Here is a 112,549-nt window from a genome sequence, read left to right on the forward strand (position 1 = left end):
TCGGGGTGCCGACCACGTTGATATCCGGGCGCCTGGCCGCCGACCGCATCACCGGAACCTCATCCCGGTCGACGACCAACCTCGACCTGAAAGCCCGGCACTGATGATCCACACCGAACTGGCGGCCGCCGGAATCAACGACCCCACGCTGCGAGATGCCTATCGCCGCTGCCGACGCATCGCCGCCCGCAATGGGCGGACATACTTCCTGGCCACCCGGCTGCTCGCACCGGATCAACGTCCCGCAGTTCACGCTCTCTACGCCTTTGCGCGATACGCCGACGACATCCTCGACGAGTTCAACCCCGAGCTCGATGCCCGGGCACGCGGGGAACGGCTGCAACGCTTGTCGGACCAGTTCTTCGGCAACGAAGATCGATGCGACGAACCCGTTTTGGTCGCCGTCGACCACACCGTGGCTCGTTACCGGATACCCGGTGATCTGTTCAAGGACTTCCTGAGCTCCATGCGCATGGACCTCAACGTCACCGACTATCCGAATCGCGCAGCGCTCAACCACTACATGCGGGGCTCGGCGGAAGTGATTGGCTTACAGATGCTTCCGGTCCTGGGGACCGTCAACGACCCGCAAGAAGCCGAGCCCTACGCGGAGGCGTTGGGCCAGGCGTTCCAGCTGACGAACTTTCTGCGCGATGTCGATGAGGATCTGGTGCGTAATCGCGTGTACCTGCCCGCCGACGAACTCGCGGCGGACGGCGTGGACCGGGAGTTGCTGGCCTGGTGCCACGACAACCGCCGCACCGACCCACGGGTGCGCCGAGCACTCGCCGCCCAACACGACATCACCAGGACGATCTACCGGTTTGCCGCTCAAGGGATCGCCGCGCTGTCACCCCGATCGCGCCCTTGCGTCGCAACAGCATTCACTCTGTACCAGGAAATCCTGGACCGCATCGAAGAGTCCGACTTCGCCGTGTTCAGTCACCGCGCCACCGTGTCGAAGGCGCGACGGTTACAGGTCGCCGGGGGTGCCCTTGTCGAGTCCTGGCGGGCACGCAGGGCCGACTCCGGTGCGCGTTCCCGATACCAGGAGCCCGGTGCGTCATGAACGACCGCTGGCAATACCTCGTCCTGCTCGGCCTGTGCCTGCTCATCACCGCACCACTCGAACTCTTCGGATCGGGGGTTTATCGGCAGTTCCGGCGGACGGTCCGGGCTATCGTGCCGGTGGCGCTCGTGTTTCTGATATGGGACTCGATCGCGATCGCGACCGGGATGTGGACATACAACCCCGCCTACGTCACCGGCATCGAGATCCCGCCGAACCTTCCCGTCGAGGAGGTGCTGTTCTTCGTGGTGATCCCGCTGTGCAGCCTGCTGACCTACAACGCGGTCGGCACAATCCTGAAGGGACGCAAGCGATGAGCTGGGTCGGCTATACGATTCCGGCACTGCTTGCCGCGCTGACCGTCTGCCTGATCGAGCTGAAGGTGTTGCGTACCGGCCTGTTTCGCAAACGTGCCTACTGGCTGACGATGGCGATCGTGTTCGGATTTCAGGTGCTGGTCGACGGTTGGCTGACAAAGCTCACGGCACCGGTGGTCATCTACAACGAGGCACACAGCAGTGGACTACGGTTCCCGTGGGACATCCCCGTCGAGGACTTCGTGTTCGGATTCGCCTTGATCACGGCAGTGCTGTTGGTATGGGAGCGGGCATGACCGACCGCCGGCGGCAGAAGCATCGGGGACCGCAGGGATTGCCGGGTGCAAACGAACTGGTGACGCGGCCCCGCACGGTGATCGTGGGCGGCGGAATCGCCGGCCTGACCGCCGCGACGGCCCTGGCCGAGCGCGGCGTAGCCGTCGACGTGATCGAGAAGGAGAGTTACCTCGGCGGGCGGGTCGGCGGATGGACCGAACAACACGCGGGCAGCGACTTCGCGATGAATCGCGGATTTCATGCGTTCTTCCGCCAGTACTACAACCTTCGCGCCCTGCTGCAGCGAATCGATCCGGCGCTGCGAATGCTGACACCGGTCGACGATTACCCACTGATCGACGGCGCCGGCCGGCGCGATACCTTTCGCGGACTGCCCCGGACACCTCCGTGGAATGCGCTGATGTTCGCGCTCCGCAGCCCGACCTTCCGGCTGCGCGACCTGGTTCGCATGGATGCGCGGGCCGCGGCGCCGCTGGCTTCGGTGTCCGTACCCGAGACCTACGATCGACTCGATCACATCGACGCCGAAACGTTCTTGAAGAACATCAATTTCCCCGAGTCAGCGCGCCACCTTGCCTTCGAGGTGTTCTCCCGCAGCTTCTTTGCGCAGCCGTCAGCGCTCTCGGCGGGTGAGCTCGCGACGATGTTCCACATCTACTTCCTCGGCTCCAGCGAAGGTCTCATCTTCGACGTCGTCAACGCCAACTTCGATGTCGGTCTGTGGAATCCATTGCGCGAGTACCTCAGTGAGCGCGGCGTGCGGTTCCAGATGAGCACCGCGGTGCATCGCGTCGAAACCGTCGGGGCCGGCGGATTTCGGGTACACACCGATTCCGGCGATCCTGTCGATGCCGACGGAGTCGTCCTCGCCGCCGATGTGGCGGGACTGAAATCGATTGCGGCTCAGTCTACCAACACCGCAAACGCACCCTGGCACGAGCAAATCCGACAACTTCGCAACGCCCCTCCGTTCGCGGTGCATCGCCTGTGGCTCGACCGCCCGGTGGAACCGGATCGACCCGCGTTCATCGGAACCTCGGGCCACGAGCCGTTGGACAACATCAGCGTTCTCAATCGCTACGAAAGCCAAGCCGCGGCTTGGGCAACCCGGCACCACGGTTCGGTCGTCGAATTGCATTCCTACGCGCTGAGTTCGGCGCTGTCGCGCACGGAAGCCCTGCGACAGCTGCACCGGCTCTATCCGGAAACCGCTGCGGCGAACATCGTCTACGAACGTGTGCTGGAGAGAAGCGACTGCCCGCTGTTCACTCCGGGGACCTACGTGCGCCGGCCCCGCATCGTGACACCCCAGCCGGGATTGGTGTTGGCCGGCGACGGGATCCGGGTGGATCTCCCGGTCGCCCTGATGGAGCGGGCGGCGACCACCGGCTGGATCGCGGGCAATCACCTGCTGTCCCGCTGGGGGCTCGCCGGTCATGACCTGCATACCGTTCCGACCCAGGGCAGGTCGGCGGTGTTGCGGTCGCTGGCCCGGCGCGGGGAGGCATCCCGATGACCGCGGGTGACCGACTGCGCGGACGGTGGCCCAAGCACTGGCCGCTGCAGATGGTCCCGCGCATCGCGTGGGCCGAGCAACAACCCACCTACCCCCAGGCACAGCCTGCCCTCATCGACGCCACGCTCGATCGGGCCCGGCGGCGCACGACGGGCAACTGGTTCGCGTTCGCCTCCAGCACCGACGTGCGCAGAGACCGCCCCCTGCCGGCGCGAGTCGCCGGGGTGGAACTGGTCGCCTGGCGGGGCACAAGCGGTGACGTGGTGGTCGGCCCGGCCGGGTGCCCGCACATGGGCGCGGACCTCGCGACCGGGACTGTCTCCGATGGCACCTTGTTCTGCCCCTGGCACGGTCTGGCCATCGACGGCACGACATGCGCGCTGCGATGGGCGGCACTGCCCGCCTACGACGACGGCGTTCTCGCGTGGGTCCGGCTGGACTCGGTCGGCGGCGAGGCACCACTGGATCGACCGGTGATCGGCGCCCGGCCCGCGGGCGACACCCTCGCGGCGGTCACCCGAGTGGTCGGGGTGTGCGAGCCGAGTGACATCATCGCCAACCGACTCGACCCGTGGCACGGCGCCTGGTTCCATCCGCACTCGTTCGCCTTGCTCGACGTGCTGACCACTCCCACCGAAGACGATGATCGCTTCGTCGTCTCGGTGACGTTCCGAGTCGGCCGGTTGGGCGTGCCGACCATCGCCGAATTCGTGTGCCCGGATGCCCGGACCGTCACGATGCGAATCCTCGACGGAGAGGGCGTCGGCAGTGTCGTCGAAACACACGCCACGCCAATCGGTCCCGGGCCGGACGGTCGACCGACCGTGGCGGTACTCGAAGCCGTCATTGCGCAGTCACCGCGCCCGGGGTTTCGGGCGGCACGCGCCGCGGCACCGTTGGTGCGGGCACTGGTACGGCACGCCGGGCATCGGTTGTGGCGCGACGACCTGCAGTACGCCGAACGCAGATACCAGCTGCGCCAACGCTGATCGGGATAGCCTGAGCCGGCAATGAAGAAAGTCCACCTGGCGATCGTCGTCGCCTCGGTCGTCGCGCATTTCGCCTACCTGATCTACCTGCCGAGCGGGGGTTTCCTGGCGCTGCGCTGGCGGCGGACGGTCTGGTTGCATGTGCCGACGGTGTGCTGGGGCGCGGCGGTGGTGAGCCTGGATCTACCGTGCCCGCTGACCGCGCTCGAACAGCGGGCGCGGACTGCGGCCGCAATGGAGCCGCTGCCGGAAAGCGGGTTCGTCGGCCGCTACGTGGCGGGCGTCGTGTTCCCGGCGAACCGCACCGGAATCGCGCAATCACTCGCCTTCATCGCGGCCGCGGTGTCCTGGGTGGCGCTGGCGGTCCAACGTCGCCCGCGCTGACCCGTTGCGGACATTTCGGCGGTCGAGCCCGTACCCTTGAAAACCTGATGAAGGACGCGGGTAGGTGAACGACAAGCGCCGCACGGGTGAACCACAGCCCGAGCGGGCTGAGCTGGAACGGCAGCTTTCCGCTGACGTGCGAGCGATGACCGCCCGATCAGACCGGGTGGGCCGATATTTCGCTCGCGCGAATGACGTCAACAACAGCGATTTTCATGCTCTGTTGCACATCATGGTGGCCGAGACCGAAGGCGTACCGCTGAACCCCGCGCAGCTGCGCCAGCGCATGGACCTCTCGCCCCCGGCGATCACCTACCTGGTCGACCGCATGATCGAGTCGGGCCACATTCGACGCGAACCGGACCCCGGGGACAGGCGCAAGTGGCTGCTGCGCTACCAGGAGCGCGGGATGGCGTTGGCCCATCAATTCTTCAGGCCGCTCGGCTCTCGGATCAGCACGGCTCTGGTCGATCTCGACGACAGCGATCTGGTCGCCGCCCATCGGGTGTTCACGGCGATGATCGCCGCGATGGCGGCGTTCGAGGACGACCTGGGCCATGTCGAATCCCCATCACCCGATGTCGGGGGCAACGCCCCCACGCGCCGAGGGCGAGGAAAGGCCCGAAGCACCGCGCGAGCGGACTGAGAGCAGGCGATGCTCGATCAGATCCGCCCCGCGTCGCACACCTCCGGTGGCCGCGAAGCCGTCGGCAACCCGCCGCGCCCCCGCCGTCATGCTCGTTGCGCGCAACACGGCCTGGCGAAGGCGTCGTGAGGTGAGTCGTCGTGGCGGCAAGCGGGTTCCGCACGCGGCCATCTGGACCCTGCGCGCGACTTCGCTCTGATCGCGCGCGAACGGCACGACACACACCGGCACACCGTGGCTGAGCGCCTTGACGGTGGTACCCATCCCGCCATGTGTCACCACGCAGATCGCGCGCTCCAGCACCGCCTGGTGAGGTACGAAGCGGCACACTGTCGCGTTCGTTGTCCGCGGCAGGCCGACGGGGATGCCGGCCGGAAAGCTGGCGACGACGTGCACCGGCTGATCGGCGAGCGCCTGCAGCGCAACGTGACCGAGCCGTCCGTCGCCCTGGGCGATCGACGACGTCCCGACCAACACGATCGGGCGATCGACAGCGGCCAGCCACGGCGGCATTTCCGCGGGCTCCTGTTCGAATACGCACGCTCCGAGGAAGTGCACGGTGTCGGGCCAATCGGGGCGCGGGTACTCGAAGGGTTCACCACCGACTGCGAGCAGCAGCGGCGCCTTGCGCATCAGGGCGTCGACGGAATCGACCGGCGTTGCACCCAACCCCGCTCGAATTGCGTTGAGCCGGGGCAGGATCGGGCGGTCGAACAGCCACCTGACAACGGGTCGCATCACTGCGTCGCGCGCACTGCCGAGGATGCCCGGCAGTGGGCGCAAGCCAGGACCGAACGGTGGCGCATGCCGGGAGTGCAGGTAGGGCGTGAACGGCGAGAAGACTGACCAGGGATGGCTTCCGACCTCCGCGGCCGAGATGGCACCCCAACAATTCGCATCGACGATGGTCGCGTCGGGCCGGACCGCCGCCACCGCTTCGCGATAGTCGGCGACCTCGAGGGCTGCTCGACGACAGAGCACATCGGTCGAGCGTTTGAGCACTCCCAATGCATTGCGGGCCAACCAATCTTGCCCGTCGATGGCCTCGATTCGGGCGTCGACGGCGGCGGCGTTCAATCCCGCCGCCCGCATCGCCCCGACCTGATCGGCCATGGTGCGTAGATGCACCTGATGGCCACGCCGAGCCAGCTCCACGAGGAGTGCCGCCAACGGAAAGACATGTCCCAATGCCGGCGAGCCGTAAGCCAGAATCACTGCCATTTCTTCACCTAGCCGATGGGCACCGCACCAAGACCGCGCAAAGCCGCCAAATCGCTTGCGCCACAGCCGTGCAGACATACCCGAAGTTCGTCGATGAACCGCTGCAGCCACTCGGCGACCGCCTCGGCCGACTCGATGGCCGCGGGCAGCAGTGGGCGGGCGACCGCCACCACGTCGGCACCCAACGCCAGCGCCTTGGCTGCATCAGAACCGGTCCGGATTCCCCCGGACGCCACCAGAGGGATGCGCGGCAGCGCTGTACGTACCTCCACAAGTGCTTGGGCGGTGGGGATCCCCCAATCGGCCAAGTGCGGATACCTCAACTCGCCATAGCGGACGAATTGCTCGACGCGCGACCACGACGTGCCACCCGCGCCCGCCACATCGATCGCCGCGACGGGTGCCTCACCGGTGCGTCGCAACAGTTCCGACACCGCGTTGGCGCCGATACCGTGGCCGACCTCTTTGAGTAGCACCGGACGATCCAGCATCGGCACCAGCTCATGCAGACGGTCGATCGAGCCGGTGCAGTCGGTGTCGCCGTTGTCCTGCATCGCCTCTTGAAGTGGATTGGTATGCACTGCAAGGGCATTCGCGCCGACTCGATCCAGCGCCGACACGATGTCGGGTACTGCCTCCTCGGTGAATTGCGCGAGCCCGACGTTGCCGATCAACAACACGTCCGGCGCCACCTCACGCACAGCGAAGCTTCCGGCCGCCCGCTCGCCCATCGCGCTGTTGAACATCACCCGCTGCGAGCCGAGCATCATGCCGATACCGAGCCGATGGGCGGCGCCGGCCAGATTCCGGTTGATGACACCGGAGAGCTCGACCCCGCCGGTCATCGCACCGATCAAGACCGGCGCGCGCAGGTCGACCCCAAGAAATCTGGTCGTCAGGTCGACGTCCGCCAGCCGAGTCTGAGTGAGCGCGTTGTAGGGCAACCGATAGCGCTCCAGACCTGTCGTCACCCCGCGGTAGCCGACGTCTCCGTCCAGGCACACCTCGATATGTCGGCGTTTGCGTTGGTCGAGCAATGCCATTCCGCGTATCACCTACTCCCGGTCAGCACTGCTCTGGTCGACGGAACCAGCCTACCGAATTCATTAAGCTATTGAATAGTTAAGCTATTGAATATAGCGTTGCCTGGTGGAATGACGGACAGGGGGCGCTAGATGTTAGCGGCGATCGCCAGGGTGTCCGTGGCCGCGCCGCGACGCATCCTGACCGCTGCCGCGCTCCTCATGATCGGCATCGCGGTATTCGGAATTCCGGCGGCGGCCAGTCTCTCCGCCGGCGGATTCATCGACCCCAGCTCGGAGTCGGCCCGTGCGTCACAGATGCTCGCCGACACCTTCAACCAGGGCGATATGGACCTTGTCGTTCTGGTCGGCTCGCGTAACGGTGTCACGACCGGAGCTGCACGCGCGGTCGGCACCGACATCGTCCGAGAACTCGCGGCCTCCCCATACGTATCGCAGGTCATCTCACCCTGGGGCCAACCCCCGGTGCCGGGCGCCCTCACCGGCGACGGAACGTGGGGAATGGTCGTTGCCGCGATCAAGGGCGACGAGAACACCGCCCCCAAGCGCGCACAGGCACTCGCCGATCGGCTGCCACACAGCACCGATGAGGTCCACGTTCAGGCCGGGGGCTCGGCGTTGACCTATTCCGAGATCGGCAGACAGACCGAAGAAGACCTCATCCGCATGGAGGCCATCGCGATCCCCCTGAGTTTCGCCGCGCTGGTGTGGGTATTCGGCGGGTTGCTCGCAGCGGCTGTTCCGGTGGCGGTCGGCGGATTCGCCATTCTCGGCTCACTTGCGGTTCTGCGAGCCATGGCTTTTGTCACCGATGTGTCGATCTTCGCCCTCAACGTGGCGGTGGCATTGGGATTCGCGTTGGCGGTGGACTACACCCTGCTGATCATCAGCAGATTTCGAGAGGAATTGAGCCACAATCACTCCCGAGAAGAAGCTCTGGTCCGCACCATGACCACCGCGGGCCGAACGGTTGCGTTCTCGGCGTTGACCGTGGCGCTTTCGTTGGTGGGGATGGCGCTGTTCCCGATGTACTTCCTAAAATCGTTCGCCTACGCCGGCGTGGCGGTGGTGGCGTTCGCCGCGTTCGCGGCCGTGGCCATAAGCCCCGCCGCTATCGTCCTGGCGGGCGACCGGCTCGACGCGCTCAATGTCAGGCGGGGCCTGCGAAAGATGCTCGGCCGCGCCGAGCCGCAGACACTCCAGCCGGAACAGACCGCGTGGTATCGGATCGTGAAATTCGTTACGCGGCATGCAATTCCAGTCGGATTGGTGTTCACCGCGGTCCTGCTGGTGTTGGGGGCGCCGTTCCTCGGAGTCAATTGGGGCAACCCCGACGATCGCGTGCTGCCCGCTTCGTCGTCGGTGCGCGCTGTGAACGACCGGGTCCGAACGGATTTCGCGATGAATTCCACGACCGCGGTGAAGATCGTGCTGCCCGACACGTCGGGACTGATCAACCGCGATCTGGAGAGCTACGCATCTCAACTGTCTCGGGTACCCGACGTGACCTCCGTGTCGGCACCGACGGGCACGTTCGTCGGCGGCAACCTCACCGCGCCACCCTCAGCACCGGCCGGCACGTCTGGCCACAGCGCCTTTCTGACAGTCGAAACCAGCGCTCCGCTGTACACGCAGGCGTCCGAAACCCAGCTCGACCGACTGCGTGATGTGCCCCGCCCGGGTAATGCATCCGCACTCTTCACCGGTGCCGCGCAAACGAATCGTGATGGTGTACAGAGCATTACATCTCGCCTGCCGGTCGTACTCGCCTTCATCGCCGTCGTCACGGTGATATTGCTCTTCCTGCTCACCGGCAGCGTCACGTTGCCCATCAAAGCGGTGTTGTTGAACATACTTTCGCTCACCGCGGCTTTCGGTGCACTGGTGTGGATTTTTCAGGAGGGTCATCTGTGGGCGGCCGGCACGACGTCGACGGGGACGCTGGCCGTCAACATCCCGGTCCTGATGTTCTGCGTCGCGTTCGGATTGTCGATGGACTACGAGGTGTTCCTGATCTCTCGCATCCGGGAGTTCTGGTTGGCTTCGCCCCGAAGCAGTTTCGACAACGACGAGAGCATCGCGCTCGGCATCGAGCGCACCGGGCGGGTGGTGACCGCCGCCGCCCTGTTGATGACGATCTCGTTTGCGGCGCTGGCATTCGCCGGTGTGTCCTTCATGCGGATGTTCGCCATCGGACTGACCATCGCGATCCTGGCCGATGCGACCGTGGTGCGGATGCTGCTGGTGCCCGCCTTCATGCACGTGCTGGGCAGGCTGAACTGGTGGGCGCCGGCTCCGCTGGCTCGGTTTCACGAGCGGCTGCTCTCCCCGAAAGCCGCAGCTGAGCGCCCCGCAGAATCGGCGGCGCGATGATCACCGGCCGACGGTCAGGCCGACTTTCTGGAATTCCTTGAGATCGCAGTATCCGGCCTTGGCCATCGACCGGCGGAGGCCGCCGACCAGGTTCAAGGAACCGAACGGGTCATCGGACGGCCCATTGAGCACCCGGTCCAGGGACGGGCGCTCCCCCGCCGCGATCTGCAGCAGTGCGCCGCGGGGCAGTGACGGGTGTGCCGCGGCCACCGGCCAGAACCAGCCGTCGCCAAGCGCCTCGGCCGACTCGGCGAGCGGGGTGCCCAGCACCACCGCGTCGGCGCCGCAGGCGATGGCTTTGGCCAGGTCACCGGAGGTGTGAATGTCACCGTCGGCCAGCACGTGCACGTAACGTCCGCCGGTCTCGTCGAGGTACTCACGCCGAGCGGCGGCGGCATCGGCGATCGCGGTCGCCATCGGGACGCTGATGCCCAGCACCTCGTCGCTGGTGGTCACCCCGAGGGTGGAGCCGTAGCCGACGATCACGCCGGCCGCGCCGGTGCGCATCAGGTGCAGCGCGGTGCGGTGATCCAGCACGCCACCGGCGACCACCGGGATGTCCAGTTCGGAGATGAACGTCTTCAGGTTCAACGGTTCGCCGTGGGAGTCCACCCGCTCGGCGGAGATGATCGTGCCCTGGATGACCAGCAGGTCGACGCCAGCCTGCACCAGCGCCGGTGTGAGCGCCTGCGCGTTCTGCGGGCTGACCCGAACGGCGGTGGTGACCCCGGCGTCGCGGATGCGCGCCACCGCGGCCCCCAGCAGCTCGGGGTCCAGCGGCGCGGCGTGCAGCTGCTGCAGTAGCCGGATCGCGGCCGACGGTTCGGGTTCCTTGTCGGCGGCCTCGATGACTTCGATGATCTTGGCCTGGACGTCGGCGTGCCTGCCGATCAGTCCCTCGCCGTTGAGCACGCCGAGCCCGCCGAGGCGGCCCAGTTCGATCGCGAACTCCGGGGACACCAGGGCATCGGTCGGGTGCGCGACGACCGGGATCTCGAAGCGGTAGGCGTCGAGTTGCCAGGCCGTGGAGACATCCTGCGACGAACGGGTCCGCCGGGAGGGAACGATGTTGATGTCTTCGAGTTCGTAAGTGCGGCGGGCAGTTCTGCCCATGCCGATTTCAACCATGTCTCGCACGGAGGGACCCCTAGCGGGCGTAGTAGTTGGGGGCTTCGACAGTCATCGTGACGTCGTGCGGGTGGCTCTCCTTGAGGCCTGCGGAGGTGATCCGCACGAACTGCGCGTGCTGCAGCCCTTCGATGCTGGAGGCGCCGGTATAGCCCATCGCCGCCCGCAGACCGCCGGTGAGCTGGTGGATGACCGTGGACAGCGGACCGCGGAACGGCACCCGCCCCTCGATGCCCTCGGGCACCAGCTTGTCCTCGGAGAGCACGTCGTCCTGGAAGTAGCGGTCCTTGGAGTAGGACTTCGCGGCACCGCGACCCTGCATGGCACCCAGCGACCCCATGCCGCGGTAGCTCTTGAACTGCTTGCCGTTGACGAAGATCAGTTCGCCCGGCGCCTCCGCGGTGCCGGCCAGCAGCGAGCCGAGCATCGCGGTCGACGCGCCCGCGGCCAGCGCCTTGGCGATATCGCCGGAGTACTGCAGCCCACCGTCGGCGATCACCGGCACACCGGCTCGCGCGCACACCGCGGTGGCCTCCAGAATCGCCGTGATTTGTGGTGCGCCCACCCCTGCCACCACGCGAGTGGTGCAGATCGAGCCGGGCCCGACCCCGACCTTGACGGCGTCGGCACCGGCCTCGAGCAGTGCCAAGGCCCCGCTGCGGGTGGCGACGTTGCCGCCGACGACCTCGACCCGGTGCCCGACCTCGGCCTTGAGCTTGCCGACGGTGTCGAGGACCCGGCGGTTGTGAGCGTGGGCGGTGTCGACGATCAGGACGTCCACGCCGGCGTCTACGAGAGCCATGGCGCGCTCCCACGCGTCATCGCCGACACCGACGGCCGCACCGACCAGCAGCCGGCCGTCGCTGTCCTTGGTGGCCAGCGGGTGCTGCTCGGTCTTGACGAAGTCCTTGACGGTGATCAGACCGGTCAGCCGGCCGTGCCCGTCGACGATCGGGAGCTTCTCGATCTTGTTGCGCCGCAACAGGCCCAGTGCCGCGTCGGCGGTCACACCTTCCTGCGCGGTGATGAGCGGTGACTTGGTCATCACTTCGGCGACCGGCTTGCTCATGTCCACTTCGAAGCGCATATCGCGGTTGGTGATGATCCCGACCAGGGCGCCCTGCGCGTCGACGACCGGCAGGCCCGAGATGCGGAACCGAGCGCACATCGCGTCGACCTCGGCCAGGGTGTTCTCCGGCGAGCAGGTCACCGGATCGGTGACCATGCCGGCTTCGGACCGCTTGACCATCTCCACCTGGCCGGCCTGCTCGGCGATCGAGAGGTTGCGGTGCAGCACGCCCATGCCGCCCTGGCGGGCCATCGCGATGGCCATCCTGGCCTCGGTGACGGTGTCCATCGCGGAGCTGACCAGCGGCACCTTGAGCCGGATCTTCTTGGTCAGCTGGCTGGACGTGTCGGCGGTGGCGGGCACCACGTCGGAGGCTGCGGGCAGCAGCAGGACGTCGTCGAATGTCAGGCCGAGCATCGCGATCTTGTTCGGGTCGTCACCGCCGGTGGGAACCGAATCCCCCAGCAGGCCATTCAATTGCGCGGTCAGGCCGTCGATGCGGCCGGTGCTGCCTTCGGCAATGGTCATCGGTGGGCCCCCATCAGCTGGCGGAATGTGGACCCCATCCTATCGGCTCGCGATGACGTTCCCTGGCGCGATACCCGCTGCGTTACGTAGTGTGGACCCGTGCGCGACCACCTTCCACCAGGCCTGCCACCAGATCCGTTCGCCGACGACCCTGCCGACCCGTCGGCTGCGTTGGATGCGTTGGAACCGGGACAGCCGTTGGATCAGCAGGAGCGCGCCGCGGTCGAGGCCGATCTGGCCGACCTCGCGGTCTACGAGGCGCTGCTGGCGCACCGCGGCATCCGCGGCCTGGTGGTGTGCTGCGACGAATGCCAGCAGGACCACTACCACGACTGGGATATGTTGCGCGCCAACCTTCTTCAGCTGTTGGTCGACGGCACGGTCCGTCCGCACGAGCCCGCCTACGACCCCGAGCCCGACGCCTACGTCACGTGGGATTACTGCCGTGGGTACGCCGACGCCTCCCTCAACGAGGCAACGTCGGACTACGACGGCTTCCGCTGAACGCGGTCTGACTCAGCTCCCGCTGCCCCCGCTGCTGCTGTGACCGCTGCCGGAACTCGGCTGCTTCGGTAACTGCGGCATCGGCATCATCATCGTGGTGGTGATCACAGCCGCGGGCGGCTGTGTCTTCGGCGCCTGAATGATCGTCGACGGTATCGAGATGATCGGCTGCTGCGGCTGCGTCGCACTCGGGATTGACGCAGCCGTCGGAGCCGACGACTGCTGCACGATGGTCGACGTGGTCGCTGCGGCAGCCGGTGACTGAGCCGCCTGCTCGCTTGTCGTCGCAGCCGCCGCCGGCGACTGGGCCGCCGCGGACGCACTCGTGGTCGCCCCGCCCAGCGTGGTCGTCGTGGTCGTGGTCGTCGTGGGCAACGTCGTCGTCGTTGTCGTCGGCGCAACCGTCGTGGTCGTGGTGGGCAACGTCGTCGTGGTGGTCGACGGCACCGACGAGGTGGTCGGCGGCTGCGTCGTCGTGGTCGGCTCGACGGTCGTCGTGGTCGGCGTCTCGGTGTCTTCCACCTGCGAAGTCGGGGTGTCCGACGGCGACGGGCCGAAGGTTCCGGTGCCGTCCGGCGTCGTCGAGATCGTGATCGGCGCGCAACCGGCCGACCGGCACGCGGTCGTGGGCGGCACTTCCGGCCCGTCAGTCGGGGTGATCACGGCAGGCACCAGCTGGTCGGTAGCCGTCGCAGGCACCGTGTAGGTGATGCCGGGCGGCACAGTGGCCTGCGGGTCCTGCTGCACGACCTTCGCCGACAGCTCGTTCCACTGCTGGAGGACCTGTTGCTTCAGCGGCGCCGTGTCTTCGACTCCGGCCACGTTGTTGCTGACCTCGACCAGCTTGGCCTGGGCTGCCCGCCAGTCGCCCTGGTCGACCAACTTCTGCACCTGGGCGAGCTGCGCCTGAGCCGAGGCCAGGGTCACGTCATCCTGGCGGACCTGCTTGGACTCGCCGAACAACCACACCCGCAGCCCGTAGAGGGCGTCACCGGGGCCGGCACCGGCCACGACAGCTCCGAAACCGCCCAGCGCCAGCACACCGGCAGCCGCGGCGCCCACGATGCTCAGGCCACGCCGGCTCCGGCCACTGCTCTGCTTCTCGGCCAGGCCGGCGCGCAGGGCGGTGACGGCGTCACGCTCGGTGATCAGTCCGGTGGCCGGCGGCCAGCGCATCTCATCGCGCCACCCGCCGAGCAGCTCGGCCAGCATCGCGTCGCCCTGGTCCTGCGGGGTGGCCTGCTGGCCGGCGGCCAGCGCGTCGATGAAGCGGTCGCTGCTGACGATGGCGTCCAGCGAGGGATCGTCGCCACGGTTGCGTCCGAAGTCAGGCATAGCCGTGACCTCCCGCCGTGATCTCGCCCTTGAGCTTGGCCAGGGCCCGGTGCTGGGCAACGCGCACCGCGCCAGGCGTACTGCCGACCGCCTCGGCGGTCTCCTCCGCGGACATCCCGACCACGATGCGCAGAATCAGGATCTCGCGCTGCTTTTCGGGCAGGACCTCCAACAACTTGTTCATCCGCGCGGCGGAGTCAGACTGAACCGCCAGTGCCTCAGGACCCGCCTCCAGCGAGTACCGCTCCGGCACCACATCAGTGGGGTCGGATCGGTTCCGGCCGGCGGCGCGATGTGCGTCGGCGACCTTGTGGGCAGCGATGCCGTACACGAAGGCCAGGAAGGGGCGACCCTGATCCTGGTAGCGCGGCAGCGCCTGGATGGCGGCCAAGCAAACCTCCTGTGCGACGTCGTCGGCAGAGAGGCCAACCCGCTCCGTGGAACCCAGGCGAGCCCGGACATAACGGACCACGATGGGGCGGATGGTCTCTACAACTTCACGGAGGGCATCACGGCTGCCGGCCACCGCTTCAGCAACGGCCGCGTCGAGACGATCTCCTGGAACTGTCATCGACGGCGATATCTCCAACGTTACGAACGGGACGCTTCCCGGCAGCCACTGCGACTAGACAATATCGGCCCGAACTGGGTATCGGGCGTTAGCCGCGGCTCCATCGCCCGCCGCGCCGTGTGATAACGCCTGCACAGTCGTCCCGGATGGCCGAGACCTGCTGTGACGTAAGTGTTGCGCTATCGATATCGGCCAGCAGACACGCCAGGGCCCATCGCAGTGGAATCAGGCCGAAGGTGTCCGTGTCGCTCAGCGCGGCGTCGGCGACCTCCCGAGCGAGCTCGATGGAGCCCGCACAGCACAGTGCGGCCGCGAGCACCACGTCACTCTTGACGCGGTGACGCCGCAACGCCGGAAGCGCCTTCTCGGCAACCGCGACGCCGCGGCGCGCATGAGTCACGGCGTCCTCACCACGGCCGCCGGCCATCGCCAGTTCGGCGCTGACCCACGCCGACCGGATCACCTGCCGGGTGGGCGGCTCGGCGCGGTTCATCATCTCGTCGGCGCGCTCGAGGAGTCGCGCCGATACCGCGAGCCGGCCCACCCCCAAAGCGTCCGCCGCCAGCCCGACAAGGGCGTCGACAGCGGCTTCCAGGGCCATCGGGTCGTCGGCGGCACCTTGCGCCAGCGCCAGGGCACGGCCATCCCAGCCTGCGGCAACCCGGTGGCCGCCGAGCTGGCGCAGCAACGAGGCTTCGGTGCTCAACGAAAGCGACGCCAGCGCGCCCTTGGGTTGGCGACGGCGCAGGGCCGCGAGGTCGGTGCGGGCGCTGCTGTAGCGGCCCTGGCCTGCGGCGGCGACCGCGCGCAGCCATAATTGGCCGGGCGTGTTCGCGGCGGGCAGCGGCCAGCAGCCCGGGTTGTCGCCGAAGGCGGCGGCCAGTGCGGTGGAGTTCATCTGATCCGGCACGCTATCAACCGGCCGCAGGCCCGAAGTCAGTTAACAGTTCGTGGTCGTGGTGTTACAGCCATGTTTACTACCTATTGAGCGCTAGGAAATCGGGCGCCGATGCCGCAGTGGCCATCCTGCGCAAATCACGAAATCATCACGATCGACCCGGGTCAGATAGCACGTGGCCCGGCGACGGTGGGTCGCAATGATGAACGTGATGTAAATTCTCGAGCTGCGATTATGTGATTGCGCACATAAGTCGACTATTGACGCGCTTTGCGCGACCCCCCTAACTTTGTGAGCACGAGTAGTCATTGGCGACAGTGCTCAGATCGGTTCCACAACTCACGCACATGAAAGATGTGCGGAGAGAGGGGTTTTCCAATGCCACAGCCGCAGCAGCTACCCGGCCCGAACGCCGACATCTGGGATTGGCAGATGCAAGGCCTTTGCCGAGGTGTCGATTCGTCGATGTTCTTCCATCCCGATGGAGAGCGTGGCCGCGCCCGCGCCCAGCGTGAGATGCGCGCCAAGGAAATGTGCCGGAGTTGCCCGGTGATCGCTCATTGCCGTTCGCATGCATTGGCCGTCGGAGAGCCTTACGGCATCTGGGGCGGATTGAGCGAATCGGAGCGCGAGTTGTTGCTCAAGCGCGGAATTCGCCGTACCGCCTGACTCTCAGCAAACATCAAAAGAGGCCCATCCCGTTGTGGGGTGGGCCTCTTTTGGTCGTCAGAAGGGCGACCGCGTCATCGCGCGCCGGCCGCCAGCCATTGTTCGAACGTCGTCGGGGCGAGGCGGGCGCCGTCGCCAGGAAGCAACACATTGCCCGCGAATTCGACGCCCTGCGGACCCTCCCACGTCGGCACCAGCTTCACCGACCTGCCTTGCACGGCGTGCGTCCGCCGGGCCATATCGACCAGATCCTGGGTCTCCGGACCGGCCACGTCGACATACCTTCCCTGCGGCGGACCGACCGCGATTTCGGCGAGAACGTCGGCGATATCGTCCGGTGCGATCGGTTGCAGGAGCAGAGGTGGAACGAGCGCGACGCCGTCCTGTTCGGTCCAGCCGACGACCATGGCCGGGTAGTCATGGAACTGCGTGGCCGGGACGATCGTCCACGGCACCGAGCCCGCCTCGGTCAGGCGTTCCTGCGCGACTTTACCCAGGTGGTGCGCGGTTCTGGCGTCTTGCCGGTGGATGCCGACGATCGACAGCAGCACATGATGACGCACGCCGGCCCGTTGTTCGGCTTCGAGCAGGTTTGTCGTCGTCGTTGCGAAATACTCACGGGTCTCGTCGGCGCCCATCGGCGCCACGCTGATCGCGTCGACCACCGCGTCCACGCCAGCCAGTGCTGCATCCAGCCCATCGCCGCTGATCAGGTCGACGCCCAACGAGCGGCTGATGCGCACGACGTCGTGCCCGTCACGTTCAAGGGCGGCGGCGGTGCGGGCACCGATGTTGCCGGTTGCGCCGGCTACCGCGATTCGCATGGGTTACCTCCGAAGATCGTTGTGGGTATCTGATCCACCCAACGCCGACGCGACGACGTTCTCATCCGGGTATGACAGGGACGGTCAGCGCCGAGGCGCCCGGCCCCCAATGCACGACGGCACGGCCACGGCGGCTCGGCGCGTAGCGCGCGGGCAGGTGCCCGAACACCGGATTGAACGGCTCGAGGTAGCGCCCGGCGATGATCAACCGCAGCTCGTCGCCCGCGCGGAACAGCGTCGATGAGGCGCTGAGCTCGATGTCGGCAGCCACGATCTCCCCCGGTCGCAGCGGGTGCAGAGCATCCAGCGAGTCCCGCTGCGCCAGCCGCAGCCTGCCATCGGCGATCCGGTCCCGGCCATACCCGTAGGAGCCCTCGAACGGCACGTAACGCCCGCCGCTCCACTTCTCCACGCCGACGAACAGATTCGCGTCGTCGGCGCCATCCAGGGAGATGCGCAGCCGCAAACTCATCGGGCCGGTGAGCTCGGTGTCGCGATCGAAGCGGTGCGCGAACGCAATGGCTTGGCGGCGCAGCCCGAAGGCCGCCGCACCCGCCGTGCACGGTTCGGCGCCCGCCAGGGAGCCGTCGTCGCCCAGGTGCAGCGCCGTCCACTGGGTGCGGGCCAGCGGCCATTCCTGCTCGTCGCGGACGGCAACGACGGTGTCGTGGCTTTCGCGCACCTCCAGGCGAATCCGGGGCGGTGCCGGTGCGTCCACCCCGCGCAGGTGGCGGTCGAAGAAGGCGGTCTGCGCACGCTGTGCGTCGTCACCGTAGAAGACGGCCCACTTGCCGCCGCGGTGGGTGTAGGCGCTGCACTCGGGGGAGCCCGCCCGCTCGATCAGCCGCCAGGAGCCCTGGCTGTGCAGGTTGTGGTCAGAGAAGCTGGCGCAGGCCAGGATTGGGACCTCGATGCGGCCCAGGTCGGGGGTGATCGACTGCCACCAGGCGTCGTGCAGCGGATGGTGCCGGCGCTGCGCGCCGAGGTCGACGGACAGTCGGGCGTTGCGGCGGGTGATCGCAGTCCAGATCACCGAGAAGCCGCGCTCGGGGACACCGCCCGGTGTCATGAAGTCGCGATAGGCGTCGGTGAACCCTTCCCAGGGGCAGATCGCGGCGAGGTGCGGCGGACGCAATGCGGCCGTCTTGTATTGGGAGATCGCCAGATACGACACCCCGAGCATCCCCACCCGGCCGTTGGACCAGGACTGCGTCCCGGCCCACTCGATGAGGTCGTAGGCGTCGCGGGCCTCGTCGTCGGACAGCAGCGACCCGACACCGTCGGAGGTTCCCGCGCCGCGGGAGTCGGCGTTGACCACGACATAGCCGCGCGCCACCCACTCGACCGGATCGGGGGCCTCCCAGCCGGTCTCGCTCGAAATACGATAGGGCTCCGGTTGATTCATGATCCGGAACTGGAAGCTCAACCGCCAGCCCCGTCGAGTGCGCCGGGGCAACTTGTCCTTGCCGTAGGGATGCACCGACATGATTACCGGGAACGGGCCGTCGCCCGGCGGGCGATAGACGTTGACGCGCAACGTGACTCCGTCACGCATCGGCACCGCGACGTCGTGATCCTTGATCAGGTCGGCAGGCGCTGGGACGACGGTGATCGGCGGCCGCAGGAAGGCCCGGATCCTCCTGCGGGCATAGGCGGTAGCGCCGGGGCGCCGCCACGGCCGATCGTGACGAGTGGCCATCTAGCTGGGTACGACTTCGTCCTCGGCGGGAGGATCTGCCGGAGCCGGTGGAGCCGGCGGAGCCGGCGGGGTCGGCGCAGGCTTGCGGGCACTCACGACCCGGAACACGCCGTAGCCGATCACACCGAGGACGGCCAGCACCGCCAGCCAGGGAAGCAGCAGACCGAACAGGAGCACCAGGTTGCCGATCACGGAAACCAAGCCGTCCCAACCTCGTTCGATCTGGCCGACGAAGCCGCGATACTCGGTCGGCGCGGGGCCACCGATGGTCTGCGCGACGAACGTGACGTTGACGGTGCTGTAGTCGATGCGGTCACCGAGGGCCTCGCGTTGTGCGCGGAGGCTGTCGAGTTCGGCCTGGCGTTCCGACAGCGCACCCTCGGCCTTGATCAGCGCATCGGGGTCTTTGGCGTCGCGCATGATGCCGAGCAGCCGGTCGACCGATGTCTGGAGTGCCTTGATCCGGGCGTCGAGGTCGACGCGCTGCGCGGTGACGTCGTCGGAGGTGATCTCGACGTGTTCGACGGTGCCCAGGCCCTTCAATTCGCGCAGAACGTCGTCGAGCTTGGCGGCGGGAACCCGCAACACCACCGTCGCGCGGGCCCGTCCCGTGCCCGATCCCGCGTCCTCCGAGCGGTTGTCGACACGGCCGTTCGCGTTCGCGACGAGCACGGCGGCTTTGTCGGCGGCCTCCGCAGGCTGGGCCACCGAGATCGTCATCGCCGCGGTCTTGACCACATCGCGCGTGACCAAAGGTGGCGAGCCCGGCGCGTCCTGCGGCATGGGCGCTCCGGCGGCCTCTTTCGCACTCGAGTCCGAGCTGACCGGCGCGGTCGGCGGTCGAACGGAAGGACCACTACAACCGACCAGCGCGGCCACACCGACAACCATCAGAACCGCCAGGCGAGCACACGATGTCCGCAGCACGTGGCCCATGGTAGTTATGCCGGTTCCGAGCGCATCGATCCGAGAAAATAGGTTTCCCGCCCGGTCGGATATCCGCCGCCGTCGGTGGCGATGTGGACATGGTCGTAATGGTTCGCGGTCTCGTTGCCGTAGTCTGCGGTCCAGCTCGGCGCGCCGATGCCCGGATAGAAGCCCTGGCGCCAGATCACGTGCAGCACGCCCCACCGTTTCGCGTTGGCCAGGGCGAATCCGGCGATCTGATTGCCGAGTTCGATGCCCTCCGGAGTGTGGTAGTTCGGGATCATCACGTCGATGGCCAGACCGTTCGGATGCCACGGCAACGGGTCTTGGCGGTAGCCGCCGATGGTCTTGATCTCCAGGAACATCACGCTGATGGCTCGGGCCACCCAGATCGTGTGGGTCTGCAAACCTTGCTCGGGCGCGAGGCCGCGCGGCAGGGCAAGCTGGAAGTCGGCGGCGGAGACAGGTGCACTCGCGGCCAGCAGTTCGGCTTCCGTGGGCTGGGCGACGCGGGGCGCGTCGGGTACCGCCGATGCCTGGGCTGCAGGTGAAACAGCAGGTGCGGCAACGCCGGAATGCTTCTCGGTGCTCTGGGCATAGAACATGCCCCCGGCGACGACGACCGACGCCACCACCGCGAGCCAGCGACCTCGGGCACCGGCGAACACTCCAGCCACGAGCAGCACTTTACTGCTCTCACCGACCCGGTGTGGCAACCTTCGCGGGCTCGGTTACTGACGCATGTGCGAAGCCCCGCCGATGTACCAGGTCTGTCCGTTGATCCATTCCGCCTCGTCGGACAGCAGGAACGCCGTCACCGCCGCGAGATCGGAGGGCTTACCCAGCCGGGTCACCTTCGCCGCCATCAGGAACATCTGCTGCATCTGCTGGTCGTTCTGCCGTTCCTGGGTCTCCCCCATGACCAGACCGGGCATCAGCGCGTTGCTCCGAATTCCCTTCGCCCCGTAGTTGTTGGCGACGTGCCGGGTGATCTGGTTGATCCCGGCCTTCGCCGCGTTGTAGGCGACGTGCATGGGGTCGGTGCCCAGCGATCCCCCCGAGGAGGTGTTGACGATCGCACCGCCGCCCCGCTCCAGAAGATGGGGCAGCACCGCGCGGATCGTCCGGACGTAGCCGAGCAGGTTGACGTCCAGGGTGCGCTGCCAGACGTCGAACGGGGTGTCCAGGATCGTGGTGTCCCGGCCGAGGTTGGTCTCCGACAGGTCGGCGCCGACGTTGTCCAGGCCGTGGACTGCGCCGAACTCGGCGATGGTGGCGTCGACGAGGTTTCGGATCGAGTCGTCGTCGGCGAGGTCGAATTGCACCGCGATGGCGCTGCCGCCTGATTCGGTGATCTGCGCGACGGTGGTCTCGGCGCCGGCGATGTTGACGTCACCGACGGCCACGGACGCACCTTCTGCGGCAAGCCGTTTGGCGGTTCCGGCACCGATGCCGGTGGCTCCCCCGGCGACGATGAACGTCTTGCCTTCCAGTCCTCGCATCGTTGTCCCTCCTCCTGTCAGCAGAACGCGACGCCGAGATCGACCGAAACCGCCGTCGCTGTCACGAATTTCGATTCGTCGGAGGCCAGCCAGGCGACCGCGTCGGCGATGTCTTCCGGTTGCGCGATCCCCTCAGGCAGCAGCGGTTTGTGCATGCCCTGGAGATAGGGATAGCTTTCCGCGGCGCCCTGAAGCGCATCGCGCATGCGGCCGGTGCCCATCGGGCTCGCGACCGCGCCCGGGTGCAGGCTGTTGACCCGGATGTGGTGGCGGCCGAGTTCGGCGGCCAGTCCGCGAGCCATGCCGGTGATGGCGTGCTTGCTGGCAGTGTAGTGAACCATGAAGGCCTGCATCTTTACTCCCGCAGCCGATCCGACGAGGATGATCGAGCCACCGCGGCCGCCGTCGACGATGTGGCGAGTGCCGGCCGTCACCGTGTTCCAGGTCCCGACGACGTTGGTGTCGATCGTGTCGCGGAACGCCTCGTCGGTGATCCGGTCCCACGGTGACGGACAACAGATTCCGGCGTTCGCGACGATGATGTCGAGCCTGCCGAGGTGCGCGACTCCATCGTCCACCGCCGCACGCAGTGCCTCGGCGTCGCGAGTGTCGACCTTGGCCGCAGCCGCACGCTGCCCGTTGGCGTCGACCAACCGGGCGGTCTCGGCGAGATCTTCGGGGGTCGGGGAATCGTAGGGGACGCTGGCCGGTAGCGGTCCCGCCACATCCACGAGGATCACGTCGGCTCCCTCGGCGCTGAGCCGTTGGGCATGCGCCCTGCCCTGGCCGCGCGCCGCCCCGGTGACCAGTGCGACCTTGCCGGCGAGCCGAGCGGTCACTGCCCCAGGTCGATCTTCTCGATCGGGTTGGACCGTTCGAGCATGCCGTAGGTCTCCTCGCCGTCCCACCGGTAGCGAACGCCGGCCTGTTGCAGCGCAGGGAAATTCGGGTTCTCCTTCTTCATCTCCCGCACCGAGAAGGTGTTGTCGTTGTGGTGGATGTCGTGCGTGGAGAACACCGTCTCCCCTTCGATGTGCACAGTGCCGTCGGCTGTCTCCAGTACCACCGACACGTCCTCGCCGAGGTCCTGCAGCGTGGTCAGCCACGGTGCCTGCACGGCGCGGGCCGGGATCAGGCCACCCTCGCCGGTGAAGAGATAGCCCTCGTTGAAGGTCGGCTGACCGTCAGGGCGCGGCGGATACGCGATGTAGCCGAACGCCTTGCCGCTGGGGAACAGTGCGGATTGCCATGCGTGACCCCAGAATTCGGCAAGCTTGCGAACGCCTTGGCGGCGAATTCGCAATCCGCTGCCGGTGAAGTCCTGCGTCTGCCCGTCGATGGTCACCGACCCGCGGGCCCGGAACAGCTGCTCGTAGCGGGGCCCGCCCATCAGATCGCCTTCGACGGATTTCTTGATCTGTTCACCCGCGTCACGCTGCAGCGCGCCCTGAATCCACGGCGGAACCGCCATCGTCGCGTCGACGGAGAAGGCCACATCGACCAGTGGACCACCGGTCCGTCCCGCCACCAGATCGGCAGACGAGGTCTGAACAGCCTTGCCGTCGTACGTCATCGTCCAGTTGCCGAACGGCTCGACGCAGCGAAACGCCAGCCCGCCGGCGCCCAGCACGGTGGGCTTGCCGTCGGGCCCCTGCGGCGGGAGCGATGCTCCGCCGTCGCGCAGCCGGTACACCCGCCCGTCCGGAAAGGCGATGTTGATCTGCGTCTCGTGGTTGTCCCAGTTCGCGGCGACGGCCTCGATCCCGATGCGGGGCAACCCGATTCGGCCCTGATCGTCGACGGTCCAGAAACTGACCGAGTCCCGCATCTCCGGGTTGTCGGGGCGGTCGGCGAAGACGTATTCCCGAGACGGGTCGATCCCGCCGGTCAGATCGGTCGGCATGGCAACTCCTAGTGTTCTGTCCAGCGGTTGGCGTGATCGACGTACCGCGCGAAGCGAGGCCGAACCTGGTCGAAGTCGATGGCGAATGCTTTCAGGTCGGCATGTGAGCTGGGTTCGCGTTCGTTGGCGGCTTCCTCCCACCAGCTGCCCATCCGTTGCGCGAATTCGTCGGACACCGGCACGCCCAGCCAGGTATACAACCCGGTGACCTCACCGATGGGGTCGGCTTGCATCGCGCGAAAGTCGATGTCGTAGAAGCGGTCTTCGGCGCCGTCGGCCCGGAATTGCAGGGCCCGGTCCATGCCGAGTGACCAGTGTTCGACATTGAGCCTGCCGATATAGGGCCGGTCGATGTCATCGGTGAAGGTTCCGATGATGTCGGCATACAGGTCGGCCACCGACAGGATGACATCGGTCGGGTCGCGATGCGTCATCACGTATTTGGCGTCGGGGAAGGCCGCATCGACGGCATCGAGCCACAGCACGTGCGACGGGCACTTGAGGCGCCACGGCCGGGTGGGCTCGCCCCATTGCAGCAGCTTCATGACCCGTCGCTGATAGGCCATCGTCGTTGACAGATCAGCCTTTTCGATCAGCCATGACGCGTAGGCCGGAACCTGGGCGAAGGATTGAAAAAGGTGCGACGTGAAATCCAGTGCCATCAGTTCGTGGCATTCCATCGGTCCATGCGTGTCGGCGGGCACGTGGTAGCGGGTGCCGATCATCTCACCCTTGTCCGCCGGCACACGGGGATCGACACCGACCACGGTCGACGGTGGCGGGCAGGGCTGCGACGACTCCCACCGCCGCAGATACCGGACGTCGGGGTCTTGTGCCAAAAGCATTGACAGAGCGGTAGATCCGGTGCGGGGCAAGCCCAGTCCGATCAGCGGAGCGACGATGGGCGTCTCGTCGATCTCGGGATGGCGCCGGTACCAGTCCTCCACCTGCAGGCGCTGGGCGAGGTATCCGGTGATGCGGTGGTAGATGAAGGCCTCACCGCGGGCGTTCAGTCGGGCTTCGTCGTCCAGTGAGGCCAGCAGGATGCCCAGACCCTCTTCGAACGAGTCCGCACCGAAATCGACCAGTCCCGTTTGTTCTTCGGCCCTTGCCTTGAGCTCGGCGACGGAGGCCATCAGCCCATCCACTGCCCGCCGGCGACATCAATGGTCTGCCCGCACAGGTAGTCGGCCGCCTCGGAGGCCAGGAAAGCCACCATGTTCGCGGCTTCTTCGGGTAGCGATGCCCGGCCGAGTTGGACCTGAGTGGTGATCGCTTCGAGGATCGCCCCGCGGCCCGCCAGGTGCTGCTCGTTCTGCGGACGCAGGAGGTACTCCATCATCTCGGGCTTGATCATGATGCCGGGAGCTACGCCGAGAACGTTGACACCGCGCAGCGCGACCTCATGGGCCAGGTTGCGGGTGAACCCGATGACGCCGGCCTTGCACGAGTTGTAGACGACCAGGCCGCGCTGCTGGATGCGGCCGCCGACCGAGCCGATGTTGATGATCTTGCCGGAGCCTTGCGGCAGCAGGAATTCCAGCGCAGCGTGCGCGCCGTACATCATCATCGTCAGGCTGCCCAACACGGTGTGGTCGATATCGGCCTTGGTCTGCTTCTCGAACGGTCCGCCGACCACCATCACCGGATTGTTGATCATGATGTCCAGGCCGCCGAGTTCGCCATGCGCAACGCGGACCGCCTCGTGGACCTGATCCCAGTCCGACATGTCGGCCTTCACCGGGAAGGCGCTCACTCCCCAGCGCTGCTCGATCTCCTTGGCACGGCGCTCGACCTTTTCGAAGGTGCGCCCGATCAGGGCGACGTCCGCACCCAGACCGGCGAGTCGATTGGCGATGGCCTGCCCCAGTCCGTCCCCGCCGGCACCGGTCACGAATGCCTTCTTGCCGGTCAGGTCCATCAGCTCGGTGACCCGTTTGTCGATGATGTGGCGCGGCAGACTGTCGAGATTCAAGGCCGCGATGGCCGAAGCGTCGTCCTGAACCGTCATTGGTTCTCCTCTCACGTGCCTACGACTGCCGACGATAGGGGCCACTTCGATAGGAGAGGTAATACCGATTGCGGGGTTCAGTCATGCCGATTCTCGATGGCTGGTATACCTCTGATCACGATGGACACGCATCGGTTGAAGTACTTCCTGCGGATCGCAGAAGAGGGATCGATCACGCGAGCGGCCGGCGTGCTGGGTATCGCCCAGCCCGCGCTGAGCCGTCAACTCCAGCTGCTGGAAGACGATCTCGGCATTGCTCTGTTCCGGCGGACGCGGCGCGGAGTCGAGCTCACGGAGGCGGGCGAACGGCTGCGCGCATCGACGGCCGGCCCGCTACGGCAGCTGGAACTGGCCGTGCAGTACGCGGGGTCCCCGGTCGCGCGACTCAACCGCAACATGCTGCTCGGTCTGCTGGAGACATCGGTCGACGTGCTGGCCGCGCCGCTGCTCGGCAGTCTGACCGCCGTCTTCCCGGATGCGACGTTCTCGGTGGCCACCGGCAGCACCGAGCAGTTGGTCGAGGCCATGCTCAAGGGCGTGGTGGATGTGGCGGTGATCAATCCGGTGCCCGACGACCGGGTGTTCTACCGCGAGCTGCTGGCCGAGGATCTGGTGCTGGTGGGCGGGCCGGAGACGAATCTCGACCCGGCTCAGCCCCTCCGGTTCGTCGACGCCGTCGCCCTGCCGCTGGTGATTCCCCGATCGTCGGCCGGGATCGGTACGTTGCTGCAGAATGCGGCGCTGCGGGCGAAAGTCACTGTGGACCACCGCACCACGACCGATTCGGTATCGGCGATGAAAAGTCTGGTCGAGGCGGGGCTGGTGTATGCGATGCTGCCGCCGTCTGCGTGCCGTCGCGAAATCGACCAGGGCCGAATGCGATTCGCGCCCATCGTCGAACCAACCTTGACGCAGCGCCTCGGCGTGGCCGCGACCGCCCAGCTCGACCTGCCGCGCGAGGTCATGGTGAAGGTCGGGACCACGATTCGTGACGAGGTGGCCGCGCTGATCAAATCCGGGCGCTGGCAGGCCGAGTTCGTGTCAGCACCGAACTGGAATCCGACACTGAGCGAATAGGTTTCAGCGGCCGATCATCTCCATTTGCGCTTCGGTGTGGTGCTCCCCCGATGCCGGCGTGAGATTGTCGAGCTTGGCGACCTGCTCGGCGGTCAGCTCGACCGCATCGGCGCCGACGTTCTCCTCGAGTCTGGTGACGCGCTTGGTACCCGGGATCGGCGCGATGTCGTCGCCCTTGGTGAGCAGCCAGGCGATCGCGACCTGCGCCGACGTGGCACCGACCTCGGCGGCGATCGCCGCCACTTCGTCGGCGATGGCCAGGTTGGCTTGGAAGTTCTCGCCGGTGAACCGTGGGTTGGTGGCCCGGAAGTCGGTCTTGTCGAACTGGTCGGTCGAGCGGATGGCGCCGGTCAAAAAGCCCTTTCCGAGCGGCGAATACGGCACGAACCCGATGCCGAGTTCCCGCAGCAGCGGCAGAGTCTCGGGCTCGGGGTCGCGGGTCCACAACGAATATTCCGACTGCAATGCGGTGATGGGATGAACGGCGTTGGCGCGCCGGATCGTTGCGGTTCCAGCTTCGGAGAGCCCGATGTGGCGGATCTTGCCCTCGGCCACCAGATCGGCCAGGGCGCCGATGGTGTCCTCGATGGGAGTATCCGGATCGACCCGATGCTGGTAGTACAGATCGATCCGGTCGGTGTCGAGCCGCTTCAACGAACCTTCCACCGCCGTGCGGATATTGGCCGGGCTGCTGTCCAGCTGCCCCTGGCCTCGACCAGTGTGCGAGATCATGCCGAACTTGGTGGCCAGCACCACGTCGTCGCGGCGGCCCCTGAGTGCGCGCCCGACGAGCTCCTCGTTGAGGTAGGGGCCGTAGATCTCTGCGGTGTCGATCAGTGTCACGCCGAGGTCGATCGCGCGGTGAATGGTGCGGATCGATTCGTCGTCGTCGCTGCCGGCGCCGGTGAAAGCGAACGACATGCCCATCGCACCGAGGCCGATACGCGCAACGTCGAGGTCGCGTAGCTGAACGTGCTTCATGGCTGAGGTCTCCTGAATCTAGGGTTGGATAAGGACTTTCAGAGCTGCGCGATCGGCCATGGCGCGGTAGCCTTCAGGCGTCTCATCGAGGCCGATCGTGCGGTCGAAGACCCGGCCGGGTTCGATGGTGCCGTCGAGAATGTCGGGCATGAGTTCCTCGATATAGGCCCGTGCGGGCGCCGCGCCGCCGGTGAGGGTGATGTTGCGCATCATCATGTCGAATCCCATTGGCGCCTGGCGGTATTGAGCCACCCCGAGTCGGCTGACGACCCCGCCGGCGCGGACTGAACCCAGGGCGGTAACCAGTGACTGCTCGGTCCCGACACATTCGATGACGGCGTGGGTGCCGTCGCCGCCGGTCAGCTCGCGAATCGTGTCCACGGCTTCGTCGCCGCGCTCGGCGACCACGTCGGTCGCGCCGAAATCGCGCCCCAGATCAGTGCGGTCAGTGTGACGGCCGTTGAGGATGATCCGTTCGGCGCCAAGGCGCTTGGCGGCCAGCACCGCACACAACCCAACCGCGCCGTCACCGATGATGGTGACCGACGCCCCGGGCCGCACGCGAGCGGTCACCGCGCCGTGGTGGCCGGTACAGAACACGTCGGACAACGTCAGCAACGACGGCATCAATGCCGAATCCGCAGCGACCGGAAGCTTCACCAGCGTGCCCTGCGCCTGCGGGACGCGGACCGCTTCGCCTTGTCCGGCGTCGACGCCCCGCGCACCCCAGCCACCGCCGTGGCGGCACGACGTCTGCAAGCCCTCTTGACAGAAGTCGCACGTGTTGTCGGCCCACACGAAGGGGGCGACCACCAGATCGCCGCGCTGCAACCCGGCGACATCGGCGCCGACGTCCTCGACGATGCCGATGAACTCGTGGCCCATCCGGCGTCCGCCGTCCTTGTGCGGCATGGATTGATAGGGCCACAGGTCGCTGCCGCAGATGCAGGCTCGGGTGACCCGCACGATGGCGTCGGTGGGGTTCTCAAGGGTGGGGTCGGGCACGTTCTCCACCCGGACGTCGCCAGCCTCGTACATGACGGTTGCGCGCATGCCCTCGACATTAGGTCGCTCGCCTGTACCCCGAACAGGGACGGTGATTCGGGGTACCAGCAGTACCCCCCGGCCGTGGCCGGGTGCCTCTACCGTGAAGTTGTGGGCACGATCGACATGCGTCGCGAGGTGCGCGAGTTCTTGAGTTCGCGCCGCGCCCGGATCAGCCCTGAACAGGCCGGATTACCGGCCTACGGCGGCAACCGGCGGGTCAAGGGGTTGCGGCGCGAAGAGGTCGCACTGCTCGCCGGTGTTTCGATCGACTATTACGTCCGCATGGAGCGCGGCAATCTGTCCGGCGTCTCGGAGAGCGTTCTCGATTCGCTGGCGTCGGCGCTGCACCTCGACGACGCCGAACGAGAGCATCTGTTTGCGCTGGCCCGCGAATCCGGCCCGCCGAGTAGGCGCCGCAAACCCAAGTCCGCCGCGACCGTCCGTCCGGTGCTGCAACAGGTCCTCGACGCCATCACCGATGCACCGGCGTGGATTCGCAACGGCCGCCACGACGTGCTCGCGATGAATCAGTTGGCCCGCGCACTCTATGCCCCTGTGCTGGCCGATCCGCGCCGCCCGGCCAACACCACGCGCTTCGTTTACCTCGATCCCGCGGCGACAGAGTTCTTCGTCGACTACGACCAGGTCGTGCGCGACGCGGCGGCAATGCTGCGGATGGAAGCGGGCCGCAATCCTCACGACGAGGACCTCATCGCCCTGGTAGGTGAATTATCAACGCGCAGTGAGCTTTTCCGGAAGAACTGGGCATCACAGGATGTTCGATTCCACCGGTCGGGCCGCAAGCGGCTGCGCCATCCGGTGGTCGGCCAGCTGGATCTGGACTTCGAAGCCATGGAGCTGCCGTCGGAGCCGGGCCTGCAGCTGAACATCTACACCGCCGCGGCGGGAACCCCTACCTCCGACGGACTCAAATTGCTGGCTTCCTGGGCCGCCAGCCATGACAATCTGCGGTCGGAGATCGGCTGAAAAGTCGGCGAAGACGCCACGCCGATTTGTACTTTGCGAATGTGACGCTCACCCGCCCCGAAACCCGGTTCGCGGAAGCCGACGGCGTTCGCATCGGCTATCAGGCCTTCGGCTCAGGAAAGCGCACGCTGATCACGGTTCTCGGGTTCGCCCAGAACATCGACGTCATCTGGGAGAACCCGCAAGCAGCCGCCTTTTTCGAACACCTCGGGTCGTTCTGCCGGGTGATCCAGTTCGACAAGCGCGGCACCGGAACGTCCGACCGCGCACTGCCGCTCCCGTCTCTCGACGCGCGGGTCCAGGATCTTGACGCCGTGATGCGCGCGGAAGCCGTGGACCGCGCGGTCCTGCTCGGCTGGTCGGAGGGCGGCACCTTGGCCGCGTTCTTCGCCGCGACGTATCCCGAGCGCACCGAAGGCCTGATTCTCAGCGGTAGCTTCGCGAGTTGGGCGCGCTGCGACGACCATCCGTGGGCGCCGACCCGTCGACAGCTGTCGCTGCTCTTGCGGTTCGGTCCGTTGCTGTGGGGCACCGGCATCGCCTCGGCCCGCAACATGGCCCCGTCCATGGCCCATCAACCCGGCTTCCGACGCTGGGTGGCCCGGTATGAGCGGTCGGCGGTCGCACGGTCGAAGCTCCCCCAGTTCGGCCGGCTGATCGCCGAACTCGACGTCCGCCACGTCCTGCCCGCGATCTATGCGCCGACTCTCGTCATGCATGCTCCCGGGGATCGAGTCGTGCCAATCCAGAGTGGCCGCTATCTGGCCGAGCACATCGTGGGTGCTCGATTCCTCGAAGTGCCGACCGACGACCACGCCGTCTGGTTCAGCGCCCGCAACACCTATGCCGACGCGATCGAGGAGTTTCTCACCGGTACCCGCCCGAACGCCGACCACTCGCGCAAACTCGCCACGGTTCTGTTCACCGACATCGTCGATTCGACGGTGCACGCGTCAAGGGCCGGCGACACCGCCTGGCGCGACGCGTTGGATCGCCACGATGACCTGTGCCGCATCGAGATCGGCATCTGCGGGGGACGCTGGATCAAGAGCACCGGCGACGGCATGCTGGCGACCTTCGACAGCCCGAGCCGCGCCGTGCGTTGCGCGTGGGCGCTCAGCGATCGGGTCCGATCAGAGCTGGGGATCGAGATCAGGGCCGGGCTGCACACCGGCGAAATCGAAACGCGCGGTGAGGATGTGGCGGGAATGACCGTCCATCAGGCTGCGCGTGTCCAAGGCGTGGCGCGGAACTCGGAGGTCGTAGTATCGGCCGCGGTGCGCAATCTTGTTGCCGGCTCCGGCATCACGCTTGAAGAGCGCGGAACGCACACGTTGAAGGGCATCACCGAGCCGTGCGAGCTTTTCCGTGTCCTCGATGTCACATCGCCACGGGGGTGAAGCCGTGCACCTGTACGAGCTGACGTTCCGCTGCTGCACTAGGCCAATTTGGGATTCAAGAACACATAGAGCACAGCGATCTTGTCGTCTCGCACCTGGATGAGGTCGAGCCCGGTGTACGCCGGCGGCTCACCCTGAGGACCCGAGCCCCACGCGAGCAATCCCGTGTCGTGCAGCACGGCCGGTTCGCCCCGATCGGCGTAGACGAAATCGGGATGGGTGGACCGCAATTCGCCGGCGAACGCGTCCACGGCGTCCAGGCCCACCAGGATTCCGTCGGGAGTGTGGACAACGCAGTCGTCGGTGTAGAACTCCTCGACGGCGGCACGCCGCCGCGCCGCGTCGCCCTCGCCGAAGACCTCTTGAAGATTTCGCTGCAGAAGCTCGATGATTCGCTCAGTCACCCTGTCTCCAACCGGTCGAAGGCTGTTGTGTATTCCTACCCGTCGAGCGGATTGGCTCCGATGCGTCCGGCGGCGTTGTTGGCGACCAAGACTCCAGCCGCACTGTCCGGTTTGCGCACGGCCTGATCCTCGAAGCACGCCAAGAACTCCCGGCCAAATCCCAATCGCGGATACTCCGCAAGGACCTCCGCTCGTTCGGCCGGGGCGAACGCTTCGGGGCGCCGACCCGCGACGTCCAAGCCAGTGGCGACCTGCAGCAGATGCGACTCCGGATCGGCGGCCGCCGTGACGTCATCGCGCATGTGCAAGACGATGATCTCCTCGGCTCTTGCCGCCCGTTCGACGGGCCAACCGGCGGCGATTCCGAAAACCCATCCGAGCGCGCCACCCGCCTCCTCGAAAACCATTCGGTGACTGTCGAAGGGCTCGGTCAGGGCGATGTCGTGCAGCATCGCCGACACGTAGTAGAGCTCGTCGTCGAAGGTGATGCTGTGCGTGGCGGCATACGTCACGCCCCACAGATACGAGCGCACGCAGTGGTTGAACAGTGCGGGCGTGTAGAACCTGGTCGCTACCGCCAGCGCAGCGTCAGCCGCCGGAGTCGATGGAAACATCACTCCATACTCTGCTTATCCGGGTTACTTCGGCAGGTTGTACGCGAACGACTTCTGTTGACGCTTCTTCATTTTCTCCAGGCACTCGTGGTGCTTACGCGCGTGGTAGGCCAGCGGAAAGTAGGTCAGCCGATCCGGCAGCACCCGATAGGCCGTGCGGATCGCGGTGTATCTGCGCATGAGCTGACGTTCCTCGCCAGCGCTCCAGGTGACGCCGAGCTTCTCGCGAAGACGGGGATCCAACAGACCCACGATCGACAGGTAGTTCAGCCGCAGCGCGGGCTTGAACGATGCCCGCACCAGGCCGGCCAACGGTGTCGGGACCGTCTTCGGCACCTCGACGTAGCCGGCCTTCAGTTCCTGAATCAACTGCAGCGCCTGCGGCGTTCCCTGCAGCGTGTCGATCATGGCCTCGTAATAATCGGCCATCTCCTGCTGCGTCTCGGGATACCCGCGCATGGGCACGTGCAGCAGGCGGGCCAGTCGCCGGTTGTCGCGCAGCAGTTCGTCCTTCTCGGCGTCGGTGAACTCGCGGCCGATCATCAACCGTCCGGCCTGGGCGTTGACGATGTAGCCGGTGGCGATCACCCACTGGTAAGCCTCGGGATTCAAAGCGCTGATCTGCTTGCCGGTTTCGGCGCTCTTCATCGTGATCGGCTTGTGCAGATCGCGGACCCGGTCGCCTTCGGCCGCGGCCTCGGCACCGCCATAGGTCCAGCGCAGAACCGAATCGACCGAGCGAATGGCGCGGCCGCCGGGATCACCGTGGAAGGCGGCCGAGTACTTGCCGGTGACCTCGGCGATGACGGGATGCATGGCCTGCATCATGAACGCCGCGCCTTCGAGGATCAGAAAGGTCCAGTGTCCGGTGTGCTCGGCGGTCAGCGAGTCCGGCGGAACGAGTTCGACCGGCCCTGAATCTGCGAAGGCCTGCTGGACGTCAAGATCCGGGGTGGCGGTCATCAGTGACTCTCCTATCGGTTGGCCAGACGCTAACCTGACTGTTAGGTCGCATTCAAGTCGCGTCAGGAGCATCTCGTGAGCACTAATAAGCCCAGTTCAGATCGCCGTAAGGCGCCACAGCAGGCACGCTCCCGTGACATGGTCGCAAAAATTGTCTCGACGACCGCGATGTTGCTGCACAAGCACGCGCCCGAGGAGATCACGACCAATCTGATCGCCGATAAAGCGGGCATCAGCAAGGGGTCGATCTATCAGTACTTCGCGAACAAAGATCAAATGATCAATGCCGCGGTGGAGCAGATCGCCGCTCAACAGGCTCCCGCGATCGAGGAGATGCTGCGGGCCAACACACTGGAGCGGCCGGAGTCGGCGATGGAGTCTGCGATCGACATGCTCATCGACTTCACGATCGCCAATCGCCGGCTGATCCGCTACATCGCCGAGCGACCCGAGCACGTCCGCGCATTCGAGAACGTTTCGGGGCTCAACGCCACCCTGCTGGCGATGACCAGGCTGCACATGACCCACTACCGCAGCCAGTACCGCGACGAGCTGAGCACCAGCGCACTGGCATGGCTGTTCTTCAACATGGCCGTGGCAACGACGATGCGTTACATCGAATCCGACGATCCGATCAGTCTCGACGAGCTGAGGGCCGGACTGAAATTCGCGTCGGCCGGCCTTCTGGCCGGCGGGAGCGACTAGCCACCCGCGATGATGCGCGCTTCCCGCAGTTCGCTCTCCTGATCAGACCGCCCCAGCCGCCCCAGCACATCCGTGGTGTGCTGGCCCAAAGCTGGTGCGGGCCCGGCCAATTGAGCGGGGGTGGAATCAAACAGCGCCGGATGCCGCGGGATACGGGTGCGCCCCACCACGGGATCGTCCGCCTCGACGAACAACCCCATCTCGATGGCGTGCGGGTCATCAGGCAGTTCGTGAGGCGGCACGATCATGGCGAAGGGCACATCTTCGGCCTCAAAACGCGCGGTGGCCTCTTCCACGGTGAGCTTCTCCGCACCCGCGTAGCAGGACTTCATGATCTCAGCCATCAACGGCCGGTGCTGATTTCGAAGATCAGCGGTCGCCAGCCGCGGATCATCCGACCCGGGAGCCTCCAGCGCGCGGCACATTCCGGTGAAGTCGGAGTCCGAGATCGGCGTCACCACACCCCACCCGTCGATGAAGCGGAAGGGCTTGAAGCCCTGCGTGAAGCTCGAGGGCTGCGACCCGTCGGAATCGAGCAGCACTTCGTTGCCGGTGGCGTCGGCCCACAGGAACGACACCACCGCGTCGACCATCGAGACGTGAACATGTTGTCCGCCACGGCCATTGGCTCGAGCCAACAGTGCCGCCGTGACCGCCTGGCTCGCATACAGCGCGGTGACCTTGTCGGCGACCACCTGCTGCAGGAAGATCGGCGCCCCGTCCGAACCGGATTGACTCGAGGCGACGCCGCCGTAAGCCTGAATCACCGTGTCGTACGCGCTGCGGTCACGGTAGGGCCCGACTTCGCCAAACCCGGTGAGCGACAGATAGACAACGTCGGGGTTGATCGCGACGACGTCGTCGTATCCCAGTCCCAGCCGTTGGGCCACGCCGGGACGGAAGTTCTGGATGACCACGTCGGCCTGCGCGGCCAGTTCGAGGGCGATCTCCCGGCCGACGGCGGTGCGGACATCCACGGCGATCGACTGCTTGCCGCGATTGCAGACCCGGAACACCGCACTCAACCCATTGACGCTGGGGCCGATCCATCGCATGATGTCGCCGATGTCGGGACGCTCCACCTTGACGACGTCGGCGCCCTGATCGGCGAAGAGGGCGCCGATGTAGGGGCCGGTCAAGGCGATCGACAACTCCAGAACGCGGACACCGCTCAGTGGCCCAGCGTGTTCTTCACCCATCCTCACCCAAACCTCCCCAGTCATCGTCCGGTAAATCGCGGTGGACGCTTTTCGCTGAAGGCCGCGAGCCCTTCCTTCGCGTCGGCCGAGCGCATCACCTCGACGACCAGCCGCTGCTCGATCTCGCGGGCGGTGGGCTCGTCGAGCCACCCGCTGGCCACAATCGATGCCTTGGCATTGCGCACGGCGAGTGGGCCGTTGGCAGCCACTTTCGCGGCGAGCTCCCGCGCCTTCTCCAGCGAGCGGCCGGTCGGCACGACGTGGCCGACCAGGCCGAAGTGATAGGCCTCCGCCGCCGTGAGCGGTTCGCCGGTCAGGATCATCTCCATGGCCTTGGTGTAGGGGATCTGACGTTTCAGCCGCACCGTCGAGCCGGCGCCGGCGATCAGACCCCACCTCGCTTCGGGCAGCCCGAACGTCGCATGTTCTTCGGCGACCCGAATGTCGGTCTGCTGCAACATCTCACAACCGCCGCCCAGGCAGGCGCCGTTGACGGCGGCGATCAGAGGCTTGGCCAGTGACCGGGTCAGCAGCAGTCCGTCGGTGATGACGCTGCCGCCGGATTTGCGTTCTGATTTCGGCTCCGACGTCTTGCCCGACGACCCGCGCACCATCCACCCGTCGGCGAGGTCACCACCGACGCAGTACGACGAGCCCTCCCCCGTCAGAATCGCGGCGCGGATGTCGTCATTGGAATCGATCTCGTCCCACGCCTCCGCCATCAACGTGATCATCGACGGTGTCAGTGCGTTGCGGCGCTGCGGGTTGTTCATGGTCAGCACGACGACGTTGCCGTCGCGTTCGACTTTCAGGTGTGGCTCATCAGCCGAATTCATAACGACTTTCTATATCAGTTCTCCACGAGGTCGGGAATCGGCTCCGCTTCGGTGAGCCAGTGGCGACCGGCCTGGCGGGCGGCCTCCCACTTGGGGATGCTCACCGAATCGTCCTGGCCCAGGTCTCCAGGCCTCGGTCCGATGCGCGCGACGAGCGGCGCCAGGGCCTTGCGATCGAAGTTGTAGATCTCGGCGGCGGCGAGTCCCAGCATCTGGCGGGTCTCCTCGATCGGGACATCCCAGAACGTGTGGCGCAGCCACTTGCGGGTGTTGGGCCAGGTTCCCTCCGGGTGCGGATAGTCGTTGCCCCACAGGATGTTCGAGACGCCGATCTCGTAACGCCGCGCCAATTCCCGACGCTCGGTCGTGGTGGCCCCGATGAAACAGTTCCGGTCGAAATACTCTGAGGGCGGCATGGTCAGGTCGCCCTCGAGCAGCTTGCTCATCTTCTTTGCGGAGTGCTCACGCAGGAAGCGGGTGTCCATCAGCCAGAGCAGATCGTTGGCCCAGAACGCGCCACACTCGGTCGCGCCCCATCGCAGCTTCGGAAAACGCTCGAATACCCCCGCCCACAAGGCAAACCACAGCGGCCTCGCGCCCCACCAGCGCACCTCGGTGGTGTAGATGCCGAGGTGCTGTCCGTAGTCGGCGCTCGGGGCGGGGCCCACGTGGGTGTGCACCGGCATGTTCAGGTCTTGGCACACGGCCCAGACCTTGTCGTAGCGACGGTCGTGGTAGGCCGGGTAGTCGCCCCACAGCACCGGGATCAGAATGCCGCCGCGCAGACCGGCGTCGGCGGAGCGTTTGATCTCGGTGACCGCGGCGTCGACGTCGGCGAGGATCGGGATCACCGCGACACCGGCGCGCCGTTCGGGGCTGTGGCTGCACAATTCGGCCAGCCACCGGTTGTGCGCCCGCGCCCCGGCCATCGCTCGGCCCGGGTCCATATCGCCGGACTGTCCCAGTCCGGCTCCGAAGGGCGCGCCGGCGACTCCGGTGACCGCGTCGGCGTCGGGGAAGATGACCTCGCCGGCCACCCCGTCGCCGTCGAGCTCCTTGTCGCGCTGTCGGACGTCCCATCCGCCGGTGATGCCTTCACCATGTTCCTCGAACCATTGCTCGGCGAATTCTTCGTCGATGAAGCCGCCGGCCTGCGATGCCGCGAGTTTTTCGGCGAGGTAGGCCTCGAAGTCGTCCCGGTATTCGGGGTCGACGTATTCGCGATACATCTCGGTGGGGAGCTCGGCATGGGTGTCGGCGGAGATGATGAGATAGGGGTCCATAACGGGCCTTTCGATTACCAGGTACGGATGGGGTCGGGCTCGAAGACGGTGCTGCTCGCACCTGCGGGTACCTCGGCCAGCGGCTCGGCGACCTCGGCCACCGTCGGGCCGATGCGATCGGTCAGGGGTTTCAGTGCGGCAAGGTCGAATCCGTAGACGGCTGCGGCATTCCCGCCGAGCATGGCCGCCACTTCCTCGGCCGGCACTCCGGAGAAGGTGTAGCGCAACGCTTCTCGGGTGAAGAATCCGGTGCCTTCGAGGTGCGGGTAGTCACTTCCCCACATGATGCGATCGACGCCGATGTCGTGGCGCTCGGCGCATTCGACGGGCCGCATGAAGCTGGCGCCGACGTAGCACTGCCGGTTCCAGAACTCACTGGGTTTGAGACTCAGCGATCCGGCGGTCGGTCCGGCGAAGCGGGCGATCGCCGAGCCTTCCCGGGCGTAACGGGCCGCCGCGACGTCGAGTGAGTCGAGGGTCGCCGGGATCCATCCGGCGCCCTGCTCGGTGAAGACGACGGTGAGGTCCGGATGGCGATCCATGGCGCCACTGAAGATCAGATGCCACAGCGCGCGGTGGGCGAACCAGTGCGTCTCGTACACCCAGATCGCGAACGAGCTGCCCCAGCCGTCGAGCGGGCTCGGCCCGGCATTGCCGCCGTGGTGGTTGACCACCACGCCCGCCTCGGCGCACGCTGCCCACAGCGGTTCCCAGTGTTCGGCATAGAGCTGCGGGATGTCCCTGCCCGGCGGAATCCCGGGCAGCAGAACACCGCCGCGCAAACCGAGTTTCGCGATCTGCTTCACCTCGGCGACGGCGTCGTCGAGGTCTTCGAGCATGACCTGCCCCACTCCGGCACGCCGCTCCGGCGACAGGGAACAGAAGTCGGCCAGCCAACGGTTGTGCGCACGCAGGCCCGCGCAGCGTAACTCCAGCTCGTTGACGGATTGCGGCGGCGTCGCGGACAGGCTCGACGACGGGAAGAACGGCGGAATGGTGTTGGGGTAGATGACTTCTCCGGCGACACCTTCGGTGTCCAGGTCGGCGTTACGCCGGTCGCTGTCCCAGTTGCGTTCGGCGTCGGCGTCGGCGAGGTCGGCGAATGGGTTGACGTATTCGGCTGCCCAACTGTCGAATTCGTCCCGGAACACCGGATCGAGGTACTCGCGGTAGTCGAGCAGGTCGGCGCCGGCGTGACAGTCCGCCGAGATGACGGTGTAGCGGTCCATGCGCTAGACCCGCGTCGGCTCGGGCCTCGGGGCGGCGAGCAGCGCGACGTCGTCGTAGCGCTGGTGCACATACGGCAGCAGCCAATCCGCCGGGACCCGTTCGGCGATCCGCCCGACCTGGACGGTGCGCCGTCGACACCAGGTGATCGACTTGATCTCGCGCACAACGATATCGGCCACCGGATCCAGCGGCGACTCCCCCAGTTCGAGGGTGCCGTCGATGTCCTCCAGCAGCTCGTAGTGCCGGTGGTATTCGCCGTAGACCAGGTGCGGATCGGTGATGCCGCCGCCGTCGGGGGCGCGCAGGAACTTGAAGTAGAACTCGGTATTCATCTGATCGGGCGGCAGCTGCGCCGGTCCGCTGATGCGGCCAGTGACCCTGATGAGCGGATACCCCAGCCGGGTGACCGACGCGATCACGTTGTCGCCGTCGCGGTCGACGGCGATATCGGCCAGTTTCTTTGGCTCGCCGAAGGTCTCGCGCCCGCCGGTGACCGACTGTTCGGTGGACTGAGGCATGAACAGCGGGTAGTCGCCCAGCAGGTCTCCGTGGCGTGAGGTGACCGAGAACACCGCCGAGCCGAACGGCGGCCTGCCTTCGATCTGGACCCGCTGGAGCTGGATCCGCACCAACGGTTCGGCCGCCGGCTCCAGGGGCTTGGGCAGCACGGCCGCGACGATCTCCGGGTCGGTGAGGTAGGTGACGGTGACGGCCTCGGTGGCGATCGGTGCCTTGGTGGCGTCGATCTCGTGATCGACGCGAGCTTCTGGCGGGCGGGGACCGTAGCGAACTCCATTGGCGCTCAAGACTTTTCTCCTTCGGATTCGGCTGCTTTGCTCAAGACGTCGACCAGGTAGTCGGGCTCGCCCCGAGCCAGGATCGATGCCGCCTTCTTGCTCACGACTTGGTCGGACGCCGCGGGCGGGCCCATCATCCAGAAGGCGTCGGCCCGGAGTCCTTCGATGACCTGGTCGGCGACCGTCTCCAGGGGCGTGAATTCGATATGGGCGCCGGCAGATTCGAAGCGGTCCACGACCTTGGCCAGCGTCTGATCGGGAGTGCGGCGTTCCTGGGTCGCGGCGTACTGCGCCGGCCTGTGCCGCCACGACTCCCAGATGCCGGTGTTGAGAAAGCCGCCAGGAAACAGGACATGCGCGCGCACGCCGGTCCCCGTCATCTCCAGGTGGGTGTAGAGGCTTTCGGTCAGGCAGAGCACCGCGGACTTGGTCATCGGGTAGACCGCGGTGGCCGGGCCGCCCATGGCGCCCCGGGCGATCGGCGCGAATCCGCCGTTGCCCGAGCAGGTGTTGACCACGTGCCCTTCGCCCTGGTCGAGCAGGATCGGCACGAAGGCTTTGATGCCGTGGATGACGCCGAGCACGTTGACGTCGATGCCCCAGCGCCAGTCGGCGAGGTCGTGTTCCCACATGTAGCCCTCGGAGACCGCGCCGGTGCCAGCGTTGTTGCACACCACGTGGACCGCGCCGAAGCGGTCGAGTGCTTGTTTGGCGAGAGCCTCGACCGACGAATAGTCCGTGACGTCGGTGACCACGCCGATGGCGTCGATGCCCTCGTCGGTCAGTGCTCGCGTCGCGTCATCGAGCGGTTCGGCGAGGACGTCGGCGAGGACGACCTTCATGCCTTCCTGCCCGAAACGCCTACCCATGGCGCGGCCGATCCCGCCGGCTCCCCCGGTCACGACGGCCACTTTGCCTCGAAGGTCGTTCATTGTGGCCATCGTCACATGGTCGCTTATGACACCGCAAGGAGTCGCATTATGCGACCATCGGCGGATGGCTCCTCGTCCTTCGCCGCAGACCGAACGGGTGGTGAACCTGTTCGAGCATCTGGCGAGCGACGGGAGCCGCGGGGTGACGTTGGCCGAGGTCTCACGCCATTTGGGCGTCCACAAAGCCAGCTGTCATTCGATGCTGTCGGAGCTGTCGCGGGCGGGCTGGCTGCTGCGCGACCCGGTCCGCAAGACCTATCACCTCGGCCCCGCGATGGTTCGGCTCGGCCGCGAGGCCGGCGGCCGCTACCCGGCATTGGTGCTGGCGCGGTCGGCGATGGCGGAGCTGTCAGCGGCGACGGGTGCGCACTGCGTGGCGTTCTCGGTGGACGAGGACTACTCGACCGTCGTCGATCAGATCCGCAGCGTCAACGGCGGCGGGCACCCGATGGCGATCGGCACCCAGTTCCCGCACCGCCCGCCGTATGGAGCGTCTACGGTCGCGTGGGCGGGCCCGGAGGCGCGCGAGCGCTGGCTCAGCACGCTGCCCGAGGATGTGCGCGATCGCTACCGCCAGGCGATAGCCAATGCGACGCAACGGGGTTACGCGGTAGGACTGCATCTGCTGCCCGATCTACGACTGCAGGAGCTGGCATTGATCGTGCGCAGCGCGGAGGTTCGCTCCACGCGCTTGAGCCAGCTGGCGCAGGCGTTGACCGATGAACTGATCCACCAGGAGGAGTGGTTCCCGGCCAGCCTCGCGCCGGACGGCACGTACACGGTGAGTCACATCGACTCCCCCATTCTCGGTGCGGACGGGTGTATCTCGCTGATGCTCAGTCTGGTGCCGAGCGCCGAGCCGATGAGCGGCGCCGACGTCACGCGGATCGGTGAGCAGCTCGCCGCAGTCACCCGCCGGCTGAGTGCGGCGTTGGCCGATGACGTGTAACTCCTGGGCCGCTGCGGCCGAATACCTTTCATGATGTCGACGCGTGCACTGGCCGTCTTCGCTATGGCGCTGCCCGTCGCGACTGCCGCACCGGCGCACGCCGATCCGCTGCCGGTCTTCTGCGCACCGGCCACCGTCGTCGACAATGTGTGCACCGCACGTCTGACGTCGGTGACCGCGGACGTCATCAACGGGACGATCACCGGCGCGCCCGTCGGTGGCGGGGCGCCGGTAACCCTTGCGGGACAACTGGATGTGTACCAGAAGTCAACGGGTTTCGGTGCTCCGTTGCCCGACGCCGTCCAGCAGTGGGACACCAACATCGACAGCGTGAGTGGGCTCAGCGTCGACCCGTCCGATCCCGGTTGGTACGGCAATGCCAAGTCCCGAGTGTTCATGCCTCGGACGCTGAATGACCTTGCGGTGCAGTTCCCTCCGGACGTGTTGGTGGTCCGGTTCACCCCCGATGATGCCGCGCCGGGCACGTTCCGCCTGGTGTCGATCCAGCCGACGGCGCCATAGACGCGGCCAGTCAGACCGAAGCGCGGGAGATCAAGGGCAAGACTCAAGGTCCTTCTTGACCACGCCGAAACTGACTTTCGTGCTCTCGGTGAAGCTCGCCCCAGGTGCGGGAGTCGAACTGCAGACGACCCAATTCCGATCGTTGATCTGCATTCGCCCAAGGCCCGTCAAATCCGTCGAGCCGCTGTACCAGACAGCATCATTGGTCAGCGATTGGATAGCGTCTTGTGCGCCTTGGAGGTCCTTGCCGATCAAATTCGGCATGGTCCACGTCTCGGCAACGGCCACCGGTGCAAGTCCCAAAGCCGCGCCAGCTAGTCCGATCGCACCAAGGCTGGCGGCGACTCTCATCAGCACTCGCACGCGTAGCCGTCGCTGTCACGGTCCTGGCTCGGCGTGTACAGCGGGCTATCCGGCGTGATGTCGCAGTAGCCGGCCGCCTTGGCAGCGGTGCAGTTCTTGAACGGCACCGTGGGCGCCGCATGCGCGGGCGCGGCGACACCGATGGCAATCGCGCCGAAGGCAGATGCGGCGAGCACGCCGATGAGTCGAATCACGATGGTCCCCCGTTTTCAATCAAGTGCTGTCGCCGAGAGGTTAGTGAACCTAACTGGACTTATTGGCTGGAACGTTAAAACTTGTTCACGCGGATTCCCGCCGCGCCGTGGCGTTTCTGGACAAGGGGCGTGTTGGATGCAGCTATGACGACATCCACGACCGGCGAGGGCATCGTGACCGTGGCCGAGACCGGCACGGGTACCTACACGCAGCAGATCGCCGCGGGGCAGCATCAGCTGTTCGCCGACGAACCGCGGCCGATCGGCGACGACGCCGGGCCCACGCCGTACGACTTGCTACTCGCCGGGCTCGGGGCGTGCACCTCGATGACGGTGCGGATGTACGCCAATAAGAAGGGCTGGCCGCTGGAGCGGGTCGAAGTGAGGTTGCGGCACACACGCATTCACGCTGAAGACTGTGCCGAGTGCGAGACCGAGAAAGGCATGATCAGTCATATCGATCGGTCCATTACCTTGGTGGGCGATCTCGATGACGATCAACGCGAGCGACTGATGGCGATCGCGGAACGTTGCCCGGTGCACCAGACGCTGACGTCCGAGATCAACATCTCAACGTCGTTGGTGTGAGCAGGATTCGACGCTTTCGATCACGACCTCGGGACCTGTCGTTAGCAGCCTCCGAGACCTCGAATAAACGAGGACGCTGACCAGAAATGAAGTAGACGACTACGCTGTCGCGCGGCATCAAGCGGGTTGATGCTGGTTGAGCCGGGGGCTTGAGCTCCCTGCGGGTCGACCGGGAGGTGACATCGCCATGGCAACTGCAGCGTCCGACGCCGCGCCGGCTTTCTTGGCTCGTGCCCAAAAAAGCCTTTCGGTCGCCCGCGACCAAGACGGATCACGGTGGGTGAACGGATGACGAACGATAGAGCTGAGCTGCGGTTGGCGCTGGTCTGCTACGGCGGCGTCTCTCTCGCTGTGTACATGCACGGCGTCACGAAGGAACTACAGAGTCTCATCAGAGCGGCGCGGGAATTCGACAAGGACTTGCCTCAAAACCCGTTCCGCAACGCTTCGCCGGACGGCACGGAGGCAGCCTATTTCGACGCCCTACAGGACCTCAAGGCCGCCGGCCACCCGTTATCAGTCAGCATCGACATCGTCGGAGGCACGTCGGCGGGTGGGATCAATGGTGTCGCCCTGGCCAAAGCTATGGCGCTCGGTGCCAGTCAAGGTCCGCTGAAGGACGTTTGGATCGAACACGGCGACCTGCGCGATTTGTTGCGAGCGCCGAAATTGTTCGGTTTGGTGTCGCAGGCGCTCGTGGCCTTGATCTGGCAAGCGATCCGATTTCGGGGGCCCGCCACCCCGCTGCGCGGTGAACTCATGTCCCAGTTGCTCTTGCGTGCATTGCAGCAGATGGACGGAACCCCGAACGCCACGACGCTCATCCCTGAGGGTGGGACTCTTGACTTGTTCGTCACCGCGACCGACCTTCGCGGTTACGAAGTTCTGGTGCCGTCGGGAGCAGGGGGCGCGAGCCAACGCGACCGCGACAATGTACAAGTCCTCGAATTCCACTCCGAGGATGGCGAATTCGACAAGCCGTTCACCGCAACACTCGCCTTCGCCGGGCGGGCGACGGCAAGTTTCCCCGGCGCGTTCGCACCAGTCACCATGGTGAGCTTCGAAGACGAAACCCACACCAGCGGAATGGAACTCCATCCGTCGGTCTTCCGATATCAGTATCCCGACAATGCCACGGCGAACTCGGTGCCCTTCGTCGACGGCGGGGTGCTCGACAACGCACCCTTCGACGTTGTCATCTCCGCGATCGCCCGCAAGCGGGCCGATTCCCAGGTACATCGCCGCATCATCTACATCGAGCCTGACCCTGGGCGGCCTCTCTACGCCAAGCCGGATCCCCAACGGCCCACCAAGCGGCGATATCTCAGAGATCTGATCGCCGTGTTCGGCGTGAAGGGCAGCCATCCAATCCTTCAGGAACTCGTGGAACTGCGCGATATCAACGCGCAGATCGGGGAGGTCAGCGCGATCACCGACAGCCAGGAACGGTATGTCCACGACCAGCTCAGAGAAGCCTTCACCGCTGTCGTCCTTGCCGCAGTGGGATTGGCGGAGCCGCCCGATCAGAGTGGTGAATCGTCGACGGGAGATGGCCTGCAAGCACTTTCGGACGCGATGTACAGACAGGCGCAACGATCACTCGGACCAGCCTGGTACACCTACGAACGGCTGAAGTTCGAGGCGACGATCGAGCGCCTGGGCAAAGAGGTGGCACGCCGCTTCGGCTATCCATCCCAGTCAGGGCGGGCCAGCTTCATCCGGACCACGTTCGTGGCCTGGGCACGCACCGAGCCGGCCTGGCTGGAGCCATACCTTCCCGACGGAGCGGACAGCCAGCTCAGCACACTGCTGCGCCCGACCGATGCACCGTATCGGGAGCGGCGGTTGCTGTTCATTCTGGCCGGTATCAGCGCCATGTATACGGCCGGAGCAGACGGCGGGCCGATCGCACCACGGGCGGACCTCGATCAGCTGAAGACAACCGCATGGAACATGTTGGAGGCACTGCGAACAGGAGTCACGGCCGTCGTCAAGGACCTGGATGACGTGCATTTCCTCGAGTTCGACGAGTCGAGCCCTGAGATCCTGATCGATCCGACTGAGTATGCCCGCGAACACAATTCGCGGTTCGACACCCTCTTCACCAGCTATCTGGAGAAGATGAACCGTGAGCTCGGAGACGGCAGCACAGATCTTCGGCAGGCTTTCGTGACGGTGGCGGACGGGCCGGGCTGGACGGAGACCGCCCGGCAGATGCTGTTGAATCGCTACCTCGGCTTTCCGTTGTGGGACGGGATGATCTTCCCCACCCTGTCCCTGACCCACCTGCCGCAATTCACGCCAATCGGGGTGGCGCAATTCAGCCCGCTGATGGCGACGAAGCTGAAATCGTACGACGACACGGGGGCCGTCACCCCCAAACTCAAGGGTATCCCGTTCCACCACTTCGGCGCCTTCCTGAACGCGAAATCCCGTGAGAACGACTATCTTTGGGGGCGGTTGGACGGTGCCGAACTGATACTGCGGATGTTGCAGGACGTCGGCGGGGCTGCGGTCGCACCAGCTGGCGATGTCCCTCATCTGGCCCAGGCCTTGCAGGCGGTTCTCGACACAGAGAGCGGCCTGAAGAGGGTCAAAAAGCTGCGCGAAGAGCTGCAAGCACAGGTGACGGCGCTGGCGACGGCGAACGACAGCTCACTATGAACTGATCAGTTGAGTCTGCGGACGTTTTGGATACTCACCGTGAACCCGTCCCACCGCAGATCGCCCGCCATCACGATCGAGGGACAGCACTCAGCGTCGGCTGGCGCGTTGGCCAACCACTTCACGTGCACCAGGCCGTCGCTGATCGAGAGATCCGAGACCACCTCGCGGCTGTGGGTGATGTCCCCGAGGTCCACTCCCCCCAATCGCGTTGGTCCAGCCGTATAGAGCTGGACAGTCTCCGACCAGGGCACCCCGCCGGCGCCGCAGTCGGTCACCATCGCGGCGTCGATGTTGTCGCCGCCGGTCAGACTGCCGAAGGCAACCTTGTAGGGAGTGCCAGGCTGGTCGTTTCTCTTGGCGATCATCACCGGCCCGGGATGCAGATCTTGCGGTGGCAGAATGCCATTCACCAGATTGCCCGGATCGTGCTGACACAGCGCGGGAACCGGAGCGGACAACAGGTCGGCCACGGTGACCGAACTGCCGCCGGTTGAAGGGCTTGCCGGATCGGCATGGCTGGTCGCCGGTGCGATGACGCCCACTGTGAAGACCAAGCAGACGGCCGCGGCTCTCGTCAGGTTCATGGTCAGGTGACCCGCGTCCAGGCTTCACAGTTGTGTGACTCGAACGCCTTCACCGTGGAATTGATGTTCGCCATCATCGGGCCGATGGACATGTTGGTCGCGATGACGTGGTCCTTGTTCGTGTCGGGCGTGCTGTAGGTGAACCACACGCACATCGAATCCTGTGTCGGCACGTCGTTGATGTAGACCGCCCAGGTCGACGCCGACCCACTGGTGTTATACAGACCGGGCGCGATGTCCGGGCCGACGAGGAAGAAGCCCTCCCCGGGAATCGGGTCCAGGGGATCTGCATTGGCTGGCGGGGCAAGCACGATCGCGGCTGCCGCGGCAAGAAGCCCGGCCGAAGCGCGATGCAGCAGAGTTGCGTGGCGCATGTGTCCCCCTTTCTCGGTTCCATCGGAACCGTATGCCGTGGCCGCGGCTACCGAGCACAACATTTAGGATCACGACCACAGAGGCGATCAGAGCGAGGGGCGCGGGCAATGACCGCACGCAGCGATGTCTTGCAGGACGGGCTTGTCGACTGGGTGCCCCTCGAGCGAATTCACTGGTCTGTCAGCAACGAGAACAAGGGACAGCCTGCTTCAGCCATCCGGACGAAAGTCGTCGACCTCATCACCGACCTCGTTACGGAAGGGCTGTTCGTCATTGGCGACACGACTGGCGAGGGCGGCGTATTCGTTCCGTGGAAACTGCCCCTCGCTGATGCCCTCAGCCGAATTCGCGAGGTCTATATCGACGATTTCGACGAAAGCAACACCTGGGGCTGGGCCGTCTGGCTGGACCTGACCGATAAGGGCCAACCGGTGGCCGAGAAAATCAACGCGGAATGGCGTGCTTCACAGGCTGATTCATGACCAGCTGTCCCCATCAACGGCGCCCGAGGTCGTCGGCGCGGTCGCCGCTATCCACTACACACAACTGACTAGTTGTCCGATGGGGGTGGTTGTGGTTCGTAGGGGTGGTACCACTTCCATTGTGCGCGTTCGCCGATCGGTCCGGGACACGGCGGGACGTCGGGTGGGGAATGGTTCGGCGGGCGGGCCAGCGATCCTGGCGTGAGTGGGTCGCCATCGCAGTCGGTGACCGTGAGGTGCTCGGCGGGTCCGGTGATGGTGATGTCGCCGCGGTGATGGGCCCGGTGGTGATAAGGGCACAGCAGGACGAGGTTGGACAGCTCGGTGGGGCCGCCGTCTTCCCAGTGCTGAATGTGGTGGGCATGCAGTCCGCGGGTGGCGCTACACCCGGGGACCGCGCAGGTGGCGTCGCGGTGTTCCAGCGCGCGACGCAGCCGCCGATTGACGGTGCGGGTGCTGCGGCCGGCACCGATGGGGCGACCGTCGCGTTGGAACCAGACCTCACAGGTGGCATCACAGGTCAAGTATTGACGATCAGCATCGGTGAGCAGCGGGCCCAGATGCACTTCCCCGGTGCGCTTTTCGACATCGACGTGCACGACCACGGTGGTGCGCTGCCCGTGCGGACGGCGCGCGACCTCGGCATCCCAGCCGGCCTCGACCAAGCTCATGAACGCATCGGTGGTATTCGGCATCGGTGGCGCGACCTCCGAGGAGTCGGCGCCGTGCTGCCGTTTCCACTCCGCAACCAGTGCGTCGTGATGCGACTGCAACGCGGCGTCGAAGGGCGCCGCTTCGACGTGAGGAAGGGTGATGGTCCAGGTCGTCGTGTCCTCACCCGAGGTTTTGGTGATCCTGCGTTTCGGTTCGGGCCGGCGATCGGGGCCAGGACGCGGCTCCAACTTCACCGCTTTACGCAGCTGACTGACCGTGGCGACCGAGGCCAGTTCCGCATAATGCTCATCAGAACCGTCGGCGGCACGGGCGGCGATGACACCGACCTGATCCGCCGAGAGCCGACCCTGCCGCATCCCTTCTGTGCAGCGCGGGAATTCATCGAGCCGGTGCGCGATCGTGGCAATGGTGTCGGCATTCGCCGACGACGTACCCAACTTCCAGGCCACCAACGCCGACACCGACCGCGCCCCGGTATTGCCCCAGATCCCGTCATGGTCGATCTCGGCCACGATCTCCACAATGCGCCCATCAATCGCATTACGCTGACCGGCCAACTCCGACAACTCCTCGAACAACACCTCAATACGCTTCACCGGCTGCGCTGTGGTCGAGGACATAACGACATCATGACAGCGAGGTACGACAAGTTTCGGCCACACGAATCGTGGGCCAAGAGGATGCCGACGATGGCGTACTCGATTGCAGACATACCTACGCCGTTGACAACGACCACCGACACCGAAAACACATCCAGCCCAACAGGACCGAGGCGTTTTGGAAATGAACTACTTGGTGCGCACCCCTTAGATCACACCGGAGCGTCGATGCGCTGCGCCAAATCCCACAGGTACCCGAACGGATCTTGCACCCGCGCCCGCAGGTCACCCCACGGTGTCTGCGCGGCAGCCATGCGCACGGTCGCGCCACGTGCTTCCATCGAGGCAACCGCCTGGCGGACATCGTCGACATACAAGTAGAAGATGAAGTGCGGCGGCGAATCGGCGGTGGTCTGACTCAAATCCGAATCCCAGCCCGGTTTGTTCAGGGTGATGTTGGTGCCCCGATAGCGCATGCGGGCGAAGAACGTCTGACCGTCCCCGTCGGGTAGCACCGCGATCGGCACCATTCCCAGGGCCTTGGCGTAGAACTCCACCGCAGCATCGACGTCGTCGTAGACGAGCCCCACCGTGTTCCATCCGAGGCCGGGCCAGGGGTGCTGCCGTGCTTCGACATTGGCGAACCAGTCGCCGTCCGGCATGGTCAAACTCATCGATCCTCCATCGGGACAAACAGACGAGGCGACCCTAACCAGACCCACCGACACTGCCGTCGATGACGGCGTTCACCTGAATCTCGACCCGCATCTGCGGGTCGCCGAGAACAGCGACCCCGATGGCCGTCCAGAGCGGTGCTCGATCTCCCATTCGTGTGCGGAATTGCTCGACCATCGTCTCCAGTTGCGCGGCCCCGATCTGACCGTTGGCGTCCGGCAGGTGGTAGGAGTGCACACTGACCACATCACGCCAGGACGCCCCGGCCGCCGCCAATGTCCGCTCGACGTTGTCGAAAGCTTGGATGATTTCGTCGCGGACCGACGCGGGAAAATTCCAGTCGTCGTCCCAACCTCCTTGGCCCGCGGTCTCGACCCGGTTGCCATAGCGGACGGCCTGCGAATAGTGGAATTCTCGTCGCTGGCCTTCGCCGTAGCCGGGAGTGATGAAGAATTCTGCGGCAGCCATGTCCCCCATCTTGCCCCGGCCCCACAACGAAAACACCCCCGGCCCAACAGGACCGGGGGTGTTTCGTTGAAACTACTTAGTGCGCGTGCCCGTGATGACCGTGGCCGGCATGCTCGTCGACCTCGACCGGCTTGTCCACGACAGCCGTCTCGGTGGTGAGCACCATCCGGGCCACCGATGCGGCGTTGAGCACCGCGGAGCGGGTCACCTTCACCGGATCGATCACACCGTCGGCGATCAGGTCGCCATAGGTCAGCGTCGCGGCGTTAAAGCCATGCCCGGCAGGCAATTCGCTGACCTTGTTGACCACGACGGCCCCGTCCAGACCCGCGTTGGCGGCGATCCAGAACAGCGGAGCCGACAGCGAGGAGGCGAACACCTCGACGCCCAGCGCCTCGTCACCGGACACCTCAGCACGCAGCGCATCGAGGGCGGCATTCGCCTGAACCAGGGCGCTACCGCCGCCGGCGACGATGCCCTCTTCGACCGCGGCCTTGGCCGCCGCAACGGCGTCCTCGACCCGGTGCTTGCGCTCCTTGAGCGCGGTCTCGGTGGCAGCACCGACCTTGATCACCGCAACGCCGCCAGCCAGCTTGGCCAGCCGCTCCTGCAACTTCTCACGGTCCCAATCGGATTCGCTCGCCTCGATCTCGCTCTTGAGCTGCTTGACGCGGCCCGCGATGTCGTCGGCAGAACCACCGCCGTCGACCAGAACGGTGTCGTCCTTGCTGACCACGACGCGGCGCGCGGTGCCCAGCACCTCGAGGCCGACGTCACGCAACACCAGGCCGACATCGGGGTTGACGACCTGTCCGCCGGTCACGATCGCCAGGTCGTCGAGGAACGCCTTGCGACGGTCACCGAAGAACGGCGCCTTGACCGCAACGGCCTTGAGCGTCTTGCGAATTGCGTTGACGACCAGAGTCGACAGCGCTTCACCCTCGACGTCCTCGGCGACGATCAGCAGCGGCTTGCCGTCCTGCGCAACCTTCTCCAGCAGCGGCAGCAGGTCGGGCAGTGAGCTGATCTTGTCGCGGTGCAGCAGCACCAGCGCGTCCTCGAGGACGGCTTCCTGCGAATCGAAATCGGTGACGAAGTAGGCCGAGATGAAGCCCTTGTCGAAACCGACACCGTCGGTGATCTCCAGCTCGGTGTTCAGGGTCGAGGACTCCTCGACGCTGACCACACCGTCGCCGCCGACCTTGGTCATCGCCTCGCCGACCAGCTCGCCGACTTCCTCATCACGCGAGGAGACGGTGGCGACCTGACCGATGGCGACCTTGTCCGACACCGGCTTGGCCGCGGCCAGCAGTGCCTCGGACACGGCGTCGGCCGCCCGGCCGATGCCCGCGCCGAGCGCGATCGGGTTGGCACCGGCGGCAACGTTGCGCAGGCCGTTCTTGATGATGGCCTGTGCCAGCACGGTGGCCGTGGTGGTGCCGTCACCGGCGACGTCGTTGGTCTTGGTGGCCACCGACTTCACCAGCTGCGCACCGAGATTCTGGAAGGGATCTTCCAGCTCGATCTCACGGGCGATGGTCACGCCGTCGTTGGTGACCGTCGGGCCACCGAATGCCTTGGCGAGCACCACGTGGCGACCACGCGGGCCCAGCGTCACCTTGACCGCGTCGGCGAGCTTGTCGACGCCGACCTCCATGGCCCGGCGCGCAGTCTCGTTGAACTCAATCTGCTTGCTCATATATAAGTCCTGACTTCGCTCCAGCGCGTTCCGCCCCGGACACCACCCGTACGCATACGGGGATCTCCGGGGCGGTTCACGACTGCTACTTGTTGACGACCGCCAGCACGTCGCGGGCCGACAGGATCAAGTACTCTTCGCCGCCGTACTTGATCTCGGTGCCGCCGTACTTGCTGTAGATGACGGTGTCGCCCTCGGCAACGTCCAGGGGAATCCGCTTCTCGCCATCCTCGTCCCAGCGGCCGGGGCCAACTGCGACGACGGTGCCTTCCTGCGGCTTCTCCTTGGCGGTGTCCGGGATGACCAGACCGGATGCGGTGGTCGTCTCGGCCTCATTGGCCTGTACGAGGATCTTGTCCTCGAGTGGCTTGATGTTCACGGCCACGATGGAGTCCTCCACTTAGTTAACTTGCGGGCCGGGGCTGTGCGCCCGGACCAGTCGGAATTACCAGGTGTTCGGCAAACGTCCATGCCCTCGCGCCGTCGTCGCGGGTGCCGACACAGGGGTTGTCCGCAAGCCACCTAGCACTCTATACATGCGAGTGCTAGCACTCAAGGGTGGCCTGCTGCGTATTCGCCCAGAGCGGACGCCGCAGCTCAGGCCGGGCGCTCGTGCAGAACCCGCAGGTCGCCGAAAAACGCGATGACCAGCGCGTTAAAAAGGTCGGCGCGTTCCCACTGCAGAAAGTGCCCGGCTCCCGGCAGCACGACGGGCCCGGTCCGGTTGGTGAAGGCCACCTCGCAGAGGTGCACGAACTCGGGGCCGACGACGTTGTCGTCCATGCCGTAGAGGATCAGCGTGGGCACATCGACCTTGCGGTCCATGATCGGCAGCTCGCTGAACGGCCGGCCGTAGGCCAGCTGGTACGGGGCCCAACCTGCCCGCAGCCGCTCCTCGGTCCCCCACGGTTCGGTCATGAAGGCGATGTCGTCGGCGCTGAAGGTCCCCGGCGAGGCCCACAGCCGGTGGCCGTACATCTCGCCGATGTAGCGCCGCCGCTTGGCGGCGGTGTCCAGCTCGGCAGCCAACTCGTCCGGGGTTTCGCCCTGCCGCTGCCGGTAGTCGCCGGTCGGACCGTCGCTCAGGATGCTCGACGGATCCAGACCCGCGGCGACGTAGTCGTCGAAGACCAGCGGCGGCACGGTATCGAAGAAGACCAGCTTGTCGACGAATCCGGGATACCGGTGCAGCAGGTCCACCGCGACCGCCCCACCGACATCGCCGCCGACCACCCCGCAGTGCTCGTGGCCCAGGACGTCGTGGACCAAGAGGTAGACGTCGCGGCTGTAGGCCGCGAGGTCATAGACATCGTCGGCCGACAGGTCCGAGTCGCCGTGCCCGCGCAGATCCGGCGCGATCACCTCGTAACCGGCCGCGGCCAGTGCGGCGATGTTGCGCCACCAGATCCGCTTGGTCTCCGGGTAGCCGTGCAACAACAGCAGCGGGTAGCCGCCAACACCTTCACGAACGTAGGCCAGAGTCAGCCCGTCGCGGCCGGCTGTCGGCGGCACCTCGGAGCGGTGGATCGTGAACGCATCCGCCGCCGGGGTGGCCGGTTGCTCGGGACGCAGACGCAGGTCGTAGTGCACGGGATGAAACTACGCGTAGAAGTCGCGGATCTTGGGCGCCTCGACCTTGGCCCGGTCGTACCCGGCCCGGATCGCCGGAGCGATCTCATTGGGATCCAGCAGATTCACCCCGGGCGGGGTGCCCGCGATGATCAGCATCGGCGTGGTCCCGACGGCCTTGAGCGCATCGATCTCGGTGTAGATGTTGTGCGGGATGCCGCTGAGCAGACTGCCCTCGTAGCCGTTGGTCAGCGTGATCACCAATGCCCGCTTCGAGCCGGCCACCACATCGGTGTGCGCCCAGGTCTTCGAAATCCCGCCGTCCATGCAGTACCGCTGCCCCAGCAGGGTCGGGCCGATGATGCCCGGCAGCGACGAACTCGCCCCCGTTGCATGGGCGAGCGGAATTCCGTTGCGCTGCGCCACATCCTGACCGATGACCAGCCGCTGGCCGGTGTAACAGTCGTTGGCGGTGGTGAACATCTTGGCCGGCGGCCAGCCGGTCCTGCTGTCGTCGGTCAGCATCCACGCCAGCCGTTCCACCGCATCTCCGCTCACCGAGTTGTCGGCGGCCAGCGCGGCGTGCCCGATCAGCCGGATGGTCTCGGGGTCACCGCTTTTGACCGAGAAGTTGATCTCGCGGGCGCGCTGCTGGCTGGCGTTGGCACTCGACACCGGTGCGAGTTGGGCGAAGCGGGAGGGGAACTGGCCGAAGAAGTCGAACTCGTCGCGCATGTGCTGAAAGTTGCCCGACGTCATCGACGAGCCGATGTACGCACCGGCCGAGGTGCCGACGACCATGTCGGCCTGACCCGCCGGGTCGACACCCTCCTCGAGCAGGCCGTGGAAGAAGCCGCAGTACCAGGCGAGGTAATACTCGCCTCCACCACCGAGCACCAACGTGCGGTCCAGTCCGGCTGCCAGATTCGACGGCGTCGGCGCATCCGGTACCGGTCGCGCGAGCCCGTCGCCATCGAAGAGCTTCGCCGAGATCGAGGCCGCCAATGCCTCGCCTTGCGAGTCAGCCCGTGCTACCGGACTCCCCGGCAATCCGGCTACCGCAGAGGCCAATCCAGCGGTGACCCCGAGCCCCAGCGCGCTGCGCCGGGAGAAGTCGCTCACGCAACCTGACCGTTCAGCACCGGCAGACCCGGATCGCTGCGCGCGTCCAGCGGTGACGGTGCCGCACCGGCGGCGATCAGATGCGCGGCGAAGGAGGCAATCATCGCCCCATTGTCGGTGCACAACCGGGGTCGCGGGATGCGAAGCGTCAAACCCGCTGCCGTACACCGCTCTTCGGCGAGTTCACGCAGCCGCGAATTGGCAGCCACCCCACCCGCGATCAGCAAGGTCGACACCCGGAGCTCACCGGCGGCCCGCACCGCTTTGGCGGTCAGCACGTCGGCGACGGCCTCCTGGAATCCGGCCGCGACGTCGGCGGTCGGTGCGTCGGGATGGCTTTCGACGTAGCGGGCCACCGCGGTCTTCAGCCCCGAGAACGAGAATGCGAACGGTTCATCGCGCGGCCCGGTCATGCCGCGCGGGAAGACGATGGCGTCGCGGTCGCCGGTGCGGGCAAGCTCGTCGAGGGGCCGTCCGCCCGGATAGCCCAGGCCCAGCAGCCGGGCCACCTTGTCGTAGGCCTCGCCCGCCGCATCGTCGACGGTGCTGCCGAGTTCGACGATCGGCTCGCCCAGCGAGCGCACGTGCAGCAGGTGGGTGTGCCCGCCGGACACCAGCAGCCCAACGCATTCGGGCAGCGGACCGTTGTCGTAGACGTCGGCGGCCAGGTGCCCGCCGAGGTGGTTGACCGCATAGAACGGCACTCCCCACGCCGCGGCATACGCCTTGGCCGCGGCCACCCCGACCAGCAGCGCACCGGCCAGCCCTGGCCCGATGGTGGCCGCGACCACGTCCGGCTTGTCGATGCCGGCGGTCTGCAGCGCCCGGCGCATGGTCGGCCCGAGTGCTTCGAGGTGGGCCCGCGACGCGATCTCGGGAACCACGCCACCGAACCGGGCGTGTTCGTCGACGCTGGAGGCCACCTCGTCGGCCAGCAGGGTGACGGTGCCGTCGTCGTCGAGGCGGGCGATGCCGACTCCCGTTTCGTCACAGGAGCTTTCGATGGCCAGAATGATCATGCCGGGTCCCGTCGCATGGTGTAGGCGTCGGCGCCGCTGACCCGGTAGTAGCGCTTGCGCACCCCTACCTTCGCGAAGCCCAGGCTCGTGTACAGCGCGATCGCCGGCTCGTTGTCGGTGCGGACCTCCAGGTACACGATCGAGTCCGCGCCGACGTCGCTGAGCAGTTCGTTCATCATCTGGCGTCCGATCCCGTGTCCCTGATATGCGGGATCGACACCGACGGTGTGGATTTCGTATTCGAACGGTGGTTTGCGCCCCAGCCGGGAGATGCCGGCATAGCCGACCAGTTTGTCGTCGGCTCGCGCCGCCACATAACGGTTGTGCGGGGCCGCTAGTTCACGGATGAACGCGAAATCCGGCCACGGATCGTCACCTTCGAACAGCAGGTTCTCCAGTTCGGCGCAGCGGGCAGCGTCGGTCTTGTGCATCGGGCCGTATGAGATGTTCACCGCGCGACCCCGCGTTCGGCCAGCGTCTTCGCATCCGGACGGCGCAGATACAACGGCACCAGCGCCTCCGGCTCGGAATCCCAATCAGTCACGGCGGCAACCAGACCCGCCGCCGTCGGATAAGCGGTCCCGACGACGGGCAAATCGAACAGGGCGGCATGATCCGGTGATCCCGCGACGGCCTTGGCCGCTCCGACAGGGACGTCGGCCGCTGCCGCCACGTCCGGGCCGTCGATGCGCACCCCGTCGCGATAGCGCGCCCAATACACCTCGCGGCGGCGGGCATCGGTGACCACCAGCACCTCACCGGTGGTGAGCACCCCGATCGCGTCCAGACTGCAGACGCCGTAGACCGGTACACCCAAGGCGTGCCCGTAGGCCGCGGCGGTGGCCATCCCGACCCGCAGACCGGTGAACGGCCCTGGGCCGCAACCGACGACGACGGCATCCACGTCGGCCATCGTCAGTCCGGCTTCGGCAATCGCCGCCACCACATTGGGGGTCAGCGTCTCGGCGTGGGCGCGCGCATCCAGCGTGATCCGCTCCCCCGCCACGACAACACCCTCGCCGCGCACCGCCACCGCGGCGGTGACGGCCGGGGTGGCGGTGTCGATCACCAAGACATTGCGGATCATTCGTGGTTCCACTGCCAGGTCGCCGTCCGCACATCGCTGTCGGCGGCGCGGGTCAGCGTGATGTCGAGGTGGTTCTCGGAGAGCCGCTCGGCCAGGCCCTCACCCCACTCGACCACCACGACGGCGTCGTCGAGATCGGCGTCGAGGTCCAGCGAATCCAGTTCGGCCAGCAGGTCGGCTCCGGTGTGTTCGAGCAGGCGGTAGACGTCGACGTGCACCAGCTCTGGGCGCCCCGCCTGGCGTGCCCGATGCACCCGGGCCAGCACGAACGTCGGCGACGTCACCGGTCCGTCGACATCCATTCCGAGCGCAATTCCCTTGGTGAACGCGGTCTTTCCGGCACCCAGCGGACCGGAGAGGACCACCACATCGCCGGCCTGCAGTTGCCTGCCCAGCTTCTCGCCCAGCGCAATCGTGTCTTCGACGGTGGGCAGCTCGATCGTGCCGCTGCGCACCTGCGTCCTATCCACGGGCCCGGTCCTTGAGCCGGCGGGTGAAGGCGATCAGCTTCGACGGGGTCGCCCGCTCGACCAGATGCACCAGCGCGTCGTTGATCAGTTCGGGCTGTTCGAGCTGCACCAGATGACCTGCGCCGCCGACGATCAGCAGCTCGCAGTTGGGCAGCACCGCGGCCATCTCCTCGGAGTGCACGATCGGGGTCAGCACGTCGTGGTCACCGCAGGCGATCAACGTCGGGATCCGGGCCAGCACCGGCAGCGCCGCGCTCTCGTCGTGCACCTCCAGCGCGTGCAGGAACTCGACCAGGGTGGCGATCGGGGTGTCGTGGATCATCTGCTCGGAGAACGCCACAACACGCGGGCTCATGTTGTGGTCGTCGCCGTAGGAGGCGGCGCGCAGGATCGGGCGGAGCACCGACCGGGCCGCACCGCGGGTGCGGTGCACCAGTTTCGGGGCGTAGCGGGCGGCGAATCGCACGGCCTCCAGCGCGGGGTTCTGCAGGATCTCGCCCAGCGGCGAGCGGGACAGCCCTTCGGAGGCCGACGACAGCAGCGCCGCGCCCACGATTCGGCTGCCGTAGTGCTTGGGGAATTGGCGGGCATGCGAGAGTACCGTCATCCCGCCCATCGAATGGCCGACGAGGACGATCGGCCCGCGCGGAACCATCACTTGCAGAATGGTTTCCAGGTCTTGGCCAAGCTGGGTCACGGTGTAGGTGTCGACGGGTGCGGGACTGGACTGGCCGTGCCCGCGCTGGTCGTAGAACACCATGCGCACCTGGTCGCCCCAGCGGGCCGCCAGGGCCGCGCGCTGGAAGTGAAACGATCCCATCTGCAGACAGAACCCGTGGGCGAACACCACCGTCAGCGGCGCGGTGGTCGGGCCGACTTCGCGGACCACCAGCGGGATACCGTCCGGCGTGGTGACCACGCAGCCGCGGTCGGCATCCAGAAGCCCGAAATCCTCACGCTGGTACAGGTCTTCGACCTCGGATCGGTGCCCGAACGCGCGGGCCGCCGACACGCCGGCGACGGTGCCGACCGCGCTCAGGCCGGCCATCCCGGCCAAGAGCCCGGCCTTCTTGCCCACGCCGAGACCGGGATGCTCGGCCTTGCGGGCCAGCTTCTCCGCGCTCTTCTCGGCGCGGCGCACCAACCGTTCGTCGATCCCTCGGGCGCGCTTGGGGTCCTTCTCACCGTCACTGCCCACCGGCGTCGGCCTCCCGGTAGGTGCGCACCACACGTCCGCGCGGGCTGGTGACCACCTCGTAGTGGATGGTGCCGAGAAGATCGGCCCAGGTTTGGGCTGTCGGTTCACCGGATGTGCCGGGGCCGAACAGAATTGCTTCGTCCCCCTCGGTGACGTCGGGCTCACCCGGGCCGAGGTCGACGACGAACTGGTCCATGCACACCCGCCCGACACTGCGACGCAGCCGGCCGTTGATCAGCACGTCGATCCGTCCGCCGAGCGGGCGGTACAGCCCGTCGGCGTAGCCGATGGGCAGCAGCGCCAGGGTGGTGTCCCGCTCGGCGATCCAAGTGTGGCCGTAGGAGACTCCGTCGCCGGCCTTGACCGGCTTGACCATCGTCACCGCACATTTCAGGGTCATCGCCGGGCGCAGACCCATATCGCCGCGCTCGGGAATGGGACTGAGCCCGTAGACCGCGATACCGGGACGCACCATGTCGAAGCCCAGATCCGGTCGCGTCATCGCCGACGGCGAGTTCGACAGGTGCGCGACCTCGAATTCGACTCCGCGCCTACGTGCTTCGGCGATCACATCGGTAAAGCGCTGCGCCTGAAGGTCATTGAGCGGGTCGTCGGGGGCGTCGCCGTTGGCGAGATGCGACATGATGCCGCGCAGCCGGATCGCGTCCGCGGCGACCGCGCGCTGAAGCTCGGTCAGCACCGCCGGGAAGTCGGCGATGGCGACACCGTTGCGGTTGAGTCCGGTGTCGACCTTGATGGTGACCTCGGCGGTGCAGCCGGTGCGTTCGACGGCGTCAAGCAGCTCGGCGAGCTGGCGGGCTGAGGACACCGCGACCTGGACGTCGGCCGACAGTGCCGGGGCGAAATCGGTGCCGGGCGGGTGCAGCCAGGCCAGCACGGGTGCGGTGATCCCGCCTTCACGCAGTGCCACCGCCTCGTCGATGGTGGCAACGCCCAACTCGGCGGCACCGGCGGCGATCGCCGTCCGGCCGGCCGCGATGGCACCGTGGCCGTACGCGTCGGCCTTGACGACCGCCATCACCTGGGCGGATCCCGCGTGCTCACGCAAAACGCGCACGTTGTGGGCAATCGCCCCGAGATCGACGAGTGCTTCGGCGCCGGGACCGGAAACCTGGGTTTGCGTCGACGGGGTCAACGATGTCGTGTGCATGTTCATGTCACCGCCGCCAATTGTCCCAGAAGCCGACGCAGAAGCCCGCATAGGGCGCTGACCTGTCCTTTCGCCGCCGCCGGGGGCGGTAGAGTCGTCGGAATGCGGGTGCTGTCGATGGACGACGCCGTGCTGGCCGTGCGGCCGGACCTCGGCGGGCCGTCCGAGCAGCCGGCCCATTCCCGAATTGCTGTCTGGCTGGAGAAACTGATCGTGACCGGGCGTTTGACGCCGGGTGACAAACTGCCCCCCGAGGTCGAGATCGCCGGGGCGCTGGGCGTGAGCAGGATGACGCTGCGCCAGGCGCTGGCGGCGATCGAGGCCAAAGGGCTGATCCGGCGCAGCCGGGGCCGGTTCGGGGGCAACTTCGTCGAGACGCCCCGCTTGGAGTTCGACCACATCGGACTGCCGGGGTTCACCGAGCAGCTGCGCCGGCTGGACATGTCCGCGGGCGCGCGAGTGATCCGGGCCGTGACCCGGCAGCCGACCGCCAACGTCCGGCACGCCCTGCAGCTCAAACGCGGCGCCCCGGTGCACGAGATCATCCGCATCCGGTCGGCCAACAACACACCCGTGCTGCTCGAGGAGACCTACCTGCCGGCTGCCCGGTTCCCCCGCCTGCTGTCCGCCGACCTCACCGGCTCGGTGTACACGCTGATGGACCAATTCGGCACGCCGGTGTTCTCGGCCGACGAGCACATCGAGGCCACCGCCGCGTCCGAGTCGTCGGCCGAGCTGCTCGGAGTGGCCGTCGGCGACCCGCTGCTGGTGGTCACGCGCACCGCGTACGACCGCAACGAGGTTCCGGTGGAGTTCTCCCACGACTACTTCCGCTCCGACCGCACCCGCATCCGGGTGAAGTCCACCGTCGACCGGGGACCCGACGCCGAAGTGGAAACCTCGCCGGCGTCCTAAGCGCCGAGCAGCGGAAGCACGTGCTCGACGACGTCCGCCGACAGCCGCGGAATCACCGCAACGGTCGACTCAGGGCTGGGGCCGGTACCGACCGCGATGCAGCGCATACCCGCCGCCAGCGCACCCCGGATCCCGGGGACGGAATCTTCGAAAACGACGATATCGCTTGGTGCACAGCCGATTTGAGCGGCGCCAGAAAGAAATCCTTCCGGATCCGGCTTGCCGCGGGTGACATCTTCTTCGGCCACCACGACACGGATCAGCTCGCTGACCGGACTGCTTTCCAGGACAGCGCGAACGTCGTCGCGCTGGGCGCCGGTGACGATGGCCATCGGCACCCCGCGCTCCGCCAGCACCTGCACGAGCCGCACAGTCTCGGGCTGGATCGGATTGTGATCGGCCACCAGGTCGCGGTAGCGCCCCTTGCGCAGCTCCAGCAGCGCGTCGACATCGTGGTCGACGCCGGTGATCGCCAGCGCCTTCTCGACGATCTCGCGGTCGCTGTGGCCCAGCAGCTGGCTGTCGTAGTCGTGCTGGGTCATCGACCAGCCCAGATGCTCGTCGAACAGCTCGCTGAAGATGCGAAACAGGATCGGCTCGTCGTCCGACAACGTCCCGTTGAAATCGAAGATCACGGCCGGACGCGGGCCGCGGGCCCAGTCCGACATCACCTCACGCGCAAGCATTGGCTCCGGCACAGTTCAATAGTCTAGTCTTTTAGACGCGATGCCCCTTCCGGCGCGAGGATGTTTGTATGCCGTTCCTGTCTGATCCGGAACTGGATGCGCTGCTGGACCAATTGCCGGCCGTGGCCGGACAGCCGCGCCAACTCGAGGAACTCTCCGGCGGACTGACCAATCGCAACATCAAGATCACCACGCCGTCCGGGACGTACGTCGCTCGGTGCAGCGTCAACGAGACCAACCTGCTGGGCATCGACCGCGACAACGAGTACGTCAACAGCAAGGCCGCCGAACAGGCCGGTGTCGGCGCGCCGGTGATCGACTACCGCCCCGACCTGGGCGTCCTGCTGGTGGGCTTCCTCGAGGGCACCACGTTGACCAACCCCGACCTGCAGCGTCCCGATGTGCTGGCGCGGGTGGCCGCCGGCGTCCGGGCGTTGCACGCGGGCCCGCGCTTCCGCGACCGGTTCAACATGTTCGAGCGGCAGCCCGCCTATCTGAAGGTGGTGCAGGAGCGCGGCTTCCGGATACCGACCGACTACCTGTATTACACCCGCGAATTCCATGCGGTGAAGCGCATTCTCGGGCCCGACGATCACGCGACGGTACCCTGCAACAACGATCTGCTGGCCGGCAATTTCGTCGACACCGGCGAGAAGGTCTGGCTGATCGACTACGAGTACTCCGGCAACAACGATCCGTGTTTCGAGCTGGGCAACCTCGGTGCTGAATGCGGGCTGTCCACCGATCAGCTCGACGAGCTGGTCACGCTGTACTACGGGCGCCGGCTGCGGCACAAGACCGCCCGGGCCCGCCTACAGGGAATCATCGGCAAGTACGGCTGGACGCTGTGGGGCTGCATCCAGAACGGCTCCAGCTCTTTGGATTTCAACTTCTGGGACTGGGCGATGGAGCGATACGAGTCCGCGATCGCCGAGTTCCGCGGACCCGACTTTCCCCGCCTGCTCGCCGACGCACAAGCATCCGACTGACGACCGATAGGAACTCATGCCGACCCAAGAGCTGCCCGACCGCGCCCAGATCGTCATCATCGGGGGCGGTGTCATCGGCACCAGCGTGGCCTACCACCTGACCAAGCTCGGCCGCGCCGATGTCGTGCTGCTCGAGCAGGGTCAGCTGTCCTGCGGAACCACTTGGCACGCAGCGGGTCTGGTCGGGCAGCTGCGCGCCTCGGAGAGCGGCACCCGACTGGTCCAGTATTCCACCCAGCTGTATGCCGAACTCGAGGCCGAGACGGGACTGAGCGCCGGGTACAAGCAGTGCGGCGGAGTAACGGTGGCCCGCACCGAGGACCGGATGACCCAGCTGCGCCGCACTGCCGCCAACGCCGCCGCCTATCAGCTGGACTGCGAATTGCTCAGCCCCGATGAGGCTTTCGAACGCTATCCGGTGATCCGGACCGACGATCTGGTCGGCGCCATCTGGCTGCCGGCTGACGGCAAGGCCAATCCGACCGACCTGACGATGGCGCTGGCCAAGGGTGCCCGCCAGCGCGGGGCCAAAGTGTTCGAGCACGTCCGGGTGCTGGATGTGCTCACCACCGACGGCCGGGCCACCGGTGTGCGCACCGACGCCGGTGACATCGAAGCCGAGATCGTGGTCAACTGCGCCGGGCAGTGGGCCAAGGCGATCGGCGCGATGGCCGGGGTGAATGTGCCGCTGTACTCGGCCGAACACTTCTACGTCGTCACCGAGACCATCGCCGGGGTGCACCCCGATCTGCCGATCCTGCGTGACCCCGACGGCTACACCTATTTCAAGGAAGAGGTCGGCGGTCTGGTCATCGGCGGTTTCGAGCCGGAGGCGAAACCGTGGGTGGCGCCGGACAAGATCCCCTACCCGTTCGAGTTCCAGCTGCTGGGCGAGGACTGGGAGCACTTCGAAATCCTGATGGACAATGCGCTGCTGCGGATTCCGGCGCTGGAGAACACCGGGATGAAGAAGCTCTACAACGGGCCGGAGAGCTTCACCCCGGACAACCAGTTCATCCTCGGCGAGGCACCCGAGTGCGCCAACTTCTTCGTCGGCGCGGGTTTCAACTCGGTCGGCATCGCCTCGGCGGGCGGCGCGGGGCGCGCGCTGGCGGAATGGATCGTCAACGGCTCCCCCACCTCGGATCTCACCGGGGTCGACATCCGCCGCTTCGCCCCGTTCAACGGCAACGTGGCGTGGCTGCACGACCGGGTCGCCGAGATCCTCGGCGTGCACTACGAGATCCCCTGGCCCAACCGGGAACTGAAGACCGCACGGCCGTTCCGCCGCTCACCCGTGCATCATCTGCTGGTCGCCGCTAACGCCAACTTCGGTAGCCGGATGGGCTGGGAGCGGGCCAACTTCTTCGCCCCGCCGGGCAGCGAACCGGTCATTGAATACTCGTGGGGCAAGCAGAACTGGCTGCCCTGGTCGGCCGACGAGCAGGTCACCACCCGCACCGCCGTCACCGTCTTCGATCAGACCTCGTTCTCCAAGTATGTGTTGGCCGGGCCGGGTGCCGAGGCCGCCCTGCAGTGGCTGTGCACCGCCGATGTTGCTGTGCCGGTGGGTAAGTCGGTGTACACCGGCATGCTCAATGAGCGCGGCACCTACGAATCCGACGTCACCGTCACCCGTACCGGCGCGCAGGAGTACCTGATCGTCAGCAGCGCGGCCACCACCGAGCGGGACAAGGACCACATCCGCAAGAATCTGCCGGCCGGGGCGCGCGCCGAACTGGTCGACGTCACGTCGTCGATGGCGGTGTTCGGCGTGATGGGCCCGAAATCCCGTGAGCTGCTGAGCAGTCTGACTGATGCCGACCTGTCCGACGATGCGTTCCCGTTCGCCACCAGCCAGGTGATCTCACTGGGGTATGCGACGGTGCGGGCCACCCGCATCACCTATGTCGGCGAATTGGGTTGGGAGCTTTACGTTCCGGCCGAATTCGCGGTCGGAGTCTATGAGGATCTGCTGACGGCCGGCGAGCGGTTCGGCATCACCCGGGGTGGCTACTACGCGATCGAGTCGATGCGGCTGGAGAAGGGCTACCGCGCGTTCGGCCGGGAGCTGACGCCCAGCGAGAATCCCGTCGAGGCGGGCCTGCTGTTCGCCTGCAAGCTCTCCTCCGACATCGATTTTCTCGGTCGCGCGGCGGTCGAGAAGGCCAAAGCCGAAGGCCCGCGGCGGCGACTGGTCAGCTTCGCCGTCGACAGCAGCGAGCCGATGCTGTGGGGCGGCGAGCTGATCCTGCGCGACGGCGCGGTCGCCGGTCAGGTCACCTCCGCCGCATGGGGTGCCACGACTGGCGCGTGCGTCGGGCTGGGGTACGTCCGAGCCTCCGATGACGCGGTCGTCACCCCCGACTGGGTACGGGCAGGGTCCTACGCCGTCAACGTCGGCGGCCAGGTCTACCCGATCACCGTGTCACTCAAGGCAATTTACGATCCGACTAATCAGCGGGTGCGCTAGCGTTCAGGCGTGTTCAAGCAGATCTGCTTTTTCCGCAAGCGCGCCGACATGACGGCCGACGAGTTCATGGACTATTACGAGAACCAGCATTCGCGGCTGTCCGAGCGGATGGGCCGATCGCCATCGATCCCCAATGCGGTGCGTTATGTGCGGCGCTACCTCGTACCCGAGATGAACCCGGTGACAGGCCGGGTGATCGATCCCGGGTACGACTGCCTCATGGAGATCTGGTGGAACTCCCGCGAGGATTTCGAGGAATCCCAGCGTCTCATCGCCTCACCCGATCGGCTGCCGTCGATCAAAGACGATGAGGTGCAGTTGTTTGCCTCCCACGACAATCCGGTGTGCTCGGTGATCGAATACGACTCGCCGATGGGGCCGCACGGCGAGGCGACCCACGTCGACGTCAGCTACCGCTGAAGGTCTCCGTCGGTCGCACCGGATTCAGCATCACGAGCGGAATGCGCCGGCTCGTCGACTGCTGATAGCTGATGTACGGCGGATACAGGTGGCACATGTACTCCCAGACCTGATGCCGTTCATCGCCTTCCGGTTCGCGCCACGTCGCCTCGAAGGCCTGGGTGGCGACCTGCACATCGACCGTCTCGCTGGACTGGATGTTCAGGTACCACTCCGGATGATTGTCGGCTCCGCCTTTGGAGCCGACAATCACGATCTCCCCACCGAAGTTGCCGTAGATGAGCGGCTTGATGTAGCGCTGACCCGACTTGCGGCCCGTGTAGCGAATCAGGCAGTGGGTGGTGAACGCCCGGCCGCCGACATCGTTCAGGTCGAGGATGTGGCCCTGCGCGCCACCGGTTTCGAGGTACGTCTTGAGGTGCTGAGCCGTGAAGTCGGCACGGCTCGCGCGGATTGCCGCGGCGTCTGCGTCGGCCATCAGTGGGCGAAGTGTTCTTGGGTGAAGTACCCATCCGGCTTGATCGCGTCCATGTGGGTGAGGACCGAATTGAGGTCCTCCCACAGCGAGCGGGCCAGGTCGGCGGAGAAGCCCTCGCGCACCACCACCCGCAGCACCGCGATGTTCTCCGCGCCGTCGGGCATGGTGTAGGCGGGCACCTGCCAGCCGTAGGACCGCAGCGCCGTCGACACGTCGAATTCGTTGTATCCGAAGCCGCCCTTCAGCCGGAACGCCACCACCGGGATCGCCGACCCATCGGAGATCACGTCGAAGTGCTGGCAGCCCTCCAGCTGGTCGGCGAACCAACGCGCCGTACTCGAAAGGCATTGCATCACATGGGTGTAACCAGCCCGTCCCAGTCTCAGGAAATTGTAGTACTGGCCGACCACCTGGTTGCCGGGTCGGGAGAAGTTGAGTGTGAACGTCGGCATGTCACCGCCGAGGTAGTTGACCCGGAATACCAGATCGTCAGGAAGGGCATCGGCGTTGCGCCACACCACGAACCCGATGCCCGGATAGGTCAGTCCGTACTTGTGGCCGCTGACGTTGATCGAGGCCACGCGCGGTAGCCGGAAATCCCACTTGACGTCGGGGTGCAAGAACGGGACCACGAACCCACCGCTGGCGGCGTCGACATGCACCGGAATGTCAAGTCCCTTGTCCTGCTGCAATTTATCCAGCGCCGCACAGATCTCGGCGATCGGTTCCAGTTCGCCGGTGTAGGTGGTGCCCAGGATTCCCACCACACCGATGGTGTCCTCGTCGACGAACTCGAGAACCTGCTCGGGGGTGATGACGTAGCGGTCCTCGGCCATCGGGATGTAGCGCGGCTCGACTTCGAAGTAGCGGCAGAACTTCTCCCACACCACCTGCACGTTGGAGCCCATCACCAAGTTCGGGGTGCGCCCCTTCCACTTGTCCCCGACGCGCTCCTTCCACCGCCATTTCAGCGCCAGCCCGCCCAGCATGACGGCCTCCGACGAGCCGATGGTCGACACGCCGACCGCGGTCGAGGCGTCGTCATCGCGCAGGTTCTCGGCGTGAAACAGGTCGGCAACCATTGCCACACAGCGTGATTCGATGGCCGCAGTCGCCGGGTACTCGTCCTTGTCGATCATGTTCTTGTCGAACGTCTCGGCCATCAGCTTCTCGGCCTCGGGGTCCATCCACGTCGTGACGAATGTCGCGAGATTGAGCCGCGAGCTGCCGTCGAGCATCAACTCGTCATGGATGAAGCGGTATGCCGCAGAGGGTTCCATCGCTTCGTCGGGCAGCCGCAGCGAGGGGATGGGGTCGTTGGCCAACCGCCCGGTGTAGGCCGGTGCGATCGACGGGGAACGGTATTTGACGTGGGGCACGGTGGTCCTTTCTACAGTTCTGCGACGGCTTGACGAATGTGGGCGAGGATGCGCGACGCGGACGTGGGCACCGGCGCCGGACCGGGGTCGGCTGCCGAAGCGTCGGCGGCACGGGCGTGCACGAAGGCCGCCGCGGCGGCGGCCTCGATGGGCGCCAGACCCGAAGCCAGCAGGGCACCGATCATGCCGGACAGCACATCACCGGATCCGGCGGTCGCCGCCCACGACCCGCCGGCCCGGTTGAGGTATACCGCGCCCGACGGATCGGCGATGACGGTGACATTGCCTTTCAACAGCACGGTCGCACCGAACGCTTCGGCGAGCCTGCGGGTGGCCGCCACCCGATCGTCCCCCGGCGGTCCGCCGGCCAGGCGGGCGAACTCACCGGCGTGCGGGGTCAACACGGTCGGGGCCGTCCGCCGCAAAAGCAGGTGCGGATGGTGGGACAGCAGGGTCAGGGCATCGGCGTCGACGACCACCGGAAGCGCGGTCTTGAGCGCGAAAGTCAAAGCACCGAAGGCCTTTTCATCGGTACCGAGCCCAGGACCGACGACCCAGGCCTGCACCCGCCCGGCGGCGTGGGGGTTCGGCGCGGCCACCACCTCCGGCCAGTGCGACACCACCTCGGCAGCAGCAGATCCCGCGTAACGCTTCATGCCCGACGTCGCGGCCACCGCGGCCCCGGTGCACAGGATCGCCGCGCCCGGGTACGTGGCCGAGCCGGCCATGATGCCGGTGACGCCCTGGCTGTACTTGTCGTCGTGCACGCCGGGCAGCGGCCAGCGGGCCTTGACGTCGGCGGCCTCGAAGCTCAGCAGCTCGGGGCGTGGCAGGTCCAGTCCAATGTCGACGAGTTCGACCCGCCCGCAGTCGGCCAGGGTGTGAACGGGTTTGAGCCCGCCGAAGGTGACGGTCAGCGCGGCGCGTACCGCCGGCCCGTCGATCGCCCCGGTCTGGACATCGATGCCGCTGGGAATGTCGACGGCCACCACCGGGATCTCGGCGGCCTCGACCGCGTCGAACACGGCGGCGGCCGCCTCGCGCAGCGGGCCCTTGCCCGAGATGCCGACGACCCCGTCGATCACCAGATCCGCTGCCGAGGGCACGGCTGACACCACCCGGCCGCCTGCGGAACGAAACGCCGCCAGCCCCTTGGCATGGGTGCGTTCGGGATTCAGCAGGATCGCGGTGGCGGCGACCCCGCGCCGACGCAGGAGGGTGGCGGCCCACAGCGCGTCACCGCCGTTGTCACCGGATCCGACGACAGCACAGACGTGGCGCCCGGCGAGTGCTCCACTACGGGCCCGCAGTTCCGCGGCGATCGCGGTGGCCAATCCATAAGCGGCACGACGCATCAGCACACCGTCGGGCAGGCTGGCCAGCAAAGGCGCCTCGGCGGCGCGGATTGCGTCGGCGGAGTAGTAGTGCCGCATCGGCACCAAGGTTACGTGCTGATCCGGTGATAGCGGCCAAGTCTGCGCGGGTATTCACCCACATGACCGATCAGCAGCTACTCGATGAGCTCCTCGATATCGAACGTGCGGGGTGGCAGTCCTTGTGTGAGTCCACCGGCGACCGCTTCTACGGCGACGTGATGACCGATGACGCCGTGATGGTGATGGCCAACGGGATGATGCTGGACCGCGCCGCGGTGACAGCCGCGCTCGGTCAGGCCCCGCCGTGGAAGCGGTTCGACCTGACCGAGCCGCAGATCGTCTCGGCGGGCGACGACGCCGCGGCGCTGGTGTATGTGGGCACGGCCGAGCGCGACGGCGGCGACGAGCCGTTCGTCGGGGCGATGTCGTCGCTGTACCGGCGCATCGATGGCCGGTGGCGGCTCGCGCTGTATCAGCAGACCGCAATCACGTAGCCGTATTATTTTGGAGTGAACGAACCAAACGTCACTCCGTCGCCGGCCGCCGTCAACGGCCACCCGCTCACCCGTAAGGGCGCTCAGACCCGAGACCGGATTGTGGCGGCGGCCGCCGACCTGATGCAGGACCGTGGGGTGGCTCGCACCACCATCGAGGACATTCAGGCTGCCGCCGGGATCAGCTCGTCGCAGCTCTACCACTATTTCGCCGACAAGGGCGCCCTTGTTGCCGCTGTCATCGAACTCCAGGGCCGACGGGTGCTCGACGTTCAACATCTGGGCCTGGACCAGCTGGCCTCCGTGGATGACCTGTGGCGGTGGCGCGATCTGGTGGTTGGCATCCGAACAGCCCAAAACTGTGTCGGCGGATGCCCACTCGGCTCTCTCGCCGCGGACCTCTCGGAAACGGACGCGGTGGCCCGAGCCCAGCTGGCGCGGTGGTTCGACGAGTGGGAGCGCATGCTGCGCGACGGTCTGGCGTCGATGGCATCCGCCGGCCAATTCACCGCAGGCACCGATACGGAGCGATTGGCGCTTGCGTTGCTCGCCGCCACCCAGGGCGGACTCCTGCTCAGTCAGGTCTCGCGGGACACCACCCCCTTGGCTGCGGCGATGGATACCGTGATCGCCCAGATCGCCACCCATCTGACCACGGCGGCCGCCAAGGCCGTCCGGCGGCGTTGATTTTGGTGTTGACACTCCATTTTTTGCTGGCCACCATCGGCAGTGGACCGACGAGAGGAGCACCAGTGTCCACCACCGAACCCACCACGATCGCCGCCCAAGTCGCGCAACTGCAACAGGGCATGGCAGGTCATCTGCCCACCGAAGCCATCGAGGTGTTCACCGCCGACCAGAGACGAATGGTCGACGAAGGCGTAGCGCCCGGAGCGGCCCAGCCCGGAACTCCGCTCCCCGACCCTGAACTGCTTGATACCCAAGGCAATCCGACCACTATCGGCAGCCTGCGCGGAAACCGCCCGGCCGTCGTCGTCTTCTACCGCGGGGCGTGGTGCCCGTATTGCAATCTGGCACTGAACGCGTACCAGGACCAGCTGGTCCCCGCGCTGGCCCGGCGCGACATCCCGTTGATCGCCATCAGCCCGCAGAAGCCCGACGGCTCGCTGTCGACCGCGGAAGCCAACGCGCTCTCGTTCGACGTCGTCTCCGACCCCGGCAACCAGATTGCCAAGGCACTTCGTATCGTCATCTCGCCGTCGGAGGCGTCTCGGGCGGTGACCCAGCAGCTTGGTATCGACCTACGCGAAGCCAACGCCGACGGCGGGTACGAGCTGCCGATGCCGACTGTCCTCGTCGTCGACGAGCGGGGCATCATCGCGTGGAGCGATGTCCACCCTGACTACACCACCCGCACCGAGGTTGCCGACATCCTCTCGGCCGTCGCTCAGCTGGACTGAACGCCCTATTCGACCGTGACGGACTTCGCGAGGTTACGCGGCTTGTCGACGTCATAGCCGCGGGCCCTGGCCACCGCGGCCGCGAAGACCTGTAGCGGGACCGTGGACAGCAGCGGCTGGAAAAGCGTTGACACCGCGGGTATTTCGAAGATGTGATCGGCGTACGGGCGCACGGTGTCGTCGCCCTCTTCGGCGATCACGATGGTGACCGCTCCACGAGCCTGGATCTCGCGGATGTTGCTCAGCAACTTGGCGTGCAGGGTCGCCGCGTTCTTCGGCGACGGCATCACGACGATGACGGGCAGGCCCTCTTCGATCAGCGCAATCGGACCGTGCTTGAGCTCACCGGCCGCGAAGCCCTCGGCGTGCATGTAGGCCAGTTCCTTGAGCTTGAGCGCACCTTCGAGCGCCACCGGGTAGCCGACGTGACGGCCCAGAAACAGCACGGTCGGCGACGCGGCGAACCGCTGCCCGAGCTCGGTGATCGGTCCCAGGTGGTCGAGCATCCGGGCCACCAGATCCGGCATCGACTCCAGTTCGTGGTACTCCCGCGCGACCTCGTCGGGGTACTTGGTGCCGCGGGCCTGGGCCAGCGCCAGACCGACGAGGTAGTTGGCCGCGATCTGGGCCAGGAACGTCTTGGTGGCCGCGACCCCGATCTCGGGGCCGGCTCGCGTGTAGAGCACCGCGTCGGCTTCGCGCGGGATCTGGCTGCCGTTGGTGTTGCAGATCGCCAGCACCTTGGCCTTCTGGCTCTTGGCGTGCCGGACGGCCTCCAGGGTGTCGGCGGTCTCGCCGGACTGGGAGATCGCGATCACCAGGGTGCCGCGGTCCAGAACCGGGTCCCGGTAGCGGAACTCGCTGGCGAGTTCGACCTCCACCGGCAGCCGGGTCCAGTGCTCGATCGCGTACTTGGCCAGCATTCCGGAGTGGAACGCGGTGCCGCAGGCGACGATGAAGACCTTGTCGACCTCGCGCAGCTCCTGGTCGGACAGGCGCTGCTCGTCGAGCGCGATCCGACCGTTGACGAAGTGGCCCAGAAGCGTGTCGGCGACCGCGGCCGGCTGCTCGGCGATCTCCTTGAGCATGAAGTACTCGTAGCCACCCTTTTCGGCGGCCGACAGATCCCAGTCGATGTGGAATTCCCGATACTCGCCGGCCGCGTCGCCGTGGAAGTCGGTGATCCGGTAGCCGTCGGCGGTGATGACGACCGCCTGGTCCTGCCCGAGTTCGACAGCGTCGCGGGTGAATTCGATGAACGCCGCGACGTCGGAGCCGATGAACATCTCGCCGTCGCCGATGCCGACCACCAACGGGGTGGAGCGCCGGGCGGCGATGATGGTTCCGGGATCGTCGGCGTGTGCGAAGACCAGGGTGAAGTGTCCCTCCAGCCGGCGCAGCACCGCGAGCACCGACGCCTCGAAGTCACCGGCGGTCGGCCCGTGGGCGTAGGCGTGGGCCACCAGGTGGACGGCCACCTCGGAGTCGGTGTCGCTGGCGAACTCCACGCCCTCGGCTTCGAGTTCCTGACGCAGGGTGGCGAAGTTTTCGATGATGCCGTTGTGGACGACGGCGAACTTGCCCGAGGCGTCGCGATGCGGGTGGGCGTTGCGGTCGGTGGGCCGGCCGTGGGTGGCCCAGCGGGTGTGGCCCATACCCGCGACGCCGGTCAGCGCGGCGGCGTCGGTTTCGGCCAGCGCTTCCTCGAGGTTGGTCAGCCGGCCGGCGCGACGACGCACGGTCAGGCCGCCATCGCCGTCGAGCAGGGCGATGCCGGACGAGTCGTAGCCGCGGTACTCCATCCGCCGCAGTGCGTCGACGACGACACCCCGGGCAGGACGATGCCCGACGTAAGCCACGATTCCGCACATGTTGATCCAGGGTAGTGCAGCAGCGGACGTCACTCCGTGGACTAGGTTCGTGGGGTGGCCCGGACACGCAAGCTCTTCGCGGCGCTGACTCGTCGCGGTCGGCATCAGGTTCTACGCGGTGACCTGGCCTTTGCCGGGCTCCCCGGCACCGTCTACACCCCGGCCTCGGGCTTCAATCTGCCCGGTGTGGCCTTCGGCCACGATTGGCTCACAGATGTCGATCACTACGAGAAAACGCTGGAACACCTCGCGTCGTGGGGCATCGTCGCCGCCGCCCCGAACACCGAGCGCGGCGTGGCGCCGTCGGTGCTGAACCTGGCGTTCGACCTGGGCACCACGCTGGACATCATCACCGGGGTGCGGCTGGGGCCTGGCCAGATCAGCGTGCACCCCACCAAGTTGGGCGTCGCCGGACACGGCTTCGGGGGATCGGCCGCGGTGTTCGCCGCCGCGGGCCTGTCCGGAGCGGGTGCCACCGCGCCCAAGGCTGTCGCGGCGTTGTTCCCGACGGTGACCAAGCCTCCCGCCAAGCAGCCCGCGGCGTCGCTGAAGACGCCCGGCCTGGTGCTCAGCGCCCCCGATGACGCGCACTCGCTGCGCACCGACGCCCTGGATCTGGCCGGCGCCTGGAAGGGGTCGGCGCTGCGGATCGTCAGCAAGGCCGAGTCGGCCGGGCTCGCCGAGAAGCGCCGGTTCGCCGGGGCGTTGGGCCTGCCGGGTTCGGATCGGCGCACCCAGAAGACGGCGCGCGCGCTGTTGACCGGCTTTCTGCTGTTCCACCTGACCGGCGACAAGGACTACCGCGAGTTCGCCGACCCCGAAGCCGTGCTGCCCAAGACCGAGGCGCTCGATCCCGAGGCCCCGCCGGTGACCCCCGAAGAGCAGATCGTCGCGCTGCTCAAGTAACCCGATTTACGACCAACCAACTGGTTGGTGATATACATTCCGGATGCGTACCGGAATCTTTCTGGACTATTCGGGCGGCTTCCGCGAGGCCGTCGAGCACATCGTGGTGTTGGAGAAGGCCGGGGTGGATATCGCCCTGGTCGCCGAGGCCTACTCCTATGACGCCGTCAGCCAGCTGGGCTATCTGGCAGCCAAGACCTCGACCATCGAGCTGGGCTCGGGCGTCTTCCCCATCTACACCCGAACGCCGTCGCTGCTGGCGATGACGGCCGCAGGCCTGGACTTCGTGTCCGACGGCCGCTTCCGGCTCGGTATCGGCACCTCCGGCCCGCAGGTGGTGGAGGGATTTCACGGAGTGCCGTTCGACGCGCCGCTCGGCCGCACCCGCGAGGTCGTCGACATCTGCCGGCAGGTCTGGCGCCGCGAACGGGTGCAGCACCAGGGCCGCAGCTACCAGATCCCGCTACCCGCCGACAAGGGCACCGGTTTGGGCAAGCCGCTCCAGATCATCAATCACCCTGTGCGCGAGCGGATTCCGATCACGATCGCCGCGCTTGGCCCCAAGAACGTCGAGCTGACCGCCGAGATCGCCGAGGGCTGGCAGCCGGTGTTCTTCTATCCGGAGAAGGCCGACGACGTCTGGGGTGACGCGCTGCGGGCCGGAAAAGCCAAGCGCGACAGCCAACTCGGTGAGCTCGACGTGATGGTCGGAGTCTCGCTGGCCATCGGCGACGACGTCGAAGAGCGGCTGAACTGGGCCAAGCCGCATCTGGCGCTCTACATCGGCGGCATGGGCGCGCGGGGCCAGAACTTCTATCACAAGCTCGCGACACGGTACGGGTACGGCGAGGTGGCCGACCACATCCAGGACCTGTTCCTGTCCGGCCGCAAGGCCGAGGCGATTGCCGCGGTGCCCGACGACTTGGTGCGCCAGGTGAACCTGATCGGCCCGCGCGGATTCGTCAAGGAACGCATCGCCGCCATGGCAGAGGCCGGCGTCACCACCCTGTTGGCCACACCGACCACCACCGATGCCGCCGAATACATCAAGTGGGTCGAGGAATTGCAGCAGTTGCTGCCCTGATCACCGGTGGGCGCGCGGTCCGCTGCTCATCGGCCGGGCGCAGCAGCCGGCGCTGAGACGCGGGCACCACTGGGCGTTCTCGGTCGGCGGTCACTGGCCGACCTGCGCCAGCTCATCGGCGGCGATCTCGCAGGGCGTCTGCTCGCCGGGTGGCGCGGGCTGCTCGGCGGCTAGCGATTCCGGAGCCTCCGGAGGCGGTGGCGGGGCCGGCTCAGCGTCGGCGGCAGGCGGTTCCTCGACCGGCTCCGGTTCGTCGACGACCGCTTCCTCGGCAACGGGAACCTCTTCGGGCACAGCCTCTTCGGCGACCGGTTCGACGACCTCATCGTCGGACGTGTCCTCGCCCTGCTCGACGGGGTCGTCGAGCTCAGGCACGTCATCGCTGGCGGGGGCGTCGGGCAGCCCCTCGAACAGTCCGCCCAGCGCGTCGGCGATCTGGCCCACCAGGCCCGACAGGCCGCCGGTGGCGTCGGGCATCGCGGGCATGGTGGGCATCGACGGCATGCCGGCCGGCGCCTCCGACGCTGGCTGGGATGGAAGTGGTTGGGTTACCGGGGTTTCCGAAGTCGGCTGCGACGGCGCGGGTGCGGGTGGCGGTTCAGCGACGGGCGACGACACCAACGGGGCAGGTTCGACAGACGCGGCGGCAGGCACGGTCCGCGCGGCGGCCGGTACCGGATCAGGCGACAGAACAGCTGGCCCACCGAAAGGTCCGGGCACGTCGAAATGTGCTGCCGGAGCGGCATTCAACTGCCGCACCGCCTCCTCGTAGGCGGCCTCCACCGCTGCGGTCGCCGAGCGCATCGCCGCCACCCATTCGGTGCGGATGTCGGCGTCGACGTAGGGGGTGATCTGATGTGTCACCGTCTCGATCGCCTCGTCGCGGCCTGCTCCCCCACTCGTCACGGTGGCCGCGGCGGCCAGCCATGCCGGCCGCTCACCGGCGCGGCGGTCGTCGATCGCCACTGCCGCACCGACCTTTTCGTCGACCAGCCGGCCCAAGCCGTCGCGCAGTACCTCGCAGGCGACAGCCGCCGCATGGACGGCGCGGGCCACCTCTGCCGCGGAAGCACAGTGCCGGTCGAGGAAGTCGGCAGCCACCGAACCAGACTGCCCCGCCCACGCCGCCGACACCGTCGCCAACCCGTCACGCGCCAGGCGCACCGCCTCGTCGGCGGCAGCGGCTGCCCCACGCAACGCCGTACAATCCGCGTCCAGTGCACGCAGCTCCAAACCTTCTTCGCTGCAATACCATTCGACAACCTGCGCTCCATGCGCCGTCAGGTCCGGATGCCGGTATCCGATCGCATGACAAGCCGACACGTATGCCTGCGTGTTGGCCACCGACGCCTGTCCCTGCGCCAGCCGAGCCGCGACGTCGACGGTCATCGGCCAGCCGCACGCAGTTCGGCGTCTCCGTAGCGGTCCGCGGTGACCCGCAGTGTGGCGGCGACTTCCTCAGTGGCGCGCGACCATTGGGCCACTCCGGCGGCCAACCGGTCCAACGACGAGCGCACTGCGTCGCCGTGGGCGGTATACGCCCGCCCGGCCACGCTCCCGTCGAAGTGCAATCGGCTCAGCGCCGCTCCGCCGAGCGCATCGGCCGCGGCGTCGAAGCGTTGCGCGGCAGCGCGCAGCGCCGCGGTGTCCACGCGTGTGTTGCCCATATCCGGGTATGACGCAGCAACCTGGCGTCCGGTTCCCAGATGGGTGAAATCAGCCTTCGGCGCTGACCGATTCGGCGATGCGAACCGCCAGTTGCCGAGCGGTGTCCTCGTCGGCGGCTTCCACCATGACGCGCACCATCTGTTCGGTTCCCGACGGGCGCAACAGAATTCGACCGGTATCCCCGAGCTCGGCCTCAGCTTCGCGCACCGCGCTCTGCACCGCCGGCGCCTCGGCCACCGTCGCCTTGTCGGCAACCTCGACATTGATCAGAACCTGCGGCATGGTCTGCATGGGCGCGGCCAGCTCGGCCAGCGACAGGCCGGTCTGCGCCATCCGCGCCATCAGCCGCAACCCGGTGGCGATACCGTCGCCGGTGGTCCCCAACGCGGGCATCACGATGTGACCTGACTGCTCGCCGCCCAGGGTGTACTCGCCGGCGCGCAGTTCTTCCAAGACGTAACGGTCGCCAACACCGGTGGTGCGCACCGCGATACCGGCCTCGCGCATGGCGATGTGCAAACCGAGGTTGCTCATCACCGTGGCAACCAGGGTTTCCGACGCCAGCTCGCCGGCGTCGCGCATGGCCAGCGCCAGGATCACCATGATGGCGTCGCCGTCGACCACGTTTCCGGCCGCATCGACTGCCAGGCAGCGGTCGGCGTCACCGTCATGGGCCAGTCCGATATCGGCGCGGTGGGCCAGCACCGCGGCCTGCACCTGATCCAGATGCGTCGAGCCGCAGCCGTCGTTGATATTGAGGCCGTCGGGCTCGGCGTTGATGGCGATGACCCGCGCACCCGCGGCGTGATAGGCGCGCGGTGCCGCCTGGAACGCGGCGCCGTGGGCGCAGTCCACGACCACCGTCAGCCCGTCGAGTCGGACCGGGGCGGCGGCGCGGACGTGATGCAGGTAGCGCTCCAGTGCGTCACTGGCGTCCACGACCCGGCCGATCTCGGCGCCGACCGGGCGCAGTCCCGGCCCCTGAGCGACGAGTTCTTCGATGCGGTCCTCGGTGTCGTCGTCGAGCTTGTGGCCACCGGGGCCGAAGATCTTGATGCCGTTATCGGGCATCGGGTTGTGCGAGGCGGAGATCATCACGCCGAAGTCGGCGCCGTAGGCAGCCGTGAGATGGGCCACCGCGGGAGTGGGCAACACTCCGACCCGCAGCGCATCCACTCCTTCGCTGGTGACACCGGCGATCACTGCCGCCTCGAGCATCTCGCCACTGGCCCGCGGATCCCGGCCGATGACCGCCACCCGCCGTCCAGAAGTTGTCGTCACCGCGAGGCGGCGCGCAGCAGCCGCACCCAGCGCCAAACCCAGCTCAGCAGTCAGTTCTCGGTTGGCGACGCCTCGGACACCATCGGTCCCGAACAGTCGACCCATGCGGACAAACCTCTCACAACTAGCGGCTCAAGACACAACCGATGAGGTTAACCGCCGTGTCGCCGCCAAACCGACACACCGCCGAGACGGCCAGATAGCAAACACTGCCCGCACCAGGTCTAGGTGCGGGCAGTGCGTACTGCTAGCTAGTTACCGGCTACCGGTCATCGGCAGCTCGGCCGACGGCGCAGCACCCGGCGCCGTGGCCGGTGCGGTCGACGTCGCTGTCGAGCCGATGCCCGATGCGCCGTGGCTCTGCGGCACGATGTCCGAGTTACCCGGGCCGGCCTGGGTGAACGTGTAGCTCACCCCGGTGGTGCTGCTGGCGCAAACCGGCACGGACTCGACCTGGTTGCTGGCCAGCTGGGGAAGCTTCGACGACAGGTCGTCGCTCGGGCACACGCTCGTTGCCAGGGTCTGCGCGCTGCTCAGCGACACATTCTGGATGGTGCCCAGTTGCTCGCCGTTGACGGTGAGCCCCACATTGAGCTCGCCACCGGCCACCGGCTGGGGCGCCTGGGGCAGCTGCGGAGCATCCGGAGCCGCGCTCGCCAGGCCGAAGCCGCCCGCGACGAGCAGCGATCCGCCGAGTACCGCACCTGCGGCAGTCTTCGTCCACATGTTCATGTTCGCTCCATTTCTTCCTGTGGTTGGCAGGGAGTCAGAGCTGCGGGAATGAGCCCCTCACAGCCCCGAAGGAGGGCACCGACCCCCCGTAAGGGTCCCGCCTCCTACCTCGGGCAGCCGGCGTCGCCGCCGGCTCCAAGCAGCGTTGCCGAAGAGCCACGGGCTCAAACCGAAACTTAATAATTCGTCGCAGTAGGCGTTCTGAGCAGGCCCGTCGCGGTGTGACCCAGGCCACAAAAAAACTCGCCGGACGCCTCCAGTGGAAACTGGACGACGCCCGGCGAGCCGTTGCGTATGCGTACGCGGCAGATCAGCGCTTGCTGTACTGCGGCGCCTTGCGGGCCTTCTTGAGGCCGTACTTCTTGCGCTCGATGGCACGCGGGTCACGCGTGAGGAAGCCGGCCTTCTTCAGGGCCGGACGGTCCTCAGGCTGCACCAGGATCAGCGCACGGGCGATCGCGAGGCGAAGCGCACCGGCCTGACCCGAGGGGCCGCCGCCGTCGAGGTGGGCGTAGATGTCGAAGCTGTCCACCCGGTCGACGGTCACCAGCGGAGCCTTGATCAGCTGCTGGTGCACCTTGTTCGGGAAGTAGGCCTCGAGGCTGCGGCCATCCAGGTTGAACTGGCCGGTGCCCGGCACCAGCCGGACACGCACCACGGCCTCCTTGCGGCGGCCGACGGTCTGAATGGGACGGTCGATGATGATCGGCGCACGCGGTGCGGCCTCGACGGCGACCTCGACGTCTTCGACGACCTCGGTAGCCTCGGGGGCCGCGGTCTCTTCAGCCTCAGTCACCTCGACCTCAGTCACGTCTTCTGTCGTTTCGCTCACTGCGCCACCTGCTTGATCTCGAACGGAATCGGCTGCTGCGCGGCGTGCGGGTGATCCGGGCCGGCGTAGACCTTGAGCTTCTTCTGGATCTGCCGGCTGAGCTTGTTGTGCGGCAGCATCCCGACGATGGCGTTCTCGACCACGCGGTCGGCGTGCTTGGCCATCTCGTCACCAAGGGTGCGGGCCCGCAGACCACCGGGGTAACCCGAGTGACGGTAGGCCATCTTGGTCTGGAGTTTGTCGCCACTGACGGCGATCTTGTCGGCGTTGATGACGATGACGAAATCGCCACCGTCGACATTCGGCGTGAACGTCGGCTTGTGCTTGCCGCGCAACAGATTTGCTGCCGCGACGGCGAGCCGGCCGAGCACCACGTCGGTGGCATCGATGACGTACCACGAACGCGTGGTGTCACCTGCCTTCGGCGTGTACGTAGGCACAGCGCTACCTTCTTTTCTTCTAGGGTGAGTCCCGGTGTGAACCGGGTGCCGGTCGAGACGCGACGGTCGGGGTTGCTTCTCGGCGACCAACACTGACCCGAGAACCCGGCTTACCCCGCGGTGCGAAACCGCGGCGTACCGCACGCCAACGTGGCAGCTTACCTGCGACGATCCGGGCAGGTCAAAACGCCGATGACCGCTCGTACGCGACGTTGGCGACGGCGCGGACGTAGTCGGTTCCGCCGGCGTCGCTCATGGTGGCCGACACCGTCCCCATCCGGCGCCCGACCCGCTCGGTAGTGGTGGCCAGCGTGAGAGATCTGCCGTCCACCGGCGGCGACCGGAAATAGAAAACACTCAGGTCAGCCAGGGTGTAGCGGTCGCCGGGACCGGTGTGGGCCTGCCCGGCCAGCGAGCAAGCCTGCCCGATGAGCGAGGCGATGACACCGCCCTGGATGGCGCCGAGCGGGTTGGCCATCCATTGCTGCGGTTCGACGGTCATCACCGGTTCGTCTTGCAGGTCCACGGTCATGGCCAGTAGTTCGCACAGCGGTCCGCGGGCGATCTGGCCGCGGCTGATCACGGTCAAGATGCGCCGGCCGTCCCAGTCGGGGTCGATGGCCGAGACGGTGGTGTCGACGTCGGGCGGGGTGGGCAGTGTTTCGACGGGTTGCCCGATGGCGTCCTTGTCCAGAGCGCGCAGCGCCTCGGTGCTGCGGCCGACGCGGACAGCGCGGGCCACTCCGGAGCAGACGACCTCGTGGGAGCCGTTGGTGATGGTCATCGTGGCGGTGCCGTGCGCGTCGTCGTGGTGGGCCATCGCCGAGACGGCCTGCAGCCGATCCCCCACTTTCGGCCGCGCCCCGGCGGTCATCGCCAGCCAGGACTGCACGGTGGCGACCGGCTCGGCGAAGGTGTACCAGTAGGCGCCGCTGGTGACCGACTCGGCCATCACGGCGTAGGCGGGCATCTCCAGCAGACCGCGGTGGTCGACGAGGGTCTGCGTCACGTCCTGAGCCAGCGAGATACCGGCCTCGCTGACCCGCGTGAAGCCGACGCAGAAGACCGACTGCGGTCCGTTAGGTGTGCTCATCAAGTGGCATCCTGGCAGACGGCCGGCAGCATCGCCCGGTTGAGGTCCCGGTGTGCAGACCCGGGACCGCCGGTTATAGGGGGCTGCGCCCGGAGAACGCCACAACCCGCTGGGTGGCGGTGGCGCCGTTCGCCGGGTTGACCTCCGCACCGAAGAGCTCTTGCTGGCGCAGCGGCGGAACCAGTTGCTGTCCGACCGCTTCGGCCAATTCGGCTTCGGCGTCGTCGAATTCGACCCGCCGGCCCAACGCCCGCGCCAGGTCCCAGCTGTGCAAGAGCGTGGAGTAGGTGACGATCCCGATGGCCTGGCCGGCCGGCATCTCACCGAGGACGCTCGTGACGGGCGCCTGCCAATCGGCGATCGTCGCCCAGGCTCGGTGCGAGCGCTCTACGGACCGTTGGACCACCGCCAGCGGGTCGCCGCCGAGGATGTCGGCTCCGCTGAACAGTTCCTGCTCGGTCGGACCGCTTCCGCCGTCCGCGGCGGCGGAGAATGCGTCGATCGACGCGACGGTGTGGCTGAGCAGCGACCGCACGTTCCATTCCGAGCACGGGCTCGGCAGATCCAGGTCGTCCATGCCGAGTCCGGTCATGAGACCGACCAGGCGGGCATCAGCGCGGTGCAGTAGTTCCAGCGAATCCATTGAGCGGACCCTCCAATTCTAACGTTTGCGTCTTGCTTTTGACGTTAGCCTTCTTACTCGGCCGAAACTAACGCTGTCAAGACCCTGATAGCATTAGCCGGATGGATGCGCGGTCGCGGATGGAAAAAGCGCAGGCGGCCGGCCTGATCGTGGCGGGCGAGCCGCTGGCCATTGACCTGGCCGACACGATCATCACGAGCACCGATCCGGCTACCGACCTACTGCCCGATGAAGCGACCTGCCGGCTGTGGTGGGGCCTGCAACAAGACCGGCTCCCCGACGAGGCGGCCACGCCGACGCTGGCCGTCACCGTCGAACTCCGAAGTGCGGTGCGCGAACTCCTCGATGCGCAGGTCGCCGTGACCGTGCCCGATCCGGCGGCGGTCGCCTACGTCAACGAGGTCGCCGCCAGGGTGAGCGCCACCCGGCGTCTCGAGCACACCCGGAGCGGCTGGACGACAGTCACCGCTCACCACGCGACCGCCAACCGCCGCTACGACATCGCGCTCGGCGCCGTCACCGACAGCCTGATGGATCTCCTCACCGGGCCGGCACATGACCGGCTGCGTCGGTGCCAAAATCCGGTCTGCAGCATGCTTTTCGTCGCCTCCGACGCCCGCCGCAGATTCTGCACCCAGAACATCTGCGCCAACCGAACGCGGGTGGCACGCCACTACCAGCGCCACCACCGGGGTTAATTCGCTTTCCCAGTCACGATCGACTGTGGTCCGATTGGGCATGGCGCATATCTGGCCGCTGTTCGATCTGCAGGTGGTGACACCGCGGGTCGTGCTGCGCTATGTCGACGACGAGCTGGGCGTGCAGCTGGCGACGTTGGCGGCCAAGGGTATTCACGACCCGGCGACCATGCCGTTCAGTGAGCCGTGGACGGACGTGCCCTCCCCACAGCTGGAGCGCAACAGCCTGCAGTACTACTGGCGCAACCGCGCCGAGGCCTCGCCCGCGCGGTGGAACCTGAACTTGGCGGTGTTGGTCGACGACGCGGTGGTGGGCATGTGTTCGGTTCACGCCGAGGACTTTCCGCGCAACCGGAGCCTGACCACCGGCTCGTGGCTGGGCCTCGCACACCAGGGGCACGGGCTTGGCAAGGAACTCCGGCAGGCCGCCCTGCACCTGATCTTTGCGGGCTTCGACGCCGATGTCGCGATCACCCGGGCCTGGCATGACAACGCCGCGTCACTGGCGGTCACGCGCTCGCTGCCCTATGTCGAGACGGGCACCACCGTCGAGGACCGACGCGACCGCCCCGACACCATGGTCGGATTCGCCATGACGCCGGGGCGGTGGGCCACGATCCGACGCGACGACATTCGTCTGGTCGGCGTCGAGGCCGTTCGCGGGTTGCTCGAAACTCAGCGGTAGTCGATGACGACGCGGCCGTCGATCTGGCCACGCTCCATCCGACCGAACACCTCGTTGATGTCATCGAGCGTGGCCGCTTCGACGGTGGGATGGATCAGGCCGCGCGCGTAGAAGTCCAGCGCCTCGGCCATGTCCTGGCGGGTGCCGACGATCGAACCGCGAATCGTCAAGCCCTTCAACACAATATCGAAGATCGGGGCCGGGAAGTCGCCGGGCGGCAGGCCGTTGAAGACGATGGTCCCGCCGCGCCGGGTCAGGCCGATCGCCTGGCCGAACGCCTGCGGATGCACCGCGGTCACCAATACCCCGTGCACGCCGCCGGTGGCCTTCTGCACCTCCTCGACGACATCGGAGGTCTTGGCGTTCACGGTGACCTCCGCGCCGAGCCGGGCGGCCAGCGCCAGTTTGGCGTCGTCGATGTCGACCGCCACCACCCGCAGTCCCATCGCGCGGGCGTACTGCACGGCGATGTGGCCCAAGCCGCCGATCCCGGAGATCGCCACCCATTGGCCGGGGCGGGTGTCGGTGACCTTGAGGCCCTTGTAGACCGTGACGCCGGCGCACAGGATCGGTGCGACTTCGAGCGGGTCGACGCCGTCCGGAATCCGCGCGGCGTAGGCCGCATTCACCAGCATGTAGGTGCCGAAGCTGCCGTTGACGCTGTAGCCGCCGTTCTGCTGGCTCTCGCACAGCGTTTCCCAGCCGGTGCGGCAGTATTCGCAGCTGCCGCAAGCCGACCACAGCCACGCATTGCCGACCTTGTCGCCGAGCTTGAGGTCGGTGACACCCTCGCCGAGTGCGACGACGGTGCCGTAGCCCTCATGGCCCGGAATGAACGGCGGTGCCGGCTTGACGGGCCAATCACCATGGGCGGCATGCAGATCGGTGTGGCAGACCCCCGAGGTCTCCAGCTTGACCAGCGCCTCCCCGTGACCGGGGGTCGGTAGATCGAGGTCGGCGACCTGCAGGGGTGCACCGAATTCGGTGACGACGGCAGCGCGCATGGTGTCGGTGTCGGTCGAGGCGGCGCGTGCGCCCAGTGTCTGAGTCATGATGAATTCCTTTCGAGTTGTGGTGATTTCGGCGCGGTTTCGTTCGCTGAGCGGCGGTTAGCGCGCCGAAATCGCGGGATCAGAAGAAGCCCTGGGCCTTGTTGGAGTACGAGACGAGCAGGTTCTTGGTCTGCTGGTAGTGGTCGAGCATCATCAGGTGGTTTTCCCGCCCGATACCGGACTGCTTGTAGCCGCCGAACGCGGCGTGCGCGGGGTACTGGTGATAGCAGTTCGTCCAGACGCGGCCGGCTTTGATGTCCCGTCCGGCGCGGTAGGCGGTGTTGCCGTTGCGACTCCACACGCCCGCACCCAAGCCGTAAAGGGTGTCGTTGGCGATGTCGATGGCGTCGGCGTAATCGGTGAACGACGTGACGGCGACGACGGGTCCGAAGATCTCTTCTTGGAAGATCCGCATGGTGTTGTCGCCGGTGAAGATCGTCGGCTGCACGTAGTAGCCGCCGTTGAGGTCACCGCCGAGCTGGGCACGCTCACCACCGGTGATGACTTGGGCGCCTTCGCTTTTCCCGATCTCGATGTACGACAAGATCTTTTCCAGTTGGTCGTTGGAGGCCTGGGCGCCGATCATGGTCTCGGTGTCCAGTGGATCGCCCTGCCGGACGGCCTTGGTGCGGATGGCGGCCATAGCGAGGAACTCGTCGTAGATGTCGGCCTGGATCAGGCTGCGCGACGGGCAGGTGCAGACTTCGCCTTGGTTGAGGGCGAACATCGTGAAGCCCTCGAGGGCCTTGTCCTGGTAGTCGTCGTTGGCGGCGAGGACGTCGGAGAAGAAGATGTTGGGGCTCTTGCCACCGAGCTCGAGGGTGACCGGGATCAGGTTCTGGCTGGCGTACTGCATGATCAGCCGGCCGGTGGTGGTCTCACCGGTGAACGCGATCTTGGCGATCCGGTTCGACGATGCCAGCGGTTTGCCCGCCTCGACACCAAAACCGTTGACCACGTTGACGACTCCGGGCGGAAGGAGGTCACCGATGAGCGACATCAGGTACAACACCGAGACGGGCGTCTGCTCGGCGGGCTTTAGCACCACCGCATTTCCGGCGGCCAGGGCGGGTGCCAGTTTCCACACGGCCATCAGGATCGGGAAGTTCCACGGGATGATCTGGCCGACGACGCCGAGCGGCTCGTGGAAGTGGTAGGCGACGGTGTCCTCGTCGATCTGGGACAGGGCGCCTTCCTGTGCGCGGATGGCCGCCGCGAAATAGCGAAAGTGGTCGACTGCCAACGGAATATCGGCGTTGAGGGTTTCCCGGATCGGCTTGCCGTTGTCCCAGGATTCGGCCAGCGCGATCGCCTCCAGATTGGCCTCGATGCGATCGGCGATCTTGTTCAGGATCAACGCGCGCTCACCGGCCGAGGTCTTGCCCCAGGCCGGGGCGGCGGCGTGTGCGGCATCCAGCGCCAGGTCGATGTCGGCCGCCGTCGAGCGAGCCACCTCACAGAACACCTCACCGGTCACCGGCGTGCGATTCTCGAAGTACTCGCCACCCACCGGCGCGGTCCATTCGCCGCCGATGAAGTTGTCGTAGCGGGCCGCAAACGACATCACGGAGCCTTCGGCACCGGGCCTCGCATATACGGTCATGGCGTTCTCCTGCCTGTTCAAGACGACGAAATGTGTCGGTCGTCACTGAAACTAGGCAGTGCGGGGTTGCAGCACGGTTGCACGAAACAGTGCACGCTGCAGCCCTGGAATCAGGCCAGGTCGAAGTCCAGTCCGGCCAGCTTGCCGCGGGCTTGGGCCTGCTGCACCGAGCCCGGCAGGGTGCCGTCGTGCAGCGCCCGCCAGCCGTCGCGGTCGTCGCGCCCGTCGGGGCTGTCCAGCCAGCGGCGCAGCACCGCCGGGTCGCCGGTGGACAGTACCGCTCCCCGCAGCGTCATCGTGAGCTCGGTGCGCAGTCGCCCGACGGCTGGTGAGATCGACTGCGGCAGAAGCGGTCCCGGATAGCGGTCGAGTGCAGCGGTGACGTCGCCGGCGTCGAGTGCCTCGTACACCTCGCCGATGTCGGTGGTGATGGGCACCAGCAACCGGTAGGGCCGCGAGTCGATGGCCTCGGCGCCGACGACCTTACGCAGCCGCGACATCTCGGCGCGCACGGTCACCACGTCGAGGTCCTTGTCGTCGAGCAGCATCGCCAGGTGATCGGCGCTCAATCCTTCTGGATGGCGGCTGAGCAGCACCAGGATGTCGGCGTGCCTGCCGGTCAACGTGGTGGACCGCAGATGCCCGAACTCGTCGGTGACCAGCCAGCGCGGGCGTTCGGATCCCAGCACCGCCAGCCGCGGGCGGCGCGGTGCGGTCTCGATCGCCGATCCGGTCAGCCGCAGCAGCGCCAGGTGGCTTTCGACGGCGACGACGGTGGCGCGGACCAGGGCCAGTGCCTGCGGGCTGGCCACCCGTGACCCGCCGGTGAGGTCCAGAGCGCCGAGCAGCGCGCCGGTGCCCGGGTCGTGCACGGGCACCGCGGTGCAGCTCCACGGCTGCACCACCCGAGAGAAGTGTTCGGAGCCGAGAATCTGCAGCTCAGCGTCCACAGCCAGGGCGGTGCCAGGGGCATTGGTGCCGGCGCCGCGCTCACTCCAGTCCGCACCGGGGACGAAGTTCATCGCCTCCGCGCGCCGGCAGGCGCTGCGGTCGCCTTCCACCCAGAGCAGGGTTCCGTCGGCGCCGGTCACCGCGACTACGACGCCGGTGCCGGCCGCGTCGTCGACGAGCAGGCGCCGGATCACCGGCAGGGCCGGCGCCAGTGGATGGGTCTCGCGCAGCCGGGCCAGTTCCTCCCCCACCGGCGAGGGTTGTGCGGCGCCGTCGGGGTCGACGCCTTTGGCGAGGCTGCGTTGCCAGCTCTTGGCGACCACCGGCCGCAGCGCGCTGGATTCCAGATACGAGGCGTCGACTTCGCCGGCGACGAAGAGCTCGTGGACCGCGCGCAGCAGAGCAGACGGCCGAGGGCCACTGGCCCCGGGTCGCGTTGTTCTGGATGTGCCCATCGGCGTTCACACTCCTCGCGCGGTCACGTCGACCGGCGCGTGTGCGGTCACGATACGCCAGATTCGGCGCACAATGCCGCCATCGGTGAGAGTGCTGTGCGGCCCCGTTGGCTCTCCTCCGCGGGGGCCGCACAGACTCTGGGGGCTCGGGGGTCAGCCCCACATCCCAGCGGCGCGGCGATCGGCATCGGCGACGTCGGCCACCCCGTCGCGCACAGCGGCGCCAAGTCTCACGAGGATGTCGTGCAGCGCAGAGGCCGCCTGCTGCCAACTCGCCTGCTCGGCTTGGTAGGCGGCCGCGGCGTCGCGCGTCCATACCTGTTGCAGCGGTGCGATCTGCCGGCTCAGATCGTCGAGTGCGGCGCCGAGCCGGGTTGACGTGCCGTGGATGTCCGCGAGCACCGCCGCGTCGATCTCGGCGAAATCGTAGGAGAGGATGGGGTCCACTTTCGTGCTCCTTGGCTAGAGGCCTGCGGTGACGTCGGCGATCCGCTGCGCATGCGCCTGCGCTGCCTCACGCAGTTCGTGTTCGTTGTTGCGGATCGTGTCGGCGATCCCGGCCAGCGCATGGGACAGCCTGGTGGACTCGGTGTTCCAGTGCGCGACAACGGTCTTGAACCGTGCTGCCGCCAGCCCACCCCACACCGTGGGTGGTACCGATTCCATTCGGGTGATGAACCCCTGCAGCAGAACCCGGATCTCGTCATTGCGGGTGTCTGCGGCCGCGGCGGCGGTACGCATGAGGTCGAAGTCGGTACTCAGTGTCGTCACGGGTTCATCCTTACGGTTGAGTTATGCACGCTGACAAAGGATTCGACGTTCACCGGCGCCCATCGGTTCCCACCAATTCATGTGCCGACTCGATTGCCTTCTCACATGCCTGCGCGACGGTGTCCTCGCGACCAGGTGCGCTCTGGCATCCGACACTGATCCGCGTCGCGCCATCGAGCACCACCGTCCAGCGGATATCGCGGCCGACTCGGACTTCCCGGTAGGTGACGGCGGGACGCCCGCCGCGATGGGCGGCCGGATCGAAGTCGACGAACACGCCGCTGGGCTGCTCGGCGACAGCCAGTCGCAGGACCTGCGCGGTCCGCTCCAATACTTCACCGGGAGAATAGGATTGGGTGACATGCAGAGCGACTGCGGGCTCGGTGGGCGAGTTCACCTGGATGCGCCGCGATCCCGGTCCGGCAGTGATCCGGGTGACCGCCCACTGGGCGGGAATGTGCACACTGATACGACCTTCGACGATGCTGACGGTGTCGGCGACGAGCACCGGATCGCCGGCCCGGCCCGCATTCAGTCCGATGGCGCAGACAGTCAGGACCACCGAGGCGCCCACGAACACCGGGCCGCGCCAGTGCCGCCCAGTCACCAACGGCGGAGGCTCGACCGCCGACGTCGGTACGTCGCGAACTCCGGCGCGCCGCGCGGTCGTCCCGCGCTCGTTCAGAGCTGTGAGCAGGCGGCGGGCATAGTCCGACCCACCGGCCACCCCCGGCGGGGCGTCGACGAGAATTGCCCTCGCGGAATCATTCTCGATGACGTGAGCAGTCTGCATCGGGTCCGCCGTGCGGTCCAGCACCACCGGCGCTTCGGTCGGCTTACTGATCGCGACAACGTCGTCGGCGATCTCGACGACAGTGACCGGGCCACCGTCGGCGATCACAGCCGATCTGGACAACGCACGGACGTCGGTCGCGACAGTCGCCGCGGCATCGACAACGCGCCGCACACGACCCGGCGACCACCACGACGGATACACGACGGTCACCGACGGGCAGCGTGGCTCGACGATCGCCGCGATGACCCGCTGCCACAGATCGGCCACGGCGACCGGGCACTCGCGGAACAGCACCGTCGTATCGTCGATGCCGGCCAATGCCGCAGTCACCATCTCCGGGTCGGCTTCCCCAGCACCCCGAGGCGACAGCGACGTCACGAACGCGGGCCCGACCTCCAGCACAATGCCATTCACATTGCACACCAGCCGATCTGAACCAGCTGTGCCGCCCCACGGGTAACCAGCAGTCCTCGCCCCGGAGGCTGCGCGGCCGCCCGATGGTGCCCGATCAGCACACCCTCCTCGGGGCTTCCGCTCATCAACAGTCCGGCACATCCACTGTCCCGTAACTGCGCCAGAACCGGATCGAACAACGCCCGCGCCGACCCCGCACACCGCCGAGCCACGATGAGGTGCAACCCGATATCGGCTGCGTGCGGCAGCAGAGGGAGCAGTGACGTCAGCGCATCCGGCGTCGTCGCGGAGACCACGTCGTAGTCATCGACCACCACGAACACGTCCGGGCCGGTCCACCACGATCTGGCCTTGAGCTGTCCGATCGGGGTGTCCTGTCCCGGCAGCCTGCCCTGCAACAACGAGACGAGGGCCGATAGCCGAGCAGTGAGGCTCGGTGCCGAGAACGCATAGCCGAATACGTGCGGAGACTCGGCGATACCGATCAGCCCGCGGCGGTAGTCGACCACGAACAACCAGGCCGGCCGAGTCGTTGCGCCCCGCCCGATTTCGCCGCACAACGCCCGCAGCGTCGCAGTCTTGCCGCATTCCCCGTCGCCGAGGATCAACAGGTGTTGCTGCCTGGTGAAGTCGACACCAACCGGCTCGAGGCGGTCTTCGCCGAGGCCGAGCACCGTCCGCTGCGGATCGTCGAGTGCGTGGTCGATAACGGCGGCGAGCTCGACGTGGCCGGGCAAGAGCCGGACCGGTGGGGTGCGCCATGAGTCTGAACGAGCCACTTCGACGCCCTCCGGGGTGGCGATCAGGAAGTGGTGACCCTCGCGGGTGATGCCCCGCCCAGGGCTGTCGATCGGCACGACCGCCGCCTGTTTGCGGTCGATGTCCGAGTCGACGGGATCACCCAGTCGCAGTTCGATTCTCGTACCGAGCTGATCTTTGAGGCCAGGCCGGACATCGGCCCACCGCCCCGCGGTGATGATCACGTGAACACCGAAGGACAAGCCCCGGGCGGCGAAGCCGGTGATCGTCGTCTCGAGATCGGGGAATTCCTCACGCACCGTCGACCAGCCGTCCACGACAAGAAATACGTCACCGTATTCGTCCGCTTCGCTGCGAGATTCACGCGTGGATAAGATCGCGCCGACGTGGCTGACGACGCGCCGCACCAGTTCTCTCTCCTGCCGGCTCGCCACCGATCCCACGTGCGGCACGGGCCGCAGCGCGTCGAGGGTACCCCCGCCGAAATCGAGGCAGTAGAACTGGACCCGGCGAGCTACGTGGCGGCTGGCCAGCGCGGTGATCAACGTGCGCACAGCTGTGGACTTGCCGCTTCGGGGTGCCCCCACGATCGCGACATTGCCGCCTGCCCCACCGAGCTCGACCACCATCGGTGCCCGCCGCTGCTCGAATGGCAGATCGACCAGAGCGATGGCCGCATTCAACTCTGCCCCGGCGGTGTCCAGTTCCGAGAGGTGCGGGGAGCGTGTCAGCGGCGGCAACCACACCTGGTGGGCAGGGTTACCTTGACCCCGAGCCTGTTCGACGATCTGGGTGAACACGGTCGGCCCCCTGCCGCCACCGGTGAGCGGTTCCGGCGTCGGCATCGAGGTGAACAGTCGCACAGGTGGATTCGACGGCGCCGTCGCGACCGGTTGCCGCGTCCGAGCACCGAGGTAGGCGGCCTGGAAGCGGATCAGCCGGCCGTCGCCGGTGCGAAATAACGCGGGTCCCGGCGTCGAGGGCAGGTCGGCGGCATCAGGGACACCGAGAACAGCCCGAGATTCGGCGGCCGTCGAGGTCTTGAGGCAGATGCGGTAGGACAGGTGCGGCTCCAGGCCGCGTAGCCGGCCTTCGTCCAGCCGCTGGCTGGCCAGAAGTAGGTGCACACCCAGGGACCGCCCGACCCTCCCGATCATGGTGAACAGCTCCGCGAAATCCGGCTGGTGGGCCAGCAGTTCGGCGAATTCATCGACAACGATGAACAGTGTCGGTAAGACCGGAAGTGTGGGATCCGCTCCCCGCTGACGTTGATAGGAGCCGAGATTGATGGCGTTACCCGCCCGACGCAACAGGGCTTGGCGACGGTGAATCTCGCCACCGAGTGCCTCTTTCGCCCGAGCCACCAGGTGCGCTTCCTCGGCGAGATTGGTGATGACAGCGGCGACGTGGGGCAAACCGTCCAGGCCGAGGAACGTTGCGCCACCTTTGAAGTCGATGAGCACCAGGTTGAGGTCGTCTGACGAATGCCTGGCGATCATTCCCGCGACGACCGTACGCAGGAGTTCCGACTTTCCCGACCCGGTGGCGCCGATGCACAACCCGTGCGGGCCATAACCGCCGGCGGCGGCCTCCTTGATGTCCAGTTCGACAAGGCCACCATCAGAACCGGTACCGATCGGAACACGCAGCGGGGCAGAACTATCCAATTCCAATGCGGCACACCACCGCTGCAGATCGTCCGGTACGGAATCGCCCCGACGATAGGGAGCCAGCCTGCGTGCGCACATCTGCGCCTGCACCATCGTCACACCATCGGCGGTGGCGAACTGCTCGAGGTGATCGCCACTGCGCACCGACAGACGATCACCGTCGACGTGCAACCGAAGTGCCTCATCGGTGCCCGCCCCGATGACGATGACCGTCAAACCGGGCCTGGCGAGATGCCGGGCATCGGCCCCGTCGGCGATGACCACCAAGGCTTCACCCCGATGCGGAGCCACGTTGTGCGGCAACCACTTCAACCAGTCCCAGTGCTGCCGACGACCATCGCCCACCTCCGCGGCGATGGCCACGACATCGGGGCCGTGCAGCGCAGCGAGCTGGCAGACCATGGCACGCACGAGGCTGCGCGCGCGCTCTTGGTCACCCTCCACCGCGAGCATCCCCACCCCGCGCAGGGCAACCGCGACGGGAGCGTCGTCCACGGTGGAGTGGCACTGGACGAAGCGGCGCAACGCATCAGCGGCGACCGGGTCCAGATCGTCGACCGGCCCGACCGCCGGAACCACAATGCGGCGTGCCAGCCCGAGCCGGCCGAGGCCAACCCGCACATGACAAAAGTCCGAATCGGCGCCGCCACGCTCCCACATGCGCGGCCCGCCGATCAACGTCCACAACGACGCCGGAGCCGGATGCGCCCACAGCAGTGATGCGCGCTGACGTCGCGCCGTGTCGCACAACTGCTCGCTGAGCGAGCCAAGGCCGTCCAGGTAGCGCGTGCGCTGACGGTCGACGTTGCCGCCGGCCCGACGCGCCCCGAGGTGCATCGCCATGCCCACCGCCGATACCAGCATCATCGCCGGAAGCATCAGAGCTGTCGGTCCGCGCGCGACCATCCCCGACGCCCACATCACGGCGCCGACAGCCACCATCGCGCCGATACCCAGAACGGGCACGAATCGGGATATCCCGCCGGTCGACGGGCGCGACGGCAGCGCGTTGACCAGGACATCGTCGGTCGGAAACTGCGGCGCCAGCCGGACGGGCCGATTCATGCAGGGACGGTAGACAGCGCCCCGGCCGGTCGGCAATTCACCTGTGGACAACGGAGTTCGGCGGCCGCGCGGTCTGGCTAGCGTGCGCTGTCATGACAGCCGACGAGGAGCTGCGCCACGTGTCGATCCGCGCCGGCGAACACGGCTTTGACCTCACACTGCCCGCCCATGTACCGATCGCGGAGCTCATGCTCGGGGTGGTGGACCTCGCCGGCATGAACGATTTCGCCGGCACCGAACCGCGTCTCACGCGGGTGTGCGGCGAGGCACTCGACCCGGCGGCCACACTCGCCCGGTGCGCGATTCCCGACGGTGAACTGCTCATCCTCACGTCGGGTGTGGTGCGGCCGGATCCGGTGTCCAGGTTCGACGTGAGCACCGCGGTCATCGACGCGGTGGCATCCTTGCCAGATGCGGTGGCGGTTCACCGGGAGCGGGCGGGCGCAGCGACGCTCGGTGTCCTTGCCGTCCTGCTCGCGGGTCTGACCGCCACGCTGGCCGCCCCAGGTCGGGTCGGCATGCCCGGCTTCTTGCTGGCGATGTCGGCGATGTCCGCGACGTCGTTCGTTGCCTGGCGGTTGTTGGACTGTGCCCCTTTGATTTTCCTTCCGCTGGCGGCCGCGGCAATGGCAGCCGTCGCCGCAACAGCGGGTGCGGTGGCCGGTTGGTGGCCCACGACCGTCGCAGGCCCGGTACTGGCGGTGGCATCGCTAGCCCTACTGACAGTATCTGTTCGGTTGTCTGTCCGCGGTTCCGGATTGACGGCAGAAAGCCTCACCGACGCCGAAATCGCCACCAGGACAACGTCGGCTCGTCAACGGCTGACACTGCTTGTCACGACGGCGGCCGAGGGGACGGCACTGGGCGCGGCCGTCACCGCGGCGACCACAACCCAGCCCGTCTTCGCGGGCGTCTTCATCGCAGCCGTCGCCTCAGCACTGGTGCTGCGGACAAGGCGCACGACCCGCCGGTGGATCGCCATTCTCGACGTCGCGATCGGCGCGGCGGTCGTGCCCTGTGCCGCGGCGGCAGCAGGAGTGTTCACCACGCTGCCCTGGATCGGTCGATGACCGCCTACGGCGTCCGCCTGGCGGCGGCCGCGGCAACGGTCCTGATCGCCTCCACGTATTGCGTACCAACGGCTTTCGCGGTCAATCCACCGGCCATCGACAATTCCCTTCTGCCGCCGCCGGCACCTCCCGCCCCGCCGCAGCCGACCGAACAGCGCGAGGCATGCGCCGTGCCGATGCCCATCAGCGATGCGGAGGTATCGGCGACGCAGCTGGCCGGCTTCGACATGCCCGCGATCTGGCGGCTGACTCGCGGCACGGGACAGCGGGTAGCCGTCATCGACACCGGGATCGCCGCCCATCGCCGCTTGTCTCATGTCATCGGCGGCGGGGACTTCGTGTCGAGCGGCGACGGTAATCAGGACTGCGACGGACACGGGACGGTGGTCGCGGGCATCATCGCAGCGGCGCCCGATCGGGCGGACCCGACCGGATTCACCGGAATCGCTCCCGAGGCCACGTTGATCGCAATCCGGCAGTCCAGCAACAAGTTCGGCCCAGTGTCAGAGCCATCGGCCCGCGGGTTCGGCGATGTCAGCACTCTGGCCATGGCGGTGCGCACCGCCGCCGATATGGGCGCTTCAGTGCTGAACATCTCCTCGGTGGCCTGCGCCGAATCGACGCTGGACGACCGAGCGCTCGGCGCGGCGCTGTCGTACGCGGTCGATGTCAAAGACGCGGTGGTGGTCACTGCGGCGGGCAACGTCGGCGGGGAGGGCCAGTGCCCGAACCAGAACACCGGCCCGCAGCCCACCACGATCGCGAGCCCCGCCTGGTACGACGACTACGTCCTGACCGTCGCCTCGGTGACCTCGCGCGGCACGCCGTCGGAGTTCAGCCTCCATGGTCCGTGGGTCGACGTCGCGGCACCAGGCGAGCACGTGATCTCCCTGGACCCCGACGGCGACGGCGTGATCGACACCATGCCGACTCCGGGCGGGAAGGCCTCGATGTCGGGCACGAGCTACGCCGCGCCCCTGGTCAGCGGTGTGGTGGCCCTCGTGCGGTCGCGGTTCCCGCGGCTGTCGGCACGCCAGGTGATGGCCCGCGTCGAGGCCACCGCACACCACCCCGCGGGCGGGTGGAGCGCCGCGGTCGGCAGTGGCGTCATCGACCCCCTGGCCGCGTTGAGCGACCAGACGCCGTCACCGCCGCCCCCACCCGCGGCACGTCCTCCGGCCGCACCGGCGTCCGGCGTGCCCGGCCCGCACCGTCCCTATGCCGTTGCGGCGACCGGCGCGGCGCTGTGCCTGGCCGGCGTGATCGCGGCGGCGTCCGTCCGGCTACGACGCCGTCCCGAGGACGTCCCACCCGACTAGCGCGGCGTCACGCGTCAACTCGGGGCCGGAAGGCAATGCGCCGAGGATCGCCGATGGTGCGGATACCGGCGCCCCGGTGAGCCCCAACGCCCCGACTGCCGAATCATCAACGGGGAAACGCACTCCCGCGTCCGTGATGAGGTAGCGCACCGTTGCGCCGGTGTCGGTGACGTCGAGGGTGCGGCCCGGGATCATCCGCACGCTGTCGATGCCGGGCCCGTCGCCGTCGGACCTTGCCAGGGTGGTCGACTCCCCCGTTGCGACCGGTGGCCCGGCGGAAATGCCGACCATGCCGGATTGCCATGTCGCGCAGAGCTCTTCGTCGGCGTCGACCAGCGACGGCGGTTCATCGGGATACGTGGCGACCGGAAGCGTATCGAGAAGCGGGCTGTGCGCGATCAGCTCCGGAGCAACGTCGGGGAAGTCGGGTTGGAAATCATGGCCGCCGAACCGCAGGAGGTCGGCGGTCAGCCGACCGACTCGTTGAAGGCCACCCGCAAGCACGACGTAGTACTCGGGCGAATCGGTTCTGATGACTCGCACCACGGCACCAATCGCAAAGCCGGCAATCCCCGATGGCTGGCCGAGCCCCGCAATGCGGGGCGCGACGATGGCCGGCATTTCAGGGATCGCATTGAGAAGCGTCGTCGACACCGTCCTGACATTCCTGCTGTCGAGGTGCAAGACCCGAACGGTGACCGGATCGGCGGTGTCGATCATCGCGCGCTTGCCGTCGTAGAGAAGATAGACCGACCCGTCGCCGTGCGCGACGGTCACAACGAGGGCAGCGCGCCTGTCGAGCGCAACGGGCTCTGTGCCGTGACCGACGACGACGGCGGTCCTTCCGGCGGGGTCGTCACAGACCGCCCATAGCAGGTCAGGCGGCGCGATCACCTCCCCCAGCGTCCGCGGCGCCCCGGGGATGCCCAGTATCGGACCATTGGCGACATCGCGCAGGGCGGCGTCGTCGATCAGATGCGGTACGGCGGGAGTGCCGAGGATCAGGCGCGCCGATGGCAGGTTGGCCACCGGACGTAGCCGGTCATCGACACGAACGAACAGCGCCCCGGACTCTCGCGACATCACGACGGCGGCGTCAGTGGGGACCCGGTCGTGCCGGGTCGACCCCAGGATCGCATCGAGGACCAGCATCCCGGATGCCAGCGCGCAGCCGGCCAGGAGCGAGACCTTCTGCGCGCGGAGAGGGTCGTGCCGCCGCGGCATCGAGCGGCCCAGGACCGCGTATTCCAGCCGGCGCAGCATGAAACGGTGGGCCATCCCGCGACGCTAGAACAGTTGCCCAGGCGTCGATTCCCGTCATCAACAGCCATAGCTCACCGGACGCGACGGCTACCTGGACCGCTCCCACACATAGGGCACCAGCGAGCGCAGGAAGTCCAAGTCCGGTCCCTGCTGGGCATCGCAGAAGGCCTGCTCGAAATACTCCTCGGCAACCAGCAGGATGCCCTCGGCGTATTCGCTGGTGAATTCGATGCTGCCGTAGTCGTCCATCAGCCTGCGAATGGTGCGCACCAGCTCCTCGGAACGCTCGGCGCGACTGCGCCGCAAATAGTCTCGGACCACATCGCGGTCGGCACCGCGGGCGCTGGCCATCAGGTGCACCAGGGTCAGCGTGCGCTTGCCTTCGAAGATGTCGCCGAGGATCTCCTTGCCGTAGTCCTTTTCGTCGCCGACCAGGTTCAGCAGATCGTCGCGGATCTGGAAGGCCGCACCGAAGTGGAAGCCGAACCGGATCATGTGCGACAGATCCGCCGTTCCGCCCGAGCCGACGATGGCTCCGACCCGGAGCGGATAAATCGTGGTGTACCAACAGGTTTTGTGCATGATGAGGTCGAGGTAGTCCGCCGGCCGCAGATCTTCGACACAGTCGAGCTGCCAGCCGAGCTCGGTGGCCTGCCCTTCGAGGGTGCGCATCGCCATGATGTCGAACTCCTCCATCACCTGGTCGGCGATGTCGCGATCGAGGCGGCGGGTCGCCCGACGCAGCACCTGACTGGCGACGATGGCCAGGCCGTCCCCGGCGTTGAGCGCCGCAGGCATCCCATGCCGGGCGGTCAGCGTGGGCCGGCCGCGGCGCATCTCGCTACCGTCGGCGATATCGTCGTGCACCAGAAAAGCGTTGTGCAGCAATTCGATTGCGACTGCGATGCCGATCAGGTCTTTCTGGTCGGCCCCGAACGCACGGCCGGCCGACAGGCACAGCGCGGGGCGCAGCGCCTTGCCCACCCGCGACGGGTACTCGCGCATCGGACCGTACAGCCATTGCACCGGCTCACCGTCGGGCATCGCGTCCAGCATCGCGCGGCGCACCGCCTTGCCGACGCCGCGAAGCTTGGACTCGACGGCCTCAGTCAGGTCCGAGCGGTCGGCGATGCTGGTCATTCGGCGGCCGCGTGGACGGTCAATGCCACCGGCAGCCAGAGTTCCGGGCGGCCTTCGACCAATATCGTGCCGCGGTACAGCCCGGGCTTGGCCTTCTTGGCGACTTTGACCGTGATGCCGACGCCGCGACTGGACCGCCCCGGCACCGGAATGGCTTTCGGATTGATCCGACACGCCTCGGACTCGATCACCGATCCGTCGGCCGCCATCAACTCACTGCACCGCAGGCGAATACGGCCCAGATCATGATCAGCGGCGTTGTGCAGCCACACCTCAGCCGTTGCTGGCTCACCGGCCTCGGTTTCGAACTCCAATCTGCCGGTCGCCGCGGAACCGGTGAAGTCCAAAGCGGGTGAGATCGCCGCAGTCGCAGCGGGAGTTTGCGGCGCGCCACCCATGAGGAACTGACCGGCCATCGCCCACCACGATCTGATCAGCGGTTCTACATCGGTGGCACCCAACAGATCTGCGCGTTGCTCGTCGGACATCGGGGCCGCGGTCCGTACCGATGCCGCACTGCCGTCGGGCCGAGTCGCCACCATCCGCACGAATCGGTCGACGAGTTCGCTGGCAGCCCGAAAGCCTTCTGCCTGAACGGCCGTAAGCGCTCTTACGTTCGCCGCGGGATCGAATATCGACGCCCATGGCACATCGTGCATTTCGCCGTTGTTCGCGCTGTCCACCCTGACCCCCCGCCAGAAATCTCTCGCATATTGACGTGCGACCACGCTATGCTAGCTGCGCAAACATGGTTGGGGGCGGCCAATGGCATCAGTAGAACCAGTTCGCGCGAATCCGGTTCGCGACATTCTTGAAGTGTTCGGCGCAATAGATCGCGCCGTGAAGAAAGCAAAAGACGCAAAAGACGATCCTGAATTGTTGGCAGCCGCTGACAAATTGCTTCACGGGTCGGTACAAAACGCTGGCTGGTACGACGAACTGGTCAAGCAGTACTACCCCGGCGACGTCAACAAGGACCCAAGCCTCACCGACGCACTCAAGCGGATCGCGGCCGCGGACGGAAAAGGCCAACGCCTGATCGCGCCTCAGAAGGCTCGCCTGCTGTACGGCATTTCAACTGCGGCCCGTCTCAAGAAGGTCGCACCCAACTGCGCACTGCCCGACCTCGAGAAGCCCGACCGCACACTCGGCCCGGCACTCAATCAATGTCTGGCCGCGATCGCACCGACGGGGACGGCACTCAAGACTCGCCGGGACCGGGGCGCGGCGGTACGGGGTTCGTTCGTCGAACACGTCTCGACGAACTTCACCCGGGCCGGCGATTTCGACAAGGCCGTGCGCGCGCAGGCGGTGACCGATTTCCGGGCCGACAAGCTGCTGCAGGCACCGGTGTGCAAGACCGCGGTGGTCATGGTCGACGGCCTCGAATCGGTGGTCATCGACACCGAGTTCGACTCCGACGACGTCTCTCTCGAGGCTCTGATCGACATTGTCAATCCGTTCAACTGGGCTGCGGACTACCCCGCGCTCTTCGTACGGATGCAAGATCAGGAACCGGACTTCCTGCCCGACGGCTGGCGACGGGTGCTCGAAACCGTCACGGTGATGGGTCAGGAGATCACGACGCCGCTGAAGTTCTACCCCAATCGGGCGAACAAACTCGAAGCGTCTTTGGACTACGACCTCGACAAGTCGGAGTTCGCCACCGGAGACGGGAAGGTGCTGGTCGACCGCGGGTTCATCAATATGAAGTCGACGTCGGGCGACCCCAAGAAGCCGGGCGTACATGTGACGACCAGGAAAGTCGTTCACATTCAAGGTGTCTCAGCCTTCACCCAGGGAAAGCTGGTCTGTCTCGGTGGATACGGCACCGCATCGGCCGACTTCCTGATCGGCGCAGCGGCCACCAAGCGCACCGGCCGCAAGCCGTTCTTCTACCCCAAGGATGAGGACGAGGCCGACCGGGATCCCGACACCGGCGTGGCGCCACCGGCTACTCCGCTCACCCACTTCGTCCCCGCAGCCGTCGACGCGTGGACCGAGTGTGCACAGGACCTGACCAATGGCTATTTCGACATGGCCCAGAAGTGGGTGACCGGCAGCCTCACGCTGACCGACCTGGCCGACTACACGACGCGGGTCAGCACTGAGCTCGCCAGCTCACCGTGGAAGTACTTGCAGGCGATGACGTCTCCGCGATCGCCCGGAAAGCCAGGGGGTGCCCAATGACCGCACCGCGACCCCAGCTCCAGCGGCCCGCGAGCGTCATGCGGGGGTACTACGACCAGATCAACCAGATCGCCCAGGACGCCGCCCGGCGAGACGATGCAGGCAAGTGGGGAATCGACGGCTGGGTCCGCCTGATCCACAATCTTCTCGACCTGAACATGCGGACCTATGCGGGCGCCGTTCAGGTGGCACTGGCCGGTCCGTCATGGTGGCTGCAAGCCACGTCGACCGATCCGATTCCACCGGCACCCGCCGACGTGCCGAAGCGGGACTATCTGCGGTCGGTGTCGATCGCGAAACCGTTCGAGCGAATCGGCCGACCGGACATTCGGGTTCCCTTGCAGGCGATCACGTTCGCCCCACCGTTACTTGCTCCCGGCGCGACGTCGGTCCAGATCATCTTGACCGACGATCAATTCACCGGTGCCAACTACACCGGCGCCCTGCGCCTTCGGCGGGCGGACGGCGCTGGCCAAGCCTCCGAGACGGTGACGGTCACCGTCGGCTTGTAGGTTCGCGTGACTGACAATCCGGCCATCGATGATCTTCTCGAGCGTGCAGTCCGGGCGATCAACGAAGGCGACCGTGCCACCGCCGACGAACTAGCCGGGCAGGTGCTGGCCGTCGATCGCACCAACCCCGACGCCGAGGAGCTGCTCGCCGCACCGGTCGGCAGCGGTGAAATCCGCCGTCTCACCGTGCTGTTCGCTGACCTGGTCGACTCGACGGCGCTCTCGATGCGCATCGAGCCCGAGGTGTACCGCACCGTCGTCGGACGCTACCGCGATGTGGTCCGCACCATCGTCGGCCGCTACGAAGGTCACATCGGCTCGATCAAGGGCGACGGCCTGCTCGCGGTGTTCGGACATCCGAAGGCGCACGAGGACGACACCCACCGAGCGGTGCTCGCGGGCCTGGACATCGTCCGGGAAGTCGCCGAGCTGAGCGTCCGCGCCGAGCGTCGGTTCGGATTCGACATCGACGTCCGCGTCGGCATCCATCGCGGGGTGGTCTTCCTCGACATCGACCAGGACGACGTCTACGGGCTGGGCGCCAATCTCGCCGCACGGATCTGCAGCCTGGCTCAGCCCGGCACAGTGTCGGTCTCCGAGGCCGTCGAACGGCTGGTCCGGGACAACTTCGAGATGGAGGAATGCCCGCCGCAGCGGGTCAAGGGAATGGACGCGCCACTCGTCCACTACCGGGTCATCGCCGAGCGCGACATCGACGGCAAGACCTACGGCCCGATCGTGGGTCGCGAGCATGAACTTGCCGCGCTGCGCGGGATGTGGGACCAGGCCAGCGCCGGCACGTTGACCACTCGAGGTGTGCTGCTGCGCGGCGAGGGCGGTATCGGCAAGAGCCGCTTGGCCAGCGCCGTCGTCGACATGGCCCGCGAGTCCGGTGCCGCCGTCCTCGAACTGTTCGGCTCGCCGTTCCACACCGACGTCGGTCTGCGCCCCGTGCGGCGGCTGATCGAACGCCACAGCCAGATCCAGCGCGACTCCGACGCGGCCGACAGCCTGCGCCTGCTGGAAGCCGAGGTCAAGAGTCGCTCGATGGACACCGCGACCGTCGTGCCCCTGTTGGCTCCGGTCCTCGGCATCACTCCCGATGCCGGCTATCAACCCACCACCATCAATGCCGGGGCCCGGTTCGACCAGATCACCGCCGCGGTCAAGGACTACCTGCTGGCGTGCGTCAACACGGGTTCGGCTCTGATCCTGGCCGAGGACATCCACTGGTACGACGAGGACACCATCAGCATTGTCAATTCCCTTCTGCGCCTGAAGGACAACCGATTGCTGGTGGTGGTCACCGGGCGCAGCGTTCCTCCGCTGCGGGGCTTTGTCGAAGAACTCGAGCTCAAACCTCTCGCCGCCGAGGATTCCGACGCACTGATTCGGGCCCTTCACCCGGAGATGGCTGCAGAGGCGCGAAAAGCGGTGCAGGAGCGTTGCGATGGCGTCCCCCTGTTCATCGAAGAGGTGGTGGCCAAACTCAAGCACCACGCCGAGGACGCCGCCGATCAGGCTCAAGTCCCCGACACCCTCTACGAGACCCTGGTTGCCCGGCTGCGTTCGAGCACTGATTCACTGTTGATCGTGGAAACGGCCGCACTCATCGGCAGCCGCTTCGATCGTGACCTGCTGTCCTCGGTGACCGGAGTCGGCTGGCGCAAGATCGATTCCCTGCTCGACGACCTCACCCGCGCGAGGGTACTGCGGCCGGTCGGCAAGCGCCAGTGGAGTTTTCAACACGAACTGCTCCGCGAGGTAGCCGCCGAGCTGTCGCCCCCCAGCGTCCGGCGACGGCTCCATCACCGCATCGCCGACGTTCTCGCCGACCCTGCAGCGGGCGGCACACCGGAATGGCCCCTGGTGGCGCACCACTTCGAGAAGGCCGAACGCTTTGACGAGGCGGCGGCCGCCTATCAGCGGGCGTCGTCGGATGCGCGCCAGCGCGGCGCGCTCATCGAGGCGCGAAACCACCTCACCAAAGCGTTGGAAAGCATCCAGGCCTCCGCGCCGTCGCCATCACGTGACCGCACCGAAGCCAACATCCGTCTGGAGCGCGGCTTCCTCGCATCCGCGACGGCCGGGCAAGCCAGTCCGGAGGCCATCGCCGAATTCGAACGGTGCCTGCAACTTGTCGTACAAGAGCCCAGCCACGACCACATCGGCATCTTCAGTGCCCTGATGAACTACTACACGACGTGCGGCCAGCTCGGCACAGCCCAGCAACTCGTCGATGCGATGCGACAGCTGAACGGACAGTCCGACTGGGCCACCGCCGCCTACAACGTGATCGACGGCGCACTGGCGTCACTGCACGGCCACTTCGGTCAGGCCCGGGCGGCACTGGAGGCCGCCGCGCACGCTCTCGATCGCAGCGATGCGCTCAAGATGGAGGGGTCGTGGTTCGCCCCCAACGATCCGATCGCCGCGCTGTACGCCGAGTTCGGTTCGATCAGATTCCTGCAGGGTGAGCTGTCCGGGGCCGAGCAACTCTTCACCCGAAGCGTAGAACGGTGTCAGGAACTGGAATTCCCGCACAACGGAATCACCTTCTGCTATTGCCGAGCGCGCCAGGCGATGGTCCGAATCGAGACCGGCGAACTCGACCGAGCCCGCGAGCACCTGGATGAGATCTCGCAGCAGGCCGAAAAATTGGGACTCGTCGAGTGGACCATGGTGTCCACGTTCAACCACGTGTCGCTCGCAGCCCGGTCGGCACTCGCCGCCGGTGAATCCGATCCAGCGCTGCTGGAACCACACATCACGAGCATGACCCAGGTCGTCGAGGCGATGCGGGCAGCTCAACTGAAAACGTTTCTCGCTTCGTACGAAAGCGTGCTCGCGCGTCTACACAATGCTGCGGGAGATCCAGAAGCGGCCAGAGCGCGCCTGGAACTCACGTTGGACATGGTCGAGGAAACCGGGATCCGCTTCTATCTCGCCGAACTGCTCCGCGTCCTTGCACACACCTACAGCGAGCCCGGCGCTCAGCGCGCGACGCTCGAACGGGCCATCGCGGTGGCCAAGGAGCAAGGTGCGGTGGTCTTCGAATTACGCTGCGCCACCGATGCTTTTGAACTCTTCGGGGAGCCGGCACGACCGGCACTGGAAGCAGCACTGAGCCGCATCGGCGCCGACCAGGACTGGCCAGAGCTGGCCCGCGCCCGGGCGTTGCTCGGGTGAGACGTCGCGACCGGATCGCCATTCTGGGCGGGGGCATGGCCGGGCTCAGTGCCGCGTGGCGGCTGTCCGAGGGCCGTTGGCAGGACCGCTTCGAGTCGATCACCGTCTACCAGCGCGGCCACCGCCTGGGCGGCAAAGGCGCCTCCAGCCGCGGCGCACACAACCGCATCGAGGAACACGGCCTGCACATCTGGCTGGGCTCCTATGAGAATGCCTTTGCACTGTTGCGCGAGTGCTACGCCGAATTGGACCGGGAGAACACCGATCCCGACTGCCCGGTGAAGACCTGGGATCAAGCACTGATGCCCGCCGAAGAACTCGGGATGGCCGATCGGTTCGGCGACGACTGGCTGATCTGGTCCGGCAAGTTCAGCCGCACCCCGGAGCTGCCCGGTGAACCGGGTGCGACGGGACGCGAACTCACCGTGGTCGAGTTCGCCGCACGAACGCTGCGATTGCTTCTCGATTTCGCCGAATCACTCAGTGCGGCTTCGGGTAAAGACCTCACCCTGTCGGCCAGCCCGCAGCCCGAGTCGGCCGACTGGATCGCCGCGGTGCGACGCGCGACGATGGCCACACTGGCAGCCCTCATCGAACCCCGCACCGCGGAAGGTTCCGCGGCGGGCTTCCTCAAAGAGGCACTCGATGCGGTGCGCGAAGCGCTGGACTACGAGCGCCGACCCCAGCACAAGCGCATGTGGCTGTTGATGTCGCTGCTCGCGGCCACCACCCGCGGCTTGATCGCCGACCGGCTGATCACCGACCCCACCGGTTTCCGCGCCATCAACGACGAGGAGTACAGCGCCTGGATCCTGCGCCACGGCGCCGACCCCGACGTCCTCGACTTCCCGCTGATCCGCGGCATGTACGACATGGTCTTCGGCTACGAGGAAGGTGATTTCGGCAGGCCGACCTTCGGCGCCGGAGTGGCGGTATTGCTCACCGGCATAGCGCTTTTCCAGTACAAGGGTGCGTTCTTCTGGAAGATGACCGCAGGCATGGGCGACGTCATCATCGCGCCGATCTACCAGGCGCTGCGCCGGCGCGGGGTCCGGTTCGAGTTCTTCCACCGCCTCGATGCGCTACACCTGGATGCCCACCGGCACCGCATCGACGCGATCACCATGGGCCGCCAGGTCGAACTCGCCGACGGCGTCGACACCTACGACCCGCTGATCCCGGCCGACGGCCTGCCGGTGTTCCCCGCCCGTCCCCGAAGCGAACTGCTCAAGGCCACAACCGATGTGGGCGATCTGGAATCCCACTTCGGCAAGCGCGCCGACGCCGAGACCCGGATTCTGCGCCACGGAACGGATTTCGATCAGGTGGTTCTGGCCGCATCGTTGGGCATGGTCGAATTGGTGGCGGAAGAACTCATCGCCGACCGCCCGGAGTGGGACGAGATGACTTCCCACATCCAGACGGTGGCCACCCAATCCTTCCAACTCTGGCTGCGGCCAACCGAATCCGCCATGGGCTGGCATCGCCCCGGCGTGACCACCAGCGGCTACGTCTCACCGTTCGACACGTGGGCGTCGATGGGCCAGACGCTATGGGCCGAGGACTGGCCCGAAGCCGAGGAACCCCATACCGTGGCGTACTTCTGCGGCGCGCTGGACGCGCCATGGCCCACCACCCAGGACCCCGCCGCCTACGTCGCCGGACAGCGACAGCACGTGCTGGCCAACGCGGTGGACTATCTGAACCGCCACGTCGGGATGTACCTGCCGGGAGCCGTGTCCGAAGGCGGGTTCACCTGGGGGCTGCTCTGCGGCGCGGGTGACCGAAAAGGCGCAGCCGCATTGGAAACCCAGCACGTCAGCGTCAACATCGATCCGTCCGACCGCTATGTGCTGTCGGTCCCGGGATCGGACAAGTACCGTCTGCGCCCCGACGAAAGCGGCTACGACAACCTCGTACTCGCCGGTGACTGGACCGACTGCGGTATCAACGCGGGCTGTATCGAGGCCGCCGTCGTCTCCGGACTCCAGGCCGCCAACGCCCTGCTGGGATATGGCCGCTACCACCACATCCGGGGCTTCTACATGCCCTAGGGCAGGCTCTCGGTCTCGAAGGTGACACCCGCGGCCGGCAGCCGGTCGAGCAGCACGTCCCCCATGGCCGAGGCCGGCGTCAGCACCCCGTGCCGGTCCGGGAGGCGGTCGCGGTCCAGCAACAGCGCAAGCGCACTCTCGCCGGCCAGCAGTGCGGTCGCCGAGTATCCCGGGTCGGCGGGTTGGGCGATCGTCGCGCGATACCGGCGCCCTGTCGTCGTGGTGGCGTAGGTCTCGACCCGGTAGTGCCCGCGCGAACCCATGTCATTGCCGGTTCCCGCGGCGGGTGTCATCCGGTCCACGAAACCCGTTGGGAGCAGGCGCAAGTAGTTGCCACCGAAGCGTGAAGCGGTGGCGATGCCTGCGTTGAACATCGCACCGGCCAGGGCCGCGCCGGGGAACGACCCCATGATGAGGGTTTCGGTGTAGCGGAAGCGCCGACCGTAGGCCCACTTCATCAGGGCATTGGAGCGGCGCACACAGCGGGTGTTGTAGAGCGCCATCACGTAGCCGCTGGTCCACAACCCCGCCAGTTCGGGTGCGACTTCGTGACCCGGCAGCAGCGGAAGGTCGACCTGGTGGCCAAGATCCGGCTCGGCGGCGCGATCGGGGCTGAGACTGTAGGGATCGTCGAGCATCTGGCGCACCTCGGGATCCGACGACGTGAGCCGCATCAGGTCGACCATCGTCGCCACCGAACCGCCGGCGTATCCGCCCGAATAGTCCCGCAGCACCAAGGTGGTGTCGGCGAGTTCGCCCGCCCCGTCGGCCGCGACCCGGCGACTCAACGCGTAGACGGTGAGATCCGAAGGGATCGAGTCGAATCCGCACGAATGCACGATGCGTGCGCCGGTCTTTTTCGCCCGGCGGTGACTCTGGTCGATACTTCGCCGGACGAACGGAACCTCGCCGGTGAGGTCGATGTAGTCGGTACCCGCCTCGGCGCAGGCCGCCACGACCGGCAAGCCGTACCGGGTGTAGGGGCCAACCGCGTTGAGCACCAACCGGCTTCGGGACGCCATCGCGTCCAGCGAGCCGGGCTGATCCACGTCGGCGATCACCAGCGGCCAGTTCTTCGCCCTGCCACCGAGACCGGCGCGCACGGCCTCGAGCCGGCCTTTCGACCGGCCGGCAAGCGCGATCGAAAGCCCCGAGCCGGATCTGGCGAGATATCCGGCGGTGAGTTTGCCTACGTAGCCCGTGGCTCCGAAGACCATGATGTCGATGTCACGCCCCCGTGCGCGCATGACCCGTGACGCTACCCCTCTTTGGAGCGGCGCTCCCGATAAGCGGCGACATGCTGACGATTACCGCAATTCCCGGTATCGCAGAACATTCGCGAGCGGTTGCGGGACAGATCGACCAGCACCGCATCGCAGTCCGGGGCGGCGCAGATCTTGAGCCTGCGCAGCTCGCCGGCGCGCACCAGGTCAGCGAGCGACATCGCCATCTCGGCGCCCATCCGCTGGGCCAGCGGGTCGTGGATCGAGGCGAGGTGCAGATGCCACTCGGGCATCTCGGGGTGACGGGTCAGCCACGGCGAGGCACGGGTGTCGGACAGCAGGGCGTTGATCTGGCCGACGGCACGCGCCTCGTCGCCGGCGGCGGCCCAGATCCGGCCGAGCCGTCCCCGCAGGGTGTGCACCGACGCGACCTCGGCGTCGTCGTGATCGCGCCGCCCGGTCCACCCGTAGCTGTCGAGGTACGCATCCAGGGCAGGCAGATCCGCCAACTGCTCACCGTCGACCCGATCGCTGTTGATCAGCACACACGCAGCCCGCAACGTGAGCTCCGTGTCATGAGTAAAAAGCATTTGACCCGTGACTCCCTCGCCACCTATTGTCATGACCAACGGTCATTTTACTCATTACATGTGAGTGCTCACTACATCCAAGGGGGTGTCCCATGTCGACGACGGTTCGTGGCCAAGACCACTTTCGGCTCGGTCTGCTGTTCGCCGTCGGATCGGCATTCACCTTCGGCATGTCCGGTCCCTTCGCCAAGTCACTGATGGAGGCCGGCTGGTCCCCCACCGCCGCCGTCACCGCCCGGCTGGCCGGCGGCGCACTGGTGATGGCGGTCTTCGCCACCATCGTCAAGCCCGACTGGGTTCGCGAGGCCCGCGCCCACGCCCGCACCGTCATCGCCTACGGCCTGGTCCCGATCGCCGGCGCTCAGCTCTGCTACTACAACGCCGTCTCGCACCTGTCGGTCGGCGTGGCGCTGCTGCTCGAATACACCGCACCCATCCTGGTTGTGGGCTGGATCTGGGGAACCACCCGGCGCCGCCCGCGCGCCATGACACTGGCCGGGGTCGCGCTCGCCGTCGCCGGAATCATGTTGGTACTCAACGTTTTCTCGGGAGACGCCCACATCAACGCGACCGGAATCGCCTGGGGCTTGGCGGCGGCCATCTGCGCGGCCTGCTACTTCATGATGTCCGACGAAGTGAGCGCCGACGGCAGCGGTCTGAACTCGATCACCCTGGCCGCCGGCGGCCTGGTGGTCGGCGCCATCGCCGTCGCTCTGCTCGGCCTCACGGGTGTGATGCCGCTGACGTTCACCGCCAACAACGCCGACGTCGCCGGACTGACCGTCCCGTGGTGGGTCCCGGTGCTGATGCTGGCCGTTGTCGCCACCGCGATCGCCTACACGCTGGGCATCAGCGGTGTGGCACGGCTGCGGCCCAGCTTCGCGTCTCTGGTCGGCCTCGGTGAGGTGTTGTTCGCCGTGCTGTCGGCATGGGTCTTGCTCGGCGAAGCCGTGACCGTCACCCAGGCGGTCGGCGGTGTGGTGGTCCTGCTCGGGCTGGCGCTGGCCCGCCAGGGCGATCGCAGCGCCGCGGTCACCGCGGCGACCTGGCCCGACGCCGGGCCGATCGAGGAAATCACCACCGCCAAAACCTAGCGACGCGCCGCGCGGAGCAAACATCGGGAATGAATCACGCCTCCCATCGGTAACATCTAGACGTGATAACTATCGCTGCGGCAAAGCGCGTTCTGCTGACCCTCCCGGCCGCCGTACTGGTTGCGCTGGCCTCCCTGGTCAGCCCGGCCGCGCTGCCCACCGCAGCGGCCGGCTGCAACGACGTCCAGGTGGTGTTCGCCCGCGGCACCGACGAGCCGCCCGGCATCGGCCGCGTCGGCCAGGCGTTCGTCAATTCTCTGCGCGGCAAGATCGGCGGACGCTCCCTGGGCGTGTACGCCGTGAACTACCCGGCCAGCTATGACTTCCTGGCCGCCGCCGACGGCGCCAACGACGCCAGCGCGTTCATCCAGGGCGTGATGAACGACTGCCCCAGCACCCGCCTGGTTCTCGGCGGCTACTCGCAGGGCGCGGCGATCATGGACATCATCACCGCCGTCCCGTTCCCCGCGATCGGGTTCAACAACCCGCTGCCGCCGAACGCCCCTGACCACATTGCGGCCATCGCGGTCTTCGGCAACCCCACCGCCAAGGTCGGCCTGCCGCTGACCACCAGCCCCGTCTACGGCAGCCGGTCGATCGACCTGTGCAACACGGGCGACCCGATCTGCACCAGTGGCGACGACGTTCCGGCCCACCGGGCGTACGGCAGCGACGGGTCGGCGGTCCAGGCGGCGTCGTTCGTCGCGGGCCTGCTGTAGATCAAAGCGTTTTGGGCCTCCCCGCCCCATATGTGACGATTAGCCGAATGTTCGCGACCAAGGGGGTCTCCAACGCCATGGCCACGCCGACCATGAACTCAGCCCGGAGCTTCGGGGTTGCCTCGACGGCTATCGTCGCCGCGGCGGTCGCACTGCCGATCGCGCTCGCGCCGGCCGCTGCCGCTGACCCGTGCCCCGACATCTCCGTCGTCTTCGCCCGCGGCACCAGCGAGCCGGCCGGCATCGGCCGCGTCGGGCAGGCCTTCGTCGACAACCTGCAAGGTCAGCTCGGCGGGCGCACGGTGAGCTCGTACGCGGTGAACTACCCCGCGACCTACGACTTCCTGGGCGCCGCGGACGGCGCCACCGACGCGACCAATTTCATCGCGACCACCGCCGCGGCCTGCCCGGCGACGAAGTTCGTTCTGGGCGGCTACTCGCAGGGTGCCGCAGTGATGGACATGCTGGTGGGCATCCCCCCGCTGGGCAACAAGGTCGGTGACGTCGGCTCGGCGCCGCCGCTGCCGGGCAATCTGGCCAACCGGGTCGCCGGGTTGGCCGTGTTCGGCAACCCGTCCACCAAGTTCAGCATTCCGATCACGTCGGCCGCTCCTCCGTTCGCCGGTAAGGGCATCGACCTGTGCAACGACGGCGATCCGATCTGCTCCCGTGGCCGCAACCCGTTCGCCCACACCGACTACGAAAAAGGCCCAGGACCCGCGCAGGCCGCCGGGTTCATCGCGGGCCTGCTCGTGGTGTAGCCCGCGAATTATTAGCTGCCAGCAGACTCCCAGCCTCGTCTACCATGGCTGGCATGCGCGTCAAAGCGGTGCTCAGCGGCGCAGCGGCGTTAATGTCCGTTGCCGCATGGATATTGCCCACTGCCGTGGCATCGGCGGCGGAGTGCCCCGATGTCGAGGTCATCTTCGCCCGCGGCCGTGAGGAACCACCCGGCATCGGCCGCATCGGCGACGCCTTCGTCGATGCGCTGCGCGGCAAGACCCCCAAGAGTGTGGGCGTGTACGCGGTCAACTACATCGCCGACTGGGACATCGTGCCGGGCGCCAACGACATGGCTCGGCATATGGAGTACATGGCGGCGAACTGCCCCAACACCCGCCAGGTTCCCGGTGGCTACTCACTGGGTGCTGCGGTGGTAGATCTCGCGCTCAGCCCGACCGATCCGCGACTCGGGGCCCACCCGGTGCCCCCGTCGGTGGCCCCGCACGTCGCGGCCGTGGTGCAGTTCGGCAGTGGCACGCGCAGCGTCAGCGTCCCCGGTTTGGTGCCCGCGGCCAACAGCCCGCTCTACGGTCCGAAGACCATCAACCAGTGCAATATCGATGATCCGATCTGCAACGGCATCGATCCCAACACTCTGATCGGTAACTGGTGGACGCACCTGCAGGACGCCTACATCGGTTCCGGCCTGGTAGACCAGGCCGCCCAATTCACTGCGGACAGGCTCTAGCGTGCGAAAACGACGGATTCTCAGTAGTGCGGTCGCGATTTTCGTCGCGGCCGCAACCATGTTGGTCGCCCCGTCGGCACTGCCCGGCTCGTGGACGTCAACGCCGGTGGCCGGCGCCGCGGGATGTCCCGACGTCGAGGTGATCTTCGCGCGCGGACGCCTCGAATCGCCGGGCGCGGGCGTCATCGGCAACAGCTTCGTGAGCGCGCTGCGATCGAAGGTCAACAAGAACATCGGCTTGTACGCGGTGAAGTACCCCGCCGACAACCAGGTGGACGTCGGCGCCAACGACATCAGCAACCGCATCGCCTACAACATGAACAGCTGCCCGAATACCCGCCTGGTCCTCGGCGGGTACTCGCTGGGCGCGGCGGCCACCGATATGGTTCTGGCAGTTCCGATTCCGATCATGGGCTTCAAGAATCCGATGCCGGCAGGCGCCGACAGCCACATCGCGGCAGTGGCCCTGTTCGGCAACGGAACTCAGTGGCTGGGGCCGATCACCAACTTCAGCCCCGCGTACCAGGACCGCACGATCGAGCTGTGCCACGGTGACGACCCGATCTGCAACCCGGCCGACCCCGACACCTGGGAGACCAACTGGCCCGATCACCTCGCCGCCGCCTACCAAAAGGCTGGGATGATCAACCAGGCCGCCGATTTCGTGGCGGGCAGGCTCTAGGACTTCGGCAGCGTCCGCAGGTCGCGGGTGACGCCGATCCGGGCGGCCAGCTGGTCGTCGGGCGGATAGTCCACCCCGGTCAGTGTCAGGCCGCGGGCCGGCGCGGCAGCGAAATCGCTTGAGCGCCCCGCAGCGTTCAACAGCGTTGCGCACCAGGAGGGTTCGCGGCGGCCCTCCCCCACGGCCAACAGTGCGCCCACCAATGACCGCACCATCGACCAGCAGAACGCATCCGCGCTGACGTAGGCGGTCACCAGATCGCCGTCGCGCACCCAGTCCAGCCGCTGAAGATCGCGGATGGTGGTCGCCCCCGGCCGGTGCCGGCAGAATGCGGCAAAGTCGTTCAACCCCAGCAGATGCCGGGATGCCTCCGCCATGGCGTCGACGTCCAGCGGCTTGGTCGACGGCGTCACGTACCGCGCGAGCTGCGGCTCCACCCCGTAGGGTGCCAGCGACAGCCGGTAGGCGTAGTGGCGGCGCAGCGCTGAGAAACGGGCATCGAATCCGGCTGGCGCGCGGACGATCTGACGCACCCGGACGTCCTCGGGCAGGAAGCGGCCCAATCGGCGTACCAGCGGTTCGAATTCGGGACCGGGCCGCGCCTGGCGCGGATAGGCGTGAGCCAGCGCATCCTCGGGCACGTCGAGGTGTGCGACCTGACCGGTGGCGTGCACCCCGGTGTCGGTGCGTCCTGCGCCGAACACCCGCAGCGGTGTCCGGAACACCGTCGAGAGAGTTTCTTCGAGAACGCCCGCGACGGTGCGAAATCCCTCCTGGGCCGCCCAACCGGTGAATTCGGTTCCGTCGTAGGCGATATCGAGCCGAAGACGAACCTGCCCGCCACCGGATTCGGTGACGGGCAGGTTCGTATTCACAGATCTACTTGTCAGCGTCCGAATCCTCGGTGGATTCTTCAGCCTTCTCCTCGGCGACCTCGTCAGCAGCCTCGGCGGTCTGGGCGTCGGCGATGGCCGTGTCTTCTTCCACGGCCTCGGCCTCGACGGCTTCGATCGGCTCTTCGGCCGGAGCCTCCTCGACCGCGGCAGGCGCGGGCGCGGCGGCCTTGGCGGCCGAGCTCTTACGAGCACGGTTGGCCTCCGACGTCACGGTCTTCTCCCGCACCAGCTCGATGACCGCCATCGGGGCGTTGTCGCCCTTGCGCGGCTCGACCTTGATGATGCGGGTGTAGCCGCCGTTGCGGTCGGCGAAGAACGGGGCGATCTCGGCGAACAAGGCATGCACGATGTCCTTGTCGCGGATCTTCTTCATCACCTCGCGCCGGTTGTGCAGCTCGCCCTTCTTGGCGTGGGTGATGAGCTTCTCCGCGTACGGACGCAGCGCCCGCGCCTTGGGCTCCGTGGTCTTGATCCGACCGTGCTCGAACAGCGACGTAGCCAGGTTGGCCAGAATCGCCTTCTGGTGCGAGGACGAACCGCCGAGGCGGGCACCCTTGGTGGGCTTGGGCATTGCGACTATCTCCTTGTGGGGCCGACCCCCGTATCAGGTAGGGCCGGGACTGTTTTTTGTTAGAGCTCTTCGGTTTCGGTGAAGTCCTGGTCGGTGTCCAGGTCGTAGCCGGCGTCGCTGTTCCAGGTACCGGTGGCGACGTCGTAACCGGCAACCTCGGAAGGATCGAAGCTGGCCGGGCTGTCCTTGAGCGACAGGCCCAGCTGGTGCAGCTTGATCTTGACCTCGTCGATCGACTTCTGGCCGAAGTTACGGATGTCCAGCAGATCGGACTCCGTGCGGGCGACCAGCTCGCCGACGGTGTGCACACCCTCGCGCTTGAGGCAGTTGTACGAGCGGACCGTCAGATCCAGGTCGTCGATCGGCAGCGCGAACGCCGCGATGTGATCGGCCTCGGCCGGCGACGGGCCGATCTCGATGCCCTCAGCCTCGACGTTGAGTTCCCGTGCCAGACCGAACAATTCGACCAGGGTCTTACCGGCCGACGCCAGGGCGTCACGCGGGGTGATCGAGTTCTTGGTCTCGACGTCCAGGATCAGCTTGTCGAAGTCGGTGCGCTGCTCGACGCGGGTGGCCTCCACCTTGTAGGTGACCTTCAGCACGGGTGAGTAGATCGAATCGACCGGGATACGGCCGATTTCGGCGCCCGAGGCCTTGTTCTGCACGGCAGGCACGTAGCCGCGGCCACGCTCGACGACGAGCTCGACCTCGAGCTTGCCCTTGTCGTTCAGGGTCGCGATGTGCATGTCCGGGTTGTGCACCTGCACACCGGCAGGCGGAACGATGTCACCGGCGGTCACCTCACCCGGGCCCTGCTTGCGCAGGTACATGGTGACGGGCTCGTCCTCTTCGGACGAGACGACCAGGCCCTTGAGGTTCAGGATGATGTCGGTGACGTCTTCCTTCACACCGGGCACGGTGGTGAACTCATGCAGCACACCGTCGATGCGGATGCTCGTCACGGCCGCGCCGGGGATCGACGACAGCAGCGTACGCCGCAGCGAATTGCCAAGGGTGTAACCGAATCCCGGCTCCAGCGGCTCGATGACGAACTGGGAGCGGTTCTCGGCGATGACCTCTTCGCTGAGAGTGGGGCGCTGAGAAATCAGCATTGTTTTTCGTATCTCCTTCTCGGCACCCGCTATTTGATGCCGTTAAGTGATCCGCGGGACGGTTGCCCCGCAGACGTCTTTACTACTTCGAGTAGAACTCGACGATCAGCTGCTCGGCCAGCGGCACCTGGATCTGCTCACGAGTGGGCAGCTGGTGCACGAGGATCCGCTGACGCTCGCCGACGACCTGCAGCCAGCCCGGGATCGGGCGCTCGCCGGCGGTCTGCCGGGAGACCTCGAAGGGCAGGGTGTTCAGCGACTTGTCCTTAATGTCGATGATGTCGTACTGCGACACCCGGTAGCTCGGGATGTTCACCTTGACACCGTTGACCGTGAAGTGACCGTGGCTGACGAGCTGGCGAGCCATCCGGCGGGTACGCGCCAGGCCGGCGCGGTACACGACGTTGTCCAGGCGGGTCTCCAGGATCTGCAGCAGGTTCTCGCCGGTCTTGCCGGAAGAACGGTTCGCCTCTTCGTAGTACTTGCGGAACTGCTTCTCCAGCACGCCGTAGGTGAAGCGGGCCTTCTGCTTCTCCTGCAGCTGCTGGCGGTATTCGCTCTCCTTGATCCGCGCGCGGCCGTGCTGGCCGGGCGGGTAGGGGCGCTTCTCGAACGACTGATCGCCGCCAACCAGGTCGACGCCGAGACGGCGCGACTTGCGGGTTGCGGGTCCGGTATAACGAGCCATTTTCTAGTCCTCCCTAGACCCGGCGCCGCTTGGGCGGACGGCAGCCGTTGTGCGGCTGCGGTGTGACGTCGGAAATCGCGCCGACCTCCAGGCCGGCAGCCTGCAGTGAACGGATCGCGGTCTCGCGGCCCGAACCCGGACCCTTCACGAACACGTCCACCTTCTTGACGCCGTGCTCCTGCGCCTTGCGGGCAGCGTTCTCGGCGGCCAGCTGCGCGGCGAACGGGGTCGACTTGCGCGAGCCCTTGAAGCCGACGTGACCCGACGACGCCCAGGCGATGACGTTGCCCTGGGGATCGGTGATCGAGACGA

At 66.9% G+C, this 112,549-nt stretch carries 116 protein-coding genes (2 of these 116 running past the window's edge); 42 read left to right on the top strand and 74 right to left on the bottom strand.

The window, feature by feature from the left end:
- The 8 genes from crtI to EV580_RS09080 all read left to right on the top strand — a co-directional run.
- Positions 1–104, top strand: partial view of a phytoene desaturase family protein gene (crtI, locus tag EV580_RS09045; protein WP_133690691.1) — the final stretch only. 1,423 nt of this gene lie to the left of the window's left edge; only the last 104 of its 1,527 coding nucleotides appear in the window; its start codon lies beyond the left edge, outside the window; its stop codon occupies positions 102–104.
- Positions 104–1,069: a phytoene/squalene synthase family protein gene (locus EV580_RS09050; protein ID WP_133690692.1), complete on the top strand. Its 966-nt coding sequence runs from the start codon at positions 104–106 to the stop codon at positions 1,067–1,069. The genes crtI and EV580_RS09050 overlap by 1 nt, the downstream gene beginning before the upstream one ends.
- Positions 1,066–1,386 carry a lycopene cyclase domain-containing protein gene (locus tag EV580_RS09055; protein ID WP_133690693.1) on the top strand — a complete coding sequence of 107 codons (321 nt, stop codon included), beginning with the start codon at positions 1,066–1,068 and terminating at the stop codon, positions 1,384–1,386. The genes EV580_RS09050 and EV580_RS09055 overlap by 4 nt, the downstream gene beginning before the upstream one ends.
- The gene (locus EV580_RS09060) at positions 1,383–1,682 is read left to right on the top strand and encodes a lycopene cyclase domain-containing protein (RefSeq protein ID WP_133690694.1); all 300 of its coding nucleotides are present in this window, start codon (positions 1,383–1,385) and stop codon (positions 1,680–1,682) included. Before EV580_RS09055 ends, EV580_RS09060 begins: the two co-directional genes overlap by 4 nt.
- A complete protein-coding gene (locus EV580_RS09065) occupies positions 1,667–3,199 on the top strand; it encodes an FAD-dependent oxidoreductase (RefSeq protein WP_133690695.1) in 1,533 nt (510 codons plus the stop codon). Before EV580_RS09060 ends, EV580_RS09065 begins: the two co-directional genes overlap by 16 nt.
- Positions 3,196–4,188, top strand: coding sequence for a Rieske (2Fe-2S) protein (locus tag EV580_RS09070; RefSeq protein WP_133690696.1), 993 nt, complete (start codon positions 3,196–3,198; stop codon positions 4,186–4,188). Before EV580_RS09065 ends, EV580_RS09070 begins: the two co-directional genes overlap by 4 nt.
- A 21-nt stretch (positions 4,189–4,209) precedes the next feature.
- On the top strand, positions 4,210–4,572 hold the full coding sequence (locus tag EV580_RS09075) for a DUF2784 domain-containing protein (RefSeq protein ID WP_133690697.1): 363 nt from the start codon (positions 4,210–4,212) through the stop codon (positions 4,570–4,572).
- 64 nt (positions 4,573–4,636) lie between these two features.
- Positions 4,637–5,218 carry a MarR family winged helix-turn-helix transcriptional regulator gene (locus tag EV580_RS09080; protein ID WP_370581548.1) on the top strand — a complete coding sequence of 194 codons (582 nt, stop codon included), beginning with the start codon at positions 4,637–4,639 and terminating at the stop codon, positions 5,216–5,218.
- On the opposite strand, the gene EV580_RS09085 is transcribed toward EV580_RS09080, so the two are convergent.
- Together EV580_RS09085 and fni are read right to left on the bottom strand one after the other, a co-directional pair.
- Positions 5,144–6,439, bottom strand: a complete 1,296-nt coding sequence (locus EV580_RS09085) for a glycosyltransferase (RefSeq protein ID WP_133690698.1) — start codon at positions 6,437–6,439, stop codon at positions 5,144–5,146. The two genes, EV580_RS09080 and EV580_RS09085, sit on opposite strands and share 75 nt — an antisense overlap.
- An 8-nt stretch (positions 6,440–6,447) precedes the next feature.
- The gene (gene fni, locus EV580_RS09090; RefSeq protein ID WP_133690699.1) at positions 6,448–7,482 is read right to left on the bottom strand and encodes a type 2 isopentenyl-diphosphate Delta-isomerase; all 1,035 of its coding nucleotides are present in this window, start codon (positions 7,480–7,482) and stop codon (positions 6,448–6,450) included.
- Positions 7,483–7,614: 132 nt separating this feature from the next.
- Here fni and EV580_RS09095 point away from each other — a divergent pair, with 132 nt between their 5' ends.
- A complete protein-coding gene (locus EV580_RS09095) occupies positions 7,615–9,855 on the top strand; it encodes an MMPL family transporter (RefSeq protein WP_133690700.1) in 2,241 nt (746 codons plus the stop codon).
- On the opposite strand, the gene EV580_RS09100 is transcribed toward EV580_RS09095, so the two are convergent.
- Both EV580_RS09100 and guaB read right to left on the bottom strand, forming a co-directional pair.
- Positions 9,856–10,983, bottom strand: a complete 1,128-nt coding sequence (locus EV580_RS09100) for a GuaB3 family IMP dehydrogenase-related protein (RefSeq protein WP_133691109.1) — start codon at positions 10,981–10,983, stop codon at positions 9,856–9,858. It lies immediately after the preceding gene.
- A gap of 19 nt (positions 10,984–11,002) precedes the next feature.
- Entirely contained in the window at positions 11,003–12,580 is a 1,578-nt protein-coding gene (gene guaB, locus EV580_RS09105) for an IMP dehydrogenase (RefSeq protein WP_166654621.1), read from the bottom strand.
- Positions 12,581–12,679: 99 nt separating this feature from the next.
- Between guaB and EV580_RS09110 the strand changes: the two genes are divergently transcribed.
- Positions 12,680–13,084, top strand: a complete 405-nt coding sequence (locus EV580_RS09110) for a DUF5319 domain-containing protein (RefSeq protein WP_133690701.1) — start codon at positions 12,680–12,682, stop codon at positions 13,082–13,084.
- A 12-nt stretch (positions 13,085–13,096) separates the two neighbouring features.
- Here the strand turns inward: EV580_RS09110 and EV580_RS34050 are convergent, their stop codons facing one another.
- The 3 genes from EV580_RS34050 to EV580_RS09125 form a co-directional block, all read right to left on the bottom strand.
- Complete coding sequence (locus EV580_RS34050; RefSeq protein ID WP_133690702.1) at positions 13,097–14,419, bottom strand: anti-sigma-D factor RsdA; 1,323 nt, start codon at positions 14,417–14,419, stop codon at positions 13,097–13,099.
- The gene (locus tag EV580_RS09120; RefSeq protein WP_208114577.1) at positions 14,412–14,990 is read right to left on the bottom strand and encodes a sigma-70 family RNA polymerase sigma factor; all 579 of its coding nucleotides are present in this window, start codon (positions 14,988–14,990) and stop codon (positions 14,412–14,414) included. The genes EV580_RS34050 and EV580_RS09120 overlap by 8 nt, the downstream gene beginning before the upstream one ends.
- Before the next feature lie 88 nt (positions 14,991–15,078).
- A complete protein-coding gene (locus tag EV580_RS09125) occupies positions 15,079–15,888 on the bottom strand; it encodes a hypothetical protein (protein ID WP_208114578.1) in 810 nt (269 codons plus the stop codon).
- A gap of 378 nt (positions 15,889–16,266) precedes the next feature.
- Here EV580_RS09125 and EV580_RS09130 point away from each other — a divergent pair, with 378 nt between their 5' ends.
- The gene (locus tag EV580_RS09130) at positions 16,267–16,557 is read left to right on the top strand and encodes a WhiB family transcriptional regulator (RefSeq protein ID WP_133690705.1); all 291 of its coding nucleotides are present in this window, start codon (positions 16,267–16,269) and stop codon (positions 16,555–16,557) included.
- Between the two features lie 74 nt (positions 16,558–16,631).
- Here EV580_RS09130 and EV580_RS09135 read toward each other — a convergent pair whose 3' ends face one another.
- The 9 genes from EV580_RS09135 to EV580_RS09175 all read right to left on the bottom strand — a co-directional run bounded on the left by EV580_RS09135 (position 16,632) and on the right by EV580_RS09175 (position 25,423).
- Entirely contained in the window at positions 16,632–17,381 is a 750-nt protein-coding gene (locus EV580_RS09135; protein WP_133690706.1) for an SDR family oxidoreductase, read from the bottom strand.
- A gap of 61 nt (positions 17,382–17,442) precedes the next feature.
- Complete coding sequence (locus EV580_RS09140; protein ID WP_133690707.1) at positions 17,443–19,080, bottom strand: CocE/NonD family hydrolase; 1,638 nt, start codon at positions 19,078–19,080, stop codon at positions 17,443–17,445.
- Complete coding sequence (locus tag EV580_RS09145; RefSeq protein WP_133691111.1) at positions 19,081–19,971, bottom strand: DUF4349 domain-containing protein; 891 nt, start codon at positions 19,969–19,971, stop codon at positions 19,081–19,083.
- A gap of 50 nt (positions 19,972–20,021) precedes the next feature.
- Positions 20,022–20,693: a VldE C-terminal domain-containing protein gene (locus tag EV580_RS09150; RefSeq protein ID WP_133690708.1), complete on the bottom strand. Its 672-nt coding sequence runs from the start codon at positions 20,691–20,693 to the stop codon at positions 20,022–20,024.
- A 45-nt stretch (positions 20,694–20,738) separates the two neighbouring features.
- Positions 20,739–21,509, bottom strand: a complete 771-nt coding sequence (locus tag EV580_RS09155) for an SDR family NAD(P)-dependent oxidoreductase (protein WP_133690709.1) — start codon at positions 21,507–21,509, stop codon at positions 20,739–20,741.
- 17 nt (positions 21,510–21,526) lie between these two features.
- Positions 21,527–22,348, bottom strand: coding sequence for a mycofactocin-coupled SDR family oxidoreductase (locus EV580_RS09160; RefSeq protein ID WP_133690710.1), 822 nt, complete (start codon positions 22,346–22,348; stop codon positions 21,527–21,529).
- On the bottom strand, positions 22,345–23,412 hold the full coding sequence (locus EV580_RS09165) for a DUF7064 domain-containing protein (RefSeq protein ID WP_133690711.1): 1,068 nt from the start codon (positions 23,410–23,412) through the stop codon (positions 22,345–22,347). Before EV580_RS09165 ends, EV580_RS09160 begins: the two co-directional genes overlap by 4 nt.
- 8 nt (positions 23,413–23,420) lie before the next feature.
- On the bottom strand, positions 23,421–24,548 hold the full coding sequence (locus EV580_RS09170) for a sulfotransferase family protein (RefSeq protein WP_133690712.1): 1,128 nt from the start codon (positions 24,546–24,548) through the stop codon (positions 23,421–23,423).
- Positions 24,548–25,423, bottom strand: coding sequence for an SDR family NAD(P)-dependent oxidoreductase (locus tag EV580_RS09175; RefSeq protein WP_133690713.1), 876 nt, complete (start codon positions 25,421–25,423; stop codon positions 24,548–24,550). Before EV580_RS09175 ends, EV580_RS09170 begins: the two co-directional genes overlap by 1 nt.
- 120 nt (positions 25,424–25,543) lie before the next feature.
- Between EV580_RS09175 and EV580_RS09180 the strand changes: the two genes are divergently transcribed.
- Positions 25,544–26,500, top strand: coding sequence for a LysR family transcriptional regulator (locus EV580_RS09180; protein ID WP_133691112.1), 957 nt, complete (start codon positions 25,544–25,546; stop codon positions 26,498–26,500).
- A 3-nt stretch (positions 26,501–26,503) separates the two neighbouring features.
- Here the strand turns inward: EV580_RS09180 and EV580_RS09185 are convergent, their stop codons facing one another.
- A complete protein-coding gene (locus EV580_RS09185) occupies positions 26,504–27,481 on the bottom strand; it encodes an aldo/keto reductase (RefSeq protein ID WP_133690714.1) in 978 nt (325 codons plus the stop codon).
- An 18-nt stretch (positions 27,482–27,499) separates the two neighbouring features.
- Positions 27,500–28,534: a zinc-binding dehydrogenase gene (locus EV580_RS09190; protein WP_133690715.1), complete on the bottom strand. Its 1,035-nt coding sequence runs from the start codon at positions 28,532–28,534 to the stop codon at positions 27,500–27,502.
- Between the two features lie 102 nt (positions 28,535–28,636).
- Here EV580_RS09190 and EV580_RS09195 point away from each other — a divergent pair, with 102 nt between their 5' ends.
- Both EV580_RS09195 and EV580_RS09200 read left to right on the top strand, forming a co-directional pair.
- The gene (locus EV580_RS09195) at positions 28,637–29,515 is read left to right on the top strand and encodes a helix-turn-helix transcriptional regulator (protein ID WP_133690716.1); all 879 of its coding nucleotides are present in this window, start codon (positions 28,637–28,639) and stop codon (positions 29,513–29,515) included.
- Between the two features lie 41 nt (positions 29,516–29,556).
- Complete coding sequence (locus tag EV580_RS09200; RefSeq protein WP_133690717.1) at positions 29,557–30,915, top strand: adenylate/guanylate cyclase domain-containing protein; 1,359 nt, start codon at positions 29,557–29,559, stop codon at positions 30,913–30,915.
- A gap of 38 nt (positions 30,916–30,953) precedes the next feature.
- Here EV580_RS09200 and EV580_RS09205 read toward each other — a convergent pair whose 3' ends face one another.
- Genes EV580_RS09205 through EV580_RS09215 form a run of 3 tightly spaced genes read right to left on the bottom strand, consistent with a single transcriptional unit; the run spans position 30,954 to position 32,896 of the window.
- A complete protein-coding gene (locus EV580_RS09205; RefSeq protein ID WP_133690718.1) occupies positions 30,954–31,319 on the bottom strand; it encodes a nuclear transport factor 2 family protein in 366 nt (121 codons plus the stop codon).
- 35 nt (positions 31,320–31,354) lie between these two features.
- Positions 31,355–31,933 (bottom strand): HD domain-containing protein, encoded by a 579-nt coding sequence (locus EV580_RS09210; RefSeq protein WP_133690719.1) that lies wholly within the window; start codon positions 31,931–31,933, stop codon positions 31,355–31,357.
- 24 nt (positions 31,934–31,957) lie between these two features.
- Positions 31,958–32,896 carry an oxygenase MpaB family protein gene (locus EV580_RS09215; protein WP_133690720.1) on the bottom strand — a complete coding sequence of 313 codons (939 nt, stop codon included), beginning with the start codon at positions 32,894–32,896 and terminating at the stop codon, positions 31,958–31,960.
- 138 nt (positions 32,897–33,034) lie between these two features.
- On the opposite strand from EV580_RS09215, the gene EV580_RS09220 reads away from it, so the two are divergent.
- Positions 33,035–33,601, top strand: a complete 567-nt coding sequence (locus EV580_RS09220) for a TetR/AcrR family transcriptional regulator (protein ID WP_133690721.1) — start codon at positions 33,035–33,037, stop codon at positions 33,599–33,601.
- On the opposite strand, the gene EV580_RS09225 is transcribed toward EV580_RS09220, so the two are convergent.
- The 6 genes from EV580_RS09225 to EV580_RS09250 are packed head-to-tail and all read right to left on the bottom strand — an operon-like array spanning position 33,598 to position 39,893.
- Positions 33,598–34,800: a CaiB/BaiF CoA transferase family protein gene (locus tag EV580_RS09225; protein WP_133690722.1), complete on the bottom strand. Its 1,203-nt coding sequence runs from the start codon at positions 34,798–34,800 to the stop codon at positions 33,598–33,600. The genes EV580_RS09220 and EV580_RS09225 overlap by 4 nt on opposite strands.
- Before the next feature lie 20 nt (positions 34,801–34,820).
- The gene (locus EV580_RS09230) at positions 34,821–35,636 is read right to left on the bottom strand and encodes an enoyl-CoA hydratase-related protein (RefSeq protein WP_133690723.1); all 816 of its coding nucleotides are present in this window, start codon (positions 35,634–35,636) and stop codon (positions 34,821–34,823) included.
- Between the two features lie 14 nt (positions 35,637–35,650).
- Positions 35,651–36,919, bottom strand: coding sequence for an amidohydrolase family protein (locus EV580_RS09235; RefSeq protein WP_133690724.1), 1,269 nt, complete (start codon positions 36,917–36,919; stop codon positions 35,651–35,653).
- A 14-nt stretch (positions 36,920–36,933) separates the two neighbouring features.
- The gene (locus EV580_RS09240) at positions 36,934–38,148 is read right to left on the bottom strand and encodes an amidohydrolase family protein (RefSeq protein WP_133690725.1); all 1,215 of its coding nucleotides are present in this window, start codon (positions 38,146–38,148) and stop codon (positions 36,934–36,936) included.
- A gap of 3 nt (positions 38,149–38,151) precedes the next feature.
- Entirely contained in the window at positions 38,152–38,955 is an 804-nt protein-coding gene (locus EV580_RS09245) for an acetoacetate decarboxylase family protein (RefSeq protein ID WP_133690726.1), read from the bottom strand.
- Positions 38,952–39,893, bottom strand: a complete 942-nt coding sequence (locus tag EV580_RS09250) for an SDR family NAD(P)-dependent oxidoreductase (RefSeq protein WP_133690727.1) — start codon at positions 39,891–39,893, stop codon at positions 38,952–38,954. The genes EV580_RS09245 and EV580_RS09250 overlap by 4 nt, the downstream gene beginning before the upstream one ends.
- A gap of 49 nt (positions 39,894–39,942) precedes the next feature.
- On the opposite strand from EV580_RS09250, the gene EV580_RS09255 reads away from it, so the two are divergent.
- Both EV580_RS09255 and EV580_RS09260 read left to right on the top strand, forming a co-directional pair.
- Positions 39,943–40,827, top strand: coding sequence for an IclR family transcriptional regulator (locus EV580_RS09255; RefSeq protein WP_133690728.1), 885 nt, complete (start codon positions 39,943–39,945; stop codon positions 40,825–40,827).
- Positions 40,828–40,857: 30 nt separating this feature from the next.
- The gene (locus EV580_RS09260; protein WP_133690729.1) at positions 40,858–41,349 is read left to right on the top strand and encodes a hypothetical protein; all 492 of its coding nucleotides are present in this window, start codon (positions 40,858–40,860) and stop codon (positions 41,347–41,349) included.
- A gap of 30 nt (positions 41,350–41,379) precedes the next feature.
- Here the strand turns inward: EV580_RS09260 and EV580_RS09265 are convergent, their stop codons facing one another.
- Positions 41,380–41,700, bottom strand: coding sequence for a hypothetical protein (locus EV580_RS09265; protein WP_133690730.1), 321 nt, complete (start codon positions 41,698–41,700; stop codon positions 41,380–41,382).
- Positions 41,700–41,906: an excalibur calcium-binding domain-containing protein gene (locus tag EV580_RS09270; protein WP_133690731.1), complete on the bottom strand. Its 207-nt coding sequence runs from the start codon at positions 41,904–41,906 to the stop codon at positions 41,700–41,702. Before EV580_RS09270 ends, EV580_RS09265 begins: the two co-directional genes overlap by 1 nt.
- 144 nt (positions 41,907–42,050) lie before the next feature.
- Between EV580_RS09270 and EV580_RS09275 the strand changes: the two genes are divergently transcribed.
- Complete coding sequence (locus EV580_RS09275) at positions 42,051–42,494, top strand: OsmC family protein (RefSeq protein ID WP_133690732.1); 444 nt, start codon at positions 42,051–42,053, stop codon at positions 42,492–42,494.
- Between the two features lie 276 nt (positions 42,495–42,770).
- Entirely contained in the window at positions 42,771–45,158 is a 2,388-nt protein-coding gene (locus EV580_RS09280; protein WP_133690733.1) for a patatin-like protein, read from the top strand.
- Between the two features lie 5 nt (positions 45,159–45,163).
- Here the strand turns inward: EV580_RS09280 and EV580_RS09285 are convergent, their stop codons facing one another.
- Both EV580_RS09285 and EV580_RS09290 read right to left on the bottom strand, forming a co-directional pair.
- Positions 45,164–45,745, bottom strand: coding sequence for a hypothetical protein (locus EV580_RS09285; RefSeq protein WP_133690734.1), 582 nt, complete (start codon positions 45,743–45,745; stop codon positions 45,164–45,166).
- Between the two features lie 2 nt (positions 45,746–45,747).
- Positions 45,748–46,119 (bottom strand): Rv1352/Rv1906c domain-containing protein, encoded by a 372-nt coding sequence (locus EV580_RS09290; protein WP_133690735.1) that lies wholly within the window; start codon positions 46,117–46,119, stop codon positions 45,748–45,750.
- 108 nt (positions 46,120–46,227) lie between these two features.
- Between EV580_RS09290 and EV580_RS09295 the strand changes: the two genes are divergently transcribed.
- Complete coding sequence (locus tag EV580_RS09295; protein WP_133690736.1) at positions 46,228–46,602, top strand: hypothetical protein; 375 nt, start codon at positions 46,228–46,230, stop codon at positions 46,600–46,602.
- 68 nt (positions 46,603–46,670) lie between these two features.
- Here the strand turns inward: EV580_RS09295 and EV580_RS09300 are convergent, their stop codons facing one another.
- From EV580_RS09300 to alr, 13 genes are all read right to left on the bottom strand, one after another.
- Complete coding sequence (locus EV580_RS09300) at positions 46,671–47,897, bottom strand: HNH endonuclease signature motif containing protein (RefSeq protein ID WP_133690737.1); 1,227 nt, start codon at positions 47,895–47,897, stop codon at positions 46,671–46,673.
- Positions 47,898–48,088: 191 nt separating this feature from the next.
- A complete protein-coding gene (locus tag EV580_RS09305; protein WP_208114579.1) occupies positions 48,089–48,550 on the bottom strand; it encodes a VOC family protein in 462 nt (153 codons plus the stop codon).
- 34 nt (positions 48,551–48,584) lie between these two features.
- Entirely contained in the window at positions 48,585–49,019 is a 435-nt protein-coding gene (locus tag EV580_RS09310) for a Rid family hydrolase (protein WP_133690738.1), read from the bottom strand.
- A gap of 76 nt (positions 49,020–49,095) precedes the next feature.
- A complete protein-coding gene (gene groL, locus EV580_RS09315) occupies positions 49,096–50,718 on the bottom strand; it encodes a chaperonin GroEL (RefSeq protein WP_133690739.1) in 1,623 nt (540 codons plus the stop codon).
- 85 nt (positions 50,719–50,803) lie between these two features.
- Positions 50,804–51,106 carry a co-chaperone GroES gene (groES, locus tag EV580_RS09320; RefSeq protein WP_036421278.1) on the bottom strand — a complete coding sequence of 101 codons (303 nt, stop codon included), beginning with the start codon at positions 51,104–51,106 and terminating at the stop codon, positions 50,804–50,806.
- Between the two features lie 209 nt (positions 51,107–51,315).
- Positions 51,316–52,308 (bottom strand): alpha/beta fold hydrolase, encoded by a 993-nt coding sequence (locus tag EV580_RS09325; protein ID WP_133690740.1) that lies wholly within the window; start codon positions 52,306–52,308, stop codon positions 51,316–51,318.
- Positions 52,309–52,317: 9 nt separating this feature from the next.
- The gene (locus EV580_RS09330; protein WP_133690741.1) at positions 52,318–53,409 is read right to left on the bottom strand and encodes a patatin-like phospholipase family protein; all 1,092 of its coding nucleotides are present in this window, start codon (positions 53,407–53,409) and stop codon (positions 52,318–52,320) included.
- The gene (gene tsaD, locus EV580_RS09335) at positions 53,406–54,428 is read right to left on the bottom strand and encodes a tRNA (adenosine(37)-N6)-threonylcarbamoyltransferase complex transferase subunit TsaD (RefSeq protein WP_133690742.1); all 1,023 of its coding nucleotides are present in this window, start codon (positions 54,426–54,428) and stop codon (positions 53,406–53,408) included. Before tsaD ends, EV580_RS09330 begins: the two co-directional genes overlap by 4 nt.
- The gene (gene rimI / locus EV580_RS09340; protein ID WP_133690743.1) at positions 54,425–54,880 is read right to left on the bottom strand and encodes a ribosomal protein S18-alanine N-acetyltransferase; all 456 of its coding nucleotides are present in this window, start codon (positions 54,878–54,880) and stop codon (positions 54,425–54,427) included. Before rimI ends, tsaD begins: the two co-directional genes overlap by 4 nt.
- On the bottom strand, positions 54,877–55,515 hold the full coding sequence (gene tsaB / locus EV580_RS09345; protein ID WP_133690744.1) for a tRNA (adenosine(37)-N6)-threonylcarbamoyltransferase complex dimerization subunit type 1 TsaB: 639 nt from the start codon (positions 55,513–55,515) through the stop codon (positions 54,877–54,879). Before tsaB ends, rimI begins: the two co-directional genes overlap by 4 nt.
- Positions 55,512–55,985 carry a tRNA (adenosine(37)-N6)-threonylcarbamoyltransferase complex ATPase subunit type 1 TsaE gene (tsaE, locus tag EV580_RS09350; RefSeq protein ID WP_208114580.1) on the bottom strand — a complete coding sequence of 158 codons (474 nt, stop codon included), beginning with the start codon at positions 55,983–55,985 and terminating at the stop codon, positions 55,512–55,514. Before tsaE ends, tsaB begins: the two co-directional genes overlap by 4 nt.
- On the bottom strand, positions 55,978–57,033 hold the full coding sequence (locus EV580_RS09355) for an alpha/beta fold hydrolase (RefSeq protein WP_133691114.1): 1,056 nt from the start codon (positions 57,031–57,033) through the stop codon (positions 55,978–55,980). Before EV580_RS09355 ends, tsaE begins: the two co-directional genes overlap by 8 nt.
- Positions 57,034–57,172: 139 nt before the next feature.
- Complete coding sequence (alr, locus tag EV580_RS09360; protein WP_133690745.1) at positions 57,173–58,360, bottom strand: alanine racemase; 1,188 nt, start codon at positions 58,358–58,360, stop codon at positions 57,173–57,175.
- 96 nt (positions 58,361–58,456) lie between these two features.
- On the opposite strand from alr, the gene EV580_RS09365 reads away from it, so the two are divergent.
- A complete protein-coding gene (locus tag EV580_RS09365) occupies positions 58,457–59,269 on the top strand; it encodes a GntR family transcriptional regulator (RefSeq protein ID WP_133690746.1) in 813 nt (270 codons plus the stop codon).
- Here EV580_RS09365 and EV580_RS09370 read toward each other — a convergent pair.
- A complete protein-coding gene (locus tag EV580_RS09370) occupies positions 59,266–59,967 on the bottom strand; it encodes an HAD family hydrolase (protein ID WP_286171507.1) in 702 nt (233 codons plus the stop codon). The two genes, EV580_RS09365 and EV580_RS09370, sit on opposite strands and share 4 nt — an antisense overlap.
- Positions 59,968–60,023: 56 nt before the next feature.
- Between EV580_RS09370 and EV580_RS09375 the strand changes: the two genes are divergently transcribed.
- From EV580_RS09375 to EV580_RS09385, 3 genes are read left to right on the top strand one after another with little or no spacing between them, the layout of a single operon-like run.
- Complete coding sequence (locus tag EV580_RS09375) at positions 60,024–60,944, top strand: phosphotransferase (protein WP_133690747.1); 921 nt, start codon at positions 60,024–60,026, stop codon at positions 60,942–60,944.
- 16 nt (positions 60,945–60,960) lie between these two features.
- A complete protein-coding gene (locus EV580_RS09380; RefSeq protein WP_133690748.1) occupies positions 60,961–63,417 on the top strand; it encodes a GcvT family protein in 2,457 nt (818 codons plus the stop codon).
- 9 nt (positions 63,418–63,426) lie between these two features.
- The gene (locus EV580_RS09385; protein WP_133690749.1) at positions 63,427–63,837 is read left to right on the top strand and encodes an EthD domain-containing protein; all 411 of its coding nucleotides are present in this window, start codon (positions 63,427–63,429) and stop codon (positions 63,835–63,837) included.
- On the opposite strand, the gene EV580_RS09390 is transcribed toward EV580_RS09385, so the two are convergent.
- From EV580_RS09390 to EV580_RS09400, 3 genes are read right to left on the bottom strand one after another with little or no spacing between them, the layout of a single operon-like run.
- Complete coding sequence (locus EV580_RS09390; protein ID WP_133690750.1) at positions 63,824–64,315, bottom strand: nitroreductase/quinone reductase family protein; 492 nt, start codon at positions 64,313–64,315, stop codon at positions 63,824–63,826. The genes EV580_RS09385 and EV580_RS09390 overlap by 14 nt on opposite strands.
- Positions 64,315–65,694 carry a glutamate decarboxylase gene (gene gad, locus EV580_RS09395; RefSeq protein WP_133690751.1) on the bottom strand — a complete coding sequence of 460 codons (1,380 nt, stop codon included), beginning with the start codon at positions 65,692–65,694 and terminating at the stop codon, positions 64,315–64,317. The genes EV580_RS09390 and gad overlap by 1 nt, the downstream gene beginning before the upstream one ends.
- A gap of 11 nt (positions 65,695–65,705) precedes the next feature.
- Positions 65,706–67,127 (bottom strand): NAD(P)H-hydrate dehydratase, encoded by a 1,422-nt coding sequence (locus EV580_RS09400; RefSeq protein ID WP_133690752.1) that lies wholly within the window; start codon positions 67,125–67,127, stop codon positions 65,706–65,708.
- 62 nt (positions 67,128–67,189) lie between these two features.
- Between EV580_RS09400 and EV580_RS09405 the strand changes: the two genes are divergently transcribed.
- The 3 genes from EV580_RS09405 to EV580_RS09415 all read left to right on the top strand — a co-directional run bounded on the left by EV580_RS09405 (position 67,190) and on the right by EV580_RS09415 (position 68,985).
- The gene (locus EV580_RS09405) at positions 67,190–67,564 is read left to right on the top strand and encodes a nuclear transport factor 2 family protein (protein WP_133690753.1); all 375 of its coding nucleotides are present in this window, start codon (positions 67,190–67,192) and stop codon (positions 67,562–67,564) included.
- Between the two features lie 15 nt (positions 67,565–67,579).
- Entirely contained in the window at positions 67,580–68,251 is a 672-nt protein-coding gene (locus tag EV580_RS09410; protein ID WP_286171508.1) for a TetR/AcrR family transcriptional regulator, read from the top strand.
- A 65-nt stretch (positions 68,252–68,316) separates the two neighbouring features.
- Positions 68,317–68,985, top strand: a complete 669-nt coding sequence (locus EV580_RS09415) for a peroxiredoxin-like family protein (RefSeq protein WP_208114581.1) — start codon at positions 68,317–68,319, stop codon at positions 68,983–68,985.
- A 5-nt stretch (positions 68,986–68,990) separates the two neighbouring features.
- Here EV580_RS09415 and glmS read toward each other — a convergent pair whose 3' ends face one another.
- Complete coding sequence (gene glmS, locus EV580_RS09420) at positions 68,991–70,856, bottom strand: glutamine--fructose-6-phosphate transaminase (isomerizing) (RefSeq protein WP_133690754.1); 1,866 nt, start codon at positions 70,854–70,856, stop codon at positions 68,991–68,993.
- A gap of 54 nt (positions 70,857–70,910) precedes the next feature.
- On the opposite strand from glmS, the gene EV580_RS09425 reads away from it, so the two are divergent.
- Entirely contained in the window at positions 70,911–71,762 is an 852-nt protein-coding gene (locus EV580_RS09425) for a dienelactone hydrolase family protein (protein WP_133690755.1), read from the top strand.
- 43 nt (positions 71,763–71,805) lie between these two features.
- Positions 71,806–72,846: an LLM class F420-dependent oxidoreductase gene (locus EV580_RS09430; protein WP_133690756.1), complete on the top strand. Its 1,041-nt coding sequence runs from the start codon at positions 71,806–71,808 to the stop codon at positions 72,844–72,846.
- A gap of 90 nt (positions 72,847–72,936) precedes the next feature.
- Here EV580_RS09430 and EV580_RS09435 read toward each other — a convergent pair whose 3' ends face one another.
- The 8 genes from EV580_RS09435 to EV580_RS09470 all read right to left on the bottom strand — a co-directional run bounded on the left by EV580_RS09435 (position 72,937) and on the right by EV580_RS09470 (position 79,535).
- Positions 72,937–74,235: a hypothetical protein gene (locus tag EV580_RS09435; RefSeq protein WP_133690757.1), complete on the bottom strand. Its 1,299-nt coding sequence runs from the start codon at positions 74,233–74,235 to the stop codon at positions 72,937–72,939.
- Positions 74,232–74,513: a type VII secretion target gene (locus EV580_RS09440; RefSeq protein WP_133690758.1), complete on the bottom strand. Its 282-nt coding sequence runs from the start codon at positions 74,511–74,513 to the stop codon at positions 74,232–74,234. The genes EV580_RS09435 and EV580_RS09440 overlap by 4 nt, the downstream gene beginning before the upstream one ends.
- A 49-nt stretch (positions 74,514–74,562) precedes the next feature.
- Positions 74,563–75,900 (bottom strand): phosphoglucosamine mutase, encoded by a 1,338-nt coding sequence (glmM, locus tag EV580_RS09445; protein WP_133690759.1) that lies wholly within the window; start codon positions 75,898–75,900, stop codon positions 74,563–74,565.
- A gap of 150 nt (positions 75,901–76,050) precedes the next feature.
- Positions 76,051–76,527 carry a hypothetical protein gene (locus EV580_RS09450; RefSeq protein WP_133690760.1) on the bottom strand — a complete coding sequence of 159 codons (477 nt, stop codon included), beginning with the start codon at positions 76,525–76,527 and terminating at the stop codon, positions 76,051–76,053.
- 310 nt (positions 76,528–76,837) lie between these two features.
- Entirely contained in the window at positions 76,838–77,233 is a 396-nt protein-coding gene (gene rpsI / locus EV580_RS09455) for a 30S ribosomal protein S9 (RefSeq protein ID WP_286171535.1), read from the bottom strand.
- A gap of 122 nt (positions 77,234–77,355) precedes the next feature.
- On the bottom strand, positions 77,356–77,799 hold the full coding sequence (gene rplM, locus EV580_RS09460) for a 50S ribosomal protein L13 (RefSeq protein ID WP_133690761.1): 444 nt from the start codon (positions 77,797–77,799) through the stop codon (positions 77,356–77,358).
- 181 nt (positions 77,800–77,980) lie between these two features.
- Complete coding sequence (locus EV580_RS09465) at positions 77,981–78,892, bottom strand: PaaI family thioesterase (protein WP_133690762.1); 912 nt, start codon at positions 78,890–78,892, stop codon at positions 77,981–77,983.
- A 73-nt stretch (positions 78,893–78,965) separates the two neighbouring features.
- The gene (locus tag EV580_RS09470; protein WP_133690763.1) at positions 78,966–79,535 is read right to left on the bottom strand and encodes a TIGR03086 family metal-binding protein; all 570 of its coding nucleotides are present in this window, start codon (positions 79,533–79,535) and stop codon (positions 78,966–78,968) included.
- 101 nt (positions 79,536–79,636) lie between these two features.
- On the opposite strand from EV580_RS09470, the gene EV580_RS09475 reads away from it, so the two are divergent.
- Both EV580_RS09475 and EV580_RS09480 read left to right on the top strand, forming a co-directional pair.
- Positions 79,637–80,233 (top strand): CGNR zinc finger domain-containing protein, encoded by a 597-nt coding sequence (locus EV580_RS09475; RefSeq protein ID WP_133690764.1) that lies wholly within the window; start codon positions 79,637–79,639, stop codon positions 80,231–80,233.
- Positions 80,234–80,273: 40 nt separating this feature from the next.
- Positions 80,274–80,918: a GNAT family N-acetyltransferase gene (locus EV580_RS09480; protein WP_133690765.1), complete on the top strand. Its 645-nt coding sequence runs from the start codon at positions 80,274–80,276 to the stop codon at positions 80,916–80,918.
- Here EV580_RS09480 and adhP read toward each other — a convergent pair.
- The 7 genes from adhP to eccCb form a co-directional block, all read right to left on the bottom strand.
- Entirely contained in the window at positions 80,909–81,970 is a 1,062-nt protein-coding gene (adhP, locus tag EV580_RS09485; RefSeq protein ID WP_133690766.1) for an alcohol dehydrogenase AdhP, read from the bottom strand. The two genes, EV580_RS09480 and adhP, sit on opposite strands and share 10 nt — an antisense overlap.
- 79 nt (positions 81,971–82,049) lie before the next feature.
- Positions 82,050–83,573 carry an aldehyde dehydrogenase gene (gene adh, locus EV580_RS09490; protein WP_133690767.1) on the bottom strand — a complete coding sequence of 508 codons (1,524 nt, stop codon included), beginning with the start codon at positions 83,571–83,573 and terminating at the stop codon, positions 82,050–82,052.
- Positions 83,574–83,683: 110 nt separating this feature from the next.
- Complete coding sequence (locus tag EV580_RS09495) at positions 83,684–84,979, bottom strand: helix-turn-helix domain-containing protein (protein ID WP_133690768.1); 1,296 nt, start codon at positions 84,977–84,979, stop codon at positions 83,684–83,686.
- A 153-nt stretch (positions 84,980–85,132) separates the two neighbouring features.
- The gene (locus tag EV580_RS09500; RefSeq protein WP_133690769.1) at positions 85,133–85,426 is read right to left on the bottom strand and encodes a WXG100 family type VII secretion target; all 294 of its coding nucleotides are present in this window, start codon (positions 85,424–85,426) and stop codon (positions 85,133–85,135) included.
- 15 nt (positions 85,427–85,441) lie between these two features.
- Positions 85,442–85,741, bottom strand: a complete 300-nt coding sequence (locus tag EV580_RS09505) for a WXG100 family type VII secretion target (RefSeq protein ID WP_183504778.1) — start codon at positions 85,739–85,741, stop codon at positions 85,442–85,444.
- A 58-nt stretch (positions 85,742–85,799) separates the two neighbouring features.
- Positions 85,800–86,960, bottom strand: a complete 1,161-nt coding sequence (locus tag EV580_RS09510) for a type VII secretion-associated protein (RefSeq protein WP_133690771.1) — start codon at positions 86,958–86,960, stop codon at positions 85,800–85,802.
- On the bottom strand, positions 86,957–90,454 hold the full coding sequence (eccCb, locus tag EV580_RS09515) for a type VII secretion protein EccCb (RefSeq protein ID WP_133690772.1): 3,498 nt from the start codon (positions 90,452–90,454) through the stop codon (positions 86,957–86,959). The genes EV580_RS09510 and eccCb overlap by 4 nt, the downstream gene beginning before the upstream one ends.
- A 92-nt stretch (positions 90,455–90,546) precedes the next feature.
- Between eccCb and EV580_RS09520 the strand changes: the two genes are divergently transcribed.
- The gene (locus tag EV580_RS09520; protein ID WP_133690773.1) at positions 90,547–91,524 is read left to right on the top strand and encodes an EsaB/YukD family protein; all 978 of its coding nucleotides are present in this window, start codon (positions 90,547–90,549) and stop codon (positions 91,522–91,524) included.
- The gene (gene mycP / locus EV580_RS09525; protein WP_133690774.1) at positions 91,521–92,843 is read left to right on the top strand and encodes a type VII secretion-associated serine protease mycosin; all 1,323 of its coding nucleotides are present in this window, start codon (positions 91,521–91,523) and stop codon (positions 92,841–92,843) included. Before EV580_RS09520 ends, mycP begins: the two co-directional genes overlap by 4 nt.
- Here mycP and eccB read toward each other — a convergent pair.
- From eccB to EV580_RS09540, 3 genes are all read right to left on the bottom strand, one after another.
- The gene (eccB, locus tag EV580_RS09530; RefSeq protein ID WP_133690775.1) at positions 92,808–94,121 is read right to left on the bottom strand and encodes a type VII secretion protein EccB; all 1,314 of its coding nucleotides are present in this window, start codon (positions 94,119–94,121) and stop codon (positions 92,808–92,810) included. The genes mycP and eccB overlap by 36 nt on opposite strands.
- A 72-nt stretch (positions 94,122–94,193) precedes the next feature.
- On the bottom strand, positions 94,194–95,246 hold the full coding sequence (locus EV580_RS09535) for a polyprenyl synthetase family protein (protein WP_133690776.1): 1,053 nt from the start codon (positions 95,244–95,246) through the stop codon (positions 94,194–94,196).
- Complete coding sequence (locus EV580_RS09540) at positions 95,243–95,929, bottom strand: hypothetical protein (RefSeq protein ID WP_133690777.1); 687 nt, start codon at positions 95,927–95,929, stop codon at positions 95,243–95,245. The genes EV580_RS09535 and EV580_RS09540 overlap by 4 nt, the downstream gene beginning before the upstream one ends.
- A 196-nt stretch (positions 95,930–96,125) precedes the next feature.
- Here EV580_RS09540 and EV580_RS09545 point away from each other — a divergent pair, with 196 nt between their 5' ends.
- The 4 genes from EV580_RS09545 to EV580_RS09560 are packed head-to-tail and all read left to right on the top strand — an operon-like array spanning position 96,126 to position 103,191.
- Positions 96,126–97,436, top strand: a complete 1,311-nt coding sequence (locus tag EV580_RS09545) for a hypothetical protein (protein WP_133690778.1) — start codon at positions 96,126–96,128, stop codon at positions 97,434–97,436.
- A complete protein-coding gene (locus EV580_RS09550) occupies positions 97,433–97,948 on the top strand; it encodes a hypothetical protein (RefSeq protein WP_133690779.1) in 516 nt (171 codons plus the stop codon). Before EV580_RS09545 ends, EV580_RS09550 begins: the two co-directional genes overlap by 4 nt.
- Positions 97,949–97,954: 6 nt before the next feature.
- Positions 97,955–101,137 (top strand): ATP-binding protein, encoded by a 3,183-nt coding sequence (locus EV580_RS09555; protein WP_133690780.1) that lies wholly within the window; start codon positions 97,955–97,957, stop codon positions 101,135–101,137.
- Positions 101,134–103,191 (top strand): FAD-dependent oxidoreductase, encoded by a 2,058-nt coding sequence (locus EV580_RS09560; RefSeq protein WP_133690781.1) that lies wholly within the window; start codon positions 101,134–101,136, stop codon positions 103,189–103,191. Before EV580_RS09555 ends, EV580_RS09560 begins: the two co-directional genes overlap by 4 nt.
- Here EV580_RS09560 and EV580_RS09565 read toward each other — a convergent pair.
- Together EV580_RS09565 and EV580_RS09570 are read right to left on the bottom strand one after the other, a co-directional pair.
- Complete coding sequence (locus tag EV580_RS09565) at positions 103,188–104,438, bottom strand: saccharopine dehydrogenase family protein (protein WP_133690782.1); 1,251 nt, start codon at positions 104,436–104,438, stop codon at positions 103,188–103,190. The genes EV580_RS09560 and EV580_RS09565 overlap by 4 nt on opposite strands.
- A gap of 11 nt (positions 104,439–104,449) precedes the next feature.
- Complete coding sequence (locus EV580_RS09570; protein WP_133690783.1) at positions 104,450–105,004, bottom strand: CGNR zinc finger domain-containing protein; 555 nt, start codon at positions 105,002–105,004, stop codon at positions 104,450–104,452.
- 92 nt (positions 105,005–105,096) lie between these two features.
- Here EV580_RS09570 and EV580_RS09575 point away from each other — a divergent pair, with 92 nt between their 5' ends.
- The 5 genes from EV580_RS09575 to EV580_RS09595 all read left to right on the top strand — a co-directional run bounded on the left by EV580_RS09575 (position 105,097) and on the right by EV580_RS09595 (position 108,970).
- Positions 105,097–106,098, top strand: coding sequence for an EamA family transporter (locus EV580_RS09575; RefSeq protein WP_133690784.1), 1,002 nt, complete (start codon positions 105,097–105,099; stop codon positions 106,096–106,098).
- Positions 106,099–106,160: 62 nt separating this feature from the next.
- On the top strand, positions 106,161–106,817 hold the full coding sequence (locus EV580_RS09580) for a cutinase family protein (protein ID WP_133690785.1): 657 nt from the start codon (positions 106,161–106,163) through the stop codon (positions 106,815–106,817).
- Between the two features lie 77 nt (positions 106,818–106,894).
- A complete protein-coding gene (locus EV580_RS09585; protein ID WP_133691120.1) occupies positions 106,895–107,578 on the top strand; it encodes a cutinase family protein in 684 nt (227 codons plus the stop codon).
- A gap of 53 nt (positions 107,579–107,631) precedes the next feature.
- Entirely contained in the window at positions 107,632–108,288 is a 657-nt protein-coding gene (locus EV580_RS09590; protein ID WP_133690786.1) for a cutinase family protein, read from the top strand.
- A gap of 58 nt (positions 108,289–108,346) precedes the next feature.
- Positions 108,347–108,970 carry a cutinase family protein gene (locus EV580_RS09595; RefSeq protein ID WP_133691121.1) on the top strand — a complete coding sequence of 208 codons (624 nt, stop codon included), beginning with the start codon at positions 108,347–108,349 and terminating at the stop codon, positions 108,968–108,970.
- Here the strand turns inward: EV580_RS09595 and truA are convergent.
- From truA to rpsK, 5 genes are all read right to left on the bottom strand, one after another.
- The gene (gene truA / locus EV580_RS09600; RefSeq protein WP_502703922.1) at positions 108,967–109,887 is read right to left on the bottom strand and encodes a tRNA pseudouridine(38-40) synthase TruA; all 921 of its coding nucleotides are present in this window, start codon (positions 109,885–109,887) and stop codon (positions 108,967–108,969) included. The genes EV580_RS09595 and truA overlap by 4 nt on opposite strands.
- The gene (gene rplQ, locus EV580_RS09605; protein WP_133690787.1) at positions 109,850–110,437 is read right to left on the bottom strand and encodes a 50S ribosomal protein L17; all 588 of its coding nucleotides are present in this window, start codon (positions 110,435–110,437) and stop codon (positions 109,850–109,852) included. The genes truA and rplQ overlap by 38 nt, the downstream gene beginning before the upstream one ends.
- A 59-nt stretch (positions 110,438–110,496) precedes the next feature.
- On the bottom strand, positions 110,497–111,549 hold the full coding sequence (locus EV580_RS09610) for a DNA-directed RNA polymerase subunit alpha (RefSeq protein ID WP_133690788.1): 1,053 nt from the start codon (positions 111,547–111,549) through the stop codon (positions 110,497–110,499).
- A gap of 82 nt (positions 111,550–111,631) precedes the next feature.
- Complete coding sequence (gene rpsD, locus EV580_RS09615) at positions 111,632–112,237, bottom strand: 30S ribosomal protein S4 (RefSeq protein ID WP_133690789.1); 606 nt, start codon at positions 112,235–112,237, stop codon at positions 111,632–111,634.
- 13 nt (positions 112,238–112,250) lie between these two features.
- A protein-coding gene (rpsK, locus tag EV580_RS09620; protein ID WP_005140014.1) for a 30S ribosomal protein S11 crosses the window boundary here: on the bottom strand, positions 112,251–112,549 show its 3' portion. Its footprint extends 118 nt past the window's final position; only the last 299 of its 417 coding nucleotides appear in the window; its start codon lies off the right edge, out of view; its stop codon occupies positions 112,251–112,253.

The organism is Mycobacterium sp. BK086, assembly GCA_004362315.1.
In the GTDB taxonomy this organism is placed as follows: Bacteria; Actinomycetota; Actinomycetes; order Mycobacteriales; family Mycobacteriaceae; genus Mycobacterium.

What these genes read in the sequence shown, in the direction of transcription:
- EV580_RS09295 (WP_133690736.1), top strand. Translation starts at nt 46,228, where the DNA reads ATGACCGCACGCAGCGATGTCTTGCAGGACGGGCTTGTCGACTGGGTG.
- EV580_RS09180 (WP_133691112.1), top strand. Translation starts at nt 25,544, where the DNA reads ATGGACACGCATCGGTTGAAGTACTTCCTGCGGATCGCAGAAGAGGGA.
- EV580_RS09155 (WP_133690709.1), bottom strand. Translation starts at nt 21,509, where the DNA reads ATGCGAGGACTGGAAGGCAAGACGTTCATCGTCGCCGGGGGAGCCACC.
- EV580_RS09480 (WP_133690765.1), top strand. Translation starts at nt 80,274, where the DNA reads ATGGCGCATATCTGGCCGCTGTTCGATCTGCAGGTGGTGACACCGCGG.
- EV580_RS09300 (WP_133690737.1), bottom strand. Translation starts at nt 47,897, where the DNA reads ATGTCCTCGACCACAGCGCAGCCGGTGAAGCGTATTGAGGTGTTGTTC.
- EV580_RS09125 (WP_208114578.1), bottom strand. Translation starts at nt 15,888, where the DNA reads ATGAACTCCACCGCACTGGCCGCCGCCTTCGGCGACAACCCGGGCTGC.
- EV580_RS09585 (WP_133691120.1), top strand. Translation starts at nt 106,895, where the DNA reads ATGGCCACGCCGACCATGAACTCAGCCCGGAGCTTCGGGGTTGCCTCG.
- EV580_RS09535 (WP_133690776.1), bottom strand. Translation starts at nt 95,246, where the DNA reads ATGACCAGCATCGCCGACCGCTCGGACCTGACTGAGGCCGTCGAGTCC.
- EV580_RS09305 (WP_208114579.1), bottom strand. Translation starts at nt 48,550, where the DNA reads ATGAGTTTGACCATGCCGGACGGCGACTGGTTCGCCAATGTCGAAGCA.
- EV580_RS09465 (WP_133690762.1), bottom strand. Translation starts at nt 78,892, where the DNA reads ATGAGCACACCTAACGGACCGCAGTCGGTCTTCTGCGTCGGCTTCACG.
- EV580_RS09265 (WP_133690730.1), bottom strand. Translation starts at nt 41,700, where the DNA reads ATGAGAGTCGCCGCCAGCCTTGGTGCGATCGGACTAGCTGGCGCGGCT.
- EV580_RS09235 (WP_133690724.1), bottom strand. Translation starts at nt 36,919, where the DNA reads ATGGACCCCTATCTCATCATCTCCGCCGACACCCATGCCGAGCTCCCC.
- EV580_RS09225 (WP_133690722.1), bottom strand. Translation starts at nt 34,800, where the DNA reads ATGGGTGAAGAACACGCTGGGCCACTGAGCGGTGTCCGCGTTCTGGAG.
- EV580_RS09430 (WP_133690756.1), top strand. Translation starts at nt 71,806, where the DNA reads ATGCGTACCGGAATCTTTCTGGACTATTCGGGCGGCTTCCGCGAGGCC.
- groL (WP_133690739.1), bottom strand. Translation starts at nt 50,718, where the DNA reads ATGAGCAAGCAGATTGAGTTCAACGAGACTGCGCGCCGGGCCATGGAG.
- EV580_RS09255 (WP_133690728.1), top strand. Translation starts at nt 39,943, where the DNA reads ATGGCTCCTCGTCCTTCGCCGCAGACCGAACGGGTGGTGAACCTGTTC.
- EV580_RS09085 (WP_133690698.1), bottom strand. Translation starts at nt 6,439, where the DNA reads ATGGCAGTGATTCTGGCTTACGGCTCGCCGGCATTGGGACATGTCTTT.
- eccB (WP_133690775.1), bottom strand. Translation starts at nt 94,121, where the DNA reads ATGGCCCACCGTTTCATGCTGCGCCGGCTGGAATACGCGGTCCTGGGC.
- EV580_RS09060 (WP_133690694.1), top strand. Translation starts at nt 1,383, where the DNA reads ATGAGCTGGGTCGGCTATACGATTCCGGCACTGCTTGCCGCGCTGACC.
- EV580_RS09210 (WP_133690719.1), bottom strand. Translation starts at nt 31,933, where the DNA reads ATGTTTCCATCGACTCCGGCGGCTGACGCTGCGCTGGCGGTAGCGACC.
- tsaB (WP_133690744.1), bottom strand. Translation starts at nt 55,515, where the DNA reads ATGATCCGCAATGTCTTGGTGATCGACACCGCCACCCCGGCCGTCACC.
- EV580_RS09260 (WP_133690729.1), top strand. Translation starts at nt 40,858, where the DNA reads ATGATGTCGACGCGTGCACTGGCCGTCTTCGCTATGGCGCTGCCCGTC.
- EV580_RS09355 (WP_133691114.1), bottom strand. Translation starts at nt 57,033, where the DNA reads ATGGCCGGCCTGAGCGCGGTCGGCACCGTCGCCGGCGTGTCGGCGGCC.
- EV580_RS09135 (WP_133690706.1), bottom strand. Translation starts at nt 17,381, where the DNA reads ATGCGAATCGCGGTAGCCGGCGCAACCGGCAACATCGGTGCCCGCACC.
- EV580_RS09140 (WP_133690707.1), bottom strand. Translation starts at nt 19,080, where the DNA reads ATGGCCACTCGTCACGATCGGCCGTGGCGGCGCCCCGGCGCTACCGCC.
- EV580_RS09050 (WP_133690692.1), top strand. Translation starts at nt 104, where the DNA reads ATGATCCACACCGAACTGGCGGCCGCCGGAATCAACGACCCCACGCTG.
- EV580_RS09590 (WP_133690786.1), top strand. Translation starts at nt 107,632, where the DNA reads ATGCGCGTCAAAGCGGTGCTCAGCGGCGCAGCGGCGTTAATGTCCGTT.
- EV580_RS09165 (WP_133690711.1), bottom strand. Translation starts at nt 23,412, where the DNA reads ATGCCGACCGATCTGACCGGCGGGATCGACCCGTCTCGGGAATACGTC.
- eccCb (WP_133690772.1), bottom strand. Translation starts at nt 90,454, where the DNA reads ATGAATCGGCCCGTCCGGCTGGCGCCGCAGTTTCCGACCGACGATGTC.
- EV580_RS09550 (WP_133690779.1), top strand. Translation starts at nt 97,433, where the DNA reads ATGACCGCACCGCGACCCCAGCTCCAGCGGCCCGCGAGCGTCATGCGG.
- glmS (WP_133690754.1), bottom strand. Translation starts at nt 70,856, where the DNA reads ATGTGCGGAATCGTGGCTTACGTCGGGCATCGTCCTGCCCGGGGTGTC.
- EV580_RS09075 (WP_133690697.1), top strand. Translation starts at nt 4,210, where the DNA reads ATGAAGAAAGTCCACCTGGCGATCGTCGTCGCCTCGGTCGTCGCGCAT.
- EV580_RS09495 (WP_133690768.1), bottom strand. Translation starts at nt 84,979, where the DNA reads ATGGGCACATCCAGAACAACGCGACCCGGGGCCAGTGGCCCTCGGCCG.
- EV580_RS09130 (WP_133690705.1), top strand. Translation starts at nt 16,267, where the DNA reads ATGCCACAGCCGCAGCAGCTACCCGGCCCGAACGCCGACATCTGGGAT.
- EV580_RS09230 (WP_133690723.1), bottom strand. Translation starts at nt 35,636, where the DNA reads ATGAATTCGGCTGATGAGCCACACCTGAAAGTCGAACGCGACGGCAAC.
- EV580_RS09475 (WP_133690764.1), top strand. Translation starts at nt 79,637, where the DNA reads ATGGATGCGCGGTCGCGGATGGAAAAAGCGCAGGCGGCCGGCCTGATC.
- EV580_RS09070 (WP_133690696.1), top strand. Translation starts at nt 3,196, where the DNA reads ATGACCGCGGGTGACCGACTGCGCGGACGGTGGCCCAAGCACTGGCCG.
- EV580_RS09095 (WP_133690700.1), top strand. Translation starts at nt 7,615, where the DNA reads ATGTTAGCGGCGATCGCCAGGGTGTCCGTGGCCGCGCCGCGACGCATC.
- EV580_RS09290 (WP_133690735.1), bottom strand. Translation starts at nt 46,119, where the DNA reads ATGCGCCACGCAACTCTGCTGCATCGCGCTTCGGCCGGGCTTCTTGCC.
- fni (WP_133690699.1), bottom strand. Translation starts at nt 7,482, where the DNA reads ATGGCATTGCTCGACCAACGCAAACGCCGACATATCGAGGTGTGCCTG.
- EV580_RS09285 (WP_133690734.1), bottom strand. Translation starts at nt 45,745, where the DNA reads ATGAACCTGACGAGAGCCGCGGCCGTCTGCTTGGTCTTCACAGTGGGC.
- tsaD (WP_133690742.1), bottom strand. Translation starts at nt 54,428, where the DNA reads ATGATCATTCTGGCCATCGAAAGCTCCTGTGACGAAACGGGAGTCGGC.
- alr (WP_133690745.1), bottom strand. Translation starts at nt 58,360, where the DNA reads ATGAACATGCACACGACATCGTTGACCCCGTCGACGCAAACCCAGGTT.
- EV580_RS09575 (WP_133690784.1), top strand. Translation starts at nt 105,097, where the DNA reads ATGTCGACGACGGTTCGTGGCCAAGACCACTTTCGGCTCGGTCTGCTG.
- adhP (WP_133690766.1), bottom strand. Translation starts at nt 81,970, where the DNA reads ATGACTCAGACACTGGGCGCACGCGCCGCCTCGACCGACACCGACACC.
- EV580_RS09570 (WP_133690783.1), bottom strand. Translation starts at nt 105,004, where the DNA reads ATGCTTTTTACTCATGACACGGAGCTCACGTTGCGGGCTGCGTGTGTG.
- EV580_RS09435 (WP_133690757.1), bottom strand. Translation starts at nt 74,235, where the DNA reads ATGACCGTCGACGTCGCGGCTCGGCTGGCGCAGGGACAGGCGTCGGTG.
- EV580_RS09520 (WP_133690773.1), top strand. Translation starts at nt 90,547, where the DNA reads ATGACAGCCGACGAGGAGCTGCGCCACGTGTCGATCCGCGCCGGCGAA.
- EV580_RS09400 (WP_133690752.1), bottom strand. Translation starts at nt 67,127, where the DNA reads ATGCGGCACTACTACTCCGCCGACGCAATCCGCGCCGCCGAGGCGCCT.
- EV580_RS09440 (WP_133690758.1), bottom strand. Translation starts at nt 74,513, where the DNA reads ATGGGCAACACACGCGTGGACACCGCGGCGCTGCGCGCTGCCGCGCAA.
- EV580_RS09450 (WP_133690760.1), bottom strand. Translation starts at nt 76,527, where the DNA reads ATGAACATGTGGACGAAGACTGCCGCAGGTGCGGTACTCGGCGGATCG.
- EV580_RS09365 (WP_133690746.1), top strand. Translation starts at nt 58,457, where the DNA reads ATGCGGGTGCTGTCGATGGACGACGCCGTGCTGGCCGTGCGGCCGGAC.
- EV580_RS09470 (WP_133690763.1), bottom strand. Translation starts at nt 79,535, where the DNA reads ATGGATTCGCTGGAACTACTGCACCGCGCTGATGCCCGCCTGGTCGGT.
- rplQ (WP_133690787.1), bottom strand. Translation starts at nt 110,437, where the DNA reads ATGCCCAAGCCCACCAAGGGTGCCCGCCTCGGCGGTTCGTCCTCGCAC.
- EV580_RS09380 (WP_133690748.1), top strand. Translation starts at nt 60,961, where the DNA reads ATGCCGACCCAAGAGCTGCCCGACCGCGCCCAGATCGTCATCATCGGG.
- EV580_RS09310 (WP_133690738.1), bottom strand. Translation starts at nt 49,019, where the DNA reads ATGGCTGCCGCAGAATTCTTCATCACTCCCGGCTACGGCGAAGGCCAG.
- EV580_RS09170 (WP_133690712.1), bottom strand. Translation starts at nt 24,548, where the DNA reads ATGGCCTCCGTCGCCGAGCTCAAGGCAAGGGCCGAAGAACAAACGGGA.
- EV580_RS09215 (WP_133690720.1), bottom strand. Translation starts at nt 32,896, where the DNA reads ATGACCGCCACCCCGGATCTTGACGTCCAGCAGGCCTTCGCAGATTCA.
- EV580_RS09065 (WP_133690695.1), top strand. Translation starts at nt 1,667, where the DNA reads ATGGGAGCGGGCATGACCGACCGCCGGCGGCAGAAGCATCGGGGACCG.
- EV580_RS09145 (WP_133691111.1), bottom strand. Translation starts at nt 19,971, where the DNA reads ATGGTTGTCGGTGTGGCCGCGCTGGTCGGTTGTAGTGGTCCTTCCGTT.
- EV580_RS09185 (WP_133690714.1), bottom strand. Translation starts at nt 27,481, where the DNA reads ATGAAGCACGTTCAGCTACGCGACCTCGACGTTGCGCGTATCGGCCTC.
- EV580_RS09220 (WP_133690721.1), top strand. Translation starts at nt 33,035, where the DNA reads ATGGTCGCAAAAATTGTCTCGACGACCGCGATGTTGCTGCACAAGCAC.
- EV580_RS09405 (WP_133690753.1), top strand. Translation starts at nt 67,190, where the DNA reads ATGACCGATCAGCAGCTACTCGATGAGCTCCTCGATATCGAACGTGCG.
- EV580_RS09240 (WP_133690725.1), bottom strand. Translation starts at nt 38,148, where the DNA reads ATGGACCGCTACACCGTCATCTCGGCGGACTGTCACGCCGGCGCCGAC.
- EV580_RS34050 (WP_133690702.1), bottom strand. Translation starts at nt 14,419, where the DNA reads ATGCCTGACTTCGGACGCAACCGTGGCGACGATCCCTCGCTGGACGCC.
- EV580_RS09390 (WP_133690750.1), bottom strand. Translation starts at nt 64,315, where the DNA reads ATGGCCGACGCAGACGCCGCGGCAATCCGCGCGAGCCGTGCCGACTTC.
- mycP (WP_133690774.1), top strand. Translation starts at nt 91,521, where the DNA reads ATGACCGCCTACGGCGTCCGCCTGGCGGCGGCCGCGGCAACGGTCCTG.
- guaB (WP_166654621.1), bottom strand. Translation starts at nt 12,580, where the DNA reads ATGACCATTGCCGAAGGCAGCACCGGCCGCATCGACGGCCTGACCGCG.
- EV580_RS09565 (WP_133690782.1), bottom strand. Translation starts at nt 104,438, where the DNA reads ATGCGCGCACGGGGGCGTGACATCGACATCATGGTCTTCGGAGCCACG.
- glmM (WP_133690759.1), bottom strand. Translation starts at nt 75,900, where the DNA reads ATGGGTCGACTGTTCGGGACCGATGGTGTCCGAGGCGTCGCCAACCGA.
- EV580_RS09375 (WP_133690747.1), top strand. Translation starts at nt 60,024, where the DNA reads ATGCCGTTCCTGTCTGATCCGGAACTGGATGCGCTGCTGGACCAATTG.
- EV580_RS09275 (WP_133690732.1), top strand. Translation starts at nt 42,051, where the DNA reads ATGACGACATCCACGACCGGCGAGGGCATCGTGACCGTGGCCGAGACC.
- rpsD (WP_133690789.1), bottom strand. Translation starts at nt 112,237, where the DNA reads ATGGCTCGTTATACCGGACCCGCAACCCGCAAGTCGCGCCGTCTCGGC.
- EV580_RS09595 (WP_133691121.1), top strand. Translation starts at nt 108,347, where the DNA reads ATGTTGGTCGCCCCGTCGGCACTGCCCGGCTCGTGGACGTCAACGCCG.
- EV580_RS09610 (WP_133690788.1), bottom strand. Translation starts at nt 111,549, where the DNA reads ATGCTGATTTCTCAGCGCCCCACTCTCAGCGAAGAGGTCATCGCCGAG.
- EV580_RS09100 (WP_133691109.1), bottom strand. Translation starts at nt 10,983, where the DNA reads ATGGTTGAAATCGGCATGGGCAGAACTGCCCGCCGCACTTACGAACTC.
- adh (WP_133690767.1), bottom strand. Translation starts at nt 83,573, where the DNA reads ATGACCGTATATGCGAGGCCCGGTGCCGAAGGCTCCGTGATGTCGTTT.
- EV580_RS09190 (WP_133690715.1), bottom strand. Translation starts at nt 28,534, where the DNA reads ATGCGCGCAACCGTCATGTACGAGGCTGGCGACGTCCGGGTGGAGAAC.
- EV580_RS09055 (WP_133690693.1), top strand. Translation starts at nt 1,066, where the DNA reads ATGAACGACCGCTGGCAATACCTCGTCCTGCTCGGCCTGTGCCTGCTC.
- EV580_RS09120 (WP_208114577.1), bottom strand. Translation starts at nt 14,990, where the DNA reads ATGACAGTTCCAGGAGATCGTCTCGACGCGGCCGTTGCTGAAGCGGTG.
- EV580_RS09175 (WP_133690713.1), bottom strand. Translation starts at nt 25,423, where the DNA reads ATGACGGTTCAGGACGACGCTTCGGCCATCGCGGCCTTGAATCTCGAC.